Source organism: Myroides sp. ZB35, from assembly GCF_001865835.1.
Classification (GTDB): Bacteria; Bacteroidota; Bacteroidia; order Flavobacteriales; family Flavobacteriaceae; genus Flavobacterium; species Flavobacterium odoratimimum.
This window is the reverse complement of record NZ_CP017769.1, coordinates 1,864,903-1,980,245: the sequence shown is the minus strand read 5'-3', so window position 1 is coordinate 1,980,245 and position 115,343 is coordinate 1,864,903. Positions and strand designations below refer to the sequence as shown.

Genomic DNA, 115,343 nt, shown 5'->3' with positions numbered 1-115,343 from the left:
CTTGTCTTAAAAAAGACTTCATCTTTAATTTCGTTTCTATATTATCTTCTTCATATCCAATAAAAAACTTTTTAATCATGTCCATGATTCCACTCATAGGTTTTCTTTTCTTTTAAATTCATATCTATCTTATGTAAATCCCTTATAGAACAACCTTAATTCTAGTAACAAACCGAATTACCAAACTCTAAAAAAACCAACATAAAACTTATTTTTTAACAAAAAAAACAATCATTTTCTAAAATAAAAACGAAAACAAAAAATAAAACACTTCTCCTTCTTAACACAAACTCTTTATAGACATACTATTACTCTTTCACTACCTACCTTACTATCTTCTTTTTAATGACTTCTAAGTACAACTAATATATATCCATAGTATCTCCGTTATTTAAGTCAAAAAAACGGACTCACTACGGACTCATAACGGACTCACTACGGACTTACCCCAAAACAAAATGCACTCACTCCAAAAGCAAAATAGTCTCTAATACTTCTGCAATAGAAGTACTAGAGGCTATGTATATATTTTAAAAATCCTTCTTATTAATCGTAACGAATCGCTTTTATAGGGCTAATCTTAGTAATCATATACGATGGGATAAGTAATACTAAAAATGCAATGACTACTACTCCTAAATTTAATAAAAGCACATCGCTAAATCGAATCAAGACAGGGGCTTCTCTCACATAATATGCTGTAGAGTCTAACTTAATCAAACCAAAATACTGTTGTATATACAATAATCCTAATCCTATAAGATTACCATAAAGTAATCCTTTTACTATTAGGTAAGTCGCATTGTATAAAAACACTTTTCTAATCGTCCAGTTATCAGCACCCATGGCTTTTAATATTCCGATCATCTGTGTACGTTCTAGTATTAATACTAATAAAGCTACTATCATATTAATAGACGCTACCGCAATCATAATAATAATGATAATCTTTATATTAAAGTCAAACATATCTATCCAACCAAATACATTGCTATACTTGTCTACAATAGTCTTACTGTCTACAGTAGAAGGTAAATTCACATAGAACTCTTGCCCTTTTTGTTCAATCTGATCAAAGCTATTTAAAACTACCTCAAATCCTCCTACCTCATTTGCCTTCCATCTATTCAGGCGCTGTACATGCTTTATATCACCTATTACAATATTTGCATCGAACTGCTGTAATGCCGAATTATATATCCCTACGATCTCAAACTGGCGAACATTTGGAATCTTATTTCCCCATTCTTTCATAAAGTAAGTCGTGATTTTATCCCCTACTTTAAAGTGCATTCTATCTGCTATATATTGAGACAGTAGTACTTCATTACTCATTCCATCAGCCGACTTCGGCAATCTCCCTTCTACTAGGTAATCCTTAATCTCGTTTAAATCATAAAGAGAGTCTACTCCTTTATAAATAATTCCCTCAAAAGAATCCTCTGTTCTTATAATACCAGCCTTAGAGGCATAAGACTGTATTTTCTTTACTCCTTCTATATTCTTAATATCATCAGACTGTACTACACTTACATCTATCGGCTTAAGTGTAATATCTGTAACATTACTATCATAATTAGTTATTACGATATGACCGCTAAAAGCTGAAATTTTATCTCTAATTTTGTATTTCAATCCTAAACCTGTTGCAACAGAGATAAGCATCATAATCATGCCTAATGCAATAGCTGTAATTGCAATTTTAATAATTGGTGCGGATACACTACTTTTATAGTTCTTAGTAGTAACAAGTCGTTTAGTTATAAAATATTCTAATTTCAAAATAAATATGATATCGAATTCAAGTTTCAAAAATACATTATTATTCTTAGTCTGTCTATTAGCACTAAGTGTTAATTTTAATACTTATGCAAAAAACACCTCTAATACACATGATAATAACAATACTATCTCAGTAGGAGCCGAACGATTATCTGCTTACTTTGAATTAGTAAAAGGCAAAAATGTAGGAGTACTGACTAACCAAACAGGAGTGATTAAGAATGCTGATGGTTCTTATACCTCTACAGTGGACTTCTTGTTAGAAAACAAAGTAAATGTAAAGAAAATCTATGCTCCTGAGCACGGCTTTAGAGGTACAGCTGATGCTGGTGAACTTGTAAAAGATGGCAAGGATATGAAGACAGGCTTACCTATCATTTCTCTATATGGAAATAATAAAAAGCCTTCTGCTGATCAATTAAAAAACATTGACATTATGTTATTTGATTTACAGGATGTAGGAGCGAGATTCTATACTTATATTTCTTCTCTACACTATCTAATGGAAGCGTGTGCAGAACAGAATATCCCAGTTATCGTATTAGACAGACCTAATCCTAATATCGCGATTATAGATGGCCCTACACTAGATATGAAGAATAAAAGCTTCGTAGGGATGCACCCTATTCCTGCGATGCATGGAATGACAATAGGAGAATATGCTAAAATGATCAATGGAGAGAAATGGTTAGCGAATGGAGTACAGTGTGACCTGACTGTAATCTCTGTAGATAACTATACTAGACAGATGAGCTACTCACTACCCGTAGCACCTTCACCTAATCTACCTAATGATCAGGCTATAAATCTATATGCTAGTTTATGCTTCTTCGAGGGGACTAATGTTAGCTCTGGTAGAGGGACAGACTTACAGTTTCAGGTATATGGTTCGCCTTTCTTAACAAAAATGCCTTACCAATTCACTCCTAAGCCTAACGCTGGTGCTAAAGACCCTATGAACAATGGTAAGCTGTGCTATGGAGAGAATTTGTCTAAAGAGCATAAGGTGTCTAAAATAGAACTAAAATGGTTGTTAAAAGCATACAATAGCTCTACGAATAAAGATAAATTCTTTACTAACTTCTTTATAAAACTAGCAGGTACTGCTGACTTAAAAGCGCAAATCACAGCTGGTAAAACAGAGAAAGAAATTCGTCAATCATGGCAAAGTGGGCTAGACAGATTTAAGATTACACGTCAGCCTTATTTACTATATCACAACTAACTTATAAACTTCAACAAAAACATTGAAGAACAAAATATTTATATCGCGCAAAACCTTTATGGCAATCGGAATCGTTATTCTAATGATTACGATAGGTGCTATATATATGTTGAGTTCTTCTATTAATCAGAGCAATGAAGACACTTATAAGTATATCACTTCTAAAAACTTTTATCAGAAGTTACGTTCGTTAGAACTAGAGTTTAATAAAATAGATCGTCATCTAAACTCTCTAGACTATATCACTAAAAACACTCCGATAGGTCAACTTTCTCTAAAGTATGAGACGCTTAATCAGATGTATAACCTAGATGGTGTAGTCTCTCTAAACTGGTACTTCAGAGTAAATCAGAACAATGAGATTATAGAGGCTCATATAGGAAGGGATAGAGAGATAGATAAGGATAATATATTCAATAAAATAATCTTAGCGAACCCTGATCATTCTCATAAAAACACTTTTGTAGAACAAAATGGTTTCCAATACTGGCTGATGTATCACAGTACGCCTATCGCCAATAACGAACGACTCATCTACGGTATCGTAGTAGATATGGCACTATACCATAAATACCTAACGAATATAGATGTGACGACACCGAACTACGCTTATATATTCACTAAAGACGGGCTATGCATTTACCATCCAGAAGATAGTCTGATGGGTAAAAATGTATTTGAGCTTAGTAACTTCTCTGCTCAAGATACCGTCCGAAAAACAGATCCTGCTAATCCTCCTATCGTTAACTCTGAGTACTTAAACTTAGAAGTATTCCGGTTTATCAGTCCTTTTAAATCCGAAAACTTCTCTGGTTATATTACAGTCAACTTTCCAAAGTTTAACGTAGATGATAATATCAAACCGATCAGACGCAATACGATTCTTATCTTTCTGACAACTGTAACTATTCTATTCTCTCTGTTTTATATCTTCAGTATGGCGAATAAGAAAGCCTATCTAGAGAAAGAGTTATTAGCTGTAGAAAATGAGAAGATTAGCAAAGAGAAAGCTTTAATTCAATTGCAACAATTAAAGAATCAGATCAATCCTCATTTCTTATTTAATTCGTTGAACTCTCTCTATATGCTCATAGAGCTAGAGCCTAAAACAGCACAGAAGTTTACATTAAATTTAAGTAAAACTTACCGTTACTTAATAACACCTCCTGCAGAAAACATTGTAGACATAGAGAATGAAGTAGAGTTTATAGAAAAGTATATCACGCTACAGAAAACTAGATTTACGAAAGAATTACACTTTGATTTACTCGATCAAAGAACAGAGAAATCACATCAAAAAATCCCGTTTTTAGGATTACAAATCTGTGTAGAAAATGCGCTTAAACACAATATAGCTACTACAGAACATCCTTTATTTATAGAGATATTAATCCATGATGATGAAGTAATTATCACGAATAATTATCAACCTAAAAAGACTACTTCAGAGAGTGAGCTTTTTGGTCTAAAATACTTAGATTCAATCTATAACTATTATAACGTTATCGGATACGAGACAAAATGTGAAGAAGGTAAATTTATTTGCATTTTGCCTTTGATCAAATGTTAAAGTTATCCACTCACTCCCCTATTCCATCCATTCACTCCCAAAAATTTTAAGCATAGAGGTAAGTCAGTTAGTTTTATAGTGACTTAATAATAACTTAACATAACAATGGATAAAAACACGGTTAAACTAAGTATCAGTGCTTTAATATTTTCTTACTGCCTGGCACAGGTACCACCAGCCTATGCTGCTAAGAAAAAGAACACCCCAAAAACTGAAAAAACAGTAACCACAGAAAAAGACTCAACAGATAGTAAAAAAAATAACTATGCTGACCTAATCAAAAAGGGAGTCTATACTAAAGGGATGTTTAATACGATTCAGGTAAAAACTGATATCTATTTTGAAATCCCAGACAGCTTACTAAACCGTCAATTTTTAATTGTTAATAAATTATCTCAGGTTCCTTTAGAAGTGAATGATGCTGGTGCAAATACTGGTATGAACTATGAGAATAAACTGATTACGTTTCACAAAGATACCATTGCAAAAAAAGTATGGGTTAAAACAATCACCCCAAGAGTTTCTTCTCCAGCTGATGATGCAATTACTAAATCAGTAAAAACAAACTTTATAGAATCAGTACTAGAAGTATTCGACATTGAAGCTCAAAGTCCAGACTCTACAGCTACTGTAATTAAAGTAAATAAAGTTTTTGACGGAAATCAAAAAAGTTTTAATGATGTATTAAATGGACTAGGTCTTCCTACGTCTATTAAAACAAACTTATCTTATATAGAGGGAGTAAAGACATTCCCTGAGAATATCGTAGTTAAATCCCTATTAACAACAAGTGTTAATGAAGGTTCTGGAGACTTACCTGTATCTTTAGGAGTAACGAGTAATATCGTATTACTATCAGAGAAACCGATGCAACCACGTATAGCTGATAAAAGAGTAGGTTACTTCACAGAGAAACATTGGTTCTTCAGTGATGCGCAACACAAAATGAAAGAACAAGAGTTCATCACGAAGTGGCGCATGGAACCAAAAGAAGAAGATGTAGAAAAATATTTAAGAGGTGAACTAGTAGAGCCTAAAAAACCAATCGTATACTATATAGACCCTGCTACTCCATCCCAATGGAGAGCTAAAATTATAGCAGGGGTACACGATTGGCAAGTAGCATTCGAAAAAGCTGGTTTTAAGAATGCAATTATTGCTAAAGAACCTACTGAAGAAGATAAAGATTTTGATATCGATGATGTACGCTATTCTGTAATAACGTATGCTGCATCTCCTAAATCTAATGCCATGGGACCATCTGTAATAGATCCTCGTAGTGGAGAGATTATCGAATCTGATATCATCTGGTGGCATAATGTAATGACTTCTGTACATAGCTGGATGCGTATACAGACAGGTCCTATTGATCCTAAGGCTAGAGCAAATAAGTTCACTGATGAACATATGGGAGAAGCTATACGCTTCGTATCATCTCATGAGGTTGGACACACTTTTGGTCTAAAACACAATATGGGTTCTTCTTATGCATTCCCAGTGGATTCTCTACGTTCAAAAGAATTCACTGATAAAATGGGAGGTACTGCTCCATCTATTATGGATTATGCTCGTTATAACTATGTAGCACAACCAGAGGATGGTGTAACTGCTATCACTCCGCAGATCGGTCTATATGACAAATATGCTATCGAGTGGGGTTACCGTTGGTATCCAAATCAAGAAGAAGAAAAAACTGCACTTCGCAAAATGATAGAAGATCATCAGGATGATCCTATGTATTTCTATGGAGAGCAACAAAGTTCACTAAACATCGTAGATCCTCGTTCTCAATCAGAAGATCTAGGAGATGATGCTATGAAAGCTAGTGAATACGGATTAAAGAATTTAAAAATAGTAGTAGATAATATTATTCCTTGGACATACGAAGAAGGAGAGGATTACTATGAAGCTGGTAAATTATACATGGGAGCTATAGGACAATGGCAAATGTATAATCAACATGTGTTAAACAATATCGGAGGGGTTTATTTAAACCATGCAGTATACGGAAACAACAAAAAAGCATACGAGCCTGTCCCTTACGAGAAACAAAAAAGAGCAGTAGAGTATTTGGCTAAAAATGCTTTACAGATTCCAACATGGTTGTTCTTTAATGAAGTAGTAGAAAACACATATAGCTTAAAAGACTCTCCTGTAGGTCCATTCGAATACTCACCATATTCGTTAGCTAGAGAACTACAATATTCTACTCTGTACTACACCCTAATGGATGAGCGTTTATTGCGCCTATTAGAAAATGAAGTACAACAAGTAGAATTAGGTAAAGAGAAAAACTTTACGATAAATGATTTGTTTTCAATGCTTAATAGTGAGATTTTTGCACCCACAAAAAAAGGAAAGAGTTTATCTATCCTAGAGCGTATGACTCAAAAGAACTATGTGGATGCTCTAATCATAGATGTAAACAAGCTATTCGAAAAGACTAGTAAAAAAGGTTTACTAACTGCGCACTCTCTTCAGTTCCCTACTCTATGTAATCATGTAGAAGAGGATAACAAGTTGAGAAACATTAATTACACTGTAATGAAGCGAGTATCAGAAGTTACTTCTTACAAGAAAAGTGAATTAATGAACATCAAAAACATTCTGAATAAAAAGAAAAATAACGGAGATAAAGCTACTCGTGCACACTATGCTGATCTAATCAATAGAATAAACGAAGCTTTAAATCTATAGAAATAAACTAACCCCAATTTTATTAAAGGAAACATGAAAAAACTTTTTCTCCTTTTCTCACTCCTTACTATTTCTCTTGCCTTCGCGCAAGAGAAAAGAGTGATCACTGGTCTTGTCCAAGATAGCGTGGACAAGCTAGGATTACCTGGTGCCTCAGTAATTGTAGAGACACAGACAGTGTCTAATGCTACATCACAAGCAGGTATCGTAGAAAGTACTAGTATTGGTACTATGACTGATTTTGATGGTAACTTTACCTTAGAAGTACCACAGGATACTAAAAGCATTCGTATCAGTTTTATCGGATATGAATCTAAATTAATCACTTTAAATACTAAAGGTCATTATGTAGTGACTTTAGGTGCTGATCCTGATATTTTAAACGAAGTGGTTATCACAGGATACCAAACAATCGAAAAAAGAAAACTTACATCATCAGTGGCTCAAGTGAGTATGGCTGAAATCAACCAAAATGGTGTAGCTAGTGTGGATCAGATGTTAGCTGGACAAGTAGCTGGTATGTCAGTAGTAAATCAAACAGGGTCTCCTGGAGCTCCTGCTAAGATTAGAATACGTGGTACGGCTTCATTAAATGGACCACAAGATCCATTATGGGTACTAGATGGTATGCCACTAGAAGGTAATGACGTACCTAACTTTAATGATAAAGATAATATCGATCAGCTACAAAACTTCTCTATTGCAGGATTAAACCCAGACGATATACAAGACATTACGATTCTAAAAGATGCTTCTGCTACTGCTATCTATGGTGCTAGAGCTGCTAATGGAGTAATCTTAATCACTACTAAAAAAGGTAAAAAAGGTGAGATGAAAGTAAACTTCACTGCTAATACCTTTGTGAATGAGAGACCTGATTTCAAGAAATTGAACTTAATGAACTCAGATCAAAAAGTTGACTTTGAATTAATGTTAGCAGGTAGATCTGATATCTATAACGATCGATCTAATCAAGGTGAAGTAATGCGTATCTTGAATGGAAGCAATGAATTAGATATGTATAGAAATGGTGGCTTTGATGCATTATCATCAGCTACTCAAGCTTCTATAAATAATCTTAGAAAAAACTAACACAGACTGGGGAAAAGAAGTATTTCGCCCTACATTCAACCAACAGTATGGTTTAAGCTTATCTGGTGGTAATTGATGTGTCTGATTATTACTTTTCTCTTGGATACTTTAACGAAGAAGGGACAACTATAGGTACTGGTTTTGAACGTTATAATATTACTTTAAAAAAACAATTACCAAGTAAGTGATAAACTTAAAGTTGGTGTTGGTTTATTCGGTACACAATCTAAAAAGAAAAACTTCGTAACAGATATTGATTCAAGTATCAATCCTGTAAATTATTCTAGAAATGCTAATCCATACTTATCTCCATATAACGAAGATGGAAGTTATATGTATGATAAAGATATCAGTGGGTTCAGTGATAGATATGTACCTTTTAACTTTGCAGAAGAAAGAGCAAATACAAGTTATGAATTAATAAATAAATCATTTAAAGCAGTATTTGATTTAGAGTATCAAATATTAAATGACTTAAAATTAACATCTCAATTAGGTCTTCAATTAGATAAAAACGATACTGAAAAAATATTTAGGTAAAGAAACATACTCTACGCGTAAATTCAGAGAAGGAACTAGGTATTGGGATAGTAATGCTAAGGAATTTAAATACTTCTTACCTGATGGAGGTATTATAGAGAACTTTAATGATGATAGTTTCCAATACAACTGGAAAACACAGGCTACTTATAATGCAATCTTCAACGATATGCATGAAGTAGATGTAATGGCTGGTATGGAAATCAGAAAAACAGATAATACAATTATTAGATCTAAAGGATTTGGATATGATGCTCATACCCTAACCACTAAACCTATTATCTTCCCAGAAGGAAACGTTGATGCTACACAAAAGTTATATGAAACGTACAAAAAAACAAGAAATGAAAATGCATATGCTTCTTTCTTTGCTACTGCTTCTTATACCTTCAATAGAAAATATACAGTATTCGGAAGTGTACGTGCTGATGGATCTAACTTATTCGGTGTTGACCCTAAATATAGATATGTTCCACTATGGGCTGTATCTGGATCTTGGGATGTGACTAGAGAGAAGTTTATGGAAAACTTAGATTTCGTAAGTAATCTACGTTTACGTGCATCATATGGACTACAAGGTAATATTGATAGAACTACTTCTCCTTTCTTAATTGGAGACTATAGTACATCTACTATCTTACCTGGTTATCCAGAAAGCACAATTCAAATTAGTTCAGCTCCAAATGGAACATTGCGTTGGGAGAAAACAACGAATACAAACTTTGGTTTTGATTTAGGGTTATTCAACAATAGAATATCGATAGCTGTAGATGCTTATAACAGAAAAAGTACAGACTTAATTCGGTTTAAGAGCACTTCCTTTAGAGACTGGATTTGAGTGGACAAATATGAACTGGGCTCAAGTAACAAATAAAGGATATGAGATTGCTATTACAACTAGAAATATCTCTACACCAGACTTCTCTTGGACAACTACATTCAACTTCGCTCGTAACAAGAGTAAAGTAGACAAAATACAAGTATTCGATACTGAAAACGTTACCATCAAGAGAAGGATTACCTGTTAACTCTGCTTTCGTTATTAAAACAGCTGGTTTTTGATGATAAAGGGAACTTATTATTCTGGAAAGATGGTGCTAAAGTAAGCGGAACTGAGTTCTTTAAATTAAGTGACCCTATGGCTGACTTTATGCCAGGTTATATGGTTCAATCAAGTTTAACAAATGAAGAATATAGAGACTTATTCACTTATGCTGGTGATAGAGATCCTAAATTTTACTGGAGGTCTTATCAACACAGTAAGAATCAAAAATTTTGATCTAACAGTGTCTGCTGCCTTTAATTTAAAACAAACTGTGCAAGCAACACCTTCATACAATATGGCTAAAGTAGACCCAGGAAGAAATTATACTACTGATCTATTAAATACCTGGACCCCTAATAACCCTAATGCAACATTACCTGGAATTATTGGAAATGATTATTAATGGGAAACTACACAGATAATGACAACTGGGATGTTAGCAAAATGGTTTGATGGAGGTGATCATGGAAGTTCATATAAACATTTAGACATTTGGACTAAAGAAATTAGTTATATCCGAATCAGTAGTATTCGTTTAGGATATACATTACCTAAAGAATTACTTAATAAAATGAGATTAGACAATGTACGCTTCACTGTTGAAGGTCGTAACTTATTTGTATTTGGAACGAATTACAATGGCTATTTCGATCCAGAGACTTATGGTAATATTTATACTCAACCTATTCAAAAGTCGTTCACTTTAGGGTTAAACGTTACTTTCTAAAAAACAGACTAATCATGAAAAAATTAATATTAATACTTAGTAGTTTATTCTTTGGGTTAACAACTGTTAGTTGTGATAGCTTTTTAGATATAGAACCAGAAGGAAAAATCATACCTAAGACAACTGAGGATTACAGAAAGCTGATGACTACAGCATACTTCAACTATCCTAAACATAAATCAACTAGTAATTTCCGTACTGATGAAGTAAGGATAGTTATGGATGAGGGATCAACAAACTTTATTTCTGTAAAAGACATCTACTCATTCCAAGATGTTAATCCTCATAAACAAACTAAGAGCTTTGGTTACTCACAGTTTTATAAATCAATCTTCTATACAAATGATTTGATTAATAATGGAGTAAATACCATGCAAGCTGGAGATCAAAAAGAACAGTTGTTAGGAGAAGCTTACGGGTTAAGAGCTTTAGCATATTTTGACCTTGTAAATTTATATGCAAAACCATATAACAAAGCTACTGCTTCAACGGATTTGGCAATCGTAATATATCTTGAACATGATATTGAAGAGCGCAAAAAGAAATCGACTATGGCAGAAGTTTATGCTCAGATTCATTCAGATATTGACAATGCTAAAAAGCATCTAAAAGTAACTATTTATGAAGCAGGGCAAAATTATCGTTTCACAGTAGCTGCAATATACGCTTTAGAAGCAAAAGTAAATCTATATCAAAAAGAATACGAAGCAGCTCTTATAAGTGTAGATAAAGCTTTACAATACAAAAGTACATTAGAGGACTTAAATAAAGATCCTAAAACGTCTGTTGCTAGTTTTAAATCAGTAGAATCAATATTAGCTTTAGAAGAAGGCCTTGATTCTGAATTAAAGCCTACAGCATTACTTTCTGATGAGCTTTACAATCTTTTTGATAGAGAAAATGATCTTCGCTTTAATGCTTCTTTCGAACTTGCAAAAGGATCTTACATTAGCAAAAAAACGGGGACAGCTGAAATGAAAGCTTCATTCCGTACTGCTGAATTATATATGATTAAAGCTGAAGCATTAGGTCATTTAAATAGATTATCTGAAGCGAAAAGCGCAATTGAGAAATTGATAGTTAGTAGATATAAGCCAGAAGCTGCTGCAAAGGTAATACAGCAACTTTCTGGTTTAGATCAAAAAGGCTTTATCTCTTTTATACTTGAAGAAAGAAATAAAGAGTTCGCTTTAGAAGGTCACAGATGGTTTGACTTAAGACGTTTACATCAAAAGCAAATCATTCATAAATTTGGAGAAGACACGTTTATTTTAACTGAAAATGATTTGAGATATACGTTGCCTTTCCCATTAGAAGCAAGAGAAAACAACCCAAATCTATAGTCTTCGCCAGACTCATAACCAAAAAAAGCCACTCGATATCGAGTGGCTTTTTTAATATCCTCCATCCGTTCTTATAGCCTAGAGCTCTACTTGCTAAGTATAAATTATATTTTATACTTTTGTACAAATTTATCACCACATGAAAATTGCTATAGTAGAAGACGAAAGCTTAGCTTCAAATTACTTAAATTCTTTGCTTCTAAAGCAAGAACACCTTTCTATAGATGATATAGTTATCCTATCATCTGTAAAGGAAGCTACCGCCTTCTTTTTAGCAAATAAAGTTGATTTGATTTTCATGGATATCCATTTAGGTGATGGAAAGAGTTTAGAAATATTCGAACATATAGAGATAAAAACACCTATTATCTTTATTACTGCTTATGATTCTTATGCTATACAAGTGTTTAAGCAGTTCACGATTGACTACATACTGAAACCATTTACTAGTGAAGAATTAGATGATGCTCTAATTAAGTTTAAAGAGATTAGTAAACAATTTGAGATTGCTCCAACATTAGATAGTTTAGCTAAAATAGAAAATGGGAATGATTCTTCAATCAAAGAACGTTTTCTAGTAAATAATGGACATAAACTAAAGTCTATAGAAAAAGATCAAATAGCGTACTTTGTTGCTTCTGGTAAACATTTATTCCTGTATACTTTTGATAACAATTCATACATCTATGATGATACAATAAAAGATATTATTAGTAAACTAGATAGTAAAACCTTCTTCAAAATAAATAGAAAGTATATCATTAATATAAAATCAGTAGCTGATATTATTAAACATAATAGTCAAAAAATAGAACTTAAGATTACTCCAAACCCTGAAGATGAGTCTCCTATTTTAGTAAGTAAAAACCAAATACTAGATCTTAAAACTTGGTTGAGTTAATTATTCCTATACTCATTATTATAAAGGCTAAATTTTCTAATACTTTTAAGATAATTCAGTACTTATAATTGTTATATTTGAGATAACACAATAACATAAACTAAAAAAATATGGATTTAGGTGAGCGCTTAATCAACTTTGTTGATACGATATTAGATATGTTTAACGCTATAAAAGGTTATTTAGAAAATGCTGTAGCTTTTTTTGAAAAACTAAAAAACAAAATCTTAGAACTTCTAGAGTATTTTACTGAACAGGTAGAAGACATCACAGAAGAAAACTTGAAAGCATTAGAAGAAGAGCACTTCTTCATCTAATACTTATTTTAATATAATTCGTCTCTTCATCTCCTCTACTACTTCATAAGCAGCAGGACATATCGCTACATTTTTAAGTGTAAGATTAGATATCTGATTAAACTTCTTTCTATCTGTGTGAGGATATTCACGACATGCTTTAGGTCGAACTTCATATATCATACAGTAATTTTCATTATCTAAAAATGTACAAGGGAGACTCTGTAAGACATAATCACGATCCTCATCGATATATAGGTATTTATCTATAAATTGCTGAGGTTTCATTTTTAAATGCTTAGCGATACGTTCTATATCCGCATTCGTAAAAAGAGGTCCAGTTGTTTTACAACAATTAGCACAACTCAAACAATCTGTTTTCTTAAACACATTGTCATGTATTTCTTGCATTTGATAATCTAGATCTTTAGGTGCTTTCTTTTTTAGTTTATCAAAATACTTTTTATTTTCATTATGCTTATCTTTGGCCAACTTGGGAAGTTGTGAAAGTGTTTTATCCATTTGTATTCTTTTGGATACAAAATTACAACAACTCTACTTTAATTTTAAAAAGAAAGATTAAATAATGAAAGACCTTTTAGGAAAAGCTATTTTAGATTTTCAGACAAATAATCATCCACAGAATGTAATCACCGAAACAGATATCTCTGAAGCAGAAGAAATGGATATTGCTTATCTATTTAGAAGTTATAAAGAGATGCCAAAGATCGAACAGAAGGCTCTTAATCTAGCTAAAGGAAGAATACTTGACGTAGGATGTGGGGCTGGTACTCACTCTTTTTATCTACAAGAAAAAGGAGCTGATGTAAAAGCTATAGATATTTCTCCTAACTCTATAGAAGCTTGTAAACTAAGAGGAATCAAAAATGTATCTGTTCAAAACCTACTACATTTATCACACGAAAAGTTTGATACTATTCTGCTATTAATGAACGGTACAGGTATCTTCGGAAAATTAATAAATACAACTAAGTATCTACAGCACTTAAAATCTTTATTAAACCCTGGTGGGCAAATACTAATTGATAGTTCTGATTTAATCTATATGTTTGATGAAGACGAAGATGGAGGTAAATGGATACCAATGGAGAACAAAGATTATTATGGTGAATTAACCTTTACTGTTGAATACAAAGGAGAAGTTGATGATCCCCTTGAATGGCTGTATCTTGATTACAACACACTCCAAAACGCTGCTCATAGCAATGGACTAGAATGCGAACTTATTACAGAAGGTGATAACTATGATTATCTAGCAAGACTAAGTATTCAATAAATCGAACAATAAAAAAAGCTCTATGTTTTCACACAGAGCTTTTTTTATTATTCTTGCATATACTTCATCATAATACCTTGTAGTCCTACTGCCCACTCCTCACCAACTTTTTGACCTTTTTCAAAAAAGCACTTCACTCTTATCACTAAGTTTTTTTACCTACAGGAGATTCATAAAACTGTATAAGTTGCTTAACATCTTCATGACTAAATTCTGTCATATACATCTCTGCCATCTTATCAACTAAAACAACCATGCTTGCTTTTAATTCTTTTTCAAAATCTGCACGTTTAGTTTCCTCTACATTTAATGACAATTCTTTAGTTAACAATTCAAACGTCTTTAATTGTCCGCTCAAATCCATATACTTTTTAGTATCAGCTTTAAATGCATCTTGTGCAAAAGAAAACTGAGCTACTAATACCATTGCAAAAGCAAGTATTATTTTTCTCATAGTTTTTATTTTTAAACCTTCTTGTAAATTTAAAGCTATTTAAGGAATATCCAAATATTTATGTGTCTGTACAGAAATTTTCCACTTAGGGTTTTTCTTTACATAATCAACAATAAGAGGATTCATCTCAGCGCGTTTACTCCACTCCACTTGTAATAACAACAGTGCATCTTTATTAACTCTTGCTGCTTGCTCTTCTGCAAAAATGAAGTCATGCTTATTGTATATCACTACTTTTAATTCATTTGCTGCGTCATACACACTTTGAGTTGGTAATTTATTCTTTTTAGGAGATAAACATATCCAATCGAAATCACCTGTTAATTCATAAGCACCAGACGTTTCAATATTCGTTTGTAGCCCTGCTTTCTTAAGTTCAGCTGTAATTACATCTAAGTTATACATCAAAGGCTCTCCTCCTGTTATAACAGCTAAATTAGCTTCTTTACCTGCACGTGACACTATCTGTTGAACATCAGTTAAAGGATGTAATTCAGCGTCCCAACTCTCTTTTACATCACACCAATGACATCCAACATCACATCCACCTAATCTAATAAAATACGCTGCATGACCAGAATAAAATCCTTCACCCTGAATAGTATAAAACTCTTCCATTAGAGGTAATATTCTCCCTTCATCTAATGCTTCTTTATCGTAATCTTTCGTCATTTTACTTTTTACATTAAGACAACAAAGATAAACGATAATAACATTCTAATAAGCAATAACAAAAAAAACTCAACTGTAAAATCACAATTGAGTTTTCTTGATATTTAATATTCTATTTATTGTAATGCTTTAATAGTATTCTTTGCAAACTCATTTTGAGGATCCAACTCTAATACTTTATTAAAGAACTTAATAGACTCAGCATTTTCTTCTTGATTTGCATGATAAGTAGCTAAAGAAGTATAAGCTTCAATTACTCTGTCTTTATTATCAGCTTTATCTAAATCACCTGCTTCTGTAAGCTGTTTTATAAAAACCAGAATACGCTTCATATACTTTTTTATAAGCCTCATCGCCTTTAATAAGACGGTTAGTTCTAGCTTTAAAGAAATAAGCCTCCGCTAGCTTTGCATCACCTTCAATAGCTATTGCAAAATATTTATCAGCTTCTTTCAAAGATTGTTCATTATTCCCACTCTCATCATCTCTTCCTAATACATAATAACAATATCCTGCGTAATAATTATCGTACACATAGTTACTTTGTCCTTTAATACCTCCTGAAATCACAAATACATCAATAGCTTCTTTTAGGTTATTCTTTCTGAATAATTCTAGGCTTAATGCATGGAATTCTTCTGCTACTTCTGGATCTACTTTGATAGCTTGTTTTAAACTTTCTATACCTTTAGCATAATATCCATTGTTCTCCTTAGCGATATTCAAGTAACTAACACCTAAATATAGATGATCTCTACCAATAGTTTTTTTCGCTTTTGAAATATACTTTTCTAAACCTTCTACAGCTAAAGCATAATTAGTATTATGGTATCCAGCATAACCTAAGTATCTAAAAATACGGTTATTTACTCCTTCTTCATTTTTAAGAGAATTAGCTAAGCTTTCTAATTTTGTATACTCTCCAGTTACCAAAAGAAAATCAGCATACTTCATTCTTGCCTCAAGAGAGTTATCTGATGCACTGATATACTTTTGAAAATACTCTTCAGCTTTGACCATATTTTCCTCTTTTTTAGAGCTATCCTGAACAGACCATAAATAGTAACTATCAGCAATTTCTCTTAATGCAGGAGCATACTTTGGATTAACAGCTAGAATCTCTTCGCAAGCTTTAATAGCCTCAGCAAAACCACGTCCTCTCTTAGTTATGATAGCCAATTGTAATTTAGCATCTAGCAGTGACTCATCATAAGATATTGCGTTTCTAAATGCAGAAAAAGCCTCATTAAAATTATTTTCAGCCAAATAAGCCTTACCTAAGATATTGTAAGCATTTGCATTAGTATAATCAGCATTAATAACATCTTGAGCTATTGCTATCGCTTCCTTTGGTAATTTATTCTCTGAAGAAATATAAGCTGAAGCAACTAATAATTTTTCATCATAATCCTTTTTTCGAATACTACTTAAAGCTTTATCAAAATTCTCCTTAGCTAAGGATACATTATTTTCTTCCAAGGCTAACTGTCCTAATCCAATGTAATTAAGAAAACCTTTACTCTTAATTGCTATACCCTTCTCAAAATAAGAGCGAGCAGATTCTACTTCATCTTCTAGTAAGAACACATCCCCTAGATAATAGTAGTTCTTACCATCATTAGGTTTACTTTCAACTAAAGACTTTAAAATAGCCTTTGCTTTATCATATTGTTCATCCTGAATAGCCTTCTTTGCCGTTTCTAAATCTTGAGCAAAGCTAGTCGCACTAATTAGAGCTATTGCAAGTAATGATTTTAGATTTCTTTTATTCATAATCTAGATATATAATTTGATTTAACGATTTTTCTTATATTTCTTTTCTCACGTTTAATTCTCTAGGAGGAACTTTAAATGGTACTAGATTTGATTTTAAAACAATTCTCTGTCCTTTATACCCAGCGATATAAGAAGCATATCCAACACCCAAACCAGACTTCCCTTGAATATCTACCACATAAAGATCCCTAATTAATGGATAGGTACCTTCCGCGATATTATTTTGTGATGGCTTATAATACTTACCATCCTTAGCATTCTTAACTGATAGTACTTTTAATTGAGCTACTTTCTCTTCTAATTCTACAGTTGGTTGAGTAAGCCAATTCAAACCAATAACACCTATCGCATCAGAATTCTTACTAACATAATTAATCACACTTTCAGTATCACCAGCAAAATAGGCATAATCCTTTGTGAATTCACTAACACCAGCTTTTTCTTTGAAAGAAGACACTATACTAGAGTTAATATTATCAAAAACTAAGATCTTCTTATTTGCTTTATCTGCAGAACTACTTTTTAAATTATTCATAATCCCTTGATAATCAACAACACTATCATTAAAAACCTTACTTGTTACAAAGACAATTGCATCAGTTGCAAAGTGAGTCATCTTAGGCTTTACCCTACCTTTAAAATGTTCTACTTCTAGATCTGTAAGTTTACGAGGTAACACTGCTACACGAATCGAATCATTCATTAGCATATTCAACACTTCTCCTTCAGATTTCTTAACCAAATCAACCTTTACTCTGTTATACTCATACATAAATACTTCATTCACCTCATTCACTATTGGATAAACTGATTCATCAACAAGAATTCGTGTATAACCAGAAACTGGCGTTTCATCTAATGCTTTATAATCTATCTCCACATTACTCTGAGTAGATTGTACTTCTTTCTTTTTACATTGTATGAAAACAACTGAAAATGCAGTAAAAGCCAAAACATAGCTTAAAACTCTAAAACCTCTTTTTATCATTTAATAAGTAGTATCTAAAAATCTTATTTTATAAAGATAGAAAAAACAAATAACTTCAATTGTTAAGATTTGAACAAAAAAAGAAAGCCGCTAAAAGCGGCTTCATATTTTAAGAATCAATCCTGATTCCAAAGTCTTATAAATCTAAATACTCCATACACAATTAATAGTCCTCCGAAAAGCATTCTATGTGTGTATTCAAGGGCTATAGGCATATTATCCCAAAACAAAAACATGCAACCTAATCCTAAATAAAGTAAAAAGAAGCATAGTCCGAAAACAAACAGAAATCGCTGTACTAGCGATTTCTGTTGAAATTTATTTTTAAACATACCTATTGTACTTGGATAGTAATTGGTAATGTAAATTGTGATCTAACACTTCTATTGTTTTGAATAGCAGGTTTCCATTTTGGCATAGATTTAAGTACACGTACTGCTTCTTTACCAGCACCGTAACCTGGGTCACGAGCAACTTTAATATCTGTTAATGAACCATCTATCTCAACAATAAACTGAACGATAACCTGGATTCTCTTCACTCCTGAGTCGATATCTGGTGTTCTGAATCTACTGATAAATTGCTTGTTGAAAGCTGCCATACCACCAGGATATTCTGCTCTAACTTGTACTGCTACGAATACCTTATTAGGGTCTCCATCTCCAGATACTTCTTGCTTTTTATCTTTATCAGCTTCACCTGTACCTTCTCCCGTTTTGATTTCTCCTTTTTCCTTATCCCCTTTAGCGTCTTTCACTCCAGGATCTGCATCCTTAAGATCTTCTTGAGTAGTTAACTTTTCTGTTACTTCCTCTTTCTTCGCTACTTCTGGTTCAACGAATTTTTTAGTATCATTCACGTTCTTCACTTCCTCTACTGGTGGTGGAGGTGGTGGTGGAACATCTTCTGGTGGTGGAGGTAATTCCTCTACCGGCGGTGGAAGATCGATCTCTTTAATTTCTAAAGGCACATCGTATTTCTCCACATTTTTAACTCCAAAAGTACCTTTTGCCATGTCTATCAACATTGGAGAAGCTATTGCTATTCCAAAAAGAGCCATACCAGCAAACAAAGCTACTGTAGTAACCTTTGGGTTTTCTGATCTTAATTGATAAGCTCCGTAAGATTTGTTACGTCCTTCGAAAACAATATCAATCCAATCTTTTTTAAAGATATTTAATTTTGACATTTCTTTTATTATTTAGACGTTAACTATTTCTCACCTAAGAACTCTAAATCCTTATCAGAGATATCAACGATAGCATAAGTTTTTGTACCTGTAATTGCCATTTCGTCTAAGATATCTACTAGATTACGATAATTTGATTTCTCACTAGCTTTGATAATTACAATTAAGCCATCTTCAGGATTTTGAGAATAAGCCAAAGCTTTTTTGGTATTCTCCATAATTACTTTTCTTATCCCGTTTTGACCGTATGAACTATCTGTAGGTCCCACTAATGGTTCATGAGGCATTCCCATATACCATTTTATTTTATTATCCGCACCGATTAAGACAGTCATCGTACGATTCTCATCTACTTTCGTTTTATCTTCTTTCTTTGCTTCTTCAGACTTGTCTGGCATAGCTAAGTTCATCGACTGCGGTTTATTCATTGATGTAGTCAACATAAAGAAAGTAATCAATAAGAAAGCAAGATCCACCATCGCAGTTAAATCCACTCCAGCATTCTGCTTTTTACTTCTTACTTTTTTATCCTTGTCGCCTCCACCTGTATTTAATTCAGCCATTTACAGTTTGTTTAATGATTAAAAATCCTCATTTCTTAGACCTGTCACCAAATAGAATTTGTTTAGACGTTGCTCCTGCATAACATCCATAACACTTTTCACTTTTGGATAGTTTACAGTTGCATCTGCTTTGATCGCTACTTCAAGAACTTTATTGTTCAAGTCTTTAGCTACAACACGAGCTGTCTGAACCCAATCCTTTAATTGGTTATTTACAGAATCTGTAGGAATCCCAGGTTGGTTTGAAGTAACTTTATTTCTAACATCTGGCGGAAGATTTAAGAAACTTTTCAAATCTTGCATTGGTGTACCAACACCTTCTAAGAATGAAAAAGTCTTTTTCTCTTCATCATTAAATTCTATATTGTAGCGCTCTCCCATTTTTTCAAGAGTTGCGATACGATCCTCTCTACCTAAAACCCCAAAGAAAACCTTTTCTGATCCTTCTTCACCTCCGATAGTAACTGTAGCTAAATTAACCTCTGGTAATTTAGTTTGTACTGTTGAAGATGGAGTATCCACAGGTAATGGTTCTGGCATTTTAGCAGTAGAAGTCAATACGAAGAAAGTCAAAAGTAGGAATGACACGTCACACATTGCGGTCATATCCACTCTCATACTTTTCTTTTTCATTTTACCTTTTGCCATTGATAGTGTTTTTTATAAACTAAACCTGTATTGATTCTAAGTCTACACAGGCTTAGTATTATTATTATTTACTTATTCTAATTACTTTACTAAACCTTTGAATCTTCTGTAAGATTGAGTAATAGCAAATCCTGCTTCGTCAATTGAATAAGTTAATCTATCAATTTTAGTTGTAAATGAGTTATACATAACAATAGCTAATGTAGAAGTACCAATACCTGTTGCAGTACATACTAACGCCTCAGAAATACCTGTTGCCAATGCTGCTGAGTCAGGAGTACCAGAAGTTGCTAAAGCTGAGAACGCTTTAATCATCCCTGTTACTGTACCTAATAATCCTACTAACGTACCAATAGATACTAATGTAGCTAATACGATCATGTTTCTTTCTAACATTGGCATCTCTAATGTAGTAGCCTCTTCGATTTCTTTTTGAATTGCTTCAGTAGCTTCTTCGCTATTGAATCCTTCTTTTTTCATTTCTTCATACTTGATTAATCCAGCTTTTACTACGTTAGCTACTGACCCTTGTTGAGCGTCACATGCATCCATAGCCTCGCTGATTCTTCCAGCATTGATGTTTCCTTGTAAGTCTTGTACGAATTTACCTACATTACCTTTTCCTGATGCTTTAGAAATTACAAAGAATCTCTCGATTGAGAAAACTACAGTCATTGTTAATAATCCAATTAACGCCGCTACTACAATTCCTCCTTTATAAACCATTCCCATGAAGTTTCCTGGTAGTGGATGTCCGTTTTCTGGATCACCGTTTTCAAAGTTAGCTGGGTTACCCATTACAAATTTCCAGATAATGTAACCAAATACAATACAAAATACTACTGCTAGTGATGCAATTACTCTGCTTGCTCCTGAACTAGATCCTTTTTTCTCAACTGATTCGTTTGATACTTTTGTCATCTTTTTAAAAATTTAATTCTTTTTTTTTCAATTATTACTTATTACTTATTTTCTCTTTTAAAACTAATGAGAGTCGCAAATTTATGTTTTTAGATCAAATAAAAAAATTTATAATGATTTTTTTCAACTCTTTCTTTCTTGATTTAACACAGAGGAAATTTAACACCCCGTATTAAAAGGAAATGTTAAGCTAAGGTAAAGATAACAACTCTAAATGAAATAAACTAAAGCATTTTTTACATTACCTTCAAATTTAACATTTCAAATTTATATATAATTTATTTTGCGAATACATTATCTTTGTTAAAGTTTAAAGATGTTTTTTACAAAATGACAACTATGAATAAAGATAACTTCAGCACTAATCTCCAACAAGGCTATTCTTTTAAAGGAGATTATATAACGATAGGTGCAGCAAAATTAGAAGGTGAGATTCTAGCCGATCACTTTATCAATATTCCGCTCAAAACCATTAATAGACATGGACTTATAGCGGGGGCAACGGGTACTGGTAAAACAAAAACAATACAAGTATTATCTGAACAACTTTCTGCTAAAGGTATACCTGTTTTAATGATGGACATTAAAGGAGACTTTAGTGGTATAGCAATGAGCGGTGTAGAAAATGACTTTATAAAAGACAGACATTCTAAGATGAACTTGCCTTTTACACCTTCTGGATTCCCCGTGGAGCTATTATCAATTTCGCAACAAAATGGCGTAAGACTTAGAGCTACCATAACTGAATTTGGTCCAATCTTATTCAGTAGAATACTAGATTTAAATGAAACTCAGTCTGGTATCGTCTCTCTTGTGTTTAAATATTGTGATGACAAACAACTTCCTTTACTTGATTTAAAAGACTTTAAAAAGACACTTCAATACTTAACTAACGAAGGAAAAGAAGAAATAGAAGCAGAATATGGTCGTATTTCTGCAGCTTCAACTGGGGCTATTATTCGAAAGATAATAGAATTAGAACAGCAAGGAGCAGATATATTCTTTGCAGAACCTTCTTTTGACATACAAGATTTAATGCGTATTGACGAGAATGGGTATGGATACGTAAACATTCTTCGTCTAACAGACATACAAGATAAGCCTAAACTTTTCTCTACTTTTATGCTAAACCTACTGGCGCAAGTCTATTCTCAGATGCCAGAACAAGGGGATAGTGGACAACCAGAACTAGTAATCTTCATAGATGAAGCGCACTTAATATTTAACGAGGCAAGTAAAACACTATTAAATCAGATTGAAACCATCGTTAAGTTAATTCGTTCTAAAGGAATAGGAATTTACTTTATTACACAGAATCCTACAGATATTCCGAATGGTGTATTAGCACAACTAGGTCTAAAAATACAACATGCACTACGCGCATTTACAGAAAAAGATCGCAAAGCAATAAAAACTGCTGCAGAAAACTTCCCTTCTACAGAATATTATAAGACGGATGAGATTATTACTTCTATGGGAACAGGAGAAGCTTTAGTAACTGCTCTAAACGAAAAAGGTATCCCCACCCCACTTGCAGTATGTACTATGCGTGCACCTATGAGCAGAATGGATATCTTATCTGATCAAGAAATAAATGACCTCATAACCAAATCTTCTCTTGCTAAAAAGTACAATGAGTATTTTGACAGAGAAAGTGCTTATGAAATATTAAATGCAAAACTTGAAGCTCTAAAACAAGAAGAGCAAAAGACAAAAGAAACAAAAACAAGTACTACTAAAACACAACAAGGAAATAGTGACGTTACAAAAGGAATTATTAAAGTTGTAACTAGTGCTACTTTTATAAGAGGCGCTTTTGGTATCTTAAATAAAATATTATCCGGAGGAAACTCTAAGGGTAAACGCAAATAAATAAAAAAGGGTATATGCAATTGTATATACCCTTCTTCTTTATATTATAGAAGAGACTTTATCTTACTCATTACTTCATCACTATCCCATTTATCTTCGATATTGTCCATCAACATCACTTGATCCATTATATGAGTTTGCCTATCTCCTTCTGCTAAAGCAGAAACATAGCTTTCTGTACTAAAAGTTACTCTATCATATAAAGGCAACCATAAGTCAGGGTATGCTTCAGCAAACTTGCCTTCAATCTTCTTACGTAACAAGAACATATCATCTGCTGTATCTTCACTCATCTCCTTAAAATTTCGATAAGACAGTTCTGCTATAGCATCTCCATTAGGTTTTCTTTCTTCTTGATATTTTTTCAAGATACCCAGCCAACTATCATTTTCTCCTTGGCTTATTATTTGGTTAAGAACATACACATCTTCTAATCCAGCATTTAATCCTTGCCCATAAAAAGGCACTACTGCATGCGCGGCATCACCAATAAGAGCGACCTTATCTTCAGATACCCAAGGATAACACTTCATTGTTACCAATGAATTCACAGGGTTCTCTTTAAATTGTTCTAAATAATTTGGTATCAAAGCATCTACATCCTTAAAGTAAGTAGTAAAAAACTGATTTATTTCAGCATCTGAATTGATTGTCTCAAAAGACACATCTCCATCATAAGGCATAAATAATGTGCAAGTAAAAGAACCATCAACATTCGCCAAAGCAATAAACATAAAGTCTTTTCTTGGCCAAATATGAAATGCGTTCTTAGATAACTGATGTTCTCCATTAGGCATTGCTTCTATACGAAGTTCCTTATATCCTAAATGTAGATATGATTGTTGGTACTCAAATCTACTTTGTTTTTGCATTTTAGCTCTAACCCTAGAATACGCTCCATCAGCACCAAAGATCAAGTCCGTTTTAATTTCATTCCACTGATCACTTTCTTTTTCTGCTGTATATAGAATTCCTTTTTTCAAATTAACATCCCATATCGGAGTATCAAACTTAAATAATACACCTTCTTTCTCTGCAATAGAAATCAACTCCTTATTTAGTCCTCCTCTGGATATTGCCCATATAGAGTTTCCTTTTATACTATAAGGCTGGTATTTAATATCCCCCTCTTCTGTATGAATTGCTCTTTCGGACATGGGAATACCAAGTTCTCTTACTTCATCTTCTATACCCAATTCTTTTAATATCCTCCATCCTCTATCTGATAAAGCTAGATTAATAGATCTTCCTCTAAAGTCTATATTTCGAATATCCTCACTCTTATCGTATACTGTAACCGTATAGCCTTTCTTTTTTAAGCTGATTGCCAACACTACACCAACCAATCCACTACCAACTATCGAGATATCTTTTACCATTACGCTAACTAATTTATTTTTAACAAATTAAAATACATATCCTTTGATTACTTATATTTTAACTCTAATATTCTCTGTACATTTAAGCAACAACACAACTAACAGATTCCCTATGAAAGATTTAATTTGGATCCTAGTGATACTTCTTTTAACAGGGTGGTATCTCTTTTACATCGTATTTAATATAGAACATATCTTAGTCTCTATATTACTATTTGCTGCTACTATACTTTCTTTGTATAATATATTCTTTTGTGACAAACCTATAAAAAAATAAAGAGTCTCGTGAGACTCTTTATTTTTGTTTATTTCTTAAACTCTATTTTTTGTCCTACTGCTAAGCCTTGTGATTTTGCAAATGCTCCACACATATGGAACAATAATCTAGCCCCTACATTTCCATCCCAATCATCTTCTCCTGGCGCTACCTCTACTAAATCCATTCCTATAATTAACTTATTAGATTCTGATAAACGAGTAATCATATAAGTTGCTTGCTCATAAGTTAATCCTCCTGGTACTGGTGTTCCTGTATTTGGACAATACCAAGCTAATAAAGCATCAATATCAAAACTAATCGCTACTTTCTCAGGTAATGAAGCGATGATTTGATCACATTTATCTTTCCAACTCATCCCTTCAAATTCGTCTTTCTTCAAATCTGCATCAGTATGCACCAACACTCTTCCATCTGCTTCTACTACTGTTGCAACTTCTTGTTCACAGAAATCACGAATACCTACTTGCACAATTGTCTTTACTTGAGGTAATTTTAATGTATTGAACATAATAGATGCGTGAGAGTAAGTAAACCCTTCATAAGCATCTCTTAAATCCATATGTGCATCAAAGTGTAAAATACCAAAAGCATCGTGATGTTTTGCTAAAGCATTGTAATATCCAAATGGAGTACTGTGATCTCCTCCTAATAATACTACGCGTTTTCCTTTTGCCATCCAGTAAGATACTTTCTCTTCTACTTCTTTGTGAAACTTATCACATACTGCATTAATTGTATCTAAATCTTTTTGTAATTCTGGTAAGTCTGCAATATTCTCACCATTCTCAAGTGCTTCAATGATTGGCTGAGCCATTTCTTTATATTTTGCACTTTCTACAGCCCAATGTTCTGGAGCCTCATCTATATAGATACCTAGCTTCCATAAATCAGGATATTGTTGGTGTAATAAGTCTACTTGATAAGAGGCTTCTAATATAGCTTCTGGTCCTTCTGATGCTCCTGCTCCGTAACTTACTGTTACTTCCCATGGTGCTGGTACCACTATAATCTCACTCTCCTCAGCTGTAAAAGGTAATCCATATATCGTCGCATCTGCTAATCCTGGCTGAGATGGATCGAAATTATCTATCTTATTTTGTTTAGTTGACATCGTATTTTATTTTTTGCAAATGTAATTTAATTTAAATGATAGACAAATCAGGCAAATTAAATTCTATTAAATAACTATTCATTCCTTATTTTTCTCTACTACACGAATACAGTAATCTATCATACTAATAATCTAAAAAAGACTATCTGCCTTTTTTAGAATCTCTCCGAAACGATATATATCTTCATAAGAAGTATAAAATGGCACTGGTGCTAACCTAACTACATTAGGTTCTCTCCAGTCTACGATTACTCCTTCATTCATTAAATACGAAAACAAATCTTTACCTTTTCCATGAAGAAATACAGAAAGTTGGCTTCCTCTCTCACTTTCTTCCTTAGGCGTAATTAACTCATAATTAGCATTAACAGCTTTAGCTACATCTTCCATTACAAATTCAAGATAAGCAGTAATCTTTCTTTGTTTTGTTATCAAAGCCTCCATACCCACTTCATCGAACATCTCTATAGATGCTAAATAGGGAGCTAAGCTAAGAATAGAAGGATTACTAATTTGCCATCCATGTGCACTCTCTACTGCATCAAATTTTTTCTCCATTAAGAAACGACGTTCTTTATTATGTCCCCACCATCCAGCTAATCTTACTAAATCTTTATCTGTATGGTAACGTTCATGAATGAAACAGCCTGATGCACTACCTGGTCCAGCATTCATATATTTATAACTACACCATGCAGCGAAATCTACATTCCACTCGTGCAACTTCAACTCTATATTACCAGCAGCATGAGCTAAATCCCAACCTACCTTAGCTCCATATTGATGCGCATGGGCTGTGATAGTTTGAATATCGAACACTTGACCTGTATAATAGTTAAGTCCTCCTATTAACACTAAAGCAACCTCTTCTCCTACTTCATCTATCTTTTCTAATATATCCTCTAGTCTAAAGTTATGTTCTCCTGGTCTTTTCTTTAACTCTATAATAGCCTCTTTAGGATCTAGCCCATGTAATCTTACCTGAGACTGTATCAGATATTGATCACTCGGAAATGCTTTTTCCTCACATATAATCTTATACTTACTAGCAGTAGGACGATAAAAAGTAGTCATCAATAAGTGAAGATTAACAGTCAATGTATTCATCACCGTAATTTCTGACGACTTCGCTCCTACTATTCTACTCAATGGTTCACTTAAACGTTCGTGGTAATCCCACCAAGGTTTCTCTGCGTAGAAATGCCCCTCTACTGCTAAAGCCCCCCAATCATTCATAACCTCATTGACATACTCTACAGCTCTTTTGGGTTGTAGTCCCAGCGAATTACCTGTAAAATATATAACCTGTTTTCCATTCACCTCTGGAAAGTTAAACTCATCTCTGTACTTAGCTAAAGGATCTTTTTCATCTAAGCTCTTTGCATAAGCAAGTGTATTTTCAAAACTCATTATATAGGAGTATTTCTGATTAAGTATTAACTGTAAATTTAGTTCTTTTTATACAAATAAGCTCCTAAACATAAGATAAAAGTCCACTCGTGCTATTCATAAAAAAAGCCTTTGAGAATCTCAAAGGCTTTCTAATTTATTTTGATTGATCTATTACAGAATCAACATTGCATCTCCGTAAGAGTAGAATTTATACTTCTCTTCTACAGCTTCTTTATAAGCTTTCATCATTAAGTCATGTCCACAGAATGCAGAAATCATCATTAATAATGTTGACTTAGGCATGTGGAAGTTAGTCACCATACAATCAGCGATACTGAAATCATAAGGAGGGAAGATAAATTTATTCGTCCATCCCACGAATGGGTTTAACGTTTGACTAGAAGAAACAGAACTTTCTAATGCACGCATACTTGTTGTACCGATAGCACATACTCTATTCTTTCTCTCTTTAGCTGCGTTTACAATATCACAAGCTTCTTGATTCACAAACATCTCTTCTGAATCCATCTTGTGTTTAGATAAATCTTCTACCTCTACTGGGTTGAAAGTACCTAAACCGATATGTAATGTTACATTAGCAAATTCAACACCTTTTATTTCTAAACGTTTTAATAAGTGTTTAGAGAAGTGTAATCCTGCTGTTGGTGCAGCTACAGCTCCTTCTTCAGTAGCATAGATAGTTTGGTAACGCTCAGCATCTTCTGGCACTACTTCACGATTAATGTACTTAGGAATCGGAGTTTCTCCTAATTCTTGTAATTTAAATCTAAACTCTTCGTAAGAACCATCGTATAAGAAACGTAAAGTTCTTCCTCTAGAAGTTGTATTATCAATTACTTCAGCTACTAATGAATCATCATCTCCGAAGTATAATTTATTACCGATACGTATTTTACGAGCTGGGTCTACTAATACATCCCATAAACGTTGTTCAGCATTTAACTCACGTAACAAGAATACTTCAATTCTCGCACCTGTTTTTTCTTTATTACCGTATAAACGTGCAGGAAATACTTTCGTGTTATTTAACACCATCACATCTCCCTCGTCAAAATAGTCAATTAAATCCTTGAATAATTTGTGCTCTATCGTCCCAGTTTTACGATCTACTACCATTAGGCGTGCCTCATCTCTGTTCTCTGCTGGAAACTCTGCCAATAATTCTTCAGGCAAATCAAAATTAAAGTTTGATAACTTCATTGAATATGTGTTTTGTTAGAAAATAATACTAAACTAATTTGGAAATCTAAGAGTATAGATGTCCAAATTGAGTACAAATATACAACCTCAGAGTAGGGGTTGTCAAGTATTTAGCCATATTTAATTTTACAGCTCTATTTTTTAACAATATTTACACCGATTTCAGCCAAACAATCCCAGTAATTTATAAATGACTTAGTTACAACCTCTGCTTCTAAAATAGTAACCTCTCCTTTCAGAGATAATGGAGCAAAAGCCATAGCCATTCTATGGTCTTGATAAGTTTCAATCTCTATTCCTTCTCTCATCCCTTTAGAAGGGTGAACAACAATAGATTCTTCTGTGATATCAACCACACCACCTAATTTAGTTAGCTCATTCTGTAAAGCCACTAAGCGATCTGTCTCTTTTATTTTTAAAGTATGTAGCCCAGTCATTTCACAACGAATGCCTAAACCAAAACAAGTCACAGCTATAGTCTGTGCCAAATCAGGAGTCTCTATCAAATCTGCTTTAAACTCAAAGTCTGTCTCTCTTACTTTTTCTAATTTTATGGTATAGTCTTCTAAGTATGTAGTCTCTACACCTAGTATAGTATACAGTTGACTTACTTGACTATCTCCTTGTAAGCTATCCTCTTTATAACTCTTCAGTTGCATAGTCGTTCCTATAGGTGACAGTGCTACAAAAGAATAGAAGTAAGAGGCAGATGACCAATCTGATTCTACTGTAAACTGTTCTGTACTAGCCTTGACTAAAGGTTTTACACTAATGATGTTCCCATTAAAAGAGCTCTCCACTCCTAATTGGCTTAATAGCTGTAGAGTCATCTCTATATAAGGACGAGAAGTAATATTACCTACCAAGTGTAATTCTATTCCATTCTTTAACCTAGTCCCTACTAATAATAGTGCTGTGATATACTGACTACTCACATCCGCAGGTAATTCTACCTTACCTCCTATTGCGATTTGGCCTTTTATATGAAGTGGAGGATATCCCTCTTTCTTACTATATGTGATATCAGCCCCTAACTGTCTTAGTGCTTCCACTAGTACACCGATAGGTCTTTCTTGCATACGACTACTCCCTGTCAGAGTAAGCTCACGAGTACTACACAACGAATAATAAGCTGTCAAAAATCGCATAGTAGTCCCCGCGTGATGTATATCTACTACATCACCCGTAGATGCTAATGCACCTTGCATGGCACATACATCATCAGAATCAGATACATTCCCTATCGTTAAAGATGGAAACAACTCTTGCAATATTAATAATCTATTGCTTTCGGATTTACTACCAGAGATAACAAGCGTCTTGTCATGCTCTACTTTACTTTTTAACAGCTTAATATTCACGTATTCTCTATTTTAATTTTTCATTATTGTGGTGACGGTCGTGATCTCTCTTTGTTTTCAAGTCCATCTTTTTATCAAATGCCTCTTGTAGATTCACACCAGTCTGATTCGCTAGACACATCACTACGAATACTACATCTGCTAGCTCCTCACCTAAATCTTTGTTCTTATCACTTTCTTTTTCAGATTGCTCTCCATATCTTCTAGCGATGATACGAGCTACCTCTCCTACTTCTTCTGTAAGCTGAGCCATATTCGTCAATTCGTTAAAATAACGAACACCGTGTTCCTTAATCCAATTATCAACTGCTAACTGTGCATCTTGAATATTCATAATTACTTATTTTTTGTTTTAAAAATTCTTCCTTTTACCCATTTGTCATAAACGAACATCAGTGCGATAAAGATAATATACTTTACCACAAAACTAATTAAACACTGCTCATCACCTGAAAAAGCACAACCGACCTCATCTGTTAAGAACCACGTCATCATCACATAGATAACCGTGAATAAACTAAACTTTACTAAACTATTCATTATTCTTTATTTTGACTATCTATTACGATTGTTACAGGTCCATCATTTAGCAATTCTACTTTCATATCCGCTCCGAATTTACCTGTTTGTATACGTTTACCTAAATCATTTTCTAACTTATCTATAAACTTCTCATACATAGGTATAGCAAAGTCTGGCTTAGACGCCTTAATATAAGAAGGTCTATTTCCTTTTTTCGTAGAAGCATGTAAAGTGAATTGACTTACTAATAATACCTCACCATCTACTTCTTTTACAGACTTATTCATCACTCCATTCTCATCTTCGAAAATACGCAAATTCACAATCTTACCTGATAACCATTCTATATCTAGTTTTGTATCAATATCCTCTACCCCTACTAAAACTAAAAGTCCTTGTCCTATATTACCAACTACACTACCTTCTACAGTCACAGAAGCCTTTGTCACACGCTGGATTACTACTTTCATCTCTTTGTTCTTTTTTATTCTATTACTTACAAACTTAAAAACTTTCTAAAGTTCTACCTTCATTTCATTAGATTAATTTCTAACAATAAAGTAGAATCAACTACTTCATAAAATATTATTAGGCAGAAAGCTACTTTTATAATAACTTAGAGGCTATATAATTTGTACACAGAACAATCTTCTAATTTTCCTTATTTTATGAAATTAAAATCCATAATAGCACTTTTTGTTGTTAGTACTTCTATCACATTTGCTCAGACCAAACAAGTCCTTATTGAGAATGTAAGAATCCTAGACCACAAGACTGCAGCCCTTACTGCGCCAATGAATGTCTTAGTCTCTGATCAAAAAATAGAGAAGATAAGCCCTTCTTCTATTTCTGTTAAAGGCAAAGATGTAACTAAAATCAATGGCAATGGAAAAACACTTATGCCAGGATTAATCGATGTACACGTACACATGGTATTCGGAGCTTTGACTATGGAACAAATGATGTCTCCTAATGCAACTCCTGAAAGCTTAATGCAAAATGTAGCTGTAGGAGCGCACAGCATGCTTATGCGCGGTTTCACTAGCGTTAGAGATGCAGGTGGCCCTATATTTCCTTTAAAAGCAGCTATTGATGCAGATAAGACTGCAGGCCCACGTATTTGGCCTTCAGGTGCTACTATTAGTCAGACTGCAGGACACGGAGACTTTAGAACTCCTAATGAGCGCTCTAGACGCTTCTTTGGGAAGCCTTCTCGTGCAGAAGAAATGGGGGCTACATTTATAGCAGATGGCCGTGACGAAGTACTTACTGCTACTAGAGAGAACCTACGCTTCGGTGCTAGTCAAATCAAAGTAATGGCAGGTGGAGGAACCTCTTCTGCTTATGATCCTATCGATGTTACACAATATACTTTTGACGAAATCAAGGCAGCTGTAGATGCAGCGGAAGACTGGGGTACTTATGTGATGGTACACGCTTATACTCCTAGAGCCGTACAACGCGCTATAGAAGCTGGTGTGAAGTCTATCGAACATGGACAAATGCTAGATGAAGAGACTCTAAAGATAATGGCTGAGAAGAACATTTGGTTAAGTCTACAGAACCTAATGGACAACAACGATAATATGGATGCGCAACGCAAAGAAAAACGCAAACCTGTACTAGAAGGACAAGACAAAGTATGGCCATTAGCCAAACAACTAGGAGTAAAACTAGCTTGGGGTACTGACTTCTTATTCGAACCAGAATTAAACAAAGAGCAAAATGACTATATCCTGCGTTTACAAAAATGGTTCACTAATGCTGAAATCCTAAAAATGGTTACTCAAGATAACGGAGAGTTACTTCAGTTATCAGGATTGCGCAGTCCATACCCTGGCAAATTAGGTGTAGTAGAAGAAAATGCTTATGCAGACTTACTACTTGTAGATGGAGATCCTCTAAAAGATTTATCTCTTATAGCTAATCCTGAGAAGAACTTTATCTTAATCATGAAAGGTGGTAAAATCTATAAAAACACCATCAATACGAAGAAATAAGAATATCATTATACTATAAGAAGACTGCCTAATAAGCAGTCTTTTTTTGTTTTAGTTATAGCCCATTGTTGCCCATTCTAATTTTAACCTCACTAAGGCTATAAAAATTCAATTATCTTTGCGCAGTTATTTTACGACCTACATGACTTACTTCTTTATAATAAATCAGTACTGTAAAATAACAAGGCTACTATCAAGCCTCCTTAAATTAAAATGTAATTCAAAAATATGAGAACAGAAATTTGCTCTTGTGAAGGCTTAGACCCTTTTTGTGATAAATGCTTCGGAACGGGTCATGCTCCTTTATCAACTTCAAAAAAAACTGTAACTAAACAGTCAAGCAAAGTAAAGCCGATTAAAAAAACAAAATCTTACTTGCCTGAGAAAATAGACTCTTTAACTAAAATAGAAATAGATGCACTCGCAATCAAGATTATCTCTACTTTAGACTTAAAGTCTAAAAAACAAATGCAGATTCTTAATTCTATTCCTTTTAGTACATCTACTTTTAGAAGAGATTATAAAGAAAAGTTTATTGACTTAGAAAATATCGAAACTGAAAAACAACAATTGAGAAATGACTTATTTATTATTGATCAAGAAATAGTATCAAAGAACTATAGAAGCCATTTCACATTCAGACATTTCTTATCTGATAAAGACGTTGATGTAACATCTAATCGAGAACTTAAAGGTTTAATTAGAGAATACAAAAAGCTTAAAAAATAAGCTGTTTTCTAAACCAAAACAAATACATCTGTACAGTTCACCTACAGCCTCAATTCATGTTGTCGCGGATGCCGTAATCCGTGACATTGATTAGAGGGAACACGCAAGATATTACATATTTTCCCACTATGTAAAAACACATACAATAACCTCTATACTTGTGTTATCTCAACTGTTCATAATCTGTATGGGGTGACATAGTTTGGGTGACACACAAAATATTGTGTCTCTACTTTAAACGCATTTAGATATTATAGGACCTCTGCTCCTATTAAAAAACCTTTAAAAGCGTCTTTATACTGGTACTCTGCAAAACACCTTACACAGATAACGCCTAATGACTTATAAAGACTATCTAAAGAAGTTAAATCTTCGTCTTTACTAATCTCATATCTATCTGCTAATTTTAATCTATCCTTTGTCTCTAGACTTAAGACATAACTAAATTCTAGTTTATCCTCTATATCGATATGCATCACTACTTTTATCTTGCACAGACTTGTAGATAGCACCTCTTCTCCTAATTGTATTTTATCTACTAGGTCTTGCCCCATACAAGATAGGATACCACTTAATCCATGTTTAGAGCAACTAATCATTCCCATATATTCTAATTTTAAACATAACACACTACCTAAACACAATAGATAGCTTCAAATCAAAAAGAGCAAAAATAAAACAAATAAAGCTTTATTTTAACAAAATAAAAAACACATTATTTACGAAATTAACAATTTAAACTCATGTATCTTTCTACTGAATTCGTGTTACTTTCGTTCTACCTAAGTCCGTAGTGAGTCCGTTATGAGTCCGTAGTGAGTCCGTTTTTTGGGCTAAAATAACGGACTCACTATATACTCAAATAGTTTCTATCATTCACATATACCTAACATACCACTACAAACCTTCGAGCTACTCAAGAGCTGTATTCTAAATAATCACATCCTATTTAGACATCATTCTAACCTTAAGAATTTCTACATTATAAGAAATAATTCTAAATAAAAAACAACACATAAAAAGCAATAAACCTAATCTCAAAAAAAAATAAACACCTAATAAACAGTAAAATAAGTAAACAAAAAACCTATAGTATAACTAAGCTTACCTTGTAAAAAACTCGCTTATTGTAGTTTTTTAATACATAACTAATCTAAATAAAGTCATTATTCATTTTGAAAAGTAAAAAAACTCTTTACTTTTGCACTTTAATTTAGAATTAGTCTTAATTATAATACACCATTATGCTACTTACTCCACTACGAACTATTACTACTCTCGTAATCAGTTTATTTTGTGCAATTGGAGTCTATGCACAAGAGCCTGTATTCACAGGTAAGATTTTAGATCTAGAAACTAAAAAAGGATTAGATACAGCTATAATCACTGTACTAGCCTCAGGAGATACCTTTTTCACTAATGAAAAAGGAGAGTTCCAAATTCCTGAGCTCTATCACTCTTCTGTTATCATCAGCCATGAAGGTTATGAAAATCTAGAAATGAAATTAAAAAAGGGAAGTCAAACAATCTATCTACTACCCACTACAAAACAATTAGATGAACTGATCATCCGAAAATCGACTAATATCAATGATATCGACATTCGTAATAGTACAGGTTCTGTAATCACAGTAGACATGACACAACTGAGTCAACGCTCAGAGTTGAATATAGCTAAGTTATTAGAAGGACAAGTAGCAGGTCTTACTGTTACTTACTCTGGAGAACTGGGCAAAAAACCAGAGATAAGATTACGAGGTAATTCTTCTTTTAACTATCAAGGAAATGCCAATGAACCACTGTTTATAATGGACGGAATTGTGATTTCGACAGAGACTTTTATGACTCTTAATCCTAATGACTTCTCCACTATTAAGGTATTAAAAGATGCCCCTGCTACCGCTCTATATGGTATTAAGGCTGCTAATGGAGTTATCGAATTAACCTCTAAAAGGGGATTTGATGGTAAACCGATTATTAGCTATGCTATGAAACAAGGAGTAACAATGAGAGGGGAAAGAACAGCTAATATGATGAAGACTGATGAAAAACTAGCATTCGAACGCAGAATGCAAAATCCTGCTACTCCTGGATATCTATACTCATCAGAATATATCAATAGTACATATCAGAACAGTCCTCTTCTAAGGCAGAAACTACAAGAAGGAGAACACAAATTAGACTCCTTAAGAAGAATTAATACAGATTGGTTTAAAGAATTAGTAAAGCCTAATTATTTCCAATCTCATAACCTTAGTGTAAGAGGTGGTACCGAAAAAAACTCTTATTTCTACTCGCTGAATTACAGTAAACAAGGTGGTCGTATACCTGGTAATGATATCAATCAAATAACCGCACGTGCTAATTTAGATTATATATTAGCTCCTAATCTAACCTTATCTCTTAACAATAGTTTTGGGCTTTCGACTACCAATACTGAAAATGGAATGGATAATGATCCTACTTCATTAGCCTTTATGCTTAATCCTTATGAAACAAAGCATTCGACAAAACTAACGAGTTATTCAGATCGCTCTTATGCTGACTTAATCAATCAATACAAACAAAAACAGACTAGTAAAAGATTTAGCAGTTCCATGGTAATGCAATGGGATATATTGCCCGAATTAAACATAGCAGGGGTAATAGGTGCAGACTATTCATTAAGCGAAACTTATAAAAGAATCCTTAGTACTGCCTATAGTCAAAAGCAAAAGCCTAACAATGCCAAAGGCTTTATATCTGACTCTGATAGCAAGAACTTCGATTTTACATATAATCTACGTGCTAATTACCAAAAACAATTAGGCGACCATGATATTTTCTTAGGAGTAAATATGGATTACTATACTACTAATACAAAAGTTATTGGGGGTGAAGGTCATGGAATAGATGATGAAATCAGTAGTCTATCGGGTATCAACAACTCTTTAACAGGTGATTATGCTCCTAAAAACTCAGGAAGCAAAATAAAGAATATACAACTTGGTTTTGGAGCTGCGTTGGGATATACTTATAAAGGAACTTATGATGTATATGGAAGTTTCAAAAGAGATGGTTCTTCCCTTTTACCTTCAAGTAAACGATGGAATGATGCATGGTCTACAGGAATAGGATGGTCTCCTATTCACTATGGTTTTTTCAAGAATCAAAATATACTAACTGATTTGAAATTTAAAGCCTCATTAGGATATACAGCAAGTATGACAGGAATCTCAATAAGAGATATAGAGTCTACTTTTAGCAATCCTAATACATTCTATGGAGACTATAGATTATTAGTGCTACAAGGAATACCTAATAAAGATTTAAAACCTCAACAAACTCACTCTATAAACTACTCCGTAGATTTCGGCTTCTTTGAAAGACTAAGTCTATTAGTTAACTTCTATCAAAACACAACAAAAGATGCTATACTATCTATGCCTATAGCTATGAGTAATGGGTTTAATACATTTACTAAAAATATAGGAGAACTAGAAAATAGAGGGATAGAATTTATGTTAAGTGGAGATGCTATCAGGCTAAAAGATTTTAGATGGAATACTTCTCTTTCCTTATCCTATAACGCCAATAAGGTAAAATCACTTTATGGTACAGATAGAATATATCTAACAGAAGAATCTGTAATACCAGAATACGAAGTAGGCAAACCTCTAGGTATCATCTATGGGCTGCAAACTAATGGTATACATCCATTAACAGGAGTACCAGAATACATAGATAATGATGGTCATGTAATAGATCTAAATCAGCCAAAAAATGCAAATCACTTCAGACGTATTGGCTACAGTATAGCTCCTTATAACGGCTTTTTCAACAACTACTTCACTTATAGAAATTGGGCATTAAATATAAATATCAACTATAATTTCGGTGGTAAGAAAATGTATGATCAGTCTTATGTGAGAGACTATAGCAAATCTCATTTAAATGCCATAGAGGGACAGTTACAAGATAGCTGGTTTGAAGTAGGAGATGAAGATAAGGTTTATCCTATCAAAAAACTACCAAGCAATGCAGAAGATTATTCTCAAAGCTTTGCTAATAATAGAACAATATATAAAACAGACTTTATCAAGCTAAATTACATACAACTTAGTTACAACTTAGGCAATAATAACTTTATCAATAAGTATTTTAAATCCCTACAGCTAAGTGTACAAGCAGATAATATCTACACATACCGTTTTCAGACAGATAGAGGTTCTCTAAATGATGTATTACAGCCAATATTAACTTTCTCTCTTAATGCTACTTTCTAATGATTAAAAAAATATTCTACTTATTTGTATTTAGTTCTCTATGGGGATGCAGTCTAGAAAATAAATCTGAGAACGAAATTTCTGGAAATGATATTATCAATTCACCTATCAAAGCTTATGGAGTACTATCACAGGCATATAAAGCTACACCTATACAACCTAAAGATTATACTTTATATACAGAAGATCTACAGCCATCCTATCTAATTAATTATCTAAAAGGAAGTAGCCTCACTTATAAATGGGATGAAACAACCTTATCGATTAATAGTAGTTCGATATGGAATAATCACTATGATGCCATCGTCCACCTAAACGTACTATTAGAATCAGATCACAACTTCAATAGTCAGGACCCTGTTTGGCAGTACATTAAAGGTTCTGCTTTAGTCTTAAAAGCTTATAATTACTTCGATTTATTACAACTATTCTCTGAACGTTATAACCCTACAGCTTTAGGTATTATCGCTAAAGATAAATTAATCGTAGAAGAAAAAGCTAGACTAACTCAAGAAGAGTCTCTTAAACTAATCAAAACATACTTATCTGAAGGTCTAGATTTAATACAGCAATCTGGTAAACATCAAAACTACTTTATCAAAGAGAAAGGGATCAGGATACTACAGGCAAGGGTCGCTATGTATGAGAAAGAGTATGCAAAAGCAGAAGCTATTGCACAAAAACTTGTAAATGATGGAGCTAAACTTCCAACCTCAACAGAGGATTATCGCAATATTTGGGCTTCAGATAATACTAATATCTACTGGTTATACAACAACCTAGATAATCCTAATCACTACTTATATTACGAAGATAACCAAGGGGATCTACTTTACATCAATGAAGATTATAATTTTGACTTGGACGATATTAGATATACCATATCTCAATATAAACACAGTATGAAAGCGACTGCTGAGGACAAAATAGAGCGTTCTCTTCTAGGTAAATACAAAAGGTCACAACTAGATAAAGACCCTAGAGATGTGGTGATGATACGCAGTACAGAGGCATATTTCATCTTAGCAGAGAGTCTTTTAGAACAAAATAAATTAGCACAAGCAAAAGAAGTTCTCAATACATTCTTATCTGCTATTAATCAGCCTAACATAGAAGATACGCCTAGTCAACAAGAACTACGTCATAAACTTCATTTCGAAAAACAAAAAGAGTTCATTGGAGAAAAGAACAACTTCTTTGATCTAAAACGATGGAATACACCCATAGAACGAAAAAAAGAAGATAGCAATACTATCATTATCAAGATAGAACCTAATGACTATCGCTGGACATGGCCAATACCCATGAATGAATTGAGATATAATAACAATGCTCAACAAAACAAAGGCTGGCCTTCATTCAAATAAACAAAGTAAGATGAAAACAAGTTTTAAACATATAGTAAAGTCATTCACTATACTACTCCTAACTACACTATCTTTAAGTAGCTGTAGTAAAGATGATGGGGTTACTAAAGAATACTTAGGTGAAAATAAAGTTCATCTATCTACCCAAAACACGGTGCTAAAAAACAATGGGGAAGATGAGATCTCCATAGAAGTATTACTAGTTAAAAAAACACATCAGACCATCACTTTAACTTTTGGTCTGGAAGATAATCAAGAGCAAGGCAAAGATATTTTAGAATTAAAGAATCAAACTATCACCTTTGCTCCAGGTGAGAAGAAAGCAGTAATTACACTTAAAAGTAAAACAGCTCGTACTATCACTGAAGCAAAAAGAATAAAACTAAATTTAGTAGAAAACAATACAACTATTCCTTTAGAAAAACCTCTTGTTTTTACAGTATTACCCTTGAGTGTTATAGATGAGCTAACGAAAGAACAGATTGCTTTACTAGACGGTTATAAAGAAAAAGGATTGGATTTATACCCTCTACTAGGAGAAATAAATGTCACTACAGAGGTTAAATATCCTGGAGGGGGCGTACAAGAAGTATTTAACCTACCTTATACTACTATTCTAACAGGTAAGACGATAATAACACTAAGCGAATTAGCCACAACAGATAAACCTGTTCTTAAAATGACCTCTAATGCTATGGGACTGGAGGCTTATTTCTACAAAATGTTTAGAGACTTAACTATTGATGATTTAGAGTTTTGGAATAACCCTGGACCTGATGCTCCTCCACAAAACAAAGAAGTAATGAAATCTGTAGGATTAACACGTACTTCTACAGAGTCATTTGAGGTGACACTTAACCATATCGCCATAGATATTAATACTAAAGAAGTATCTTTTATATCAACACTAAAGAACTTATATAATGATGAATATCTAGCTGTACCTTTTGAGTTTAAATATTCTGCTTGGGATAGGTTTAAAAAACTACTAGATGCAGGAGATTTAATGGCTACTGAAAACTATGAAATGGGAGGTTCTATTAACCCTGCACATCATATCAATGTAGATCAAATAATAGAAGACGATTATGACAATTATACTTGGAAAGAATCAAAAGCTAAACTGACAGATAGTAAGTTTACTTTTGAGTTTATATTCATTCATAACAATGCTGATGGATATATCCAAGTTAAAACAGAATACAAATTAAAATAATGAAACGTACTCAAATACTATATTTCTTTGCTTTAGTACTTTGCCCTCTGCTTGTAGTAGGGCAAGGTACTTTTTCTCCATTGCCTAAAGCAGAAAAAGCAATTTATGGAACATTAGACAATGGGCTAAACTATATCATCCATCCTATACCTCAACAGAAGACAGAATATCGTCTAGTCTTAAATGTAGGATCACTACAAGAACGCGATGATGAGAAAGGATTTGCTCATTTCTTAGAACACATGATCTTTAATGGTAGTGATGACTTCCCAGGTAGACAAGCTATTGATACATTACAGCGTTTAGGCTATCAGTTTGGGAGAGATATCAATGCTTATACTACTTATGAGCGCACCGTATATGATCTGTCTCTCTTAGATATCAAACAACAGGATTTAGCAATAAATATACTGGCTAACTTCCTAGGGAAGTCACATCTCCATAATGAGGGAATAGAAAAAGAAAGAAGAATCGTTATCCAAGAGATTAAAGACTTTGGTACAGAGCCTTTATTTAACCGCAAAAAACTAGAAGGTACTCCTCACTTAGATAGATTGCCTATCGCTACTGAAAAAGAGATTCTAAATCTAGATCCTATAAAGCTTAGAGCATTCTACAAACGATGGTATAATCCTGCTCTAGCTACTGTAATCATCGTTGGTAATGTGAATACTAAAGATGCTGTAGAGCAAATAAACAAATACTTCAGTTCTTTTAAAGGGCAGTCGAATCTAGATAGAAAACAAAGCGAAAACACTTTTAGCCCTGTCTATACTGACCTATTAGAAAAGCAGAGCAATACGACTATAAATTCTAATAAATTAGAAATAGTACGCTTTACAGAAGCACCTTTCTTAGCTTCTAAAGAAGATTACAGACAACAGCTTATAGAACAAATCTATAAACAATGGATCAATAAGAAACTGTCTATGAGCAAGAGCACTGCTACTGCTCACAGTCTATGGTATCTACCGAATAAAAATGAAAATGCTATAGAAATACAGGCTAAGTCAGAAGAAGAATTACAGAACCGCATAAGTTTAGTAGCTAGTACATTAAACACAATGTCTGTAAAAGGTATTCACAAAAAAGAGCTTGAACATTATAAGCAACATCTACTGAACCACTCTGTTCCTTCTGAAGACGAAGATATTGCTTATATCACCAATGCTTATGTTGATCAGGTCGTAGTGAATAGCCACTACTTATCTTCGATAGAAAGACATGCTTTACTAACTGAGTTACTCCCTACTATCACCACAAAAGATATAGAAAGTAAACACAGTAACACATGGTCTACTGATCAAGAGAACCTATATCTACTTACATATAATGATAGTTTGTTCTCCATAGACTCTGCTGATGAACTAAACAAGTATTGGAATGAAGGAAGTACAAAAACATTAGTATTCAAATCTGCTAAACAAAAGAAGACGTACGAAAGACCACGTGGTTCATTCCACTGGAGAACAATGCCTCCTATACAAAAAGCAACAACTGATATAGCTGTAAAAGAACAGCTATATGCGGATATCAACCTTACAGAACTAACATTAGCGAATGGGCTACGCATAGGTATTAAACCAACAAAGGCAACAGATGATAATTATATCATGACTTTGTTCACAAGAAATGGGCTAAATCAAATACCTACATCTGAACAAAAATATTATCAAGATGCTGGATATTTTATAGACTCTTCTTGGATACACGGCTTTACTAATGACGGATATATGCAAGCGGGATCTGATAGAGAGATATCTACACTCGTGAGTATAAATAAGGATGCTAGCATTATCAATACTTCTTCGCGAAAAGGAAATAGCAAAGACCTTTTTGAATGGACGTATAGAAAGTTATATGACTATATCACACCTCAACAGGATTTTAAAGAATATATAGAGGAAAGTGTCTCTTCTATAGATACAACTACTAAGTCTTCTTCTTTATTAGATAATCCTGCTATCAAAATAGGACATCAAATAGAAGAATATAAAAAAGAAGGTAGTTTATTCTCTGAAGAGCTCACAACGATAGAAGACTGGAAGAAAGTTAATCTAGATAGTTTCTTTACTTTATACAATCAATCATTTGCTAATCTAGAAGAAGTGTATGTACTTATCGCAGGGAATTTTGATACAGATGATATCAAGAAGAAGGCGATCGCTTACTTCGGTGCTTTAAATAATACTCCAAAGCAAGTAGATAAAAACGGTGCTAATTCATCTAAGGCATTCGTAAAAGAAGAAATAACACGAGCTACACTAACGAGTAGTGATATCGAAAGACCTGATGTCACAATAGTATTCAATGGAACAATTAAACCTACTCTAAAAGAGAGCATGATGGCTCATATCGTGAGAGAGATGTTTAACAACCAGTTCTTAACACTATCGAGAGAAAAAGAAGGATTAGTATATTCTCCTTATTCCGCTCTAGACGTAGAAGTTTACCCTGAGCCTAGAACTTCTGTTAGTTTATTCTTCTCTACCTCTTTAGATGATATAGATAAATTAGAGACCTTAGCTAAAGAAGTTATTCATTCACTTCAAACACAAAGTATTTCTAAAACAGAACTAGAACAAATGAAATTGACCATTCTAAATAATAAACGCTTACATCTAACAGATACGAGTACATTCCAATGGGTAGAAAAGCTTAGAGAAACTCTATTAAACTTTGGTTCTCTTGAGGACTTTAATAATTATGATGCAATACTAAATAGTATCACTCCTGAGGACATTAAAGAGATTTCAAAATCTATATTTAATACCTCTAACTACGGAGTATTTATACTCACACCTCAATAAAATAACAAGTGGTTATTGCTCCACTTTATTTTTCTCTTTACTAATAATAATTGAATAAGGCTACCTGATTTAGGTAGCCTTATTTTTATTTCTTCTCTAATGTAACTTGTGTTTTTAACTGTTCTAATAATTGAGTATACATATCTCTCACGCTGTCATAGTCTTTTGAAGCAATCACTCCTTTAGCTTTAATAAAAATCAAACTACACAGTACTTGATTGTCTTTTACCTCAAATTTAGTTTGTACTTCTAGACCTGTCTGCTCACTTTTTAAAGTAAAGTTTTGAGGTAGAGTACTTACTTTATACCCTTCTGGAATCACTATGCCCATTAGATAATTGTCTAACTCTGGATACCCTATGTAAATAGGATTGTTTCTATATTCGTTTTTAAATGGATTAGAATACAATGGGTAGAACTGAAATGGATTAATAATATACTTATCATTAAGAAACAATACACCATTCTGCTTACTGAACGAGAATACTGCTCTTACATCCTTCTCATTATTATCACCATTATACACACGTGTACTACTTACATTCATCCCTACGTACTGACTCTCGTACCACTTCCCAAATCTCCATTCACTTCCATCATACATATTTCTAAACTCTAGAGCACGATAGTTTTTATAGTTCTCTATAATCTGACCTGAAATACTTCCATTCAAATTAGGAGTGATCTGATACTTCACTTCTTTACTAGAAATGAACTGAGGCATTAGATTCACTTTAATAATAGCCCCAGTGTCGTATAGTATAGTACCTGTACCATTTAAATCATCTAATGATAAGATATTAAGAGTCGTATACTTATTCGTAGCATCTACTAAATAAATACTATTATCAGCTTCTATAGCAGTAATAATATGGTTATAATAGTTGCGTTGCCAAGCGGTTTTCACACCATTACTTCTAGTACTCAATAATACTGGATTAGCTTTTATACCAACATATCTTAGCATGGCTGTCAATAGTAAGTTCACATCAGCACTATTTCCAGTCCCTTTATAGAAAGTAGTTTTGATACCATTCTGTGTGAAAAGTCCATATTCTTGATTCCACGTTACTCGACTCTGTACTACATTTAATAGTTTTGAAATCTGAGCTTCTATACTTAGTCCCTTATATTCTTCTAGGTTAATTTCTTTTTTAAGAAACTTATCTTGTTTTAATTCTTTACCAAACCCTCTATTTTTAAGTAAGTCAGCATAAAACTCTTTCTCCGTTTGCATTACTTTTTCCGCAGAATTACCTGGGAAATGTACTTGTTGTAAATCGAAACGCACTGTTGAAATATAGTTAGCTGGATTATCTAGATAAGGTTCTACAATAAAAGAAGGTACTAATTGTGCTTTATATGTTTTTTCTATAGCATTGATTTCAGACTTAATCATAAAGCCATTCACTCCACGAAAAGAGACTCTTCTATTATACTCTTGTTCTGTTAGTTTTATATCTCCTTTTTTTATGATGCTATATAAAAAGTACTCTGGTACTACTACTTTATAACTGGCGCTTTCTTTAGGCATATCACTCTGTATATACCACTCTGGTAACTCATCTATATAGTTCGTAGATTTAATATACGAATACTCTATAATATCTCCTGCTTTCGCATCATTATAACTCACACCCTTCTCTCTCCAATTACCTTTATCTTCATCAATTAGATTTTGTTTTGGAGATTTCTGTTTTACCACTTTACCGTCTACTAATCGATATATATTAGACACATTAATAGTCATATCCTCTCTTGCGTACCCTTTAGGTGAATAAGGAACTACGAACTTCAACTTTTCCTTAGCTACCTCATCATATAATTTTATTTTACGTGATACAGTCTCATTTACTCTAAAACCATATTCATCAGAATATTCAAAATCTACTCTAACTTCTTCTTGTAGTATGACTGCTTTATCCTTAGCAAAAGAAGTATTGCTAAGTTCTGCTAACTCAGCTGGCTTTACTTTTCCTAAGAAATCTTGTCCATAAGAAGGTGTCTGTAGACAACATATTAATACAAATAAAAAACAGGCTATTTTATTCATTATCTTATTTTTTGTGGTAGTAATTATAAAGTCAAAATTTACCACAATTATACAACATAGCAAGAGGACTTACACCAAAAAGATTCTTAATTAATCAGACTACTACTTTAAATTCATAAAAAAACCAAGACTATTCGTCTTGGTTTTAATTTACTTCTTTTTAAATATTATCTGGTCTTCTAACTTTTCAAACATCTTTGTGTAGAATGTTTGCACTTTAGAGTAATTCTTAGCTTCAATAAAACTTCCTCTTGTAAACTGTATATTACATATAACATTATTCCCTTCTTTCTGTATTTTATAGTCTAGCCCTAAACCTATCTCTTCATCGTTAAAACTTATACTTTCTGGTAAATATTCTATATCATAATATTGTGGTATAGCTAGAGAGTATTTGTATAAGTAAACTAATGGATAAATGAAATTAATAGGCAAGTTTCTCTCTTTTGCAGTAAAGGGGTTTGTCTGATAATTAAATAAGGCACTTGGTTTTATATATAATTCATTGCCAATAACTGTACCTGCATCCTTTTGAGACATACTATATTTAACAACTAAAGGAGCTTTTGAGTTTTCTTTTTCTTGAACAGATAAATGGACTACCTCTACATTATTAAAGCTCTCTTCAAAAAATTTAATAATAGCATCGTTACTTTTCCCTACAATATCCTTTCTAAGCCATAAAGAAGAGTAATCTCTATACTGCTCTAGTCCCCTACCTATTGCTACTCCATTTTCATTAATACTTAGTGTATAATTTTCCGAGATCAATGAATAAGTATTCGGAGTCATGCTTATCTCTTTAAACTTATCTTTATCTTGTATCAATAATCCATTCCAATTAAGATTTGTAGTTCGAATTACATTAATGGCTCCTAACTTTTCTGTTGCATCTAATAAAACAAGTTCTGCATCCAACAATGCTCCAACTATTACTCTATCATAAGATGTTTTTTGTAAAGAAATACTTGTACCATTATTAATAGAACTAACTAAAACAGGATATGCTTCTATCCCAACATAACGCAACATTGTTAATAAAGTAAAATTTACATCTGCATAATTACCTGTTTTTTTCTCTAAGGCTTTTTTTAAGTCAGATGAATAATAACCATTTTTCTCATTCCATGATATTACTTCCTTAGTTCTAGATAAAACTTTTTCTATTTTACTTTTATTATCTAAATCCTTATAATCATTCAAATTGATATACTTACTAAGCTGTTTTTCAATTTTGAATTGCTCAGCAAAAGAAGGGTTTTCGTATATATATTTAACTAAATCAGCTTCATTAAGTGAAATAATTTGTGCCTGCTCATTAGGAATCCTAATAATAGAAAGGTCGTGTTTAACAGAAGACCTATAATTATCTATATTATCTATAAAAGGTTCTTGCTTTAGTGGCTTTACATCAGTAACACTATAATAGTTTGTAGTTTGCATATAATAAAATGCTACTGCATTATTAGTGTTACTACTTGGTAAAAATATTTTTTTTCTATCAGTCTCCTTTTTAGTATTGATCTTCATATCACCAGTTATTCCAGAGGTATAAATAAAGAATTCTGGTAATTGCACTTCGTAATTAGATGCATGAATAGGAATATTACTTTGGAAATTCCATGTTGGAATATAACTAAAATAATCACTAGTAACTGTATAACTATATTCCACAATAGACCCTTCTCGAACATCTGGTACTACAACTTTCTTTACTTTCCAATTCTCATCTTCTTTCTCATCAAATATAGCACTCGACTTTACTTTAGTTTTTTGAATTTTCCCTTCATTCAAGTTATAAATATACACATCATTAATTCGTACAGACTCAGTCACATTCTTCCCTACATAATATGCTACTTGAAAATCTGCGAAAGACAATCCTTCCTTTTTATATATTTTTAATTTACGATTAACCTCTTTGATCAACTTAAACCCAACAGTTGGAATATATTCAAAATACACTTTACCTGATTCCGCTAATATTGCAGCTTCAGCATCAGGTTCAATAGTATCCTCCATATTATTAAGTTCCTCTATAGTTACTTTACCTAAAATCTTCTGAGCATGAACATTACATACACTAATGCATATTAAGCTACATACTATAATTTGTAAAAACTTTTTCATCTGATTTACTGATTTAATTTCAATACTACTTTCGATTGATCATACTTTTGTATCGCTTCTTTATACTGTTTAAACAATTCATAATCAGACACAGTATAAAGTCCTTTATATGCCAACTGCATTCTAGTATAATAAACTTTATTTTCTTTTACTTCATAAGTAGATTGATATTCACCATACTTACTAGATAAACTAATATTTTCAGGTAGATTATCAATTACATATCCTTCTGGTATAATTAATTCTACAGTATCTACATCTTTCCATGATTTTATAATATAGAGAGGTAGTTTTCTAGTTTTACTATTAGTCATATTTATACTAGTAGCATTCCAATTATTTAGAGAGAGTACAAGGCGATTTCCTAGTTTAGTAGCATATTTTACTCCTATGAAATCAAAGTCTTCTTCTAAAATAATATCCTTATTATTAATTTCTACATTCAAGCGATCAAATTGATGAATAGTAAGAGGTAAAAACATTCGTTTATAGTATTTTTCCTTATCTTTTAAATTCATATAGAAAGTATGTTCCCGATTGTCAAACTGTAAACCTTTTGAAACAATATGAACAGAAGCTTCTAGATCTCCATTAGCCTTTAAAATATATTTACTATTACTATTTTGAGTACTTTCTTCTAGTGTATAAGTTTTAGTATCGACTATTTCACTTCCTTTTTCCTTTATTACAAGAACTTTTCTACTATCCGTAAAACCTCCTATAAACCCAAAAGGTTGCTGATTATTAGTACATTCTACCCATTGATATCCTCCATCTTTTAAAGGTATTGCAATAATCATATGGTTACCTTGTAAACAGATTGACTCCTCTTTTATGTCAATCGGACTAGATGCCCCATATACTACTACAGGAAAACTTTGTACTCCTGCAACTTTTAGCAAAGCACGATAATAATTACTTAGTCCTTTACAATCTCCATAACCTAACTTTTCTACTTCATTTGCCAACATAGGTTTCCAACCTCCAACCCCTAGTTGAATACTTATATATCTAGTATGACTTTGCATATACTCATAAAGTACTTTTGCTTTAGCTATATCATCAACTAAACCATTGACTAACTCTTTCACTTTACTCTGAGTTTCTGGATTTAAATTCTCTGTACCTTCTATAAAATTAGTATGATACCATGTACCTAATTGTTCCCATGTAGAAAATTCTCCTTTAATCCCCTCTAAACTAACTTTCTCTAAAGTTGTAATAACATAAGGCACTAAACTCTTAGCATTAGGAATATAGCTTTCATTACTAATAGCTTTAAAATCATTTATTGTATAAACTATCTTATTTCCTTCCTCTAATTTATTAACCTTTGTAAGGTCTGGATTATATAACAATGAAGATATCGGTATTCCACTACTATTCTCAATAGTAAAACTTGAAGAAAGGAGTGCCTCAGAATAGTACTGAATAGGATGCCATTTTGGTAAAAAAGCAGTATTACGTGATTCTACTATACTCTCATATATAAACACTACCGGATATTGTACAGGTTTAAACTCAAAGGACAAAACTCTAGAGTCAACAATAGACATTCCTTGACTTAAGGAATAATCTTTAAATTCCTTTTTATTGAATACCTTAAGTACTTTGCCTTTTGTATCTAAATGAGTAACTTGAAGAAATTTTATTTTATTACTTTTATCATAAAGTTCACTAAAGTCAAGATTACCTAGCCCCCTTTCTGATAAGACAGTAACTACCTTTCTAGTCTTCTTTACAAATTTATCTATAGCTAAAATATCTACACTTATTATATCTTCATTTACAATAGTATATGCATTCTCTTTAAAACTATTGTCAATATTAGATACAGCATATTTTTCTTGTGCAAAAATTGAGCAACATAAGAAAAAGAAAAAAAACAGATACTTCTTCATTATAATATTGTGAGTGTAAGGTTAGATTCACAAATTACGTTAAAAAAAACTTAACAAATACAAAATATGAAAAATAAAAAAACCAAGACTATTCGTCTTGGTTCTTTCCATCTTTATATATATCTGTTCGATAATGTTCTTCTTCTCCATCTAGAATCTGAATATAAGTCTTATACCTAGACCAGGCTAATTCATCTCTATCCAATGCGTCCTTTACAGCACAGTATGGTTCTTCTCTATGCAAGCAATTATTAAACTTACACTGATCCTTTAAAGCAAAAAACTCAGGAAAATAGTCACCTACTTCTTGTGGTTCCATATCTACCACACCAAATCCTCTAACACCTGGAGTATCAATAATCTTAGCATCGAATGATAAGTCAAACATCTCTGCGAATGTCGTAGTATGCTGTCCTTGTTGATGTTGTTCTGAGATTTGAGCCGTCTTTAAGTGTAATCCTGGTTCTATAGCATTGATTAAAGTAGACTTTCCTACTCCAGAATGCCCTGTAAATGTAGATACCTTACCTACCATTCTTTCTTTAATAGCATCTATTCCTTTCCCTGTGACAGCAGATACTCTTAAACATTCATAACCAATCTGAGAATAAATATATTGCATGTACAACTGCTCATCTAAAGCATCTTCAGAATAAGTATCTATTTTATTAAATACTAATACTGTCTTAATTCCATAAGCCTCAGCAGTCACCAAGAATCTGTCAATAAAACTTGTAGTCGTAACAGGATTATTTATGGTTACAATTAAGAATAGAGTATCAATGTTAGAAGCAAGAATATGTACTTGCTTAGATAAGTTTACAGACTTACGAACGACATAATTCTTACGAGGTTTTATATCATTAATAACCCCCGTAGTAACATCGTTTGTAGTTTCTAGTTCAAAGCGAACATGGTCACCTACAGCAATTGGATTAGTACTTTTAATACCTTTAATCCTAAACTTACCTTTAATTCGACAGTCATAAAATACGCCGTCTTCACCTTTCACTGAGTACCAACTACCTGTTGATTTGTAAACTATACCATTCATATGGCAAATATACTTCAAAAAATATGTTCCTTAAACAGGATTAAAGACAATTCTTAGTTAACCTGATTCATTACTATACAATACTTTAAACAAAGAAAGGGCCTTTACATCTGTAAAAGCCCTTCTATAATTCACATTACCAACTACTATTTGTTGATAATTTTATCTTGTCTATGAATACTCTCTTGGTGAATAGCAGTATATATAGCAGTGATAAACTCTTCTGTAAATCCGATATGTTTACCTTCTTCTTGCATCTTTTCAAGAATTTTCAACCAACGATCTTGTTGGAATACAGCTACGTTTTTCTCTTTCTTCAATGTTCCGATTGCATCAGAGATAGCCATACGTTTTCTCAATAGATCAAGTAACTTACTATCCATATCATCGATTTGGATACGATGAGCTTGTATTTGTTGTAAGAACTCTTCAGTTTCATCCGTTACGTTTCTCACTTGTAATTTAGAAATAATATCTCCTAGTTGATCAGGTGTTACTTGTTGAGCAGCATCACTCCATGCATTATCAGGATCACAGTGTGTCTCTATCATTAATCCTTCATAGTTAAGATCTAATGCTTGCTGAGATACACCTAATATTTTATCTCTATTACCTGTAATATGTGATGGATCACAGAAAATAGGAATATTAGGTAAATGTAATTTTAGATCAATTGGGATTTGCCACTCAGGGATATTGCGATACTTCGTTTTCTCATAAGTACTAAACCCTCTGTGAATAACTCCTAATTTAGTAATACCTGCTTCTGCAAGTCTCTCTACTCCACCCATCCATAAAGATAAGTCCGGATTCACTGGATTCTTTAACAAAACAACTTTGTCAGTACCTCTAAGTACATCTGCAATTTCTTGAACAGCAAAAGGATTTACGGCAGTACGTGCCCCAATCCATAAGATGTCAATATCGTGCTCTAAGCACAATTGTACGTGTTCTGCGGTTGCAACCTCAGTAGCTAATAACATTCCTGTCTCAGCTTTAACTTGTTGTAACCATTTCAATCCAATGGCACCTACTCCTTCAAATCCACCTGGACGAGTACGAGGTTTCCAAATCCCAGCGCGATAGACTTTAACCTCTTTTGGCAGTGACTTAGCGATTCTCATGACTTGCTCTGGCGTTTCCGCACTACAAGGACCTGCAATTATTGCAGGATTTTGTCCTTGGAATAAAGACAACCAATCCTTGTTAATGTTTAGTTTTTCCATTGGTTAATTATTAATTTGTATTTACATATAATGACGTTTTTACAACTTTGGTTTTGTACTTACCAAAACTGTCAAAAAAAGACTCTAATATATTATTTTAAATTATAAAGTTGGCCTTTTATTCGATATTTATTTGATAAATAATTACTTTTAACCACTTAAGAACAAAATAATATAAAAAATGACCTTATTAACTTTCACGCTGATCATGTTCTTAGGAGCATTTGCAGCAGGCTTCATAGGCTCTTTATCAGGACTAGGTGGCGGTATAATAATCATTCCTTTGTTATCTGTATTCTTAGGTGTTGATATGCATTATGCTATTGGAACTGCCTTAGTTGCTGTAATAGCGACTTCTTCAGGATCAGCTTCAGCCTATGTCAAAGAAGGAATTACCAATATGAGATTAGGAATGTTTCTAGAAATAGCCACTACTGCGGGTGCAGTTATAGGAGCTATTATCTCTACGAATGCGAATACTTCTGTCCTTGCAGTTATTTTTGGATTAACTCTTACTTTTTCTTCTATCAATTCTCTTCGAAAAAAAGAAGACCACTTGGTTACTCCTGAGAACTCAAGTAAACTTGCTCATAACTTAAAACTAGTTAGTACATACCCTACCCCTAGTGGTACAACTGTAAAATATGGTATGAAGAATATCATTGGAGGATTTAGCATGATGGGGATTGCAGGAATGATGTCTGGGCTTTTAGGTATTGGCTCAGGTGCTTTTAAAGTAATCGCTATGGACTCTATTATGAAGATTCCCTTTAAAGTATCTACTACGACAAGTAACTTTATGATGGGAGTAACAGCTATTGCTAGTTCTGTTATCTATATTCAAAAAGGATATATAGAGCCCTCTATCTGCATGCCTGTAATAATAGGTGTATTAGTTGGGGCAATGGTAGGAGCCAAAGTACTTCTAAAAGCCAACCCTAAAAAACTAAAAGTATTCTTTGCTTTTCTAATCTTAGCTTTAGCGATTAATATGATTTATAACGGAGTAGTAGGTAATATATAAGATTATGGGAACAACTAAATTTTCAGATACAGACTTACAATCTATAATTGGTAATGTACTGCGATATGGAGTATGGACTGCCCTATCTGTTGCTGGTATAGGAGGCATTATTCTTTTTTCTAGTAAAGGAAGTGAACAAGTAAACTTCACTAATTTTATAGAGAAAGATGATAATATAATCAACGTTATAAACAATATTTTATCAGGTGTAGCCCAGATAGATGGGGAGTCTATTATCTTCTTGGGGATATTACTTTTATTTTTAACACCTGTACTTAGAATATTTCTATCACTTTTATCGTTTTTCTTAGAGAAAGATTGGCTATATGTATTTATTACATTGATTGTAATAGGTATTATTGTATTCAGTGTTTCTTTCGGATTTTCACATTAAATATATACTTTTGTTACTATCATATAAATCAAGATAATGTCACTACAGGTTAAAAATATAAGCAAGTTTTATGGCGAACAAAAAGCCTTAGACAGTATTAGTTTCTCTATCCCAAAAGGTCAAATAGCTGGTTTTTTAGGCCCTAATGGGGCAGGTAAGTCTACACTAATGAAGATTCTAACGACATACATTCACAGTGATGAAGGTCAAGCTTATGTCAATGACTTTAACGTAGAGACAGAACAGCGAAATGTACAACGTTCTATAGGTTATTTACCAGAGCACAATCCGCTGTACTTAGAGATGTATGTGAGAGAGTATTTACAGTTCAATGCTGATATTTATAAAGTAGCTAAAAGTAGAATTGACGAAGTAATTAACCTAACAGGTCTAACCCCTGAAGCGCATAAGCGAATAGGTGAATTATCTAAAGGATATAGACAGCGTGTAGGATTAGCCACCGCTCTTCTTCACGATCCAGAGGTACTTATCTTAGATGAACCTACAACAGGATTAGACCCTAATCAATTAGTAGAAATTAGAGAATTAATTAAAAACATTGGTAAGGACAAAACTGTGTTTCTTTCTACACATATTATGCAAGAAGTAGAAGCTATTTGTGACCGTGTGATTATTATCAAAAAAGGACAAATAGTAGCAGATCAAATGCTTTCATCTATGTTAGAGAATCAAAATGAACAGATAATAGCTGTTGAATTTGACTTTAAAATAGAGGTTCAGTTTATAGATAGAATCCCTAACCTTATCCGTGCAAATCATATTCATGACACACAGTGGGAATTAGTGTTCCCTATAGATAATGATTATAGACCTACTGTATATGACTTCGCTCAAGAGAATGGACTTAAAACACTATCCATGCAAGTAAAAAACAAAAATCTAGAAAGTCTCTTTAGAGAGATTACACAATAAGCAAAAACACCTCTTAGTAGAGGTGTTTTTTTTATACCTCAACCCACACAAAAAAAGAGGTTGTCACGAATGACAACCTCTTACGCTAACTAAAAACAACAACCAAATACCATTCTAAAATGGATACTTTTTTTAAAAATAAATATTCAATTAATTACGAGCATCTAACTCTTCTTGAGGAATGACTAACTGGAAGCGTTTATCCTGTGCAGGAAGAGATACTACAGTTCTGTGATTACCTGTACGAGTGATTCCTCTTAATAATCGCTTAGCATCGAACCACTCTACTCCGCATTCTCCATATAATTCTTTTCTTCTCTCTAATAAGATTACATCTAGTAACGCTGTACCAGTAGCACTTGTAGCTTTAGCTTTTGCATCTCTATTTAGACGAATAGCATCTAATATCTCTTTTGACTTTCTTTCATTGCCTAAATGATATTCTGCTTCAGCTTCTATTAATACCAATTCAGGATATCTGATAACTGGTAAATCAGCTTCGAATGTGAATTTAAACTTAGAAGTCACATACTCTTGCCAATCTCCTTTAGGCTTTTCGTAAAAATTACTAAACAAGTTTCGCACATCTGTTGGGCTAAAATATTTCACAAACTCATCATTGATAAACGTACCGTGATAAGCTACCGCTATATGATCCATCATAGCGTGTGGATGTGATTTATAATACACAGACTGATCAGCACTCTGAGGCAATGCCCATAACCACTCTGTCGCACTCATCGTATCAAAGCCTTTGTTGTAATCTTCTGCATTCAATACTTTTAGTATATTTCCTCCATAAGCTTCATTCGCATTCTTCTTAGCTAGATCCCATTTACCCATATATTGATATACTTGAGCTAAAAATGCTTGAGCTACTGATTTATTGATATACGATTTATTTATTCTACCTCCTCCTAGTCTAGACGAAGCTTCTTCTAAGTCAGTTACTATTCTAGTAAAGAACTCTTCCTTAGTAGAAAATGGATTAGGTATAGTAGTCGGCTCTGTATATATCGGCGGAAATGTTACGTTTTGATTAGATAAATAAGCATCTCCAAACTCTATTGCCAATTGAAAGTAATAATATCCTCTAAGAGCTAGAGCCTGACCTATTAACTCATCTTTATCTTCTTTACTAATCTTTGTACTCTCTTCTACTCCTTGAATAAAGTTATTTACTTGATCTATGATTCTATAAGGCAATCGCCATGAGAACTTAGATCTAGTCCCTGTACTTAAATACACCTGGTAGTCATAATCTGAGCCAAACCAAATCTGTTTTTGTATCAAATCTGCTCCTTTTACACTTCGAGCAAATAAAATACTATGTAATCCAGACGCTTCATCATTAATCAAAGTGCTTCTCTGTAATCTCAAAATTCCCGATAAGAATGAGGTCGCCCCCTCTTTACTCCCAAAGACTACTTCTGGAGATATACTATCTTTTGGTTTTGGATCATCTAAGAAATCTGATGAACATCCTGTAACTGTGCTAATAAACAATACAGCTACGATACTTTTTATTATTGATTTTATCACGTATTTACTCTTTTAGAAATTAATATTTAATCCAACAGATAGGGTTGCAGATAGAGGCACACGATAGTTAGTCACCCCGTTAATTGCTTGCTCTGGATCGATACCTTTATGTGACTGGAAAGTCAATAAATTCTCTCCTTGCACATATACCCTTGCTTGTTTTAATTTAAACTTACCTAAACTTTCGATAGGTAAAGTATACCCAAGTGTTAATGCTTTTAATCTTAAATAATCATTCTTATACAGGAATCTAGTAGATGTTGCAGCAAAGTTATTTGTAGAGTTAATAAGTACTGGGATATCCGTAATATCACCCGGCTTTTGCCAACGATTAACTATATCAGGTGAACTTTGATATCCTATAGACATACCATTCATTAATCCCGAATAATCATTATCATAAATATAACCACCTAAACTAAAATTAAAGAATGCACTAAAATCAAAGTTTTTATAAGATAAAGCCGTATTAAATCCTCCTACTAGTTTTGGAAGAGCAGACTTATTATAGTAACGCGTTGCCTCGTTATAGTCCTTTGTAGTTTCTCTTCCTATCACTTGACCATCTGTATCCACTACATCCTTATACCACATTCCATATCCATCATTAGAATCTACACCAGCCCAATCTCTCAAATAGAAATCATAAAGAGAGCGACCTTCTGCCCATCTATTTAACCCACTGATAAAACTGTCTTGCGTCAGTGATTTAATCTTATTTCTATCAATAGAGAAATTAAGTGAAGTATCCCATTTCCAATCGCCAGAACGTATATTATGAGAAGTCAAGCTTACCTCTAATCCATAGTTTTCTATTGTTCCAGCATTAGATAATATCTCTAAGTTACCAGTAGAAGGAGCTTGTGGAATAGCAAATAATAAATCTATAGAACGCTTTTTATAATAATCAACCGATCCTTCTATTCTATTGTTAAACAAACTAAAATCGATACCAGCATTGAATGAAGCTGTTTTCTCCCATGTCAAATATGGATCAGCTAAATCACCTAATACAACCCCTGGATTATCTAACTGATTATAACCTGTATCAAATAACCTTAAGTAAGGAAAATACTTCCCTGTGATATTATTATTTCCTAGCTCACCATAAGAAACTCTTAATTTTAATAAGTCAATAGTATTATTGTCTACTAAGAAATCTTCTGATGACACTATCCAAGATCCTCCTACTGAGTAGAAGTTTCCTTTTCGAACAGATTTATCAAAACGAGTACTTGCATCACGTCTAAACGATCCTTCTATAAAATACTTATTTGCATAATCATAACTCACCCTTCCTAAATAACTAGTCAATCTATCCTCTACATCATATCCATTGATACCCTCTAATGAGGTACCACTCCCTATCTCTGTATTACCAGGTAAGAATCCTGTAGTAGAAGCATTAAAGAAATCTTTCTTAAATTTATAAGCCTCGTAGATACCATCTACTGCAATATGGTGTTCACCTAATGTCTTATCATAGTGCAATGCATTAATAAAGTTCAATGTCTCTGACGTATCCTTGAATCTAAGTACACGACCATTCACACTAGATGCCTGACCATACTGAGAGTTGTTGTACTCTTTATTGTCATAGTCATACTTTTCATAAGACAGATTAGTTCTGAAATATAACCCCTCAGCCAAATCTAACTTAGCAAAACCATTCCAACTCGTCGTAGATCGTCTAATTACAGTACTATTGTTTTGTAATATCCCTGCAGCATTCTCACCACTCATGATAGGGCGAACACTATTAATATCTTTACTTGAAGCATTACCATAATCATAGATCAGACTTCCTTGAGCATCATATACTACTTGTCCATTTAAGTCTCTTTTATATACAGGATACACACTAGGCATAGCATAGATCCATCCCATTGGACTATAAAGATTAGTACCACTCTGTACAGGGAAGTTTTGATTAGACGCAGAGTACGCAGTATTAGCCCCTAATTGTAACCAATCTGTCACTTGACTTTCTATATTAAGACGAACAGTCGTACGCTCAAAGTTCGAAGTCTTAATCATTCCATCTTGGTTTAAGTAGTTACCTGAAAGAAAATAAGTTGTACGATCACCTCCTCCTGCTACATTAAAATTATATTCATTTCTAAACGCTTGGTTTCTCTGTAACTCTTTTTTCCAATCCGTCTCCCATAACAGCGGATTCTTAACTGTCCAGTTACCATTATAATCCACAGGTTGATCTGTTCCAAATGGGTTATAACCAAAGTAACTGACTAACCCATCTGAAGCCGTTCTACGTGCTGTCTCTTCATCTTGGCCTAACACATACTGATAGTTATTCTTTCTAGCTTCCCATAGATACTGTGTATACCCACGTGTATCTAAAACTTTATGTGTTTTCACAGCATCGAATGCTACTCCAGAACTCAACTTGATATTCACGTCTGGTTGGCTATTTAGCTTACCCATTTTTGTTTTAATCAGGATTACACCATTAGCTCCACGAGAACCGTATAAGGCTGTAGAGGACGCATCTTTCAGCACGTTGATACTTTCTATCTGATCTGCACTTATTGAGCTGATGTATCCTGAATACGGAGCCCCATCTAATATAATTAATGGATCTGCTGATGCATTGATAGAACCGATACCACGAATGCGTATTGTAGGGCTCTCTCCAGGTTGAGAGTTAGAGTTTATGATATTCACTCCAGCTACTGTTCCTTGTAGTGCAGACACTACAGAAGTAGACACTTGCTTATCTAGAGCATCGCTCTTAATCTGACTAATCGCACCTACTACAGCTTTTTGTTTTTGAGCACCATAAGCCACGATTACGATATCGTCTAAGCCTATTACATCCTCTGCTAAGCTAATATTCACTACACGCTGCTTAGTCACGGTGATAGACTGAGGTTTAAAACCTACATATTCGAACTGAAGCACATCACCTTCATTCACATCGATAGTATACTTACCATCTAAATCTGTTTGTACTCCTTTCGTAGAATTTTTAACGATAACTGAGACACCAGGTAGAGAGAATCCCCCTTGCTCTCTTACCACACCTGTCACAGTTACTTGTTGTGCTAAAGCCACATTACACAACAGTAGCAAGCTACTTACTAGTAGCCGAAGTTTAATACTTTTCATTTATACTAAAAATTTTATTATTTTTAGCAGCACACACATTATCTATCGTTTTTTTGCTGCTTAAAAAAACGATACAAAAAAAGGAGGCTCTACCAAAGCCTCCTTTTCTGTTATTAAAACAAAAAATCAATAAAGCTTTTCTTCACATAAGGGTACACACATCTCCTCCATACACATAGAGAAGTTTTTTGCAAGAACAGGTGTACTGCATGATTTCGAAATAGGTTTTACTATCTTTTGTATAATCTTCATTTACTTATTTTTTATCTGATATAACAGTGCAAAGATATACACATAAATATTTTTTCTATAACAACTCTTTAATTATAGAAAAAACAACTAAATATCAGTATTTTAAAAGAAAAAACAATTACTTTTACCTCACTCAAACTTCAGTAAACAGAAAAATTAACTATGCAACATATAGATGAGATTGATAAAAGACTGCTAATCGAACTTCAATTAGACGGAAAACAATCGACAAAACAGCTAGCAGAGAAAGTAAACTTATCACTTACACCTGTACACGAAAGAATAAAGAAGCTTGAAGCAACAGGAATTATTCAAGGATATTCTGCTCAAGTCAACCCAGATTTACTAGGAAAAAAACTAATCGTCTACTGTCAAGTCATACTGATCAGACATCAAGAAAGTCTATTCGAAGAATTTGAGAAATATGTAAAGGGCTTAGACGAAGTATTAGAAGCTTCTTATATAGCAGGGGACTATGACTTCTTTTTAAAGTTATTAGTTGACGACGTACAAGCCTATCAACAATTCGTAGTACACAAAATCTCTAAACTAGAAATTATATCTAATATCAAAAGTTCTTTTGTAATTCAGACGATCAAAAAGACTTCTAATATACCTTTATAAAAAAAGCCCTGAAATCAAATGATATCAGGGCTTTCCTTTATTCTATATTAACTCTAAAATAGACCGTTTATTTCAGCATCTATTTTATTAATTACGTTTCCTAAATCTTCTGGGTTTTCTACGAAATCCAAATTATCTACATCGATAATTAGTAACTTCCCTTTGTCATACCCTTTAATCCACTCTTCATATCGTTCATTTAATTTGTTTAAATACTCGATAGAAATAGAGTTTTCATAATCTCTTCCTCTCTTTTGGATTTGCCCTACTAGATTAGGTACAGAGCTTCTTAAATAGATTAATAAATCTGGAGCCCCTACCAACTCTTGCATCAATTCGAATAAAGAAGAGTAGTTCTGAAAATCACGATTAGACATTAAGCCCATTGCGTGTAAGTTCGGCGCGAAGATATGTGCATCTTCATATATTGTACGATCCTGGATAATCGTCTTACCACTTTGTCTAATTTGTAAAACTTGACGAAAACGGCTATTTAAAAAATACACTTGTAAGTTAAAAGACCATCTGTCCATCTGGTGGTAGAAGTCATCTAGATAAGGATTATCTACTACATCCTCATAATGAGGTTCCCACCCATAGTGTTTGGCTAATAAATTCGTAAGCGTAGTCTTCCCTGCGCCTATATTTCCAGCAATAGCTATATGCATTACGGTAATTTTATAAAGTAATTATTTATTTTCTGTCCGTCAAAAATACTCAATTTTTGATTGCCATAAAAGAAGCCTGAAATGCTTTTTTCTTTTGTATCTAGTACAGAAGTCTTATTCGCTTTTAAATCAACAAAGTATAATTTATCTTTATAAGAATAAAGTAATTTATCTACCTCTAGTATTTGCATTAAATCGTATTCCGTCTCTAGATTATAGGTTACAACCTCTTTTCCTACTAGATCATTACCATGTAATATATTCTCCTCATCTACCCAAAAGAACATATGCGCCAGTGTCAAATATTGTTTAATCTTAGCTTCTTCAGGAAAAGTAAATACACGGTGTAACTCATAAGTAACACTGTTGTATAAATTCACTGATCTGTTGCGCTCATTCACTAACCAATAATTACGTTTAGTGCTCACCCCAGCAAAACTAGTCTCCATAGTCGGAAACTTAACTCCTAATTCGATGACATTGCGTTCTGCTAATTCTCTATTGACTAATACAAAAGCCTTCTTTTCTTTATAGAAAAGCATTAGTTCTAGAGGATTAGTAATATCGATTAAGGTAAGAGAGTCAAAATTCTTACTCTTATAAGAAGTACCACTATATTTTGTGTTCTTTCTAAAAACATCTCCTTCTTTTAGATAAGTACTTTCATAAATATCTTTACCTAAGAACTGCTGATCCTTACCTACATTTTCATTATTCTGAAACTTTAGTCGTAAGGTATCCTTAATGACGATTGGCTCATCCTTCACTACAGTTTCTTTTTTTTGATCTATTGTTTTAGAAGATTCTTGAGCATATCCCAAAAATCCAACTAGAGCAACAATTAAACAAAAAAATATCTTTTTCATAACTTACTTTTTTTAGCTTTTCATATATGTCAAAAAGGTAAACGGATACTGATGTCTTGCATCTTTATCATGAAACTCCTCTCTGACTAACTTCCACTCTTTAGGATCTATAACAGGAAAGAAAGCATCTGCCTCTAATACCGTATGTACACGAGTTAGTTCTATCTTATCTGCAAAAGGAAGTGCTAGATTATAGATTTCTCCTCCGCCTATAATAAAACTCTCTTCTTGCTCTGTTACTAAATCTAAAGCCTTTTCTAAACTATTCACTACAATACACGATGCTGGAGCCTCGTACTCCTCTTGGCGTGTAATGATGATATGCGTACGATTAGGTAAAGGTTTTGGAAAAGACTCAAAAGTCTTTCTCCCCATAATAATAAAATGATGAGACGTTAAGTCTTTAAAATGTTTAAAATCATCTGGCAAATGCCATAACAAATCATTGTCTTTACCTAAAGCATTATTCTCTGCAGCTGCAGCGATCAGTGTCAGCATATTTTTATTTTTTATCTAATTCTGGTGAGCTAGTAGGAGTTGGTTGTTGGATTTGCTCTAAATCTCTCTGTGTATCTACTAATGGAAAATCCTTCTCTACTTTTGCTCTTAATTCTTTGATGCGTTGTTCTTGTAGTTCTACTAAACGTCTTACTTGCTTATCCTCCCATCGCTTACCCATAAAGCGATCTACGATTAACACATTCACAGCGTGTAAGAATACTAACAATGCCCATATCCCGATAGCATACGGCCACCAAATCGTAACTGTAGTCTGATCCTGAACTAAGCCGTTAAAACAAAACATGGCAATACTCCCTAAAACAAATACGACGAAGTGAAAGAATAACATCTTTCTTTGTTTTAATCGTTTGCGTGCATATTCATACATTTCGTAAGATTCATCTCTTTTCATAAGCTATATTTTTATTATTCTGTTTATACAGACACTTGTCCTTTTATAGCAGGATGAGGATCATATCCCTCAAGTGTAAAATCTTCGTATTTAAAACTAAATATATCTTTCACCTCTTTATTGATTACCATTCGAGGCAACGGCTTTGGTTCTCTACTTAGCTGTAGTGTCACTTGCTCTATATGATTATTATAGATATGCACATCCCCGAATGTATGGATAAAATCTCCTACTTCTAGATCACATACCTGAGCGACCATCATCGTTAACAAGGCATAAGAAGCAATATTAAAAGGTACTCCCAAGAATACATCTGCACTGCGCTGATATAACTGACAAGACAGCTTCCCATCTGCTACATAGAACTGAAAGAATGAATGACATGGAGGCAATGCCGCCTTTCCATTCGCTACGTTATCTGCAAAAGAGATAGAAGTGTCTGGCATCACACTAGGGTTCCATGCAGACACCATTATACGTCTACTGTTAGGGTTGTTCTTCAGGGTATCTATCACCTCTTTTATCTGGTCTATCCCTTCTCCATTCCAGTTTCTCCATTGATATCCATACACAGGTCCTAGATCACCGTTCTCATCAGCCCACTCATCCCATATACGCACTCCATGCTCACTAAGATACTTAATATTCGTATCTCCGTTTAAGAACCACAACAACTCATAGATGATAGACTTTAAATGTACTTTCTTAGTCGTCACTAAAGGGAAACCTTCTGCTAAGTCAAATCGCATCTGGTGTCCGAATATACTCTTGGTTCCTGTACCTGTTCGATCTCCTTTTTGTGTTCCTTTATCAAGTACTTGTTGTACTAAGTCTAAGTATTGTCTCATTGTTGTGTTGTCTATATATAGGGTTATTATCTTTTATTTAACTCATCTCTTAGCAAAGCTGCCTTTTCATAGTCCTCACTTGCTAAAGCATCATCTAACATCTTCTCTAGATCTGATTTAGTATAACTAGAAAAATCATTTGCCTTCGCCTCTTCTTCTAAAAACTGTTCTACCTGAGAAGCAATGTCCTCTCCTGAATGTGGTACTCTACGCTCTTCTACTGTTTCTTCCTCTTCTTCCACCTCAGCACTAAGGATGATACCTGCTCTATCAAGAATATCTTTATACGTATAAATAGGGGCATAAAAGCGTATTGCTAGTGCTATCGCATCTGATGTACGTGCATCTATCGTCTCTTCTACTCCATCTCTTACACAGACTAGACTAGAGTAAAACACTCCATCTAATAGCCTGTTAATGATAACTTCTTTGACTATGATACTATATCGATCTGCTAGGGTCTTAAACAGATCATGAGTCAGAGGTCTAGGTGGTTTAATATCATCCTCTATCGCTATCGCAATAGACTGAGCTTCAAAGGCTCCTATTACGATAGGCAATTTTCTACTTCCTACCTCTTCTTCTAGTATAAGTGCATATGCACCATTCTGTGTATGACTATAAGAGATCCCACTTACCGTTAATTTTATTAAACTCATAATTATTTTTTATACAAAAAAAGCAACTAAAACAAAGATATAAATATTCTTTGTCTTAGTTGCCTTATATATTTAAAAGCTTATAAAATGCTTATGCATTCTTAGCCTTAAACTCTTTTAATTTCTCTACTAATTGAGGTACTACTTGGAATGCATCTCCTACGATACCATAGTCAGCTACTTTAAAGAATGGTGCTTCCGCATCTGTATTAATAGCTACTTTTACTTTAGAAGAGTTCACCCCTGCGATATGTTGGATAGCTCCAGAGATACCTACAGCGATATATAAGTTCGCAGCTACAGGCTTACCTGTTTGTCCTACGTGCTCTTCATGCGATCTCCACCCTAAGTCAGATACAGGCTTAGAACAAGCTAATGCTCCACCTAATACTTCTGCTAAGTCTTCGATCATCTTCCAGTTCTCTGGTCCTTTTAATCCACGTCCTCCTGATACTACTACATCAGCATCAGCGATAGTTACTTTTCCAGATACTTTTTCTACTCCTTCTACTTTTAGGCTGAAGTCAGCATCGTTTAACGATGGTGCAAAATCCTCAGCTGCAGCAGCTCCAGAAGCCTCTACTAGTCCGTAAGAGTTCTTAGCTAATGCTAATACTTTTACATCTGTAGTTAATTCTGTATGTGTAAATGCTTTAGTAGAGAAAGAGTTTCTCTTCACTACGAAAGGAGAAGTACTCTCTGGCAAAGCTACCACGTTAGAAGCATATCCAGCGTTTAGAGCTACTGCTACATAAGGAGCAGCGTATAAACTGTCTGTTGTAGAAGATAATACTACTACTTTAGCTCCTTCTTTAGCAGCTGCTTGTTTGATTACATCTGCATAAGCTTTAGCATTAAAGTTAGCTAACTTATCGTTAGATACTTTTAATACTTTATCTACACCGTATTTTCCTAATTCGCTTACGTCTGAAGCATTGATCGTTACAGCTGTCACAGTTGTTCCTAATGACTCTGCTACTTTTTTAGCATAAGAAGCTAACTCTAATGCTACTTTTTTAAATTTTCCTTCTGCTGATTCAGCATATATTAAAACTGACATAATTCTTCTTTTTTAAAGGTTTACAAATAAATGAAATTAGATAACTTTTGCCTCGTTGTGTAACAAGTTGATTAACTCATCTAAGTTATCAGGTGAAATCATTTTACAAGCTGATTTTGGAGCTGGTTTTTCGAATTTCACATCTTTAGTAGTTTCTTCTGCTCCTACTGGTTCTACTACAGCTAAAGCCTTTGTTCTAGCTGACATAATACCACGCATATTAGGAATGCGCAAGTCTTTTTCATCTACGATACCTTTTTGTCCTCCGATTACTAATGGCAATTTTCCAGAGATAGTCTCTTTACCACCGTCTATCTGACGAATCGCTTTCACAGAAGTACCTTCTACTTCTAACCCCTCACATGAGTTAACGAAATCGTATCCTAAGAATGCAGCTAGCATTCCTGGTACCATTCCACCATTATAATCTAAAGATTCCTTACCAGCTAATACTAAGTCAAAACCTCCATTTTTTACTACTTCTGCTAATTGTTTTGCTACGAACATTCCGTCAGTAGGATTAGCATTCACACGGATAGCCTCATCTGCTCCGATAGCTAATGCTTTACGCAACGTAGCTTCAGTATCAGGTCCACCTACATTCACTACAGTAACTGTAGCTCCTTGTTTCTCTTTGAACCAAATCGCTCTAGTTAAAGAATACTCGTCATTAGGATTGATTACAAACTGTACTCCATTTGTATCAAATGTTGTATCTCCATTCGTGAAGTTAATTTTTGAAGTAGTATCAGGCACATGACTGATGCAAACTAATATTTTCATTTTTATATCGTTTTTTGTGTTTCACATTTACTTACCGAACGAAAATAAGAATTTATTTTTGATATTTTACTATGCGTGCATATAAAATTATCAGTCTTATTTAAATAGATTCTAATTAACAAACTTTTACCTCTACCCTTTTATAATGCTCCACACCCCTTAATTATATTGAAATACAAACTTTTTCTTTCCTATTTATGGTAAGGGTACTCCTGTCCTTATCCTATTATTTCTCTTTTAATAACAACTTTTTTAATAAAAGAATTAACACGAATTTGGTTAAATAATCTTTTAATCCCCTTACTTCTACTCTTAGTCTCCGAACAGAATTAGGTTATCGCCACAGACAAATTCAAGTTTTAATCTATGCTTAAAGTACTAATATCACCTTCCTTATAATAGCTATCTAAGCAAAACTCTTTTCTTTTTAAGTAATTTACTAGTTCTCTCTACTTCTTCAACACCGCTACAACACTTCTTCAAGACTTCTTCAACAAACAACGTCTTAACTAGAGCAATCATGGAGAAGTCTTGACGAACTGTTGAAGGAAATAGCACAAAGCCTTGTATACAGTAGTATTAATACTAATATACATCTAACCACCTTAAAAGTCTCTATAACCAAAAACAATTAATTATCAACAAATTATCTTTTAAATATAGTAAAAATAAAGAAAAAAAACATCCTCTCTTTTTTATTATAAAGAGGCTTAAAAGAGGATATAAAGCCATCACAGATAACAAAATTCACTCACTAGGATATAAAACAACCTCAATCCCCCCCTAAAAGGATAAGAATAAGAGAAAAAAAGTAGACAAAAAATTAATAACATAAAAGCTGATTACAATCTCTCATGAAAAAGTAAATAATAAGGAGAGAGGATATACACATTCAAAATACAGTGTTTAGCTAATGCAGATTGCTATAATCTAACTATAATACTAAAATATAGGTATAAACTACAAATCAGCAAGTCTATCTCCTAAATTCTAATGGATTCACTCCTGTCTCTCGCTTAAAAAAGCGCCCCATATAAGAAGGATCTTGAAAGTTTAACTGCTCGGCTATTTGGCTAATATTCAAATCCGTATTGCGAAGGTAATGTTTAATCTCTAATACCACTTGACGATTAATAAGCTCTTTAGGACTATAGTTTAAAAACTGCTGAGTGATCTGTGATAGATAATAAGGTGTAATAAATAAAGTATCTGCATAGAACGCGACATCTCTATGCTGCTTAGCATGATGAGTGATTAGATCCCAGAACTTCCAGCATAGCTCCTCTTGTCTACTGTAATGCTTCTCTATGATTAACTCATCATAATTAACCTGCTCAGATAAACTTAAAAACAAGGTTTGAAATTGGTTACACAATGTCTTTTGAGCATGTATTGATACATTATTCATTAAGTAGATCGTTAAAGACTGCCATAAGTGATAAATACCTATATCCTCCTCTGTAAAAGTCTGTATCGGGAAATAATGTAGATAACTAAACAACTCATTTGGTAGAACATAAGCGATCTCACTAGCAAAATCTCTTTGAATCAAAAAACAATGCATCTTATAGTCTTCTGACGCTTCCTTAAAAGTAATCATATTGTCCTCCCCTACTATGATCAAACTACCTCTAGTCAATACACAATCTTTAAAGTCAAGACTAAGGACAGCTTCTCCATATTCTACAAAAAAAACTGTCAAATAGGCCATAGCCAAAGGATAAGTATTCAACGTATCCTGATCACTAACGCCGTATTCAATCCCAAAACTAAAAGAAATACGTTCTTTTAAATCCATTAAAGCACTTTCCATAAACACATAATAAAACTAGAATACAATACAAATAAACAACTTTAGTTTCTAAAATTACATTTTCATCTAAAATAATCATACAATCAGATTCTAACTATCCATCTACTTTTGCACCAGAATAATAACAAGTACTTCTACTAACAAAAAAAAAGCGGAGTACACAAAATGAAAAGAAGATGAGACTAGAAACAGAAAGATTGATTTTGCGCCCTTGGGAAGAGTCAGATGCAGAGAGTTTATATTTATACGCAAAAGACGAACAAGTAGGTCCAGCAGCAGGTTGGCCTGCACATAAAAGTGTGGAGGAAAGTAAAGCAGTGATCAACAACGAATTTGCACACCCAGAAATATATGCGGTAGCCCTAAAAGACACCAATGAAGCGATAGGATGCATCGGATTATTAATCGGAGAAAACAGTAACTTTGACATTTCTGAAAACGAAGCAGAAGTGGCCTATTGGGTAGGTGTACCGCATTGGGGCAAAGGTTATATCCCAGAAGCACTTAATCGATTAATCAAACACGCATTCGTAGACCTAAAGATGGTAGACTTGTGGTGTGGATTCTATGAAGAAAACGCTAAATCACTACGTGCACAATCAAAATGTGGATTTACATTCGCTTATAAATCAGAAAACAGATACGACAAATACTTTAAAGACGACCGTATCGAAGTAATCACCAGACTTAAATATGAAGATTGGTTACAATCACAGCAATAACACTTCACCCTTCTATCTCTATAGGAGGGTTTCTTTTGATTGGGCATATAGAGATGGCGTAACACCATGAGTTAGGAAATCTCAACGATACAACGATAAACTATAAAAGCTAAAATACTACAACACCTTCAACTAAAGGCGTATAATATTAAAGAATTGTAAATCAGAAATAAAGTAGGTTATAAAAAATATAATAAAAGAGGACGCATAAGATTAAAACCTATAAAACAATAAAACAGATACTCAAGATAAAGATATTTTTTCCTATTTTTGCTTTCGTAAATTAATTACACAAAATAGAAAATTATGAGAACGATTCAATTTAGAGAGGCCGTGTGTGAAGCGATGAGCGAAGAAATGCGTCGCGACGAATCAATATATTTAATAGGTGAAGAAGTAGCTGAATATAACGGTGCTTATAAAGCTTCTAAAGGTATGTTGGACGAATTCGGTCCAAAACGTGTTATCGATGCTCCGATTGCAGAGTTAGGATTTGCTGGTATTGCAGTTGGATCTGCAATGAATGGTAACCGTCCTATCGTTGAGTTTATGACTTTCAACTTCTCTTTAGTAGGAATCGACCAAATTATAAACAATGCTGCTAAGATGCGTCAGATGTCTGGTGGTCAATTTAATATTCCTATCGTATTCCGTGGACCTACTGCATCTGCAGGACAATTAGGTGCAACTCACTCACAAGCTTTTGAAAACTGGTATGCTAATGTACCTGGATTAAAAGTAGTAGTACCATCTAACGTATATGACTGTAAAGGATTATTAAAAGCGGCTATCCGTGATAATGACCCTGTTATCTTCATGGAATCTGAGCAAATGTATGGTGATAAAGGTGAAGTGCCAGAAGGAGAATACACTATCCCATTAGGAGTAGCTGATATTAAGAGAGAAGGTACTGATGTAACTATCGTTTCTTTTGGTAAAATCATCAAAGAAGCTTATAAAGCTGCTGATGAACTAGCTCAAGAAGGTATCTCTTGTGAAATTATTGACTTGCGTACTGTACGTCCATTAGATCAAGAGGCTATTCTTAAATCTGTAAAGAAAACAAATCGTCTAGTAATTCTAGAGGAGGCTTGGCCATTTGGAAGTATTTCTTCTGAAATTACTTATATGGTACAAGAGCAAGCATTCGATCATTTAGATGCTCCTATCCAAAGAATCACGACTGCTGATACACCAGCACCATATTCTCCAGTATTACTACAAGAGTGGCTACCTAACGCTAACGATGTAGTGAAAGCTGTAAAAAAAGTACTTTACAAGTAAAAAAAATAACGTATATTTGATAGACTCCATCTTATGCTAAGATGGAGTCTTTTTTTATGAATACTACTTTACTATGAAAAATAAAGTTAAGTTTCTATTATTATTTCTACTCGTTTCAGCATTTAGTTGGGGACAAACCAAAGTAAGTGGAAAAATAATTGACGAAAACAACTTAGAGGTACCATTTGCTAGCGTTTACTTTAAAAACTCTACTGATGGGGTAATTGCTAATGAATCTGGTAAGTTCTACTTAGAATCAACCAAAACATATAACACTCTAGTGGTGTCTTTCGTGGGTTATAAAACACTTGAAATTCCGTTAGAGGGAAAAACAAATCTAGATCTAAAAGTCGTTCTACAAGATGACAACACCTTAGATGAAGTTAAAATCTATGCTGGTAAAACTTCTAAGAAGAATAACCCTGCCTTAGATATTCTACGTAAAATATGGGAGCGTAAACGCAAGAATGGTTTATATATGTTCTCTCAATACGAGTATGATAAATACGAAAAAGTAGAGTTTGACTTAAACAGTATAGATAGCGCATACCAGAAGAAAAAACTATTCAGAGGTATGGAGTTCATCTTCGAACAAGTAGACACCAACCGCATTACAGGGAAGACATACTTACCTATTTTTATCAATGAAAATATAGGTCAGGTATATGGTGATAATAGAAACGGTAAGAAAATCGAAAAAACCTTAGGAAACAAAAACTCAGGTTTTGATACGAATCAACATATTATCGAATTCGTTAAAGACCTATACGCTGAGTATAATATCTACAACAATTATATCAAGATATTCGATAAAGACTTCGTCAGTCCACTATCTCGTACAGGTATTAATGTGTATAACTATGTACTAGCAGATAGTGCTTATATAGATGATAAATGGTGTTTTAATATCGTATACTACCCTAGACGTAAAGGAGAACTAACATTCAAAGGAGACTTCTGGGTGAACGACTCTACATTCGCAATCAAGAAAATTAATATGGAAGCGAGTAGAGATGCAAATATTAACTGGGTTAAAGAGATTTATATAGAGCAAGAATTCGATGTTCTAAATGATTCTGTATTCCTATTGACTAAAGATCACTTCATGTCTGACTTTGCCCTTTCTAAAAGAGAGAAGTCTAAAGGGGTCTATGGTAAGCGTACTTCTATCTATAAACATCACAAATTTGATATAGAGCATCCTGATGAATTCTATCAAAAGAATGTGAATGTATATGATGAAGGAATCTATAAAAGAGATGAAGACTTCTGGAAAAGTTATCGCTTTGAATCATTAAGTAAAGACGAACTAGGAATCTATAAAATGCTAGATACATTAAAAACAGTACCTAAGTTTAAGTTCCTATTTGATCTATCATCTACTATAGCGAGTAACTACTACAATATCGATAAGTATAAATTTGACTACGGACCTATCTTTTCTACTTTTGGATATAACGATATTGAAGGGTTGCGTTTGCGTGCTGGTGGAAGAACTTACTTTGGTCCGAATGACAGATGGAGATTAGAAGGATATGGTGCATACGGATTTAAAGATAATCAGTTTAAATATGGCGTAAGTGCTAAAGTACTATTGCACAACGATAGTAGATTAATCTTATTCGGAGGAAACCGTAGAGATATAGAGCAAATAGGTGTAAGTCTTACAGAGACAAATGATGTATTGGGAAGAAGTTTTGCTTCGAACTCTTTATTTGCGAGTGGAGATAATACGAAATTGACTAAAATTAATCTTTCTACAGTAGGTTTAGAAATAGAACCTGTCAAGAACTTAAAGTTTAGTACTTCGTTTAATTATAGAACACTAAGAGCGGCATCAGACTTATTTAACCTAGACTACTACGAGGATAAAGAGAATAATATCATCGCTAACGAAACAAAACAGTCTGAGTTTAACCTAACTGCCGAATATACACCTAAACGAAAAACAATAGGATACGGTGTAGATAGAACAGATGTAGATAAAAAATACCTACGTATGTTCTTAAAGTATACACAAGGGTTCAAAGGTGTAATAGATAGTGACTTCGAGTATAAAAAAGTTCAATTCTATGCTAGAAAACCATTATTGTTAGGAGGTTTTGGTACATTGACACCTACATTCGAAGCAGGGAAGACATTCGGAGAAGTACCTCTAGGGTTATTAAGTGTTGTACCTGGTAACCAGTCGTGGTTTAATATCGAAAATACGTTTGCGAACTTAAACTACTACGAATTTGTTACAGATCAATATGCATCATTACATTTAGAGCACAATTTTGGAGGTCGTTTATTCTCTCGTATTCCATGGTTAAGAGATTTCAATTTACGTGAGATCGTAGGAGTTAGAGGAATATACGGAAAGGTCTCACAAGAGAACATCGATTTAAATGCATCAGGACTACAATACAAGGCACCTAGTGATGTGTATTATGAATATTATATAGGTGTAGGTAATATATTTAAAATCTTTAGACTTGATTTAAGTTGGAGAGGAAATTACCTAGATATGCCTGACGCTAGAAAGTTTGCTATTAGAGGATCTTTCGGAATTTATTTCTAATAATTAATCTAAAACTTGTTATAAACAAGTAATTAGAGTACTTTTGCACACGATTTTTAGAAATAAGATTTAAATAAAAAAATATGAATACATTCGAAACTTTTGATGCATTTGTTGAGATTCCAGCAGGCAGCAGAAACAAATATGAGTATGATTTTGATTTAAAAAGATTGCGTTTTGACCGTCTTTTATATTCTAACATGAGATATCCAGCTGATTACGGATTCATTCCAGAAACATTAGCTTTAGATGGAGATCCTCTAGACGTACTTGTAATGTTCACTGAGCCATCTCTTCCAGGAATGGTAGTAGAGGTAAAACCTGTAGGTGTTTTCTATATGGCTGATGATAAAGGACAAGATGAAAAAATCTTATGTGTACCTGTATCTGATCCAATCATGAATAAACTAAACGATATTCAAGATGTAAACGAGCACTTCAAAAAAGAAGTAGAACACTTCTTCAAAGTATACAAAGACTTAGAAAACAAAACAGTTACAACTGATGGTTTTGGAGATAAAGCAGCTGCTGTTCAACTAATCAAAGAATGTACTGAGCGTTTTGAAAAATTAGAAAACAAAGCTGAAGGTTTATTCAGCATCCGTTACTAATAAAATATAGTAAGAGAGCCACTCAAATGAGTGGCTCTCTTCTTTTATATCTACTACTTAATTATTTTTTATCTAAATATCTTTCTAATAAGATATCTATATGGTGTAAAGTATGACCATAGTTAAGCCTACCGATCTCTTCTACAGAGAGTACATAATGAGCCATTTGGTTTTTTAAAGCTAAAGCTTCTGTTGTAAAACCTTTAAACTGATAATACACACTCTTCATCAGTGTGATATATTCTTCTCTTAAATCTTGAGGTTCTTTACATTCCCCTTTTGAATTATCTACATACAGATTCTCATCAAATCCACTTAAGACACTTGTGTCCTGACGTGCGATATGCAAGGCACGATAACTAAATATACGTTCACAGTCTATCAGATGCTGTATCAGTTCCTTTACCGTCCACTTCCCTTCTGCATAAGCATAATCCCATTTATGTTGTAAGGTTACTTTATCCATTACCTCTAAGACAATAGGGATACGAGCTAATAATATCTCTTCTAAAGGCAATCCTTCTAAACGTCGAATGTAATCTGTGTGTGACATAGAGTTTATTTATAAGGTTTAGTCTGGTTATTTGTCTATCCAAAGTTAAAAAATGTCTTCATTAGTTATCGATATTTTTTACAAACAAAAACACAATACTTCACCGAAATAGCTTCATAAATAAAGTAAGATTTAGAAAGAATGATTTTAAATTTAAAAAAAGATAATTTTAACACCTTTCAATACTTAAAATTTTCTTAATTTCCACAAATATAAAACAAGCATATCTCTACTTAATAACAAAGAGATGTACTACAAACACACACAACAAAAAGCACAAACAACACAATGGAAGAAATTATTAAATTACTAAATGACTTAATTTGGTCTAACATTTTTATTGCACTCTGTCTATTAGTAGGACTTTATTTTACGATTACAACAGGATTTATACAGATCAGATACTTTCGCCATATGGTGAAATTACTTTTTACAGAAGGTTCTTCCGATAAAGGGGTAAGCCCATTTCAAGCCTTTAGTATGGCTATCGCTGGACGTGTAGGAGTAGGTAATATCGTAGGAGTAGCTACCGCTATCGCTGCCGGAGGTCCTGGAGCTATCTTCTGGATGTGGGCTATTGCCTTCTTAGGAAGTGCATCTGCTTTTATAGAATCTACATTAGCACAAATTTACAAAGTAGATAAAAATGGTCAATACGTAGGAGGTCCAGCCTTCTACATCGAAAAAGGAATGAAGAGTAAAGCATTTGCCCTATTCTTCTCTATCGTAACTTTAATCAGTTGTGGTCTATTCTTACCGAGTATCCAAAGTAATAGTATCGCCGTAAGTATGCATTCAGCTTTCTCTATCCCTACATGGGTTAGTGGTATTGCTATTTGTTTATTCTTAGGATTTGCAGTATTTGGTGGAGCGAAGAAAATGGGATTAATTGCTCAGATCATTGTACCTTTTATGGCTAGTGCATATATTATCATGGCTGTCATTATTATAGGGTTAAACATACAAGAGGTACCACACATCTTTGCTTTAATATTTAAATCTGCCTTTAACTTAGAGTCTGCTTTTAGTGGAGTCTTCGGTGCTGCAATCGCATGGGGTGTAAAAAGAGGTATATATTCTAATGAGGCTGGGCAAGGTACAGCACCACACGCTTCAGCTGCCTCTGAGACATCTCATCCTGTAAAACAAGGATTAGTACAAGCTTTCTCTGTTTATGTAGATACCTTATTCGTATGTACAGCAACAGCCTTAATGATCTTATTTACAAATTCGTATAACGTGATAGATGAATCAGGGACTTATATAGTAGAAAATATGCCCGGTGTAGAAGCTGGAGCTGCTTATACGGTAAAAGCAGTGGCAACACACTTTCCTGTATTCGCTTCTCAATTCATTGCTATAGCACTAACTTTCTTTGCTATCACTACAGCTATGTCTTATGTGTTCATCGCTGAATCAAACTTCGAATACTTAAGTAAAAAGAAAAACATTATCCTAAGATGGATCATGCGTATCATCATATTAAGCATTGTATTCTTTGCCTCTACTAGTGAACCAAGTATAGCATGGGGAATCGGTGATATCGGTGTAGGAGCTATGGCATGGATTAATATCATCGCTATCTTTATCCTAAGAAAACCAGCATTAAAGGCTTTAAAAGATTATGTAGCACAACGCAAAGAAGGAAAAGATCCTGTGTTCGAACCTAGTAAAATAGGTATAGAGAATGCTTCTGAGGAATGGGATAAAATAGATGAACGAAGAGCACATCAGTAATAATCACGAGTTCTCTTAAACTTTCTTACCTTTGTACTAATTCAAATTAAGAAAAATGCATTATACAATTAGACCTGCAAAAAGAGAAGATTACGACGTAGTTCCAGAATTAATGCTACAAGCAATGGAAGATATTGTCTTCACATTTATCCAAAAAGAAGACATCGAAGAAGCCATTAACTTTCTAACTATTATGTTCCGTAAACCGGGGAACTTATATAGTTATGAAAACACTTTCGTAGCGATAGATGAAGAGGGTGATATCGTAGGTTCTATAACTGGATATAACGGAGATGACTTTATCACGTTAAGAGAGCCTGTACTAGACCTAATGAAGCAACAGTATAATAATGACATGATACCTGAACCAGAAACCACTGGTGGAGAATATTACTTAGACACTGTAGCTGTATCTCCTAAAGTACAAGGTAAAGGAGTAGGTAGCCACTTACTGAAACATGCTGTAGACTATGCTAAGTCACAAGGTCATAAACAAGTAGGACTAATTGTAGATTTAGAAAACCCTAGTGCAATGAAGCTTTATTCTCGACTAGGATTTAAACAAGGAAATCAACTAGAGTTTGCAGGTGGTGAATACTACCACATGTATATCTAACCTCATACAGATAAACCTGAGCATGTGTTCAGGTTTTCTTTTTTTTTCAGATCCCCTATTCTTTGTTTTAGACAATAGATCATTGTCTTTATCTACTTCCTTATTTAAAAAGCATTTATTCTTCATTTTGACACAAAACGAAACTTCTCATTTGGCTTTTAATAATTATATTTGTCAAAAATAAAATACAATGTCAAAAAATATTACTCCATACGAAGGATCTGAATTAGGCAAGAAACAACAAGTCGAACAAATGTTTGATACTATTTCTGGCAATTATGATAACTTAAATAGAATGATTTCTCTTGGTACTGATCAAGGATGGAGACGTAAGGTATTAAAGTTAGTATCTGAACAAAAACCAACTACAATATTAGACATTGCTACTGGTACTGGTGATTTAGCTATTCTGCTATCTAAAACAGAAGCTACTAAAATCACTGGACTAGATTTATCCGCTGGAATGCTAGAAGTAGGTAAACAAAAGATCAAAGCGTTAAACTTAGATAATAGAATCGAAATGGTACAAGGAGACTCAGAAAACTTGCCATTTGCAGACAATACTTTTGATGCTATCACAGTAGGTTTTGGTATTAGAAACTTCGAAGACTTAGAAAAAGGATTGTCAGAAATACTTCGCGTATTAAAACCTGGAGGAATATTCGTTATTCTAGAAACTTCTGTTCCTACTAAATTCCCATTTAAACAAGGATATTTCTTCTATACGCAGAATGTAATGCCGTTCATGGGTAAATTGTTCTCTAAAGACCAAAAAGCTTATAAATATTTATCTGACTCTGCAAAAAACTTCCCTTTTGGAGAAGCTTTAAACAATATTTTAAGAAAAGTTGGGTTTAAAGATGTAAAGCATCTTCCACAAACGATGGGAATTGCTACGATATATTCATCTTCAAAATAATATGAAAAGACTAATTGTATTTTTTTTAATCCTATTCGTTAGCTCACAGTCTTATGGGCAATGGATATTTGGTAGAAACCCGATGCTTAACAAAAGAGATTGGGACAAACAGCGTGTCCATTGGGGCTATTACTTAGGAGTCAATTCATACAATTACAAGTTTGATTATAATGCAGACTATTATCACAAGCTACAAGCATTAAAAGAAAAATACCCAAATGACTATACTGAAATACAAGTAAAGTCTTCTATGGGATTTAATGTAGGACTTGTTGGGAACTTGCGTATCATGGAGCATTTAGACTTGCGCTTTGAGCCAGGACTAACATATGCAAAAAGAGAATTGTCTTTCCCTAGAGCGCTTATCTATGATTATTATGCTACACAGCACAATAATCCAGAACCTTCTGAATATGAATTAAACAGTTCTTCGGTCAAGTCAACTAGTGCTACATACCTACACTTCCCTTTATTATTAAAATTCTCTGCTCTGAGAACTGGAAATATACGTCCTTATGTCTTAGGAGGTTTTTCTTTGGACTTAAACTTAGGAAGTAATAATAAAGTAGATAGCGATAACTATGAGGGAGTCTGGCGAGTAGAGAAGCTTACAGCTAACTACGAAATAGGGGTAGGTATCGACTTTTATTTTGAATATTTTAAATTTTCTCCTTCTATTAGAGGGGTATTTGGAATTAATGATGAATTAATCAGAGATAAAAATGCGCAAAGTCCATGGACTGGAAATATAGAATCAATGAAATCTAGAGGGATATTTGTCAACTTTACCTTTCATTAAAAACAGATATAAAAAAAGGGAACTTACTTAAGTTCCCTTTTTTTATATGCTTAAAAATTATGTCTTCTAAATTCGCTTAGTACAATAGAGGCTGCCATGGCAACATTTAAACTTTCTGTCTGTTGTAAATTTCCATAACGAGGAATCGCTACTCTTTCTGTTACTAAATTTTCAATAACATTCGAAATACCATTAGCTTCATTTCCCATGATGATAATTCCTTTATTCGCCACTGTTTTCTGATAGATATTATCTCCATCCATAAAAGTACCATAAATAGGAAGCTCCCCTCCTGCTCTAATTAATTCTGGTAACTCTCCATATACAAGATTAACACGAGCAATTGACCCCATTGTAGCCTGTACCACTTTAGGATTATAGACATCTACTGTCTCACTGGTACAAATAATATGCTTGATCCCAAACCAATCGCATAATCGTATAATAGTCCCTAGATTACCTGGATCTCTAATATCATCTAAAGCAACGATAAGATCACTATAATCTACAGACTCTTGTTCCGTGCAATGAAATACAGCCAAACAATTAGAAGTCGTACTCAGCGCAGACATCTTTTTTAAATCTTCTTTACTGACAATAGAAACCTTCGACTGAGGAACATTAAACTTCAGTTCTTCTGTACAATATATGTGCTCTAAAACCAACGAAGACTTCACTAATTCTCCAACCACCTTAACTCCTTCTGCAATAAAAAGTTGGTGTTCTTTTCTATATTTTTTCTGATGTAAACTCTTAATTAATTTGATTTGGTTTTTCGTAACCATAAAAAACTGTATTTTTGACTGAAAATTGACTATACTACTTTGAGCAGATTTTTACCAAAAATACTACTATTTCTATTAATGAGCATAAGTTTTTTTGCATGCTCTATCACGGAGCAGGTTCCAAACGACCGTGCTCTATTAATGGATAATACCATTCTCGAAAATGGTAAAAAAATATCTAAAGAAGAGGTTATGGCGCAGCTATACCAACACCCGAACAGCACTTTTCCCATGACTAATATGAGGTTAAGACTATATCTGTACAATCTGGCAAAGCCAAATGCTGATTCACTATATCAAATATGGTTAAAAGAAAACCCTGGTAAAGAAAAGGTAATGGAGAGTGTTCTTTCTAAGAAACAAGTTGACCGATTAGGAGAGTCTTTTATTATATCTGGGATTAATAACTTCCTATTAAAAACAGGAGAAGCACCTGCTTTATACGATAGCCTGAGAACAAACAAATCTAAGATTCGTCTAAAAAACTACTATTTCAACAAAGGTTTTTTTGATACAAAAATTACAACTCAGTTAGATACCACTGGAGTAAAAAAAGTAAAAAACACATATAGCATTACTACAGGAGAACCGTATGTAATAGATAGTATTAACGCTAATATCAGTACGAAAGCTTTAGAAGATCTATACCTTAAGTCTCTATCAAAATCAAAAATCAAGAGCAATACTGTATTTGATGTTAAAAACTTCGAAGAAGAACGAAAAAGATTAGCTACAGACTTTAGAGATAATGGTGCGTATCATTTTCAAGAATTAAATATTCGCTATGAAGTAGATACTATTATCAATAAAAAAAACAGAGCGAATATAGAATTAATCATTGATCCTAGAACAGTAAAGTCAGGGGATTCATTAAAAGAAGTTCCGTTTAAAATATATACGATTAGCGACGTAAATATCTTCACAGATAATAGTTCTAAAAACAAAGAATACGTCTTAGATAGTGTTCACTATAACAACTTTAATATTTATAGTTCTACAAAACTTCAGTATAAGCCAAAGGCACTTACAGATGCTATATTTATAACAAAAGGAAGTACTTTTAGTGACTTCAGAAGAGTATTAACCTCTCGCTCTATCAGTAATTTACGTACTTTTAACTATCCTGTTATAGAATATGTAGAAGATAAAAGAGATACTACTGGACAATCATTAATCAGTAATATCTACCTAACATCTCGTAAAAAGATGACTTTCAACCCATCATTTGATGTTACTCACTCGAATATTCAAGATTTTGGTATTGGTGGTAGTATGGGGTTACTGTTCAGAAATGTTTTTAGAGGAGCTGAGATATTAGAAATCAACTTAAAAGGATCATTAGGTTCTTCTCGCCAAATGAGCAACCCTAATGATGTGTTCTTCAATGTAACAGAATATGGTGGAGATGTTAAACTAACTTTTCCACGACTATTATTTCCAATAAATACGGATAGATTAATTCCTAAAAGTATGTTACCAACAACTTCTATGAGCTTTGGGCATACTAAACAGAAAAATATTGGGCTAGACAAAAACAGTTTAACAGCTATTATAAACTATACGTGGCTACCATCAAGAAGGAATAGCTTTAGTGTGGATTTAGCTAATATACAATACATTAGAAATACCAACCCTAGTAATTACTTCAGTGTTTATAAATCATCTTATACTAGATTAAATGACCTGTCTAAAAACTATACTACTATCAATCCAGACTATTATGATCAGAATGGAAATCTAACGATAGCTGAAGGAGGAAGTAATCTATTTATAAAAGATGCTCTAGATACAAATAATCCTCTAGGTATCTCTGCTCAAGATCATCAAGAGATAAGAAGTATAGAAGAAAGACGTATACGCCTATCTGAAAACAACTTAATTATAGCGAGTAATATCACTTTTACGAATACGACTAGAACTAATCTATTAGATAACAGCTTCTATACGCTAAAAGCTAAAGTAGAGTCTGCAGGTGGTCTTATGAACTTATTAATGCAAAATACAAGTTCTAAAATAGGACCAACAGGAAAAAAAACAATAATGGATGTAGAGTTTTCTCAATATGTAAAAACAGAGGTAGACTTCGTTAAATACTTTGATCTAGGCAAAAAACGTGTTGTTGCAATGCGTGCTTTCGCTGGTCTAGCAGTACCTTATGGCAACTCCAATTCCATTCCATTCACAAGGAGTTATTATTCAGGAGGATCAAATGACAATAGAGGATGGCAATCTTACCGATTAGGTCCTGGGCAAAGTGGAGGTATCAATGACTTTAACGAAGCGAATATGAAATTGTTCTTCAGTACTGAGTATCGTTTTAACATAGGAGGGAAATGGTATGGAGCACTTTTCGTAGATGCCTCAAATATTTGGAACGTATTTGATGATATTAAAGATAATACCTATACCTTTAACGGCATTTCTTCATTAAAAGATATGGCAGTAGCATCGGGATTAGGATTGAGATATGATTTTAGTTTCTTTGTATTCAGATTAGATATGGGATTCAAAACATATAATCCTGCACAAGATAAAGGACAAAAATGGTTCAAGGAGTTTAGCTTAAAAGAATCAGTCTTAAACGTTGGAATTAATTATCCATTCTAATTCAAATAATAATTAGTATTTTTGTACAAAATTTAAACACACAACTATGGCTCATAATATTAAACCAGGAGTTGCTTTTGGCGACCAAGTTCAAGAGATTTTTAGATATGCAAAAGAAAAAGGTTTTGCACTACCAGCAGTAAATGTAACTAGTTCAAGTACTATCAATGCTGTATTAGAAACTGCTGCTAAATTAAATTCTCCAGTGATTATTCAGTTTTCAAATGGAGGAGCATCTTTTATGGCAGGTAAAGGGTTGTCTAATGAGAATCAAAAATCAGCTATCATAGGAGCTATTGCAGGAGCAAAACATGTACATGCATTAGCAGAAGCTTATGGAGTAGCTGTTATTCTACATACAGACCACTGTGCAAAAAAACTATTACCTTGGATAGATGGCTTATTAGATGCTGGTGAAGAACATATGAAACAATATGGTAAACCTCTATTTAGTTCACACATGATTGACTTATCAGAGGAGCCTATTAAAGAAAATATTGAGATTTCTAAACAATACTTAGAGCGCATGGACAAACTAGGTATGACATTAGAAATAGAATTAGGAATCACAGGAGGAGAAGAAGATGGAGTAGATAATACGGATGTAGATTCATCTAGATTATATACGCAACCTGATGAAGTAGATTACGCTTATGAAGAATTATCTAAAGTAAGCCCTAGATTTACAATCGCTGCTTCTTTCGGAAACGTACACGGTGTATACAAGCCAGGTAATGTAAAACTGACTCCTATCATTCTTAAAAACTCTCAAGAATACGTAGCGAAGAAACACAACTTAGGACACAATCCTGTTGATTTCGTATTCCATGGTGGATCAGGTTCTTCTTTAGAAGAAATTAGAGAAGCTATTAGTTACGGTGTAATCAAGATGAATATCGATACAGATACACAATTTGCTTACACAGAGGGAATCAGAGACTATATGTCTTCAAAAATAGACTATTTAAAAACTCAAATAGGTAACCCTGACGGTTCAGATATTCCAAACAAGAAATATTATGATCCAAGAGCGTGGGTTAGACAAGGAGAATTGACTTTAATCGCTCGCTTAGAACAAGCTTTTGAAGATTTAAATAACGTAAATACGTTATAATTCCCCCCTTGCTTTCAAATTAGTATAAACAAAAGAAACATTTTATGGCTTGGTTTAAAAGGAAAGAAAAAGGTATTCAGACGCCAACAGAAGACAAAAAAGATATTCCAAAAGGATTATGGTATAAATCTCCGACTGGAAAGATAATTGATCAAGATCAGTTAGAACAAAATTTATGGGTGAGTCCAGAAGATGGATATCACGTTCGTATTGGTAGTAAAGAATATTTTGAAATTCTTTTTGACAACAACGACTACAAAGAAATAGCCAAAAGCCTTTCTTCAAAAGATATTTTGAAATTTGAAGATACTAAAAAGTATGTAGATCGTTTAAAAGAAGCAATGACTAAAACACAATTAAAAGATGCTGTTAAAGTCGCTGTTGGTCAATCAAAAGGAGAAAAATTAGTAGTTGCTGCAATGGACTTTGCTTTTATTGGAGGTTCTATGGGATCTGTAGTAGGAGAAAAAATCGCACGTGGTATAGACTACTCATTAAAAAATAAGATACCGTTCTTAATGATTTCAAAATCAGGAGGAGCTCGTATGATGGAAGCAGGTTTTTCATTAATGCAAATGGCAAAAACATCTGCTAAATTAGCAATGCTAAGCGATGCTAAAATTCCATACATTTCATTATGTACAGACCCTACAACAGGTGGTATATCAGCTTCTTTCGCTATGTTAGGTGATATCAATATAGCTGAACCAGGTGCATTAATTGGTTTCGCAGGCCCACGTATTGTAAAAGATACAACAGGTAAAGACTTACCTGAAGGCTTCCAAACTTCTGAATTTTTATTAGAACACGGATTCCTTGATTTTATTACACACAGAAGAGACCTGAAAAAGAATGTAAATCAATACTTAGATTTGATCTTAAATAGACCTATGAGATAATCTCTTAAGGTTAGAACATAAAAAAAGGATACTATTTTTTGCAATTAGTATCCTTTTTTATTTCTACTTATTTCTATCCTCCCATTCTAATAGCTTCTACAGGATCTAACTTTGCAGCTGATCTAGCAGGTAAGTACCCAGACAACACTCCTATAAAACCTGATAAAATCAGTCCTACGAAAATATTAGAAAGACTCAATACAAAAGTAAAATCTAATAAACTAGTAACTAGTAGACCTATCCCCCATACCATAACGATCCCCACTAGCCCACCAATAAGTGATAATATAATTGCTTCAAACAAAAACTGAAATAAGATAAAATGTCTCTTTGCTCCAATCGCTTTTTGAATACCAATAAGATGAGTACGTTCTTTAACAGATACAAACATAATATTAGCAATACCGAAACCTCCTACCAATAAAGAAAAGCCACTAATAATCCATCCCACTACATTCATCTGTCCGATAATTTTCTCAATCATATCTAACATCCCTCCAAATACATTGATAAAGAAATTATCATCCTCCCCTTCTTTCAATCCTCTATACAATCTTAATTTCGCTGCTATTTCATCTTCAAACTGTTTAATATCTACATCTTTACTAGGTTTAAGAATCACTACTGTAGTAGATGCTAAACTATTATCGCCAAACATTTGTCTCATTATATTCACTGGCATATAAACACTCTCATCTTGACTCCCTCCAACGCTTATAGATCCTTGCTTTTCAATAACACCAATAACTGTAAAACGCTTACCATAGAGTCGAACATACTGTCCTACTGGATCAAAATCCTCAAATAATGTATTAGCTACTTCATGCCCTATCACTACCACAGGAACACCATTTGTTGCCTCTGATTCATTAAAAAAACGCCCGTTAACCACTTTTACATTATCCAAAAACTGCATATCAGAAGAACATGGTCTCATAATAACTTCTGCATAGTTTGCACCAAACTTCATCTGTTCAGACTTAGTAAAATAATTAAACGATGCATACTCTACATTGGCTAGATTTCGTTTAAGATAATCGTATTCGTCATACTTCATCTTTGGATACTGCTCATACTTCCATTTAGGAACTTCGGTTGGCCCAAAAGAACGATCGAAAACATAAATCATATTTCGATCAAAACCACTCAATTCACTTTTAATATTCCTATCCATCGAATCTACTGCTGCTAAAACAGCTATAATCGAAAAAATCCCAATAGTAACACCTAGAAAAGAAAGTGCAGTACGAAGCTTATTAATACGTAACGCATTAATTGCAAAACTAAAACTCGTGGATAAAAGTCTTAAATACACTCTCATAAGGCTAATCGCTTTTCTTTATAGATATAACATAACTCCCCTAATCTTGTCAACAACACAAAAAACAGAGAGATATTTTTCTAAATTAATCAATATTAGAAATAAAATAAAAAGAAAGTTAAAAAACTTCTTCATTAAACTTTATTAATACCTAGACAATAGTTACTTTTGCGCATTGACAAAAAACACAACATGAGCACAACTAAAAAAATTCAATCAGCCCTAATTTCTGTTTTTGATAAAAATGGATTAGAGCCAATCGTAAAAGAGTTACACAAGCACAATGTAACTATCTATTCTACTGGTGGTACAGAAACATTTATCAAAGAGTTAAACATACCTGTAGTACCTGTAGAAGACGTTACTTCTTACCCTTCTATCCTAGGAGGAAGAGTAAAAACATTACATCCTAAGATCTTCGGAGGGATTCTTAATAGACAAGATCACGAAGGAGATATTGCTCAAATGAAAGAATATGAAATCCCACAAATTGATTTAGTAATTGTGGATTTATATCCATTCGAAAACACTGTAGCATCTGGAGCACCTGAAGCTGATATTATTGAAAAAATAGACATTGGAGGTATTTCTTTAATCAGAGCTGCTGCTAAAAACTTTAAAGATACAGTAATCGTACCTTCTGTAAACGAATACGAACTATTCTTACAGATGATTCAAAAGAATAATGGGGCGACTACTTTAGAAAACAGAAGATTATTAGCTACAAAAGCTTTCCATGTTTCTTCTCATTATGACGGAGCTATTTTTAACTATTTCAATACAGACGAAACAGTACTTAAAATTAGCCAAGCAAATGGAAATGAACTTAGATATGGAGAGAATCCTCACCAAAAAGGTCACTTCTTCGGAAACTTTGATGCCCTTTTTGACAAGTTAAATGGAAAAGAACTATCTTACAACAACCTACTAGATGTAGATGCCGCTGTAAACTTAATGAATGAGTTTAAAGGTGAAGCTCCTACATTCGCTATTTTAAAACACAATAATGCGTGTGGAGTAGCACAAAGAAGCACAATGAAAGCAGCGTACTTAGATGCTCTAGCTGGTGATCCTACTTCTGCATTTGGAGGTGTTTTAATTGCAAATAACACTATAGATGTAGCAACTGCTGAAGAAGTCAACAAATTATTCTGCGAGGTTGTAATCGCTCCTGCATACGACGAAGCTGCTATTGAGATTTTAAAAGAAAAGAAAAACAGAATTATTTTAGTAATAAAAGAAACTGAACTTCCTAAGAAACAAGTACGTACTTGCTTAAACGGAATTTTAGTTCAAGATAAAGACAATATTACAGACAATAAAGAGCTATTAACTAACGTTACAAAATTATCTCCTTCAGACAAGGAAATAGAAGATTTGTTATTTGCTTCTAAAATCTGTAAACACACCAAGTCAAATACAATTGTATTAGTAAAAGATGGTCAACTGTGCTCTTCTGGTACAGGACAAACCTCTCGTGTAGATGCTTTACGTCAAGCAATCGAAAAAGCTAATTCATTTAACATAGAACTAAAAGGTGCTGTTATGGCTAGTGATGCATTCTTCCCTTTCCCTGACTGTGTAGAAATAGCTCACAACGCTGGAATTACAGCTGTAATCCAACCTGGAGGGTCTATAAAAGACGATTTAAGTATCAATTATTGTGATGAAAATAATATCGCTATGGTTTGTACAGGAATTCGTCATTTTAAACATTAATTTACTACTTTTGTAAAGCATTAAAATATTAACTATAAAGCCTTTTAATTATATGGGATTTTTTGATTTTATGACTGAGGATATCGCTATAGACCTTGGAACAGCGAATACCCTAATCATCCATGGAGGAAAAGTTGTGGTAGACAACCCTTCTATTGTTGCCCGAGATAGGACCACGGGTAAAATTATTGCTGTCGGAAAAGAAGCAAGCTTGATGCAGGGAAAAACGCATGGTAATATCAAAACAATTCGCCCATTAAAAGACGGAGTTATTGCTGATTTCGATGCTTCAGAAAAAATGATAAGCCTCTTTATCAAGAGCATTCCTGCATTAAGAAAAAAAATGTTTACGCCAGCATTACGTATGATTGTATGTATTCCTTCTGGAATAACAGAGGTAGAAATGCGTGCTGTAAAAGAATCTTGTGAGCGTGTGAATGGTAAAGAGGTTTACCTTATACATGAACCTATGTCTGCTGCAATTGGTATTGGAGTAGATATTATGCAACCAAAAGGTAATATGATTGTAGATATCGGAGGTGGTACTACTGAGATTGCTGTTATTGCCTTAGGAGGTATTGTATGTGATAAATCTGTTAAAATTGCAGGTGATGTATTCACTAATGATATCATCTATTATATGCGTACACAACACAACTTATTCGTTGGAGAAAGTACTGCAGAAAAAATCAAAATTCAAATCGGAGCAGCTACTGAAGATTTAGAAACTCCTCCAGAAGATATGCTAGTTCAAGGGCGTGACCTATTAACTGGTAAACCAAAACAAGTAACTGTATCTTACAGAGAGATCGCTAAAGCTTTAGATAAATCTATCCAACGTGTAGAGGATGCTGTAATGGAAACATTATCTCAAACTCCACCAGAACTAGCTGCTGATATCTATAATACTGGTATTTATTTAGCAGGTGGAGGTTCTATGCTTAGAGGTTTAGACAAACGTATTTCTCAAAAAACAGACCTTCCTGTATACATCGCAGAAGATCCGTTAAGAGCAGTTGTAAGAGGTACTGGCCTAGCAATCAAGAACATTGACAAATACAAAAGTGTATTGATCAAATAAAAATAACTTATGCAGCAGATAATCAATTTCTTTATAAAAAACAGTACTAAGCTACTGTTTTTGCTGCTTTTAGTCATATCATTCGGGCTAATAATACAAACGCATACTTTTCATCAAAGTTCGTTTATTAGCTCTGCGAATGGTGTGACTGGTTATGTCTATGAAAATGTAAACAACTTTAAGGAGTATATGCATTTAAAAACAGAGAATGATGCTCTTGTTTTAGAAAATGCACACCTAAAGGCCATCGCTTTCAACAATACTACTGCACAAGATTCTATAGAAATTAGAAACTTAATGCCAGAAGAAAGACAAGAGTACTCTATCATAGTCGCTAAAGTAATCCGTAATACTTTTAATACTAAAGAAAACTACCTTACCATAAAAGGTGGTTCTAAACAAGGTATCGAAAAAGATATGGGAGTGATTAATAGTAATGGAGTGATTGGAGTTATAGAAAAAACATCTAAAAACTACTCTACAGTACAAAGCATCTTGAACGTTAAATCTAAGATCAATGCTAAAATAAAAGGTACGAATCACTTCGGTCCTCTAGAATGGGATGGAAAAAACACTGGATATGTTAATTTATCTGATATACCAAGGCTAGCTGAGATTTACAAAGGAGATACTATTGTTACAGGAGGTATATCTACGATATTCCCTGAAAATATTCCTATTGGAGTAATCGAGAAAGCATATACTAATGAAACTTCAAATTACTTTACAATTTCTGTTCGCTTGTTCAATGACATGACGAACCTTGGTTATATATACGTAATTAAGAACAAAGATATTGAAGAAATTAACCAACTAGAAGCTGAAACAAAAGATGAATAGTGTTGCATTTTCAAATATTGCTCGTTTTATTGCGTTACTAATCGCACAGATTCTTATTTTCAATAATATAGATCTTTTTGGTTTTATAAACCCATTTCCATATATCCTTTTTATCATTTTATATCCAACAGACAACAATAAAGCTGTTTTTTACTTAACAAGCTTTTTTTTAGGTCTTATTGTAGATATGTTTGAGAACTCTGGTGGAATGCATGCAGCTGCTAGTTTAATTCTAGCCTTTGCTAGACCATCAATATTAAAGTTCTCCTTCGGGATCAGCTATCAATATCACAATTTAAATATTATCAAAAAAATCACTAAAGATATTTTTAAATCTCTAGAGGTTTTTGGTTATATTTCAATATCCGTTGTTATACATCACATTATTCTTTTTGGATTAGAATTCTTTAGATTTAATTTTATCTGGGAGATTCTTTTAAGAACTGTACTAACAACTATAACTACACTACTAGCGTGTATTTTGATATTATTCCTGATTAAACCGTCGAAAAAATGAGAAAGCTTTTATTACCATTAATTATTATAGTAGTTACTATTGTAGTACTAGCTAGATTATTCTTTTTACAGATTGTAGATGATACTTATATTAAAAAGTCAGAGAATAACGCTTTAAAAATTGTTTATGAATATCCTGAAAGAGGATATGTCTTTGACAGAAACAATAAATTACTTATAGCGAACCAACCTTCTTATGATATTATGGTTGTTCCTAGAGAAGTTAAGAATATTGATACTCTAGCTTTATGCAGTTTACTAGATGTTACTTATGACCAGTTTGTTTCTAAATTAGAAAAAGCAAAGGTATATAGTCCTAGACTACCTTCTATTTTCTTACCTCAATTAAGTAAAGCTGAATATGCTGCCTTTCAAGAAAAAATAAGACACTTCAATGGGTTTTATATTCAAAAAAGATCTCTAAGAGACTATCAAGTATCTTCAGGAGCAAACCTTTTTGGGTATATCCGTCAAGTAAACGAACAAAATATAAAGTCAAATTCATATTATAAATCAGGTGACTTGATTGGTATACAAGGTATCGAACAAGAATATGAAGAGACATTAAGAGGTACTAAAGGTGTAAAATATATTCAAAGAGACCGTTTTAATAGAGAAATAGGTTCTTTTAAAAATGGAATATATGACACTTTAGCCGTAAAAGGAGATGACATTATTCTTACAATAGATAGTGAACTACAGGCTTATGGAGAGTTATTAATGCAGAATAAAAGAGGGGGTATTGTTGCAATCGAACCTAAAACGGGAGAAATACTAGCTTTAATTAATGCTCCTAGTTATGATCCTGCTCTACTCGTTGGAAGAGAACGTTCTAAAAACTATACTGCACTATATAATGATTCACTTGCTAAACCATTGTATAATCGTGTATTATCAGGAGAATATTCTCCAGGATCCCCATTCAAAATACTTACTGGTTTAATAGGTTTACAAGAAGGTGTTATTAATGAACATACTACTTTTGCTTGTAATAGAGGTTTCTATTATGGTAAAGGTGCGTGGATGGGATGCCATGATTCTGGTCATTGGAATTTAAACATCGCTATTGCAAAATCTTGTAATACATACTTCGCTAATACATATAAAAGAGTAATAGAGAAGTATAAATCACCTGCTGAAGGAATCAATAAATGGAGTGAACATTTACATTCATTTGGATTAGGCCAATTCTTAGGATATGATCTACCTGAAGGAAGAAAAGGACATATCCCTGATGCCGACTATTACAACAGATGGTATCCAAATGGAGGATGGAAAAGTACGACTACTATTTCTAACTCTATTGGTCAAGGAGAAGTTATTATGACTCCAATGCAATTAGCCAATGTAATGGCTGCTGTAGCTAATAAAGGTTATTACTATACACCTCATATCATTAAGAATATAGAACATCACGACATAGATAAAAAGTTCACTACTAAAAATATCACATCAATAGATCCACGCCATTTCGAACCTATTATAAAAGGAATGAATGATGTATTTAATATTGGTACTGGTCGTTCTGTGAGAGTAGATGGTTTAGAAATGTGTGGTAAAACAGGTACTGTAGAGAACTTTACTAGAATCAATGGTAAACGTTACCAATTAACTGATCACTCTGTATTCGTAGCATTCGCCCCTAAAGATGACCCTAAAATAGCAATTGCTGTATTTATTGAAAACGGATATTGGGGAGGTAGATGGGCGGCTCCTATTACTAGCTTAATGGTTCAGAAATATCTTCTACCAGAAATAGTAAGAACTGACTTAGAAAAACGAATGTTAGAAGGAAGTTTGAAAAATGAATATGACAAAGTGCTTCATCTTTATGACACGTCAGATAAACCTAAAAAAACACATAGAATTAATATATAGCTTTAGATTAAATCAAAAATGAAAAACGTTAGTGTTCAAAAAAACATAGATTGGATATCAATACTTCTGTATATGCTTTTAGTCATAGCTGGGTGGATTAATATCTATTCGGCTTCTCTACCTGCAGAAACCACATCTATTTTTGACTTAAGCCAAATCTATGGTAGACAACTAATGTTTATTATTTTTTGTATTCCACTTATTATATTGATTGTATCCATAGACACTAAGTTCTATGAGAAGTATGCTATGGTTTTCTATATCATTGGGCTGCTTTCCATACTTGGTTTATTTGTATTTGGTAAGTCAGTAAAAGGTCAAACGAACTGGTATCAAATAGCTGGTTTTGGTATACAGCCCTCAGAGTTTGTAAAAACTACTACTGCCCTGCTACTCGCTAAATTTTTATCAGATAGTCAATCCCATCTAAGTTCTTTTAAAGAACAAATTATAGCTTTAGTTATCATCGGTGTACCTACCCTATTTATATTAAAGCACGATACTGGTAGTGCTATGTTATTCGTTTCTCTTGTATTTGTTTTGTACAGAGAAGGACTGCCTAGTTGGTACTTATGGACTGGATTTATAACAATTATTCTATTTGTCGCAGCACTTGTAGTAAAACCAGGTATCATCATAGCTTCTATACTTGCAATAGCGGCATTACACTTCTATTTAAACAAAAAGATTACTCGTAACCCTTTAATATATATTATACTAGTTGTAATCATGTCAGCCTTCGTATTCTCTGTAGATTACGTTTATGATGAAGTACTAGAACCACACCAAAAAGACAGGATTAATGTATTAATAGGAGAAGACGTTAACTTACAAGCTGAAGGGTACAACCTTAATCAATCCAAAATAGCCATTGGATCAGGAGGCTGGACAGGAACAGGATTCTTAGAAGGAACTCAAACAAAGGGAGGATTCGTACCAGAACAACACACAGACTACATCTTCACTACAGTAGGAGAAGAATGGGGGTTTGCTGGTGCTTCTTTTGTAATCATTCTATTTGTCTGCCTATTTTTCAGATTAATACACTTAGCAGAAAGACAGAAAAAAATATTTAACCGTGTTTATGGTTATTGTGTTATCTGTTTTCTGTTTATACATTTCGCCTTTAATATTACAATGCTTATTGGACTATTCCCTACCATTGGTGTACCCCTACCATTCTTTTCATATGGAGGTTCTAGTTTAATGGCATTTACTGTATTACTTTTCATCTTTCTAAAGCTAGATGCTAATAGAATTAATGAATGGTAAATACATACTCACGAAACAAATATTTAATACAATTCACACAAACAAAACAATGAAAAACAAAATGCTATGTGCTGCTGCAATATTTGTAGCAACAACATCTGTGGTTAAAGCTCAAGAAATTAAAACTACTGATGTAAAAGAGATCCCTACAGAACACACTTCACTTGAGTCATTAATTGATGAAAAGAAACTAGTTGAAGAAAGCTTAAAACTTGAAGAGATTAAACTTCAAAATGAAAAGGATGCTGCTAAAAGATTAGAACAAGAAAAAGAAATAGCTAAACAACAACAAAAAGAAGAACTAAAAGCCCAAAAGCAATTAGAAAAAGAACATAAAGCTGAACTTAAAAGACAAAAGAGTATTATCAAAAGTCAGAAAAAAGTAAGCAAACAAACATTAAAACTTCAAAAAGCAGAAGATAAATACAATGCTAGAAATAGCAAATATGTTCAACTAAATGCTTCAGGTAAACTTACTCCAATAGAAGATTTAAAATTCAAAAAGCAATTACTTGATTTGCAAACTAACATTAAAACCCAAGAGTTAGAACTAAAAAAACTAACAATGGAGTTTGAGGCAATCAACAAATAATACATAAAGCTCACTTCTATGAAGTGGGCTTTTTATTTTCTTCCTATCCTCTCTTCAATCACCAACACAAAGACACACAAGCCCCCTTAAGAACGTTCTTTATACACTTATACATGATTAATCAATGATTAAATACTTCTCTTAAAACTCTTTATTTTAGCAGTGAGCATTATTTTCAAATGTATTTTACTTTTTAGATTGACCAAACTTTTTGCGTAGTCCCCAACTTTTGTCACTGATCCCAACTTTTGTCACTGATCCAACTTTTGTCACTGATCCTCCATTTCTTTTACATCAGGGCGCAAAATAAAAAAAACCACTACTGATGAGTAGTGGTTTTTTGTGGTGCCTCCAGGAATCGAACCAGGGACACATGGATTTTCAGTCCATTGCTCTACCAACTGAGCTAAGGCACCTTATGTTTCGCTTAAGTTTAAATTAGTGGTGCCTCCAGGAATCGAACCAGGGACACATGGATTTTCAGTCCATTGCTCTACCAACTGAGCTAAGGCACCTTTTTTTAAACTATAACAACTAAAAGCTAAATTAGTGGTGCCTCCAGGAATCGAACCAGGGACACATGGATTTTCAGTCCATTGCTCTACCAACTGAGCTAAGGCACCAATTGGCTTTTAGTATTGAACAATCTTGTTCTGTTAAGCGGTTGCAAATATAGAACAGATTTTCGTTCTTCCAAAACTTTTTAGAAAAAAAATCATTTACTACCTTTGCCTAACACAAGAAACACACTATGATTCTAGCAATTGATATAGGCAACACAAGAACCAAATTAGCTATCTTTGAAAAAGATACGCTTTTAGAAACTCATTTTTTTGAAATAAATTTATTAGAAAAAAAAATTAAAAATATTTTAAAAATAAATGACGTAAAGCCTAAAGTTATACTCTCTTCGGTAGGAAAATTAGAATCTACAACTTACAATTGGTTACTAGAAAACACAGAAGTAATCGAAATTAGTCATAAAAGTGCTTTCCCTTTTATGAATAAGTATGCAACTCCAGCTACTCTTGGCATAGATAGAATGGTTCTAGCTGCAGGAGCTACTATACTATATCCAAATTCTAATCGTTTAGTTATTGATACAGGTACTTGTATAACCTACGAATTTATTAATGACAAGGATGAATATCTAGGCGGAGCTATTTCTCCAGGTTTAAGTATGCGCTATAAGGCTTTAAATCATTATACCGCAAAGCTTCCATTATTAGAACCAACTGATATAGATTATTTAATCGGAAATCAAACAAATCAGTCCATTCACTCTGGCGTAATTAATGGAATAACCCTTGAAATAGATGGCATCATTAACCAATACAAATCCTTGTATCCTGATTTAAAAATAATTTTGACTGGTGGAGATACACTTTTTTTGGTCAAAAGATTAAAAAATGTCATATTTGCTAATTCAAACTTTCTACTAGAGAGTCTGAACAATTTATATCAATACACAATTGAAAATGATAAAAAAAATCTTCTTTAGCCTGAGTTTACTATGCGGTACAGCTGCTCTAGCTCAACAAGGCAATGCGTCTCCTTACTCTTATTATGGCGTAGGTAATATTAATTACAACGGTACGAATGAATACAAAGCTATGGGGGGAACAAATGTTTACGCAGATAGTATTCATATAAATTTAAAAAACCCAGCTTCATTTGGTAAGCTTAAGCTTACTACTTTTTCATTAGGAGCTACAGGTACTTCTTATAATTTTAAGACTGATGCTGGTTCAGAAAACGCAAATAGACAAACGATAGACTATGTTGCTGTAGGGTTACCTATTGCTAAGAAGTTTGGTGTTGTGTTCGGGTTGTTACCTTACTCTAATGTTGGTTATAAAATCAATGGAGAAAGAACAAATCCTCAAGGACAAAAGATAAACTCTAGATATGAAGGTGATGGTGGAGTGAACAGAGTATTTTTAGGTACTGGATATGAAATCAACAAAAACTTTGCTGTTGGAGTTGATGCTGGATACCACTTTGGTCATACCAACAATGATCTGTATGAGAACATCACAGATATCGGAGACGGAACATCACTTCAGAATATTACTAGAGAATTGAGAAGATTAGACTACAAAGGATTCTCTTTTAATTTCTCAGCACAATATACAGGTAAGTTTAAAGGGTACGATTGGCAAGCTAATGTAACTTATAGTCCTGAAACAAAATGGACAAACGACAACCTTACGAAACTGCAAGTTTTAAAAGGAAATCAAATCGCAGATCAAAAAACTGTGATTGATGATTCTAGAAAAATTACTAATCCACAAGCTCTTTCTATGGGGCTAGGCTTTGGTAAAGAATTTAAATGGTTCATTGGTGGTCAATATACATTTACACAAACAAGTAAATTAACTGACTCTTGGAATAAAACGAATATTTCTAACTTTGAAAACTCTAATCGTTTTTCTCTTGGAGGATTCTATATTCCGAAGTACAACTCATTTAGCAGTTATCTAGATCGCGTTGTCTATAGAGCTGGTTTCAGATATGAAAATACTGGACTTATCTTACATGACAAAGCTATCAACGATATGGCTGTTAATCTTGGTGTAGGTTTACCTATAGGAGAGCGTCGTAAATTCACTAACCTAAATATTGGTTTTGAATACGGTAGCAGAGGAACTAAAAACAACGGATTAGTTAAAGAGAACTACTTCAGTGTTTATGTAGGATTCTCATTAAATGACCTTTGGTTCCAAAAACGTCGTTTTGATTAATTTGTAGTAAGCTAACAAATGAAATTACTTTCTAAATTCTTAAGCATACTATTCTTTTTCACGATTGCTGTAAGTTTATTTTCTTGTGAAAGTAACTTTAAAGAAATACAAAACTTCAACAAAGTAAGTTTCTTTCCAGCCAGTGAAGTAGAAAATATGCGTGGTCAATACATAGATTCTGGAAGAGTCAAAGCTATTTTAGTAAGTCCAAAAATGCTAGATTACAGCAATGTCAAATATCCCTTTACCGAATTTCCAGTTGGAATTCACTTAACAATATATGACAAGGATAAAAATAAAAATACTGTAATAGCCGATTACGCTATCCGCTATACTAAGACAGACCTAATAGACCTACAAGGAAATGTGGTGATAACAACACATGATGGTAAGAAGCTTGTTTCTGATCAACTTTACTATGATCAAAAAAACGAATGGTTCTTTACAGAAGGCAAATACAGAGCCTCTACTGATAGCGAAAACTTCACTAGAGGAATAGGAATAGACTTTGACAGTAAAATGAGCAAGGTAAAAGCAACTAACAGTTACGCCGAAAGCGTAAAAAACAACGAATAAAATGAAAGCATTACGCATAATACCTTTCTTCTACTTATTTATCGCAGTACTATTTATATACGACGGTGTATCTAAAATAGTAGCTGGTGACACAGGATCTTGGTTGAGTTTCTTGATAGCAGCAGTAGCGATATTCATGTTCTTCTTCCGAAGAAAATTCTTAAAAAAGATGGACGGGTATAACAAAAAATAATACACTACTAGAGGCGAGATACTAAATATCTCGCCTTTATTTTTTTAATAAAACCACGATAACAATCCTCTCTTATCTACTCTATTTCAACATTAATTATAAAAAAACAAATTAATTATTCTGAAATCTAAATAAAAACTTAACGAAAGCACTAAAATAATAGCACTACCCCTTTTATTATTAAATAGATAATTGTATTTTCGCTCACTGAAAAAAATTACACATAATAAAAAAGCATGGCAGTTTTATCAAAAATTAGACAAAAATCCGCTCTGTTAATTGCCGTAATTGGTATTGCATTATTAGCATTCGTTATTGGCGACGTAGTAAGAAGCACGGGAGGTGGACTATCAAGAAACATTGGTAGTGTAGATGGTGAAGAAATTAATACCCAAGAATTCCTACATAAAGTAGCTCAAGCCGAAAAGCAAGGACAGATGAGCAATACTCAAGCAGGAGTAATGGTGTGGAACAGCGAAGTAAATAATATTTTACTTACTAACGAATTTGAAAAGTTAGGTTTAAGACTTGGTAAAGACCAATTAGTAAACGTTGTTAAAAACAACCCTACATTCGCTAACAATCCAGAATTCCAAAACGCTGTTGGGCAATTCGACATCAACAAATTCAACCAATTTGTTGCTATGATGAAAGGTGCTGGTCAAGAGCAATGGAACCAATGGTTAGCTTATGAAAAAGAATTAGAGAAAGTTGGTTTAGAGCAAATGTATTTTTCATTAGTTCAAGGTGGTATTTATACTACTAATGTTGATGCTAAAGCAGCATACTCTAATGAGAATGACAAAGTTTCTTTTGACTATGTTACTGTTCCTTATTCTACTGTGAATAACGAAGAAGCTGCTGTTTCTAATACAGAGATATTAGATTACATGAAAAAACATGCTAACAGATTTAAATCTGAGCCTACTCGTGTATTACAATATGCTTTCCTTCCTAGTCAGCCATCTGCTGCTGATAAAGAAGCTGTAAAAGAAGTTATAGAAGGTTACTTAAAGCCAACTGTACAATACAATGCTACAACTAAAAAGAACGATACTATCCCTGGTTTTAAAACTGTAAAAGATATCGAAACATTTGTAAACACAAATTCAGATATCAAATTTGACAGTTTATACTACGCGAAGAAAGACCTTCCTTTAGAATACCAAGAAGAATTATTCAACTTACAACCTGGTCAAACTTTTGGTCCATACATTATGGGTGACTACTATTGTATCTCTAGAATGATTGATAAAAAAGCAGGTCAGAGAGTTGATGCTTCTCATATCTTAATCGGTTTTGCAGGTTCTGCAGCTCCTGGAGCAACAAGAACCAAGGAAGAAGCAAAAGCAAAAGCAGAAGAAATCTTAGCTAAAGTAAAAGCTAATCCTTCTTTATTCGCCATGGAAGCAATGACGCAAACAGAAGACCCAGGTTCTAAAAACAACGGTGGTAAATACGAAGATATTCCAAGAGGACAAATGGTTAAACCTTTTGACAACTTTATCTTTAACAATGCTGCTGGAACTATCGGTTTAGTAGAAACTGACTTTGGATACCACATTATCCAAGTAAACGAAAAGAAAGAAGGTGCTAAATTAGCAACTGTAGCTCGTAAAATAGAAGTGTCAGACGTAACTGCTGATGACTTATTTACTAAAGCTACTCAATTAGAGCAAGACGCTCCTACAGCTAAAGACTTTATCGCTACTGCTGAAGGATTAGGTTTCAATGCTCAGAAAGAAGTAACTATTCGTCCATTCGAAGAGTTCTTACCTGGAGTAGGTAACCAAAGAAGTATTATCTCTTGGGCTTTCAACAAAGAGACTAAAGAGAGTGCTATTAAGAGATTTGACAATGCTGATGGACATATCATCGTGAAAGTAACTTCTAAAAATGATACAGGTCTTGCACCAGTAGAAGAAGTGAAATCAATCGTTGAGCCAATCTTAATGAACGAGAAAAAAGCAGTTGTAATCAGAAAGAAAATGACTGGAAATACTATTCAAGAAGTATCTAACAGTTCTAAAGCTTCTATCGCATCTGTAACTGATGTGACTAAAGGAGCTCCACTTATCACGAATATTGGTAATGAGCCATTAGTAGTAGGAACAGCTTTCGCAACTGCAGTAAACAAAGATTCTAAGTTAATCGACGGTTTACAAGGTGTGTATATGATCCAAACTAAAAATGTAGCTAAAGCACCTGAATTAACTGCTGGTTACGCTAGTTATAAAGCTAGAGTAGAAAACAGCGTTAGAGGTATGGCACAAATGCAAGTACTGAAAGTATTAAAAGACAATGCTAAGATTAAAGATAATCGTGTAGGTGTTATCCAATAATACAAAAACATATCATAACGAAGCCATCTGTATATCAGATGGCTTTTTTTATGTCTATATGGTTTACTAATAAAAATACCTTATTTTTGCCTTACAAAATTTAAAACTAAACTTATGAAAGCATACGTATTTCCAGGTCAAGGAGCTCAATTCACAGGAATGGGGAAAGACTTATACGAAAACTCACCTATAGCTAAAGAGATGTTCGAGAAAGCAAATGAAATCCTTGGATTTAGAATTACAGATATCATGTTTGAAGGTACTGCTGAAGAACTAAAAGAAACTAAAGTAACTCAACCAGCGGTATTCTTACATTCAGTTGTATTAGCTAAAACATTAGAAAACTTTACACCTGAGATGGTAGCTGGGCACTCACTAGGAGAATTTTCAGCATTAGTAGCTAATGGTACTTTAGCTTTTGAGGATGCACTTAAACTAGTTTCTCAAAGAGCGATGGCTATGCAAAAAGCATGTGAAATCACACCTTCTACTATGGCTGCTGTACTAGGTTTAGAAGATCGCATCGTAGAGCAAGTATGTGCTGGTATAGATGGTGTAGTAGTAGCTGCTAACTATAACTGCCCTGGACAATTAGTAATCTCTGGTGAAACTACAGCTGTAGAGAAAGCTTGTGAAGCACTAAAAGAAGCTGGAGCGAAGAGAGCCTTATTACTTCCTGTAGGTGGAGCATTCCACTCTCCTATGATGGAACCTGCGAGAGAAGAACTAGCTGCTGCTATCGAAGCAACTACTTTTAACACTCCTATCTGTCCAGTGTATCAAAACGTAACTGCTAGTGCAGTGAGCAATCCTGAAGAGATTAAGAAGAACCTTATCCTACAGTTAACTGCTCCTGTAAAATGGACTCAGTCTGTAGAACAAATGATCGCAGATGGAGCTTCTTTATTTACAGAAGTTGGACCAGGTAAAGTATTAGTTGGACTAATCAAAAAAATCAATAAAGAGGCAGAAACTCACTCTGCATAACAAATTGGTAAAACATACAACAATTATATAATAACAAAAATCCTTGGTTGTACACTTCCAAGGATTTTTTTTTAAAACCTATATAGTGGATAAACTTTCAGCACAAGAATGGATCCTTATCTTCACTCTAGTGAGCCTTACTGCATTAGGCCCTTTAGCTATAGATATGTACCTTCCTGCATTCCCGAAGATAGCACACGATCTAAATACTGAGATTAATAGAGTTCAGATATCACTTTCTACATTCTTAGGAGGATTAGCAATCGGGCAACTCTTTTGGGGACCTATATCAGATAAGTATGGTAGTAAAAAACCAATCATACTGTGTCTGTCTATTTTTATACTTTCATCTCTAGCTGTAGTATTTGTAAAGAACATTGAAGTCATGTGGCTATATCGTTTTTTACAGGCCTTCGGTAGTAGTGGTGGAGTAGTTATCGCAAGAGCCATTGTCAATAAAAGGTTTGATAAAGATCAGACACTTAAGATATTTAGTATACTAGCCGTGATCGGAGGAATAGCTCCCATCATCGCTCCTATATTAGGTAATATAGTCTTAAAGTATCTAGATTGGACTCATGTATTTACTACGATGGCCTTGTTTGCTACACTGAGTATCGGCATGACTGTCTTCTGTCTAAAAGAAGACTATACTAATAGAATACCAACTTTAAATGTAGGAGGTATACTAACGAATTATTTTAAGCTCTTTAAGAACAAACTGTTTATAAGATATACTATTATCGGAAGTATAGCCTATAGCTGTCTAATGATCTATATCTCTAACTCTCCTGTCCTAGTGATGGAAGTAGGAGGGTTATCGAGTACCCACTTTAGCTTTGTGTTCATGGCTAACTCATGTGGTCTAATGTTAGGGTCTTTCTTAACCTCTTCTATTTTGAGAAAAAGGCTATCTCCTAAAAATATTATTAAGCTAGGAGCGAGTACACAGTTTATAGCAGCTTCTCTTCTATGGTTATTCATACAGTTAGATTTGAGTATATATATACAGTTAGTACCTCTTTTCTTCTTTGTAATGCCATTAGGACTACTATTCCCTACTACGACTACTTTAGCATTAGCACCCTATAAAGCAGAGTCAGGTATAGCGTCAGCTCTTTTCGGAGCTTCTCAACTAGCCTTTACCTTTATGACCTCTATCTTATTAAATAGTTTGAATAATGGCTCTATGAGCATCGTAGCACTCTCATTAGTAGCATGTGCACTTGTTTCGTTCACATTAATATCTACAACAAAAGAATAACATCAATACATAAAAAAAGCAGACCTTTTCGGGTCTGCTTTTGCTTTATAGTACTATAAGACTATCCTAAGAATGCCTTAATCTCATCTGTGATAAACTTGATTTGCTCTTCGTCTAACTCAGTGTGCATCGGTAAAGAAAGAACCTCTTGTACCAACTGATTAGTCACTGGGAAATCAGCCTCATTATAACGAGGATCTAAATATGCTTTCTGATTGTGTAACGGTATTGGGTAATAGATAGCACATGGGATACCTTTACCTTGTAAGTGTGCTAATAATGCATTTCTATCAGCATTCACGATACGCAATGTATACTGGTGGAACACGTGGCTATTCTCATCTCCTACTACTACTGGAGTAACGATATTAGGGTGATTAGCTAAAGCAGCAGAATACATCTGAGCAGCAGTACGTCTAGCTACATTATAAGCATCTAGATTAGGTAACTTAGCATTTAACACAGCAGCTTGGATACTATCTAGACGAGAGTTCACTCCTACTACATCGTGGTGGTAACGCTCATACATACCGTGATTCACTATTCCTCTTAGCGTATGTGCTAATGCATCATCGTTAGTGAAGATAGCTCCACCATCACCATAACATCCTAAGTTTTTAGATGGGAAGAATGAAGTAGCAGCTACATGTCCGATAGCACCTGTTTTTACCACTTTACCATCAGGATAAGTATAATCTGCTCCGATACCTTGTGCGTTATCTTCGATCACATATAAGTTATGCTTCTCAGCTAGCTTCATGATAGCGTCCATATCAGCAGACTGTCCGAATAAGTGTACTGGTACGATAGCTTTAGTTTTAGGAGTAATCGCTTTTTCGATTGCTTCTATCGAAATATTGAATGTATCAGGACATACATCTACTAATACAGGAGTTAATTGTAATAAAGCGATTACCTCTACAGTAGCTGCAAAAGTAAAGTCAGCCGTGATTACTTCATCACCTGGTTTTAAACCTAATCCCATCATAGCGATCTGAAGAGCATCAGTTCCATTAGCACATGGTATCACGTGTTTAACTCCTAAATATTGCTCTAAGTTTGCCTGAAATGCGTGTACTTGTGGTCCGTTGATAAAAGCAGAAGATTCTAATATTTCTTGAATCGATTGATTCACTTCTTCTTTAATTCCTTCATATTGACCTTTCAAGTCAACCATTTGAATTTTTTTCATTCTAATTGTCTTTTATATCTTTTGAACTATTCATATAATTACCAACAAGTTACCTATATAAATAGCACTTAATTTCGATATTAGTTATCACTACAAAAATAATAAATTCTTTGCGCCAAAGCTCAAACTTTATCAAAAGAAACGTAATTTCGCTCAATAAAGATTTACCTATGTTTTTCCTATATAATATACTGACCTATATTTCTATATTCTTCATCCGTATTATCGCGCTGTTCAACAAAAAGTTAGGCTTATTCGTTGCAGGGAGAAAACAATCTTTTCAAATCTTAAAAGACAATATACTTTCTACTGATAAAGTGTTCTGGATACATGTAGCTTCGTTAGGCGAATATGAACAGGGGCTTCCTGTCATGGAGCAACTAAAACAGAAGTACCCTACGCATAAGATAGTGCTTACCTTCTTCTCTCCTTCTGGATATGAAGTGAAGAAAAACAATACTATCGCTGATGCCACATTATACTTACCTATGGACACACTAGCGAATGCTAAAAAGTTCTTAGCCTTATGTCATCCAGAACAAGTATTCTTTGTGAAATATGAATATTGGCCTAATTATTTAAATCAATTGCGTCAACAGAATATCCCTACCTATTTAGTATCAGGGATACTAAGACCAGATCAAGTATTCTTTAAATGGTATGGAGGGTTCTACAGAACAGCATTAAAGGCATTTACATACTTCTTTGTTCAGAATGAAGTATCTAAGATACTTCTAAATCAATTGCAATATAACAATGTAGAGATAGTAGGTGATACGAGATTCGATAGAGTATCTCAGATATTAGAACAGCACAATGAATTGGCATTTCTAGAAGCCTTTACCTTAAATAAAATGGCGAAGACTATCGTCATCGGTAGTTCATGGCCAGAAGATGAAAAGATTCTAGCCAATTATATCAACAATACACAAGATAATTCTATCAAGTTTATCTTTGCGCCACATAATATCAAAAAGGATCAGATAGATAATCTCGTTCAAAACATAAAGAAACCAACTGTACTGCATAGCCAACATCAAGAGAAAGATCTTAGCCAGTACTCTGTCTATATAATAGATGCCTACTCTATATTGACTAAAGCTTATAGTTATGCAGATATTGCCTATATAGGAGGAGGTTTTGGAGCAGGTATTCACAATATCCTAGAAGCCGCGACCTATGGAGTGCCTGTTATTATTGGTCCAAATTATAAAAAGTTCCAAGAAGCTAAGGATTTGATAACATTAGGTAGCTGTATAGTAGTAAATTCACAATCAGAATTAGACCAAATCTTTGATGAATTATTATACAATGACGCTAAAAGAATCGAATTAGGTAAAACAAGCAATCATTTTATCCTTAAAAATAAGAATGCTACAGAAAAAATAATGAAGCATATACACTAAAAGTAAAAAGGTAAGTAATCAAAGTGGTTACTTACCTTTTTTATATGAATTAATAATTATACTAGTCGTGAACTTTTATATTAAAAGTCTACTCGATCGGATTTTAATCCCGATGTACCAATATAAGACAAAATATTGATTACTGCAACACCACAATCACTAATTATGATTTTTTCAACACACTAATTCTCTTTTTTGTGTTCTCACACACCTTTTTTTCGCATTAGAAACTACTTTTTTGAAAAGATAACACCTCACACAAGACAGGGTACAGTCTCATACCAAAATGGTGCTATATAGACATAATTCCAGCAACACTTAGATACATCACTACAAATTCTACTCCTTATATATACATAGTAGTATAGTTATCTTATTTCTCCCTCTAAACACACCTCTCTATCTATAAGATAAGGTAACTCCACTCCTTACTTACATTCTATCACATAGGTACTTATAATGAGTTTCAATAGAAATGAGTCCGTAGTGAGTCCGTAGTGAGTCCGTTATGAGTCCGTTTTTTTGACAGTTTTAACGGAGTCAATACAGACAGATTACTTTCTTAGTATACTAATATTACGAACCACTATACTCCAACAGTACTATCGCGTATTAACATATTTCGATTTTAGCGTTCCCATGTAATATTGTATCTTGCCAGCGAATTCAATTCTAACTAACACTTTTATGAATAAAAAGATTAAAAATCTATTTAAGGCACTTGTAGTATTGGTAGCTTTACCTATCTATGCACAACAAGGTGGGATGTGGATTCCTTCTCTGCTAAAGGGAATGAATGAAACAGAAATGAAAAGCCTTGGAATGAAGATGTCTATCGAAGATATCTACGATGTGAACCAATCTAGTATGAAAGATGCTGTCCCTCACTTCAATGGTGGGTGTACTTCTGAAGTTATCTCTTCACAAGGTCTTTTACTAACTAATCACCACTGTGGGTATGGACAGATCCAAGCACACTCTTCTGTAGAGAATGATTACTTAGCTAACGGGTTCTGGGCTAAATCTATGGCTCAAGAGCTACCTAACGAAAACTTAGAAGTTACTTTCATCGTTCGCATAGAGGATGTGACTAAAGAAGTAATGGCCGGTGTAGTAGCTAAAGATTCTGAAATAGAAAAACAAGCTAAGATCCAAAAAAACATTACTACAACTGTAGCTAAATTCCCTAAAGAAAAATGGCAAGACAATAAGATTAAATCTTTTTATGAAGGAAACCAATACATCTTATTCGTAACAGAGACTTTTAAAGATGTACGTCTAGTAGGTGCACCACCATCATCTATTGGTAAGTTTGGTTCTGATACAGATAACTGGGTATGGCCACGTCACACAGGTGACTTCTCTCTATTCAGAATATACGCTGACAAAGACAATAAACCAGCAGCATACTCAAAAGATAATGTACCTTACCGTCCTAAGCACTTCTTCCCTATCTCACTTAGTGGTGTAGAAGAAGGTGACTTCACTATGGTATTTGGTTACCCAGGTAGAACACAAGAGTACTTACCATCTTATGCAGTAGAACAAATCGTAAACGATCTAAACCCTGTAAGAATCGGTATCCGTGATAAAGCACTTAAGATCACTGATGAGTTTATGCGTGCAGACCAAGCAATCAAGATTCAATATGCTTCTAAATATGCTAGCACAGCTAACTATTGGAAAAAATGGATCGGAGAAAGCCAAGGTTTAAAAAAGACGAACGCTGTACAAGCTAAACAAGATTTCGAAAAAGACTTCATCGCAAGAGCTAAGAAAAATAAAAACACTAAAGCTTATGCTGATATCCCTGCTAAGTTCGAAAAACTTTATGGAGATATTAAACCTTATGCTATTAGCAAAGATTACTTCGCTGAAGTAGTACAACGCAATGCTGAACTTCTAGCTGCGGCTTGGAGAGTATATGCTTTAGAGACTTATGCGTCTAACGAACAAGCATTCAACAGCAGACGTGAGAACTTAATCAAAGGTCAAGACAAGTTCTACAAAAACTATAGCAAGGCAGTTGACGAAAAAGTATTCGAGGCTATCGTAGAAATGTATGCAAAAGATGCGCCTAAACAATTCTTACCTAAAGAATTAAACGGAGCTAACATCTCAGCTATCACTAAAGATATCTATGCGAATAGTAAATTAACTACTTACGCAGGACTACAAGAATTATTAAAAGGTAATGCTGATCAAGTAGTGAAAAATATCAACAACGATAAAGGATACGCTTTTGCTAAAGCACTAATCGAAAACTATATTCAGAATGTATTACCTAAATACGAAGAATTAGAAAGAGAAATAGCTGCTTTACAACGTACATTTATGAAAGCTCAGTTAGACTTATATCCTGATGCTAGAATATTCCCTGATGCTAATAGTACACTACGTGTTACTTATGGTAAAGTAGATGGGTACTTCCCTAAAGACGCTACGTACTACGAACCTGTAACTCACTTAGAAGGTATTATGGAGAAATATGTACCTGGTGACTATGAATTCGACGTACCTGCAAAATTAGTAGATCTATATAATAAGAAAGACTACGGACAGTATGCAGATAATGGTAAATTACCTGTGAACTTCATCGCTACTAACCATACAACTGGAGGAAACTCTGGAAGTCCAGCTATCGATGCAGAGGGTAATCTAATAGGGTTAAACTTTGACCGTGTTTGGGAAGGAACGATGAGTGATATATACTATGATCCATCTATTTGTCGTAACATTATGGTAGATGCTAGATACATTTTATTCATTATAGATAAGTTTGCAGATGCAAAACATCTAATTGAGGAGATGAAATTAGTAGAACCTAAGAAAAACAAGTAATTAAAACACTGGCTTACAACAACTTATTGATTAAAAAAAAATATTCAAAAAAAGTTTTGCGAACCAAAAAATTCATATATTTGTCACGAATTAATAATTAACTTTTATAATTTAGTAAGATGAAAAAAATCGCATTAAGCATCGCTTTAGTAGCAATGATGGGAGTATCTTTCGTTTCTTGTAAAGAAACTGCAAAAGAACCAGCTGTAGAAGAAACAACAACTGAAGAAGTAGTAACTGAGGAAGCTCCAGCTACTGAAGAAGTTGCTCCAGAAGCTACAGAAGAGGCTACTACTGAAGAAGCTCCAGCTACTGAGGAAGCTCCAGCTACAGAAGAAGCTGCTAAATAATTTTAGCAAAACTGTTCATAAAAAAGACCCTGCTAGGCAGGGTTTTTTTATATCTATACTTTTCTAAGTTACCATCTATCCCATATATCATACATCACTGTATCACCTACAATTACTATCCTTCTTACTTCATTAGTTTAGCTATTAGATATAAAAAAAGCATCCATTAAAATGAATGCTTTGATATAGATTTTACTCTAGTAAGTTATACTAATATACGTTGCATTGATAGCAGTTCTTCTAATAGTGTACGTTCATTAGATAATCGTGGTACCTTATGCTGTCCTCCAAGTTTATTGTTATTCTTTAGCCAATCATAGAATAGATTCTTACGAGCACTGTGTAATACTAATGGATTTAAAGTCATATTATTCGTACGCTTAGCCTCATAATCAGAGTTGAGAGCTTGTAGATTCTTGTCTAGTACTTCACTGAACAATTGTAAATTGTCTGGAGCTTTACTGAACTCTACTACCCATTCGTGAGCACCTTTCTCTTTTCCTTCCATAAATATAGGTGCTACCGTGTACTCAGCTACCTCAGCATTCAATTCAATACAGGTCTTTGCTAGTGCTCTGTCTGTATTCTCTATCATCAGCTCTTCACCGAATACATTGATAAAATGTTTAGTACGTCCTGTTATTTTAATACGGTAAGGTAATAGACTAGTAAAGCGCACAGTATCTCCGATTAAGTATCTTACTAATCCTGCATTAGTAGTGATCACTAATGCATAATTCTTACCTATCTCCACTTCTGATAATGGAATTATCTTTTGATTAGAAGTTCCGAAAGTATCCATAGGAATAAACTCATAGAATATTCCGTAATCTAACATTAATAATAATTCATTACAGTCATTCTGATCTTGGATAGCAAAGAAACCTTCAGAAGCATTATAGATCTCATAATATCTAAATCGATCACTAGGTAGTAGCTTTTTATATTGATCCTTATAAGGCTCAAAACTAACTCCTCCATGGAAATAAACCTCAGCATTAGGCCATAGTTCTAATAAATCTCCCCTACCTGTCTCTTGTATAATGCGATTTAATAACACCAACATCCACGAAGGTACTCCTGCAAAACTAGTTACGTTCTCATTCCTTACTTCCTTAATAATTGCATTCATCTTGCTCTCCCATTCAGACATCAGTGATGTCTTGTTACTAGGAGTACTGCTTAACTCTGCCCAAAAAGGCATATTATCAATTAAGATAGCCGATAGATCTCCAAAGAAAGTATTCTTGTCTTCATAAAGTTGTTTACTTCCTCCTAACCTTAAGCTCTTCCCGGTAAATAACTGTGAATCCTCATTATTATTTAAGTATAAACACAGTAAGTCTTTTGCTGCTTTATAATGACAGTTTTCTAATGCTTCATTACTCACAGGTATAAACTTACTCTTTGCATTAGTAGTTCCACTTGACTTAGCAAACCAACGAATAGGTTCTGGCCAAAAGATATTATTCTCTCCTTGACGAGCACGTTCTATATAAGGCTCGAACTCCTCGTACTTAAATAAAGGCACTCTCTCTGCAAAGTCTCCATAGCTCTTTATACTATCGTAGCCAAACTGCTTTCCCAAGATTGTCTTCTCATTTGTCTTCATTAAATTCAAAAACAAGTCATTTTGTACTTCATTTGGATATTTTCTAAATAGATCTATCTGGTGAATTCTCTTCTTCAATATCCAAGAAGCGATAGAATTAATAATTGTGAATGCCATATCTTATTAATTAGTCAAGTATCTAATCTTTTCATTATGAAAAGTTAGTAATTACAGTCGTAAATGTTTTTTCGTACTTTTACAACTTACCCAAAAATAACAATTTTATCTATGCAATACGAAGGAGTTTTAAACAAAATGCAGACGGAATTTAACACCCCTATTGAATACTATTTAGTATTTAAAAGCAACTTCATCAATATAAATCAGATTCTTGACAGAAACATAAAGATTGAGTTTACAGGATATGAATGTTTAAACTGTGGACAGCACAAAAAAATATTTAGACAAGGCTTTTGTTATGAGTGTTTTTACTCTAGTGCACAAGTAGGTGATTGGATCATGAGACCTGAGTTAAGTACAGCTCACCTAGGGATAGAAGATAGAGACCTAGAGTATGAAACAAAGGTGCAGATACAGCCTCATATTGTATATCTAGCTGTAGCTAGTGATGTAAAAGTAGGAGTAACTAGAAAAACACAAGTACCTACTAGATGGATAGATCAAGGGGCTTCTAAAGCAATAGAGATAGTAGAAGTACCAAATAGATACTTAGCAGGAATCACTGAGGTAGCTCTAAAAGATATGTTTACAGACAAAACGAATTGGAGAAAGATGCTACAGAATGAAGTACTAGAAACAAACTTAGAAGAAATAAGAAATTCTCTAAAAGAGAAACTACCAGAAGAAGTAAGACCTTACTTTGATCAAACTGACTCTTCTATCTTTAATCTAAATTACCCTGTCATACAATTCCCAACAAAGATAAAAAGTCTTAACCTTGATAAGACTCCTTCTTATGAAGGTAAGTTAAAAGGTGTCAAAGGACAATATCTACTATTCGAAGATGGTACTGTATTTAATATCCGTACTTATGAAGGATATATGGTTAATATCGAAGTGATCTAATAACATATATAAAAAAAACGAGCTCCCTTAATTGGAGCTCGTTTTTTTTATACTATTCTGTTTCTTCTGTCTTTTTCTTTTTACCGAAAAGCCCTTTTAAGCCTTCGCTAATTTTGTTGACTGTTTCTTCAGTTTCATTTTTCTTTGTCACATCCTCCTCATTTGGAGTATTGTTTTCCTTTTTACCTCCTAAGATATCTAACAATGCATCTTTACCTTTTCCTACTAATTGATTCTTCTGTTCTTCTAAGATTTCATTTGTAATATTCTTTACTACATCAGCCATATTAGCAGACACCTTTGGGTTGGTAAAGTCACCTGTTACCCCTACTTTCACAGGTATTGCATCAAACTTATTACTAGATTTAGGCCCTAAAGCAGTCAATGCATTAGCAACGTCATTACCTAATAATTTAGCTGGTACTTTAAAGTCCAAAGCATAATTAAGACTTTGATCAAAGCCATGCTCTCCTGATACAGTCACTGCTAAGTCTTTTGTTTTTATATCAAAAGGTTTAAACTGCACACGTCCATTATTAAAAACAATGTGCATCTTTTTATTACTCAAATCTAGATTCTTCAAATCAATGAAGTTCAACGCTCCATCTAATGAAGATAGTAGTTTAGAATTCTGAGCATTAATACTAGCATTCGCTAAATCACCTTTTATATCACCTGACATTGTATTTAAGTCTGGTGATAAATCTGCTGCATTTAACTTTCCTTTCATCACTACAGCTGCATTTACTTTCCCTGACATCACATTAGCAATAGGTGCTACAGCTTTTAAAAACCCTAAATCAGTAAAAGTCTGTTTGATATCTAAACTTTGTAGTCCTAAGTTCATATCAAATGTAGGTATAGCTTCTTTTGTAGATACATTCCCTCCGAATGCTATTTTCCCACCAAAAAGATCTGTTGACATATTCTGAAGACGTGCAGCTTCATCTTTAATCACTAATGTTCCTTTTACATTCTTAAGTGTTAGATCATCGTATACTACTGTCTTTGCATTTGCATTAATTGTACAATCTAAGAACCCTGGAATCTTTAATGGATCAGATGCTTTTGTTGTAGTTGATTTCTCTTTCTTATCTTCTGCTTTCGCAGTGTCTTCTTTTAATAAATCAGCTAATACAAAATTATTAGAGTTTAAATTAAAGTTTCCTTTTAAGGTCTGCTTCTTAAATAAGAACCCATATAGATTATCTAACCTTCCGTCTGCATTTAGATCTGAAGTACCTGTTTTTATAGCAAGTTTATTTAGCGTAACATTACTTGTATTAAAAGTAAGAGCTGCCTCTTGTATCTGCATTGGCTTAGCCATCGCATCTGTACTAAAATTAAAGCCTGTCAAAGATACACTACCACTGTTTTTTATATTTTGATATTGTTCTTTCTCTACAGAGTTCATATCAAAATTAGTAGCTACTTTCGCTTTTAATATCCCTGTCAGTGGTGTATCTAGTTTCACAGGATATGCTTTAGATACATTTGCCAAATTAATAACTCCATCAAAATTCGCATCTACTAATGCATTCTCGCTAATGTTCTTAATCTTTGCTTTCGCATTGAATATATCTTGATCTATCTTAAATGACAATTGGTTAATATCTACATATAGATCTTTCATTATCCCCGTCTCATTCATCACATTAATATCTAATAGAATATTCTGAACTGCTTTAGGAAGATCTGGATACTTAAAGGAAGCATTCTTTGCATTCATATGAATAGCTAGTGTAGGAATAGTCGTTTCTGTCATTTTACCTTTTACTTTTCCTTCTACTTTAAAATCACCTGATGTAGTCACCCCTTTTAGATTACCCGCATAAGCTTCTGGTATTAATCCTAAGAAGTTTTTAAAGTCTGAGTCAGGAGTAGCAAAACTCAAATCAAACTGCTGTCCGTCTTCTAATAACTGCACTGAACCATCAAATGCTAATGGCAACTGATTAATCAATGCTTTATTCTCTTTAAATGAATACAATTGATTCGTCATATCCATTCCGATTAAAGCTTTCAGCGATAAGTTTACCTCATTCAGAAACTTAGTATCCTCCATTACAAACGAAACTTTTGCTTTAGACTCTGTATCTAAATCCAGTATATCATCTGATAGATTACCTGTCCCTTGGTGATAAAACTCGTTAATAGTAAACATCATCTTACTCCCTAAATCTTTATACGTTAAGTTTAGATTGTCTATCTTATAATGATTTAAAGCTAAAGAGAATGGATCCTTATCAGAAGAGTCTTCATCCTCTTCATCCTCTTTTTTTAATGCTATATCATAGTTAGCTACCCCTTGTTCATTCACTATCACGTTAACCTTAGCATTTTCTACTAAGATATCTTCTATACTCATAGGCTTATCCGCCCCATTGAATAACTCCATAATAGACATCTTTAGCCCTATCATTTTGGCAGACACTAACGTATCTCCATCGAATGGCGCCTTATTCACAACAGCCAAATCCTTAATCACTACTGTTGCCTTAGGAAAGTTACGTATAAAGCTCAGGTCTACTTTCTCGAATGTCACCTTCGCATTTAAGTTGTCATTAATAGTTTTAAGTACTAAATCTTGTATTTTTCCCTTAAACAAAATAGGTGTTAGCATTAGTAAGATAAACAATCCCAACACTATACCTCCTGTCCATTTTAAAACCTTTTTATTCATAACTTTTCATTTTATTACAAAATAACAAAAAAAAAGAGTTATCCCTAGTCTAAAAGGATAACTCTTTATTCGATATTAATCAATTTATGTCTTCTTTAACGAAAGCATAAATTTGACTATAACATTATCTTATTACTACTCTATTTTTACTTCAAAAGGCAATATTGCTTGTACACCTCTCATATTGTTGAAATAGTTAAGTCTCTCTATCATTTCATAGTTAGCTTCACCTATCTTTTCTTTGATTAGCTCTTCTTCTGATTTAAATACAGAAGCACCTAGATACCCTCTAAGCATATCTTCGAACTTCATTTTATACTCTGGGTAGTTTACTACTTTATAATCGTCTATCTCTACCTTTTTAGCAGCATAAGCGATAGCTGTATCTAATCCTCCTAGTTCATCTACTAATTTATTTTCTAGTGCATCTTTTCCAGTCCACACTCTACCTTGCGCTAATTCGTTTACTTGTTCTACTGTCATCTTTCTTCCATCAGCTACTCTCTGAACGAATGTCGTATATACATCCTCTATGCCTTCTGTCACCATCATTCTAAAGCCTGGATCAACATCTCTAAACGGACTATAGTTAGCCGCATTATCATGTGTCTTCACTTGCTCTGCATTTACTCCATACTTTGTAGCTAATGCTTTAAAGTTCGGAACCATACCGAATACCCCTATAGAACCTGTAATCGTACCTGGATCTGCGAAGATTCTATCTGCATTACTAGAGATATAATACCCTCCAGATGCAGCTACATCTCCCATAGAAACAATCACTGGTTTCACTTTTTTAGTCAACTCTATCTCTCTCCAGATTAACTCAGAAGTCAGAGCACTACCTCCAGGGCTATTTACTCTAAGTACGATAGCTTTTATCTTATCATCCTTTCTTGCTGCTTTTAGAGCACGGTTGATAGATCCTTCACCGATATAGCTTACGCTACCTTCACCATCTCTAATCTCCCCTTGTGCATAGATTACTGCAATACGATCTTTAGCTGTTTTTGCACTATTTTTCACAATCACATCTTTAACGTAATCTAAGATATCTACGCTATTATAATCTTTATCTCCTTCTACTCCTAATTCATGTTTAATCGCTGCATGGTACTCGTCCTCATAAGCTACTTTATCCACTAATCCCGTTTTTAAAGCTAATTTAGGTGTTCTAGCTCCTAGATTATTTGCTATACCGTTTAAGCTATCTACAGATATCTTTCTGCTCTTAGAGATATCGTTAACTAATGTTTCCCAAATAGACTTTAAGAACACTGTTGTCTGCTCTCTATTCGCCTCGCTCATGTTTTCTTGTAAGAATGGTTCTACAGCACTTTTATATTTACCGTGTCTCATTACTTCCATTTGTACTCCCGTTTTATCTTGTAATCCTTTTAAGTAAAGAATCTCTGTAGACAATCCCTTAAAGTCTAACCCACCTACTGGATTAATATAAATAGTATCTGCAATAGAGTTTAAATAATATTCTCCTTGTGAATACACATTAGCATACGCCAATACGAACTTACCTGTTGCTTTAAACTCTTCTAGTTTATTTCTAATCTCGCGTTTCTGTACTACTCCTAGCATAGAGTTATTATTCAGAATAGAGATCCCTTTAATACGATCATCTGTCTTCGCATACTCTATAGCTGCTAGTACGTCAGACACACCATCTTTTCCAGCTTCTCTAAAGCCGAATTCCTTCATATTATATTTACCTGCATAATCATATTTCACACCAGATAAATCTAAATTAATAACTGAACTATCTTTTACTGTAACAGTATCAGAACTACTTCCCATAGCTACACCGATGATCATCAGTCCAAAAAATAATATTCCGAAGAATATAAACAGACCTACTATCGTAGCTAAAACATTTCTTAAAAACCTCATATTAAAAACAATTTATCTTATTAGTATTCAAATTATAAAAAAAGTTACAGATTATACCCGTAAATTTGCATTATTAACTGATACAAAAGTAACGATTATTCAATTTTCTTTTATTTACTTTGCCCCATGTTTACGCAAAATCAAATAGTATTATCAATAGGTTCTAATCAAGGAGATAAATTATCTAACATAGAGAAATCTATCGAACTGATTAACAAGCATATTGGTACAGTCATAAAAATATCACCTATTTACGAATTTCCTGCTTGGGGTTTTGAGAGCGATCCTTTCTTTAATTGTGCTGTATTATTACACAGTACGCTAAAAGCTGAAACGGTTATTCTAAAGGTACTCGAAATAGAACAAGTACTAGGTAGAATACGTCCACAGCATACAGTGGGGTATAGTGCTAGACTGATAGATATCGATATTATCTCTTTTAACCAAGAAGTGTATAATACTGATAACCTATCTGTACCTCACCCCTTGATGCAAGACAGACAGTTCGTACTACAGCCATGCGCAGATCTAAACTTAGAATGGGCACACCCTATACTAAAGCAAAGTTTCAAAGAATTACTGAATAGCTGTAAAGATAAAACATCTTTTAAGATAGTAGGAGAGATAAAAAGTCCAATTCTTCAATATGGCTTTACTCATGTAAACTTTATCGCCATAGAAGGAAATATAGGTGCTGGTAAGACAACTTTAACCAATCGTATATCAGAGGACTTTAATGCAAAGAATATCCTAGAAGGTTTTGCGGACAACCCTTTCTTGCCTAAGTTTTACAAAGATGCTACGAGATACGCATTTCCATTAGAGATGTCATTCTTAGCAGACAGATACTCACAGTTATCTGATGATTTAGCACAGTTTGACCTTTTTAAAGAGTTTATCATTGCTGATTATTATATCTACAAGTCTATCATCTTTGCTCAAATCACTTTAGAAGAAGACGAGTTCAAGCTGTATCAGCAGATATTTGAGATTATGTATAAAGAAACTCCTAAGCCTGATCTATATGTCTACCTATATCAGAACACAGATCGCTTATTAGAGAATATACAGAAACGTGGTCGTTCTTACGAAAGTGAAATCCCAGGTACTTACTTAGATCAAGTGAACCAAGGTTATTTTAACTATATCAAGACAATGCCTGCAGACAAAGTGTTGATCATCGATATATCAGACTTAGACTTCGTAGCTAATCAAGAAGATTATATCTACATCTTAGATAAGATTCAACATAAACTAGTGAAGCATGACGAATAAACTATTTATGACCATGCTAGGAGTCACTCCTCCAGGACGTCATATAGAACAGCATGATATCTACTTCGGTATAGGCACACAGATGAAAGACCTCATCCCACAGATAGTTGACTTTTGGCCAGAAGCAGGACCTAAACTACACGTAGATGCATGGAGAGAAGTAACGTCTGTACAAGGTCATCACATAGAAGTAGTCTCTAGAGAAGCATACCTACCTAATGATCTAAAGTTATTCTTTATCAATCTAGGCGGTTATAAACCAGGTATTTTTGACGAGTTTCACCAGACGTGTCTAGTAGTCGCTAATAGTCAGAAAGAAGCTATCCAGTATGTAAAGAGTACAGCCTTCTATGAAGAGTATAACCTGCCTCCGAGAGGATATAGTCACGTAGATAATAAGTATGGTCTAGATGTAGATGATATCTATGAGATGGACGAAATCTTAAATGAAAATTTAAAACAGCAATACGCTATCAAAATAACTCCTTCTATAGAACCTCTAACAGATGATCACATAGAACTAGGGTATATGAAGCTAAGCAGTTTCTAACTATAAAGAACGTCCCATGATAGTATATCATGGGACGTTCTTTATTTACTTACTTTGGAGTATGACATAATCAAGTAGCTCTCCTATTATAATCACTAATACTGAGAATGTGAGCATCCCTAGAACATAAGCAAAGAAAGCTTTCAAATAACTCTTTATACGTTTCACTTCAAAGAACTGACCTATTCCCCAAGTACAATAGAGCACTCCTACCACTCCTGCAATAGCCATTAAATTAACCTTTACTATCCCTTGTATTATAGCAAATACAGAAAATATCAACATAGACATTCCTGTCACAAAGCACAATAAAATTAATATCTCAAATAAATTAAAAGAGTGTTTTTTAAATAACACCTTAGCCCATACCGCTATAAACACTCCTATAATTATATTCATATACCCTGAATGAGTGTCTCCCCATAGAAATATACTATCTGCCACTCCTCCACCTCCTGAATGATGGTAAGAAACAAAACTCTCTATGTGAAAATAATGAGCAATAAGGGAATAAATAAGAGAAGCTATAATAATGAATATAATAGGCTTTACTAATTTACTTCTATCCTCAGTAATATACTTCTGAACTGTAATACCTGGTTTTAGCAATAGTTCTTTTATAGTATAGAATATACCCTTCTCAACGTGTAAAACGTGGCTTATCTCATGCAAAACATAGTGACTATCTATTCTCTTTAGCTTAATTGATTCTCCACAATCAGGACAATATCCTGTTGATAAATCTGTATGAGACGTTTTACAACTCATGATTTTCTGTATATTAAGTTCAGTTATTTTATATAGTCACTACATAGTGACTAAGGAAACAAATATAATAAAATCACTTAA

94 protein-coding genes, 3 tRNA genes and 1 pseudogene (1 of these 98 running past the window's edge) are annotated in these 115,343 nt (G+C 33.6%); 50 read left to right on the top strand and 48 right to left on the bottom strand.

All coding sequences use genetic code 11. The annotated features are described in order from the left end of the window. Together BK054_RS08920 and BK054_RS08915 are read right to left on the bottom strand one after the other, a co-directional pair. Window positions 1-97 carry the beginning of a hypothetical protein gene (locus tag BK054_RS08920; RefSeq protein ID WP_058699313.1) on the bottom strand. Its footprint begins 395 nt before the window's first position, so the window shows 97 of its 492 coding nt (coding positions 1-97); the start codon lies at window positions 95-97; its stop codon lies off the left edge, out of view. Window positions 98-546: 449 nt separating this feature from the next. Beyond that, complete coding sequence (locus BK054_RS08915) at window positions 547-1,782, bottom strand: ABC transporter permease (RefSeq protein ID WP_016650225.1); 1,236 nt, start codon at window positions 1,780-1,782, stop codon at window positions 547-549. A 7-nt stretch (window positions 1,783-1,789) separates the two neighbouring features. On the opposite strand from BK054_RS08915, the gene BK054_RS08910 reads away from it, so the two are divergent. From BK054_RS08910 to BK054_RS08880, 7 genes and pseudogenes are all read left to right on the top strand, one after another. Further along, entirely contained in the window at window positions 1,790-3,007 is a 1,218-nt protein-coding gene (locus BK054_RS08910; RefSeq protein ID WP_058699312.1) for an exo-beta-N-acetylmuramidase NamZ domain-containing protein, read from the top strand. A gap of 58 nt (window positions 3,008-3,065) precedes the next feature. After that, a complete protein-coding gene (locus BK054_RS08905) occupies window positions 3,066-4,577 on the top strand; it encodes a histidine kinase (protein ID WP_006260576.1) in 1,512 nt (503 codons plus the stop codon). Between the two features lie 105 nt (window positions 4,578-4,682). Continuing rightward, window positions 4,683-7,274, top strand: a complete 2,592-nt coding sequence (locus BK054_RS08900; RefSeq protein WP_071307222.1) for a zinc-dependent metalloprotease — start codon at window positions 4,683-4,685, stop codon at window positions 7,272-7,274. Between the two features lie 33 nt (window positions 7,275-7,307). After that, a pseudogene (locus tag BK054_RS18840) lies at window positions 7,308-10,678 on the top strand (SusC/RagA family TonB-linked outer membrane protein). 14 nt (window positions 10,679-10,692) lie between these two features. Beyond that, window positions 10,693-12,021, top strand: a complete 1,329-nt coding sequence (locus BK054_RS08890) for a RagB/SusD family nutrient uptake outer membrane protein (RefSeq protein WP_006260573.1) — start codon at window positions 10,693-10,695, stop codon at window positions 12,019-12,021. A 139-nt stretch (window positions 12,022-12,160) separates the two neighbouring features. Continuing rightward, window positions 12,161-12,922, top strand: a complete 762-nt coding sequence (locus tag BK054_RS08885; protein WP_006262879.1) for a LytR/AlgR family response regulator transcription factor — start codon at window positions 12,161-12,163, stop codon at window positions 12,920-12,922. A 110-nt stretch (window positions 12,923-13,032) separates the two neighbouring features. Beyond that, window positions 13,033-13,239, top strand: coding sequence for a hypothetical protein (locus BK054_RS08880; protein WP_006257202.1), 207 nt, complete (start codon window positions 13,033-13,035; stop codon window positions 13,237-13,239). Between the two features lie 3 nt (window positions 13,240-13,242). Here BK054_RS08880 and BK054_RS08875 read toward each other — a convergent pair whose 3' ends face one another. Continuing rightward, window positions 13,243-13,740, bottom strand: coding sequence for a YkgJ family cysteine cluster protein (locus BK054_RS08875; RefSeq protein ID WP_006257203.1), 498 nt, complete (start codon window positions 13,738-13,740; stop codon window positions 13,243-13,245). Between the two features lie 64 nt (window positions 13,741-13,804). Here BK054_RS08875 and BK054_RS08870 point away from each other — a divergent pair, with 64 nt between their 5' ends. Next, the gene (locus BK054_RS08870; protein WP_071307221.1) at window positions 13,805-14,515 is read left to right on the top strand and encodes a class I SAM-dependent methyltransferase; all 711 of its coding nucleotides are present in this window, start codon (window positions 13,805-13,807) and stop codon (window positions 14,513-14,515) included. A gap of 145 nt (window positions 14,516-14,660) precedes the next feature. Here the strand turns inward: BK054_RS08870 and BK054_RS08865 are convergent, their stop codons facing one another. From BK054_RS08865 to BK054_RS08825, 9 genes are all read right to left on the bottom strand, one after another. After that, window positions 14,661-14,969 carry a DUF2059 domain-containing protein gene (locus BK054_RS08865; RefSeq protein WP_232234357.1) on the bottom strand — a complete coding sequence of 103 codons (309 nt, stop codon included), beginning with the start codon at window positions 14,967-14,969 and terminating at the stop codon, window positions 14,661-14,663. Window positions 14,970-15,008: 39 nt separating this feature from the next. Next, window positions 15,009-15,641 (bottom strand): 7-carboxy-7-deazaguanine synthase QueE, encoded by a 633-nt coding sequence (locus BK054_RS08860; RefSeq protein ID WP_071307220.1) that lies wholly within the window; start codon window positions 15,639-15,641, stop codon window positions 15,009-15,011. 116 nt (window positions 15,642-15,757) lie between these two features. Next, entirely contained in the window at window positions 15,758-15,973 is a 216-nt protein-coding gene (locus BK054_RS18580) for a tetratricopeptide repeat protein (protein ID WP_232234356.1), read from the bottom strand. Further along, entirely contained in the window at window positions 15,927-17,414 is a 1,488-nt protein-coding gene (locus BK054_RS08855) for a tetratricopeptide repeat protein (protein WP_232234355.1), read from the bottom strand. Before BK054_RS08855 ends, BK054_RS18580 begins: the two co-directional genes overlap by 47 nt. A gap of 34 nt (window positions 17,415-17,448) precedes the next feature. Beyond that, complete coding sequence (locus BK054_RS08850; protein WP_071307219.1) at window positions 17,449-18,405, bottom strand: PstS family phosphate ABC transporter substrate-binding protein; 957 nt, start codon at window positions 18,403-18,405, stop codon at window positions 17,449-17,451. Between the two features lie 334 nt (window positions 18,406-18,739). Then, complete coding sequence (locus BK054_RS08840; protein WP_006257209.1) at window positions 18,740-19,594, bottom strand: energy transducer TonB; 855 nt, start codon at window positions 19,592-19,594, stop codon at window positions 18,740-18,742. Between the two features lie 23 nt (window positions 19,595-19,617). Continuing rightward, window positions 19,618-20,157 (bottom strand): ExbD/TolR family protein, encoded by a 540-nt coding sequence (locus BK054_RS08835; protein WP_006257210.1) that lies wholly within the window; start codon window positions 20,155-20,157, stop codon window positions 19,618-19,620. 18 nt (window positions 20,158-20,175) lie between these two features. Further along, a complete protein-coding gene (locus BK054_RS08830; RefSeq protein WP_006257211.1) occupies window positions 20,176-20,805 on the bottom strand; it encodes an ExbD/TolR family protein in 630 nt (209 codons plus the stop codon). Between the two features lie 81 nt (window positions 20,806-20,886). Further along, window positions 20,887-21,726: a MotA/TolQ/ExbB proton channel family protein gene (locus tag BK054_RS08825; RefSeq protein WP_006257212.1), complete on the bottom strand. Its 840-nt coding sequence runs from the start codon at window positions 21,724-21,726 to the stop codon at window positions 20,887-20,889. A 339-nt stretch (window positions 21,727-22,065) separates the two neighbouring features. Between BK054_RS08825 and BK054_RS08820 the strand changes: the two genes are divergently transcribed. Further along, the gene (locus tag BK054_RS08820; protein WP_071307640.1) at window positions 22,066-23,598 is read left to right on the top strand and encodes a helicase HerA-like domain-containing protein; all 1,533 of its coding nucleotides are present in this window, start codon (window positions 22,066-22,068) and stop codon (window positions 23,596-23,598) included. A gap of 44 nt (window positions 23,599-23,642) precedes the next feature. Here the strand turns inward: BK054_RS08820 and BK054_RS08815 are convergent, their stop codons facing one another. From BK054_RS08815 to dtd, 8 genes are all read right to left on the bottom strand, one after another. Next, window positions 23,643-24,977, bottom strand: a complete 1,335-nt coding sequence (locus BK054_RS08815) for an FAD-dependent oxidoreductase (protein ID WP_071307218.1) — start codon at window positions 24,975-24,977, stop codon at window positions 23,643-23,645. A 305-nt stretch (window positions 24,978-25,282) separates the two neighbouring features. After that, window positions 25,283-26,368: an agmatinase family protein gene (locus BK054_RS08810; RefSeq protein ID WP_006257215.1), complete on the bottom strand. Its 1,086-nt coding sequence runs from the start codon at window positions 26,366-26,368 to the stop codon at window positions 25,283-25,285. Window positions 26,369-26,500: 132 nt separating this feature from the next. Continuing rightward, window positions 26,501-27,778 carry a kynureninase gene (kynU, locus tag BK054_RS08805; protein WP_006260566.1) on the bottom strand — a complete coding sequence of 426 codons (1,278 nt, stop codon included), beginning with the start codon at window positions 27,776-27,778 and terminating at the stop codon, window positions 26,501-26,503. Window positions 27,779-27,931: 153 nt separating this feature from the next. Then, entirely contained in the window at window positions 27,932-28,981 is a 1,050-nt protein-coding gene (gene queA, locus BK054_RS08800; protein ID WP_006257217.1) for a tRNA preQ1(34) S-adenosylmethionine ribosyltransferase-isomerase QueA, read from the bottom strand. 134 nt (window positions 28,982-29,115) lie between these two features. Next, window positions 29,116-30,342, bottom strand: a complete 1,227-nt coding sequence (locus BK054_RS08795) for a 3-phosphoshikimate 1-carboxyvinyltransferase (RefSeq protein WP_006257218.1) — start codon at window positions 30,340-30,342, stop codon at window positions 29,116-29,118. Between the two features lie 7 nt (window positions 30,343-30,349). Then, a complete protein-coding gene (locus tag BK054_RS08790) occupies window positions 30,350-30,676 on the bottom strand; it encodes a nucleotide pyrophosphohydrolase (protein WP_006257219.1) in 327 nt (108 codons plus the stop codon). 2 nt (window positions 30,677-30,678) lie between these two features. Then, complete coding sequence (locus BK054_RS08785) at window positions 30,679-30,882, bottom strand: hypothetical protein (RefSeq protein WP_006257220.1); 204 nt, start codon at window positions 30,880-30,882, stop codon at window positions 30,679-30,681. Further along, a complete protein-coding gene (gene dtd, locus BK054_RS08780) occupies window positions 30,882-31,334 on the bottom strand; it encodes a D-aminoacyl-tRNA deacylase (protein WP_006257221.1) in 453 nt (150 codons plus the stop codon). The genes BK054_RS08785 and dtd overlap by 1 nt, the downstream gene beginning before the upstream one ends. A 198-nt stretch (window positions 31,335-31,532) precedes the next feature. Here dtd and BK054_RS08775 point away from each other — a divergent pair, with 198 nt between their 5' ends. Beyond that, window positions 31,533-32,864, top strand: coding sequence for a metal-dependent hydrolase family protein (locus BK054_RS08775; protein WP_006266380.1), 1,332 nt, complete (start codon window positions 31,533-31,535; stop codon window positions 32,862-32,864). A 228-nt stretch (window positions 32,865-33,092) separates the two neighbouring features. Beyond that, complete coding sequence (locus BK054_RS08770) at window positions 33,093-33,593, top strand: hypothetical protein (RefSeq protein WP_006257223.1); 501 nt, start codon at window positions 33,093-33,095, stop codon at window positions 33,591-33,593. Between the two features lie 251 nt (window positions 33,594-33,844). Here BK054_RS08770 and BK054_RS08765 read toward each other — a convergent pair whose 3' ends face one another. Next, window positions 33,845-34,198 carry a hypothetical protein gene (locus tag BK054_RS08765; protein ID WP_006257224.1) on the bottom strand — a complete coding sequence of 118 codons (354 nt, stop codon included), beginning with the start codon at window positions 34,196-34,198 and terminating at the stop codon, window positions 33,845-33,847. Between the two features lie 639 nt (window positions 34,199-34,837). Here BK054_RS08765 and BK054_RS08760 point away from each other — a divergent pair. Genes BK054_RS08760 through BK054_RS08745 form a run of 4 tightly spaced genes read left to right on the top strand, consistent with a single transcriptional unit; the run spans window position 34,838 to window position 43,251 of the window. After that, window positions 34,838-37,858, top strand: a complete 3,021-nt coding sequence (locus BK054_RS08760) for a SusC/RagA family TonB-linked outer membrane protein (protein ID WP_071307217.1) — start codon at window positions 34,838-34,840, stop codon at window positions 37,856-37,858. Beyond that, complete coding sequence (locus tag BK054_RS08755) at window positions 37,858-39,225, top strand: RagB/SusD family nutrient uptake outer membrane protein (protein WP_006257226.1); 1,368 nt, start codon at window positions 37,858-37,860, stop codon at window positions 39,223-39,225. The genes BK054_RS08760 and BK054_RS08755 overlap by 1 nt, the downstream gene beginning before the upstream one ends. 10 nt (window positions 39,226-39,235) lie before the next feature. Then, window positions 39,236-40,441, top strand: a complete 1,206-nt coding sequence (locus BK054_RS08750; RefSeq protein ID WP_006257227.1) for a DUF4929 family protein — start codon at window positions 39,236-39,238, stop codon at window positions 40,439-40,441. Next, entirely contained in the window at window positions 40,441-43,251 is a 2,811-nt protein-coding gene (locus BK054_RS08745; RefSeq protein WP_058699309.1) for a M16 family metallopeptidase, read from the top strand. The genes BK054_RS08750 and BK054_RS08745 overlap by 1 nt, the downstream gene beginning before the upstream one ends. A gap of 85 nt (window positions 43,252-43,336) precedes the next feature. Here the strand turns inward: BK054_RS08745 and BK054_RS08740 are convergent, their stop codons facing one another. From BK054_RS08740 to BK054_RS08720, 5 genes are all read right to left on the bottom strand, one after another. After that, window positions 43,337-45,304, bottom strand: coding sequence for a DUF3857 domain-containing protein (locus BK054_RS08740; protein WP_058699308.1), 1,968 nt, complete (start codon window positions 45,302-45,304; stop codon window positions 43,337-43,339). Between the two features lie 150 nt (window positions 45,305-45,454). Next, on the bottom strand, window positions 45,455-47,434 hold the full coding sequence (locus BK054_RS08735; protein WP_058699307.1) for a DUF3857 domain-containing protein: 1,980 nt from the start codon (window positions 47,432-47,434) through the stop codon (window positions 45,455-45,457). Between the two features lie 5 nt (window positions 47,435-47,439). After that, a complete protein-coding gene (locus BK054_RS08730; RefSeq protein WP_006266375.1) occupies window positions 47,440-49,335 on the bottom strand; it encodes a DUF3857 domain-containing protein in 1,896 nt (631 codons plus the stop codon). A gap of 88 nt (window positions 49,336-49,423) precedes the next feature. Next, window positions 49,424-50,389, bottom strand: a complete 966-nt coding sequence (rsgA, locus tag BK054_RS08725; protein ID WP_006257232.1) for a ribosome small subunit-dependent GTPase A — start codon at window positions 50,387-50,389, stop codon at window positions 49,424-49,426. A 146-nt stretch (window positions 50,390-50,535) separates the two neighbouring features. Beyond that, window positions 50,536-51,615 (bottom strand): chorismate mutase, encoded by a 1,080-nt coding sequence (locus BK054_RS08720; RefSeq protein ID WP_006257233.1) that lies wholly within the window; start codon window positions 51,613-51,615, stop codon window positions 50,536-50,538. 181 nt (window positions 51,616-51,796) lie between these two features. On the opposite strand from BK054_RS08720, the gene BK054_RS08715 reads away from it, so the two are divergent. The 3 genes from BK054_RS08715 to gldA are packed head-to-tail and all read left to right on the top strand — an operon-like array spanning window position 51,797 to window position 53,966. Then, the gene (locus tag BK054_RS08715) at window positions 51,797-52,639 is read left to right on the top strand and encodes a sulfite exporter TauE/SafE family protein (RefSeq protein WP_006262864.1); all 843 of its coding nucleotides are present in this window, start codon (window positions 51,797-51,799) and stop codon (window positions 52,637-52,639) included. A gap of 4 nt (window positions 52,640-52,643) precedes the next feature. Beyond that, entirely contained in the window at window positions 52,644-53,033 is a 390-nt protein-coding gene (locus tag BK054_RS08710) for a DUF1634 domain-containing protein (protein WP_006262863.1), read from the top strand. 36 nt (window positions 53,034-53,069) lie between these two features. Next, window positions 53,070-53,966, top strand: a complete 897-nt coding sequence (gene gldA / locus BK054_RS08705) for a gliding motility-associated ABC transporter ATP-binding subunit GldA (RefSeq protein WP_006262862.1) — start codon at window positions 53,070-53,072, stop codon at window positions 53,964-53,966. A 150-nt stretch (window positions 53,967-54,116) separates the two neighbouring features. On the opposite strand, the gene BK054_RS08700 is transcribed toward gldA, so the two are convergent. Together BK054_RS08700 and BK054_RS08695 are read right to left on the bottom strand one after the other, a co-directional pair. Continuing rightward, window positions 54,117-55,508 carry a RagB/SusD family nutrient uptake outer membrane protein gene (locus BK054_RS08700; RefSeq protein WP_016650211.1) on the bottom strand — a complete coding sequence of 464 codons (1,392 nt, stop codon included), beginning with the start codon at window positions 55,506-55,508 and terminating at the stop codon, window positions 54,117-54,119. Between the two features lie 12 nt (window positions 55,509-55,520). After that, a complete protein-coding gene (locus tag BK054_RS08695) occupies window positions 55,521-58,637 on the bottom strand; it encodes a SusC/RagA family TonB-linked outer membrane protein (RefSeq protein ID WP_058699306.1) in 3,117 nt (1,038 codons plus the stop codon). Between the two features lie 414 nt (window positions 58,638-59,051). Here BK054_RS08695 and BK054_RS08690 point away from each other — a divergent pair, with 414 nt between their 5' ends. Next, complete coding sequence (locus BK054_RS08690; RefSeq protein WP_058699305.1) at window positions 59,052-59,513, top strand: Lrp/AsnC family transcriptional regulator; 462 nt, start codon at window positions 59,052-59,054, stop codon at window positions 59,511-59,513. A 53-nt stretch (window positions 59,514-59,566) separates the two neighbouring features. Here BK054_RS08690 and BK054_RS08685 read toward each other — a convergent pair whose 3' ends face one another. From BK054_RS08685 to BK054_RS08645, 9 genes are all read right to left on the bottom strand, one after another. Then, window positions 59,567-60,181, bottom strand: a complete 615-nt coding sequence (locus BK054_RS08685; RefSeq protein ID WP_006257240.1) for a deoxynucleoside kinase — start codon at window positions 60,179-60,181, stop codon at window positions 59,567-59,569. Beyond that, a complete protein-coding gene (locus BK054_RS08680) occupies window positions 60,181-61,047 on the bottom strand; it encodes a hypothetical protein (RefSeq protein ID WP_058699304.1) in 867 nt (288 codons plus the stop codon). The genes BK054_RS08685 and BK054_RS08680 overlap by 1 nt, the downstream gene beginning before the upstream one ends. 12 nt (window positions 61,048-61,059) lie before the next feature. Next, window positions 61,060-61,545: a dihydrofolate reductase gene (locus BK054_RS08675; protein ID WP_058699303.1), complete on the bottom strand. Its 486-nt coding sequence runs from the start codon at window positions 61,543-61,545 to the stop codon at window positions 61,060-61,062. Between the two features lie 4 nt (window positions 61,546-61,549). Further along, window positions 61,550-61,960 (bottom strand): 2TM domain-containing protein, encoded by a 411-nt coding sequence (locus BK054_RS08670; protein WP_006257243.1) that lies wholly within the window; start codon window positions 61,958-61,960, stop codon window positions 61,550-61,552. Between the two features lie 23 nt (window positions 61,961-61,983). After that, window positions 61,984-62,808: a thymidylate synthase gene (locus tag BK054_RS08665; protein WP_016650208.1), complete on the bottom strand. Its 825-nt coding sequence runs from the start codon at window positions 62,806-62,808 to the stop codon at window positions 61,984-61,986. 26 nt (window positions 62,809-62,834) lie between these two features. After that, window positions 62,835-63,467, bottom strand: coding sequence for a bifunctional nuclease family protein (locus tag BK054_RS08660; protein WP_016650207.1), 633 nt, complete (start codon window positions 63,465-63,467; stop codon window positions 62,835-62,837). Between the two features lie 91 nt (window positions 63,468-63,558). Further along, window positions 63,559-64,527 (bottom strand): electron transfer flavoprotein subunit alpha/FixB family protein, encoded by a 969-nt coding sequence (locus BK054_RS08655; protein WP_006257246.1) that lies wholly within the window; start codon window positions 64,525-64,527, stop codon window positions 63,559-63,561. 36 nt (window positions 64,528-64,563) lie between these two features. Continuing rightward, on the bottom strand, window positions 64,564-65,310 hold the full coding sequence (locus BK054_RS08650) for an electron transfer flavoprotein subunit beta/FixA family protein (protein WP_006257247.1): 747 nt from the start codon (window positions 65,308-65,310) through the stop codon (window positions 64,564-64,566). 976 nt (window positions 65,311-66,286) lie between these two features. Beyond that, a complete protein-coding gene (locus BK054_RS08645) occupies window positions 66,287-67,123 on the bottom strand; it encodes an AraC family transcriptional regulator (protein ID WP_058699302.1) in 837 nt (278 codons plus the stop codon). A 176-nt stretch (window positions 67,124-67,299) separates the two neighbouring features. Between BK054_RS08645 and BK054_RS08640 the strand changes: the two genes are divergently transcribed. The 4 genes from BK054_RS08640 (at window position 67,300) to BK054_RS08625 (ending at window position 72,303) form a co-directional block, all read left to right on the top strand. After that, window positions 67,300-67,845, top strand: a complete 546-nt coding sequence (locus BK054_RS08640) for a GNAT family N-acetyltransferase (protein ID WP_058699301.1) — start codon at window positions 67,300-67,302, stop codon at window positions 67,843-67,845. 306 nt (window positions 67,846-68,151) lie between these two features. Further along, window positions 68,152-69,129, top strand: a complete 978-nt coding sequence (locus BK054_RS08635) for a pyruvate dehydrogenase complex E1 component subunit beta (RefSeq protein ID WP_006257250.1) — start codon at window positions 68,152-68,154, stop codon at window positions 69,127-69,129. 73 nt (window positions 69,130-69,202) lie between these two features. After that, on the top strand, window positions 69,203-71,692 hold the full coding sequence (locus BK054_RS08630; RefSeq protein ID WP_058699300.1) for a DUF5686 and carboxypeptidase-like regulatory domain-containing protein: 2,490 nt from the start codon (window positions 69,203-69,205) through the stop codon (window positions 71,690-71,692). Between the two features lie 83 nt (window positions 71,693-71,775). After that, on the top strand, window positions 71,776-72,303 hold the full coding sequence (locus BK054_RS08625; protein ID WP_006257253.1) for an inorganic diphosphatase: 528 nt from the start codon (window positions 71,776-71,778) through the stop codon (window positions 72,301-72,303). Between the two features lie 61 nt (window positions 72,304-72,364). On the opposite strand, the gene BK054_RS08620 is transcribed toward BK054_RS08625, so the two are convergent. Continuing rightward, on the bottom strand, window positions 72,365-72,856 hold the full coding sequence (locus BK054_RS08620; protein ID WP_058699299.1) for a DinB family protein: 492 nt from the start codon (window positions 72,854-72,856) through the stop codon (window positions 72,365-72,367). A 288-nt stretch (window positions 72,857-73,144) separates the two neighbouring features. On the opposite strand from BK054_RS08620, the gene BK054_RS08615 reads away from it, so the two are divergent. The 4 genes from BK054_RS08615 to BK054_RS08600 all read left to right on the top strand — a co-directional run bounded on the left by BK054_RS08615 (window position 73,145) and on the right by BK054_RS08600 (window position 76,927). Continuing rightward, the gene (locus tag BK054_RS08615) at window positions 73,145-74,593 is read left to right on the top strand and encodes an alanine/glycine:cation symporter family protein (protein WP_071307216.1); all 1,449 of its coding nucleotides are present in this window, start codon (window positions 73,145-73,147) and stop codon (window positions 74,591-74,593) included. Window positions 74,594-74,648: 55 nt separating this feature from the next. Then, a complete protein-coding gene (locus tag BK054_RS08610) occupies window positions 74,649-75,209 on the top strand; it encodes a GNAT family N-acetyltransferase (RefSeq protein ID WP_006257257.1) in 561 nt (186 codons plus the stop codon). A gap of 190 nt (window positions 75,210-75,399) precedes the next feature. Continuing rightward, window positions 75,400-76,128, top strand: coding sequence for a bifunctional demethylmenaquinone methyltransferase/2-methoxy-6-polyprenyl-1,4-benzoquinol methylase UbiE (gene ubiE, locus BK054_RS08605; protein ID WP_006257258.1), 729 nt, complete (start codon window positions 75,400-75,402; stop codon window positions 76,126-76,128). Window position 76,129: 1 nt separating this feature from the next. After that, on the top strand, window positions 76,130-76,927 hold the full coding sequence (locus BK054_RS08600; RefSeq protein ID WP_006257259.1) for a porin family protein: 798 nt from the start codon (window positions 76,130-76,132) through the stop codon (window positions 76,925-76,927). Window positions 76,928-76,977: 50 nt separating this feature from the next. Here BK054_RS08600 and BK054_RS08595 read toward each other — a convergent pair whose 3' ends face one another. After that, a complete protein-coding gene (locus BK054_RS08595) occupies window positions 76,978-77,712 on the bottom strand; it encodes a TrmH family RNA methyltransferase (protein WP_006257260.1) in 735 nt (244 codons plus the stop codon). 78 nt (window positions 77,713-77,790) lie between these two features. Here BK054_RS08595 and BK054_RS08590 point away from each other — a divergent pair, with 78 nt between their 5' ends. From BK054_RS08590 to accD, 3 genes are read left to right on the top strand one after another with little or no spacing between them, the layout of a single operon-like run. Continuing rightward, on the top strand, window positions 77,791-80,319 hold the full coding sequence (locus tag BK054_RS08590) for a BamA/TamA family outer membrane protein (RefSeq protein ID WP_006257262.1): 2,529 nt from the start codon (window positions 77,791-77,793) through the stop codon (window positions 80,317-80,319). 46 nt (window positions 80,320-80,365) lie between these two features. Continuing rightward, a complete protein-coding gene (fbaA, locus tag BK054_RS08585; protein ID WP_006257263.1) occupies window positions 80,366-81,433 on the top strand; it encodes a class II fructose-bisphosphate aldolase in 1,068 nt (355 codons plus the stop codon). Between the two features lie 44 nt (window positions 81,434-81,477). Further along, window positions 81,478-82,332 carry an acetyl-CoA carboxylase, carboxyltransferase subunit beta gene (accD, locus tag BK054_RS08580; RefSeq protein WP_006257264.1) on the top strand — a complete coding sequence of 285 codons (855 nt, stop codon included), beginning with the start codon at window positions 81,478-81,480 and terminating at the stop codon, window positions 82,330-82,332. Window positions 82,333-82,405: 73 nt separating this feature from the next. On the opposite strand, the gene BK054_RS08575 is transcribed toward accD, so the two are convergent. Beyond that, entirely contained in the window at window positions 82,406-83,653 is a 1,248-nt protein-coding gene (locus tag BK054_RS08575; RefSeq protein WP_058699298.1) for an ABC transporter permease, read from the bottom strand. A gap of 192 nt (window positions 83,654-83,845) precedes the next feature. Here BK054_RS08575 and purH point away from each other — a divergent pair, with 192 nt between their 5' ends. From purH to BK054_RS08540, 7 genes are read left to right on the top strand one after another with little or no spacing between them, the layout of a single operon-like run. Then, on the top strand, window positions 83,846-85,372 hold the full coding sequence (gene purH / locus BK054_RS08570) for a bifunctional phosphoribosylaminoimidazolecarboxamide formyltransferase/IMP cyclohydrolase (RefSeq protein ID WP_058699297.1): 1,527 nt from the start codon (window positions 83,846-83,848) through the stop codon (window positions 85,370-85,372). Window positions 85,373-85,424: 52 nt separating this feature from the next. After that, window positions 85,425-86,453, top strand: coding sequence for a rod shape-determining protein (locus tag BK054_RS08565; RefSeq protein WP_006257267.1), 1,029 nt, complete (start codon window positions 85,425-85,427; stop codon window positions 86,451-86,453). 9 nt (window positions 86,454-86,462) lie between these two features. After that, window positions 86,463-87,293 carry a rod shape-determining protein MreC gene (gene mreC / locus BK054_RS08560; protein WP_006257268.1) on the top strand — a complete coding sequence of 277 codons (831 nt, stop codon included), beginning with the start codon at window positions 86,463-86,465 and terminating at the stop codon, window positions 87,291-87,293. Next, window positions 87,286-87,810, top strand: coding sequence for a hypothetical protein (locus BK054_RS08555; RefSeq protein ID WP_006257269.1), 525 nt, complete (start codon window positions 87,286-87,288; stop codon window positions 87,808-87,810). Before mreC ends, BK054_RS08555 begins: the two co-directional genes overlap by 8 nt. Beyond that, window positions 87,807-89,687, top strand: coding sequence for a penicillin-binding protein 2 (mrdA, locus tag BK054_RS08550; RefSeq protein ID WP_006266359.1), 1,881 nt, complete (start codon window positions 87,807-87,809; stop codon window positions 89,685-89,687). The genes BK054_RS08555 and mrdA overlap by 4 nt, the downstream gene beginning before the upstream one ends. An 18-nt stretch (window positions 89,688-89,705) precedes the next feature. Then, window positions 89,706-90,959, top strand: a complete 1,254-nt coding sequence (rodA, locus tag BK054_RS08545) for a rod shape-determining protein RodA (RefSeq protein ID WP_006257271.1) — start codon at window positions 89,706-89,708, stop codon at window positions 90,957-90,959. A gap of 49 nt (window positions 90,960-91,008) precedes the next feature. Beyond that, complete coding sequence (locus tag BK054_RS08540; protein WP_230493138.1) at window positions 91,009-91,551, top strand: hypothetical protein; 543 nt, start codon at window positions 91,009-91,011, stop codon at window positions 91,549-91,551. Window positions 91,552-91,894: 343 nt separating this feature from the next. Here BK054_RS08540 and BK054_RS08535 read toward each other — a convergent pair. The 3 genes from BK054_RS08535 to BK054_RS08525 form a co-directional block, all read right to left on the bottom strand. After that, window positions 91,895-91,967 (bottom strand) — tRNA-Phe (locus BK054_RS08535). A 26-nt stretch (window positions 91,968-91,993) separates the two neighbouring features. Beyond that, window positions 91,994-92,066, bottom strand: a tRNA-Phe gene (locus BK054_RS08530). 35 nt (window positions 92,067-92,101) lie between these two features. Continuing rightward, window positions 92,102-92,174 (bottom strand) — tRNA-Phe (locus tag BK054_RS08525). Between the two features lie 128 nt (window positions 92,175-92,302). Between BK054_RS08525 and BK054_RS08520 the strand changes: the two genes are divergently transcribed. From BK054_RS08520 to BK054_RS08490, 7 genes are all read left to right on the top strand, one after another. Next, the gene (locus tag BK054_RS08520; protein WP_006257273.1) at window positions 92,303-93,052 is read left to right on the top strand and encodes a type III pantothenate kinase; all 750 of its coding nucleotides are present in this window, start codon (window positions 92,303-92,305) and stop codon (window positions 93,050-93,052) included. Further along, window positions 93,030-94,295, top strand: a complete 1,266-nt coding sequence (locus BK054_RS08515; protein WP_006257274.1) for a hypothetical protein — start codon at window positions 93,030-93,032, stop codon at window positions 94,293-94,295. Before BK054_RS08520 ends, BK054_RS08515 begins: the two co-directional genes overlap by 23 nt. 18 nt (window positions 94,296-94,313) lie before the next feature. Continuing rightward, the gene (lptC, locus tag BK054_RS08510) at window positions 94,314-94,871 is read left to right on the top strand and encodes an LPS export ABC transporter periplasmic protein LptC (RefSeq protein ID WP_006257275.1); all 558 of its coding nucleotides are present in this window, start codon (window positions 94,314-94,316) and stop codon (window positions 94,869-94,871) included. Between the two features lies 1 nt (window position 94,872). After that, a complete protein-coding gene (locus BK054_RS08505) occupies window positions 94,873-95,064 on the top strand; it encodes a hypothetical protein (protein ID WP_006257276.1) in 192 nt (63 codons plus the stop codon). A 236-nt stretch (window positions 95,065-95,300) separates the two neighbouring features. Further along, on the top strand, window positions 95,301-97,406 hold the full coding sequence (locus BK054_RS08500; RefSeq protein ID WP_058699296.1) for a peptidylprolyl isomerase: 2,106 nt from the start codon (window positions 95,301-95,303) through the stop codon (window positions 97,404-97,406). A gap of 114 nt (window positions 97,407-97,520) precedes the next feature. Next, window positions 97,521-98,393 carry an ACP S-malonyltransferase gene (gene fabD, locus BK054_RS08495; RefSeq protein WP_058699295.1) on the top strand — a complete coding sequence of 291 codons (873 nt, stop codon included), beginning with the start codon at window positions 97,521-97,523 and terminating at the stop codon, window positions 98,391-98,393. 85 nt (window positions 98,394-98,478) lie between these two features. After that, window positions 98,479-99,657, top strand: coding sequence for a multidrug effflux MFS transporter (locus tag BK054_RS08490; protein ID WP_036471117.1), 1,179 nt, complete (start codon window positions 98,479-98,481; stop codon window positions 99,655-99,657). A gap of 61 nt (window positions 99,658-99,718) precedes the next feature. Here BK054_RS08490 and BK054_RS08485 read toward each other — a convergent pair whose 3' ends face one another. After that, window positions 99,719-100,849, bottom strand: coding sequence for a DegT/DnrJ/EryC1/StrS family aminotransferase (locus BK054_RS08485; RefSeq protein ID WP_006257280.1), 1,131 nt, complete (start codon window positions 100,847-100,849; stop codon window positions 99,719-99,721). Between the two features lie 170 nt (window positions 100,850-101,019). Between BK054_RS08485 and BK054_RS08480 the strand changes: the two genes are divergently transcribed. From BK054_RS08480 to BK054_RS08470, 3 genes are all read left to right on the top strand, one after another. After that, entirely contained in the window at window positions 101,020-102,255 is a 1,236-nt protein-coding gene (locus BK054_RS08480; protein WP_006257281.1) for a 3-deoxy-D-manno-octulosonic acid transferase, read from the top strand. 687 nt (window positions 102,256-102,942) lie between these two features. Then, on the top strand, window positions 102,943-105,096 hold the full coding sequence (locus BK054_RS08475; protein ID WP_025125339.1) for a S46 family peptidase: 2,154 nt from the start codon (window positions 102,943-102,945) through the stop codon (window positions 105,094-105,096). 119 nt (window positions 105,097-105,215) lie between these two features. Continuing rightward, window positions 105,216-105,446, top strand: a complete 231-nt coding sequence (locus BK054_RS08470) for a hypothetical protein (protein WP_006257283.1) — start codon at window positions 105,216-105,218, stop codon at window positions 105,444-105,446. A gap of 205 nt (window positions 105,447-105,651) precedes the next feature. Here the strand turns inward: BK054_RS08470 and BK054_RS08465 are convergent, their stop codons facing one another. Continuing rightward, the gene (locus BK054_RS08465; RefSeq protein WP_006257284.1) at window positions 105,652-107,175 is read right to left on the bottom strand and encodes a GH3 auxin-responsive promoter family protein; all 1,524 of its coding nucleotides are present in this window, start codon (window positions 107,173-107,175) and stop codon (window positions 105,652-105,654) included. Between the two features lie 111 nt (window positions 107,176-107,286). On the opposite strand from BK054_RS08465, the gene BK054_RS08460 reads away from it, so the two are divergent. Then, on the top strand, window positions 107,287-108,084 hold the full coding sequence (locus BK054_RS08460; protein WP_006257285.1) for a DUF2797 domain-containing protein: 798 nt from the start codon (window positions 107,287-107,289) through the stop codon (window positions 108,082-108,084). Window positions 108,085-108,136: 52 nt separating this feature from the next. Here the strand turns inward: BK054_RS08460 and BK054_RS08455 are convergent, their stop codons facing one another. After that, a complete protein-coding gene (locus BK054_RS08455) occupies window positions 108,137-110,767 on the bottom strand; it encodes an AsmA-like C-terminal region-containing protein (RefSeq protein ID WP_058699294.1) in 2,631 nt (876 codons plus the stop codon). Between the two features lie 135 nt (window positions 110,768-110,902). Further along, window positions 110,903-112,669 carry a signal peptide peptidase SppA gene (gene sppA, locus BK054_RS08450; RefSeq protein WP_041888982.1) on the bottom strand — a complete coding sequence of 589 codons (1,767 nt, stop codon included), beginning with the start codon at window positions 112,667-112,669 and terminating at the stop codon, window positions 110,903-110,905. 126 nt (window positions 112,670-112,795) lie between these two features. Between sppA and folK the strand changes: the two genes are divergently transcribed. Together folK and BK054_RS08440 are read left to right on the top strand one after the other, a co-directional pair. After that, window positions 112,796-113,944: a 2-amino-4-hydroxy-6-hydroxymethyldihydropteridine diphosphokinase gene (gene folK / locus BK054_RS08445; RefSeq protein WP_006257288.1), complete on the top strand. Its 1,149-nt coding sequence runs from the start codon at window positions 112,796-112,798 to the stop codon at window positions 113,942-113,944. Continuing rightward, window positions 113,934-114,494: a DUF1543 domain-containing protein gene (locus BK054_RS08440; RefSeq protein ID WP_006257289.1), complete on the top strand. Its 561-nt coding sequence runs from the start codon at window positions 113,934-113,936 to the stop codon at window positions 114,492-114,494. The genes folK and BK054_RS08440 overlap by 11 nt, the downstream gene beginning before the upstream one ends. 45 nt (window positions 114,495-114,539) lie before the next feature. On the opposite strand, the gene BK054_RS08435 is transcribed toward BK054_RS08440, so the two are convergent. Beyond that, window positions 114,540-115,262, bottom strand: coding sequence for a DUF3667 domain-containing protein (locus BK054_RS08435; protein WP_016650190.1), 723 nt, complete (start codon window positions 115,260-115,262; stop codon window positions 114,540-114,542). Window positions 115,263-115,343: the final 81 nt, after the last annotated feature.

Bases quoted from the DNA above. Each gene is read 5' to 3' on its own strand.
- BK054_RS08910 (WP_058699312.1), top strand. From the start codon at position 1,790: ATGATATCGAATTCAAGTTTCAAAAATACATTATTATTCTTAGTCTGT.
- BK054_RS08905 (WP_006260576.1), top strand. From the start codon at position 3,066: ATGGCAATCGGAATCGTTATTCTAATGATTACGATAGGTGCTATATAT.
- BK054_RS08900 (WP_071307222.1), top strand. From the start codon at position 4,683: ATGGATAAAAACACGGTTAAACTAAGTATCAGTGCTTTAATATTTTCT.
- BK054_RS08890 (WP_006260573.1), top strand. From the start codon at position 10,693: ATGAAAAAATTAATATTAATACTTAGTAGTTTATTCTTTGGGTTAACA.
- BK054_RS08885 (WP_006262879.1), top strand. From the start codon at position 12,161: ATGAAAATTGCTATAGTAGAAGACGAAAGCTTAGCTTCAAATTACTTA.
- BK054_RS08880 (WP_006257202.1), top strand. From the start codon at position 13,033: ATGGATTTAGGTGAGCGCTTAATCAACTTTGTTGATACGATATTAGAT.
- BK054_RS08875 (WP_006257203.1), bottom strand. From the start codon at position 13,740: ATGGATAAAACACTTTCACAACTTCCCAAGTTGGCCAAAGATAAGCAT.
- BK054_RS08870 (WP_071307221.1), top strand. From the start codon at position 13,805: ATGAAAGACCTTTTAGGAAAAGCTATTTTAGATTTTCAGACAAATAAT.
- BK054_RS08865 (WP_232234357.1), bottom strand. From the start codon at position 14,969: ATGAGAAAAATAATACTTGCTTTTGCAATGGTATTAGTAGCTCAGTTT.
- BK054_RS08860 (WP_071307220.1), bottom strand. From the start codon at position 15,641: ATGACGAAAGATTACGATAAAGAAGCATTAGATGAAGGGAGAATATTA.
- BK054_RS18580 (WP_232234356.1), bottom strand. From the start codon at position 15,973: ATGAAGCGTATTCTGGTTTTTATAAAACAGCTTACAGAAGCAGGTGAT.
- BK054_RS08855 (WP_232234355.1), bottom strand. From the start codon at position 17,414: ATGAATAAAAGAAATCTAAAATCATTACTTGCAATAGCTCTAATTAGT.
- BK054_RS08850 (WP_071307219.1), bottom strand. From the start codon at position 18,405: ATGATAAAAAGAGGTTTTAGAGTTTTAAGCTATGTTTTGGCTTTTACT.
- BK054_RS08840 (WP_006257209.1), bottom strand. From the start codon at position 19,594: ATGTCAAAATTAAATATCTTTAAAAAAGATTGGATTGATATTGTTTTC.
- BK054_RS08835 (WP_006257210.1), bottom strand. From the start codon at position 20,157: ATGGCTGAATTAAATACAGGTGGAGGCGACAAGGATAAAAAAGTAAGA.
- BK054_RS08830 (WP_006257211.1), bottom strand. From the start codon at position 20,805: ATGGCAAAAGGTAAAATGAAAAAGAAAAGTATGAGAGTGGATATGACC.
- BK054_RS08825 (WP_006257212.1), bottom strand. From the start codon at position 21,726: ATGACAAAAGTATCAAACGAATCAGTTGAGAAAAAAGGATCTAGTTCA.
- BK054_RS08820 (WP_071307640.1), top strand. From the start codon at position 22,066: ATGAATAAAGATAACTTCAGCACTAATCTCCAACAAGGCTATTCTTTT.
- BK054_RS08815 (WP_071307218.1), bottom strand. From the start codon at position 24,977: ATGGTAAAAGATATCTCGATAGTTGGTAGTGGATTGGTTGGTGTAGTG.
- BK054_RS08810 (WP_006257215.1), bottom strand. From the start codon at position 26,368: ATGTCAACTAAACAAAATAAGATAGATAATTTCGATCCATCTCAGCCA.
- kynU (WP_006260566.1), bottom strand. From the start codon at position 27,778: ATGAGTTTTGAAAATACACTTGCTTATGCAAAGAGCTTAGATGAAAAA.
- queA (WP_006257217.1), bottom strand. From the start codon at position 28,981: ATGAAGTTATCAAACTTTAATTTTGATTTGCCTGAAGAATTATTGGCA.
- BK054_RS08790 (WP_006257219.1), bottom strand. From the start codon at position 30,676: ATGAATATTCAAGATGCACAGTTAGCAGTTGATAATTGGATTAAGGAA.
- BK054_RS08785 (WP_006257220.1), bottom strand. From the start codon at position 30,882: ATGAATAGTTTAGTAAAGTTTAGTTTATTCACGGTTATCTATGTGATG.
- dtd (WP_006257221.1), bottom strand. From the start codon at position 31,334: ATGAAAGTAGTAATCCAGCGTGTGACAAAGGCTTCTGTGACTGTAGAA.
- BK054_RS08775 (WP_006266380.1), top strand. From the start codon at position 31,533: ATGAAATTAAAATCCATAATAGCACTTTTTGTTGTTAGTACTTCTATC.
- BK054_RS08770 (WP_006257223.1), top strand. From the start codon at position 33,093: ATGAGAACAGAAATTTGCTCTTGTGAAGGCTTAGACCCTTTTTGTGAT.
- BK054_RS08765 (WP_006257224.1), bottom strand. From the start codon at position 34,198: ATGGGAATGATTAGTTGCTCTAAACATGGATTAAGTGGTATCCTATCT.
- BK054_RS08760 (WP_071307217.1), top strand. From the start codon at position 34,838: ATGCTACTTACTCCACTACGAACTATTACTACTCTCGTAATCAGTTTA.
- BK054_RS08755 (WP_006257226.1), top strand. From the start codon at position 37,858: ATGATTAAAAAAATATTCTACTTATTTGTATTTAGTTCTCTATGGGGA.
- BK054_RS08750 (WP_006257227.1), top strand. From the start codon at position 39,236: ATGAAAACAAGTTTTAAACATATAGTAAAGTCATTCACTATACTACTC.
- BK054_RS08745 (WP_058699309.1), top strand. From the start codon at position 40,441: ATGAAACGTACTCAAATACTATATTTCTTTGCTTTAGTACTTTGCCCT.
- BK054_RS08740 (WP_058699308.1), bottom strand. From the start codon at position 45,304: ATGAATAAAATAGCCTGTTTTTTATTTGTATTAATATGTTGTCTACAG.
- BK054_RS08735 (WP_058699307.1), bottom strand. From the start codon at position 47,434: ATGAAAAAGTTTTTACAAATTATAGTATGTAGCTTAATATGCATTAGT.
- BK054_RS08730 (WP_006266375.1), bottom strand. From the start codon at position 49,335: ATGAAGAAGTATCTGTTTTTTTTCTTTTTCTTATGTTGCTCAATTTTT.
- rsgA (WP_006257232.1), bottom strand. From the start codon at position 50,389: ATGAATGGTATAGTTTACAAATCAACAGGTAGTTGGTACTCAGTGAAA.
- BK054_RS08720 (WP_006257233.1), bottom strand. From the start codon at position 51,615: ATGGAAAAACTAAACATTAACAAGGATTGGTTGTCTTTATTCCAAGGA.
- BK054_RS08715 (WP_006262864.1), top strand. From the start codon at position 51,797: ATGACCTTATTAACTTTCACGCTGATCATGTTCTTAGGAGCATTTGCA.
- BK054_RS08710 (WP_006262863.1), top strand. From the start codon at position 52,644: ATGGGAACAACTAAATTTTCAGATACAGACTTACAATCTATAATTGGT.
- gldA (WP_006262862.1), top strand. From the start codon at position 53,070: ATGTCACTACAGGTTAAAAATATAAGCAAGTTTTATGGCGAACAAAAA.
- BK054_RS08695 (WP_058699306.1), bottom strand. From the start codon at position 58,637: ATGAAAAGTATTAAACTTCGGCTACTAGTAAGTAGCTTGCTACTGTTG.
- BK054_RS08690 (WP_058699305.1), top strand. From the start codon at position 59,052: ATGCAACATATAGATGAGATTGATAAAAGACTGCTAATCGAACTTCAA.
- BK054_RS08685 (WP_006257240.1), bottom strand. From the start codon at position 60,181: ATGCATATAGCTATTGCTGGAAATATAGGCGCAGGGAAGACTACGCTT.
- BK054_RS08680 (WP_058699304.1), bottom strand. From the start codon at position 61,047: ATGAAAAAGATATTTTTTTGTTTAATTGTTGCTCTAGTTGGATTTTTG.
- BK054_RS08675 (WP_058699303.1), bottom strand. From the start codon at position 61,545: ATGCTGACACTGATCGCTGCAGCTGCAGAGAATAATGCTTTAGGTAAA.
- BK054_RS08670 (WP_006257243.1), bottom strand. From the start codon at position 61,960: ATGAAAAGAGATGAATCTTACGAAATGTATGAATATGCACGCAAACGA.
- BK054_RS08665 (WP_016650208.1), bottom strand. From the start codon at position 62,808: ATGAGACAATACTTAGACTTAGTACAACAAGTACTTGATAAAGGAACA.
- BK054_RS08660 (WP_016650207.1), bottom strand. From the start codon at position 63,467: ATGAGTTTAATAAAATTAACGGTAAGTGGGATCTCTTATAGTCATACA.
- BK054_RS08655 (WP_006257246.1), bottom strand. From the start codon at position 64,527: ATGTCAGTTTTAATATATGCTGAATCAGCAGAAGGAAAATTTAAAAAA.
- BK054_RS08650 (WP_006257247.1), bottom strand. From the start codon at position 65,310: ATGAAAATATTAGTTTGCATCAGTCATGTGCCTGATACTACTTCAAAA.
- BK054_RS08645 (WP_058699302.1), bottom strand. From the start codon at position 67,123: ATGGAAAGTGCTTTAATGGATTTAAAAGAACGTATTTCTTTTAGTTTT.
- BK054_RS08640 (WP_058699301.1), top strand. From the start codon at position 67,300: ATGAGACTAGAAACAGAAAGATTGATTTTGCGCCCTTGGGAAGAGTCA.
- BK054_RS08635 (WP_006257250.1), top strand. From the start codon at position 68,152: ATGAGAACGATTCAATTTAGAGAGGCCGTGTGTGAAGCGATGAGCGAA.
- BK054_RS08630 (WP_058699300.1), top strand. From the start codon at position 69,203: ATGAAAAATAAAGTTAAGTTTCTATTATTATTTCTACTCGTTTCAGCA.
- BK054_RS08625 (WP_006257253.1), top strand. From the start codon at position 71,776: ATGAATACATTCGAAACTTTTGATGCATTTGTTGAGATTCCAGCAGGC.
- BK054_RS08620 (WP_058699299.1), bottom strand. From the start codon at position 72,856: ATGTCACACACAGATTACATTCGACGTTTAGAAGGATTGCCTTTAGAA.
- BK054_RS08615 (WP_071307216.1), top strand. From the start codon at position 73,145: ATGGAAGAAATTATTAAATTACTAAATGACTTAATTTGGTCTAACATT.
- BK054_RS08610 (WP_006257257.1), top strand. From the start codon at position 74,649: ATGCATTATACAATTAGACCTGCAAAAAGAGAAGATTACGACGTAGTT.
- ubiE (WP_006257258.1), top strand. From the start codon at position 75,400: ATGTCAAAAAATATTACTCCATACGAAGGATCTGAATTAGGCAAGAAA.
- BK054_RS08600 (WP_006257259.1), top strand. From the start codon at position 76,130: ATGAAAAGACTAATTGTATTTTTTTTAATCCTATTCGTTAGCTCACAG.
- BK054_RS08595 (WP_006257260.1), bottom strand. From the start codon at position 77,712: ATGGTTACGAAAAACCAAATCAAATTAATTAAGAGTTTACATCAGAAA.
- BK054_RS08590 (WP_006257262.1), top strand. From the start codon at position 77,791: ATGAGCATAAGTTTTTTTGCATGCTCTATCACGGAGCAGGTTCCAAAC.
- fbaA (WP_006257263.1), top strand. From the start codon at position 80,366: ATGGCTCATAATATTAAACCAGGAGTTGCTTTTGGCGACCAAGTTCAA.
- accD (WP_006257264.1), top strand. From the start codon at position 81,478: ATGGCTTGGTTTAAAAGGAAAGAAAAAGGTATTCAGACGCCAACAGAA.
- BK054_RS08575 (WP_058699298.1), bottom strand. From the start codon at position 83,653: ATGAGAGTGTATTTAAGACTTTTATCCACGAGTTTTAGTTTTGCAATT.
- purH (WP_058699297.1), top strand. From the start codon at position 83,846: ATGAGCACAACTAAAAAAATTCAATCAGCCCTAATTTCTGTTTTTGAT.
- BK054_RS08565 (WP_006257267.1), top strand. From the start codon at position 85,425: ATGGGATTTTTTGATTTTATGACTGAGGATATCGCTATAGACCTTGGA.
- mreC (WP_006257268.1), top strand. From the start codon at position 86,463: ATGCAGCAGATAATCAATTTCTTTATAAAAAACAGTACTAAGCTACTG.
- BK054_RS08555 (WP_006257269.1), top strand. From the start codon at position 87,286: ATGAATAGTGTTGCATTTTCAAATATTGCTCGTTTTATTGCGTTACTA.
- mrdA (WP_006266359.1), top strand. From the start codon at position 87,807: ATGAGAAAGCTTTTATTACCATTAATTATTATAGTAGTTACTATTGTA.
- rodA (WP_006257271.1), top strand. From the start codon at position 89,706: ATGAAAAACGTTAGTGTTCAAAAAAACATAGATTGGATATCAATACTT.
- BK054_RS08540 (WP_230493138.1), top strand. From the start codon at position 91,009: ATGAAAAACAAAATGCTATGTGCTGCTGCAATATTTGTAGCAACAACA.
- BK054_RS08520 (WP_006257273.1), top strand. From the start codon at position 92,303: ATGATTCTAGCAATTGATATAGGCAACACAAGAACCAAATTAGCTATC.
- BK054_RS08515 (WP_006257274.1), top strand. From the start codon at position 93,030: ATGATAAAAAAAATCTTCTTTAGCCTGAGTTTACTATGCGGTACAGCT.
- lptC (WP_006257275.1), top strand. From the start codon at position 94,314: ATGAAATTACTTTCTAAATTCTTAAGCATACTATTCTTTTTCACGATT.
- BK054_RS08505 (WP_006257276.1), top strand. From the start codon at position 94,873: ATGAAAGCATTACGCATAATACCTTTCTTCTACTTATTTATCGCAGTA.
- BK054_RS08500 (WP_058699296.1), top strand. From the start codon at position 95,301: ATGGCAGTTTTATCAAAAATTAGACAAAAATCCGCTCTGTTAATTGCC.
- fabD (WP_058699295.1), top strand. From the start codon at position 97,521: ATGAAAGCATACGTATTTCCAGGTCAAGGAGCTCAATTCACAGGAATG.
- BK054_RS08485 (WP_006257280.1), bottom strand. From the start codon at position 100,849: ATGAAAAAAATTCAAATGGTTGACTTGAAAGGTCAATATGAAGGAATT.
- BK054_RS08480 (WP_006257281.1), top strand. From the start codon at position 101,020: ATGTTTTTCCTATATAATATACTGACCTATATTTCTATATTCTTCATC.
- BK054_RS08475 (WP_025125339.1), top strand. From the start codon at position 102,943: ATGAATAAAAAGATTAAAAATCTATTTAAGGCACTTGTAGTATTGGTA.
- BK054_RS08470 (WP_006257283.1), top strand. From the start codon at position 105,216: ATGAAAAAAATCGCATTAAGCATCGCTTTAGTAGCAATGATGGGAGTA.
- BK054_RS08465 (WP_006257284.1), bottom strand. From the start codon at position 107,175: ATGGCATTCACAATTATTAATTCTATCGCTTCTTGGATATTGAAGAAG.
- BK054_RS08460 (WP_006257285.1), top strand. From the start codon at position 107,287: ATGCAATACGAAGGAGTTTTAAACAAAATGCAGACGGAATTTAACACC.
- BK054_RS08455 (WP_058699294.1), bottom strand. From the start codon at position 110,767: ATGAATAAAAAGGTTTTAAAATGGACAGGAGGTATAGTGTTGGGATTG.
- sppA (WP_041888982.1), bottom strand. From the start codon at position 112,669: ATGAGGTTTTTAAGAAATGTTTTAGCTACGATAGTAGGTCTGTTTATA.
- folK (WP_006257288.1), top strand. From the start codon at position 112,796: ATGTTTACGCAAAATCAAATAGTATTATCAATAGGTTCTAATCAAGGA.
- BK054_RS08440 (WP_006257289.1), top strand. From the start codon at position 113,934: ATGACGAATAAACTATTTATGACCATGCTAGGAGTCACTCCTCCAGGA.
- BK054_RS08435 (WP_016650190.1), bottom strand. From the start codon at position 115,262: ATGAGTTGTAAAACGTCTCATACAGATTTATCAACAGGATATTGTCCT.